Source organism: Salinicoccus jeotgali, assembly GCF_055379195.1.
The window spans coordinates 860,431-975,773 of the sequence record NZ_AP043830.1; the positions used below are offsets into that span (position 1 = coordinate 860,431).

Annotated in this window: 106 protein-coding genes, 1 other RNA gene, 1 pseudogene, 3 riboswitches and 1 other annotated feature (2 of these 112 only partly in view); of the genes and pseudogenes, 88 read left to right on the plus strand and 20 right to left on the minus strand. The window is 45.6% G+C overall.

Annotation, left to right across the window (positions count from 1 at the left end; genetic code table 11):
- Positions 1-885: the 3' portion of a bifunctional riboflavin kinase/FAD synthetase gene (locus ACZ43I_RS04345; RefSeq protein WP_344701421.1), read on the plus strand. 57 nt of this gene lie to the left of the window's left edge; 885 of the gene's 942 nt are visible here — the last part of the coding sequence; its start codon lies beyond the left edge, outside the window; its stop codon occupies positions 883-885.
- Between the two features lie 96 nt (positions 886-981).
- Here the strand turns inward: ACZ43I_RS04345 and ACZ43I_RS04350 are convergent, their stop codons facing one another.
- A complete protein-coding gene (locus ACZ43I_RS04350) occupies positions 982-2,697 on the minus strand; it encodes an IS1634 family transposase (RefSeq protein ID WP_344701423.1) in 1,716 nt (571 codons plus the stop codon).
- A 271-nt stretch (positions 2,698-2,968) separates the two neighbouring features.
- On the opposite strand from ACZ43I_RS04350, the gene rpsO reads away from it, so the two are divergent.
- The 30 genes from rpsO (at position 2,969) to ACZ43I_RS04500 (ending at position 39,034) form a co-directional block, all read left to right on the plus strand.
- Positions 2,969-3,238, plus strand: coding sequence for a 30S ribosomal protein S15 (gene rpsO, locus ACZ43I_RS04355; protein WP_344701425.1), 270 nt, complete (start codon positions 2,969-2,971; stop codon positions 3,236-3,238).
- A gap of 105 nt (positions 3,239-3,343) precedes the next feature.
- A complete protein-coding gene (pnp, locus tag ACZ43I_RS04360) occupies positions 3,344-5,455 on the plus strand; it encodes a polyribonucleotide nucleotidyltransferase (RefSeq protein WP_344701427.1) in 2,112 nt (703 codons plus the stop codon).
- Positions 5,456-5,460: 5 nt separating this feature from the next.
- Positions 5,461-5,718: a hypothetical protein gene (locus tag ACZ43I_RS04365; RefSeq protein WP_344701429.1), complete on the plus strand. Its 258-nt coding sequence runs from the start codon at positions 5,461-5,463 to the stop codon at positions 5,716-5,718.
- Positions 5,719-5,736: 18 nt separating this feature from the next.
- The gene (locus ACZ43I_RS04370; protein ID WP_344701431.1) at positions 5,737-7,419 is read left to right on the plus strand and encodes a ribonuclease J; all 1,683 of its coding nucleotides are present in this window, start codon (positions 5,737-5,739) and stop codon (positions 7,417-7,419) included.
- 56 nt (positions 7,420-7,475) lie between these two features.
- On the plus strand, positions 7,476-9,902 hold the full coding sequence (locus tag ACZ43I_RS04375; RefSeq protein WP_344701433.1) for a DNA translocase FtsK: 2,427 nt from the start codon (positions 7,476-7,478) through the stop codon (positions 9,900-9,902).
- 10 nt (positions 9,903-9,912) lie between these two features.
- Complete coding sequence (gene yfmF, locus ACZ43I_RS04380; RefSeq protein ID WP_344701434.1) at positions 9,913-11,178, plus strand: EF-P 5-aminopentanol modification-associated protein YfmF; 1,266 nt, start codon at positions 9,913-9,915, stop codon at positions 11,176-11,178.
- Positions 11,165-12,448 (plus strand): EF-P 5-aminopentanol modification-associated protein YfmH, encoded by a 1,284-nt coding sequence (yfmH, locus tag ACZ43I_RS04385; RefSeq protein ID WP_344701436.1) that lies wholly within the window; start codon positions 11,165-11,167, stop codon positions 12,446-12,448. Before yfmF ends, yfmH begins: the two co-directional genes overlap by 14 nt.
- Complete coding sequence (locus ACZ43I_RS04390) at positions 12,441-13,124, plus strand: SDR family NAD(P)-dependent oxidoreductase (protein ID WP_344701515.1); 684 nt, start codon at positions 12,441-12,443, stop codon at positions 13,122-13,124. Before yfmH ends, ACZ43I_RS04390 begins: the two co-directional genes overlap by 8 nt.
- Positions 13,121-13,951, plus strand: a complete 831-nt coding sequence (locus ACZ43I_RS04395; RefSeq protein WP_344701438.1) for a DUF3388 domain-containing protein — start codon at positions 13,121-13,123, stop codon at positions 13,949-13,951. Before ACZ43I_RS04390 ends, ACZ43I_RS04395 begins: the two co-directional genes overlap by 4 nt.
- 10 nt (positions 13,952-13,961) lie before the next feature.
- On the plus strand, positions 13,962-14,807 hold the full coding sequence (locus tag ACZ43I_RS04400; protein WP_344701440.1) for a helix-turn-helix domain-containing protein: 846 nt from the start codon (positions 13,962-13,964) through the stop codon (positions 14,805-14,807).
- A 4-nt stretch (positions 14,808-14,811) separates the two neighbouring features.
- Complete coding sequence (gene pgsA / locus ACZ43I_RS04405) at positions 14,812-15,396, plus strand: CDP-diacylglycerol--glycerol-3-phosphate 3-phosphatidyltransferase (protein ID WP_344701442.1); 585 nt, start codon at positions 14,812-14,814, stop codon at positions 15,394-15,396.
- 171 nt (positions 15,397-15,567) lie between these two features.
- Positions 15,568-16,620: a recombinase RecA gene (gene recA / locus ACZ43I_RS04410; RefSeq protein ID WP_344701444.1), complete on the plus strand. Its 1,053-nt coding sequence runs from the start codon at positions 15,568-15,570 to the stop codon at positions 16,618-16,620.
- A gap of 157 nt (positions 16,621-16,777) precedes the next feature.
- A complete protein-coding gene (gene rny, locus ACZ43I_RS04415) occupies positions 16,778-18,337 on the plus strand; it encodes a ribonuclease Y (protein WP_344701446.1) in 1,560 nt (519 codons plus the stop codon).
- Positions 18,338-18,416: 79 nt separating this feature from the next.
- Positions 18,417-19,175, plus strand: coding sequence for a TIGR00282 family metallophosphoesterase (locus ACZ43I_RS04420; RefSeq protein ID WP_344701448.1), 759 nt, complete (start codon positions 18,417-18,419; stop codon positions 19,173-19,175).
- Between the two features lie 99 nt (positions 19,176-19,274).
- Complete coding sequence (locus ACZ43I_RS04425) at positions 19,275-21,011, plus strand: 2-oxoacid:acceptor oxidoreductase subunit alpha (protein ID WP_344701450.1); 1,737 nt, start codon at positions 19,275-19,277, stop codon at positions 21,009-21,011.
- Positions 21,011-21,877, plus strand: coding sequence for a 2-oxoacid:ferredoxin oxidoreductase subunit beta (locus tag ACZ43I_RS04430; RefSeq protein WP_344701452.1), 867 nt, complete (start codon positions 21,011-21,013; stop codon positions 21,875-21,877). The genes ACZ43I_RS04425 and ACZ43I_RS04430 overlap by 1 nt, the downstream gene beginning before the upstream one ends.
- Before the next feature lie 121 nt (positions 21,878-21,998).
- The gene (locus tag ACZ43I_RS04435; protein WP_344701454.1) at positions 21,999-23,720 is read left to right on the plus strand and encodes an ABC transporter ATP-binding protein; all 1,722 of its coding nucleotides are present in this window, start codon (positions 21,999-22,001) and stop codon (positions 23,718-23,720) included.
- Positions 23,713-25,539 (plus strand): ABC transporter ATP-binding protein, encoded by a 1,827-nt coding sequence (locus ACZ43I_RS04440; RefSeq protein ID WP_344701455.1) that lies wholly within the window; start codon positions 23,713-23,715, stop codon positions 25,537-25,539. Before ACZ43I_RS04435 ends, ACZ43I_RS04440 begins: the two co-directional genes overlap by 8 nt.
- 48 nt (positions 25,540-25,587) lie before the next feature.
- Positions 25,588-25,678: riboswitch (TPP riboswitch) on the plus strand.
- Positions 25,679-25,770: 92 nt separating this feature from the next.
- Positions 25,771-26,325 carry an ECF transporter S component gene (locus ACZ43I_RS04445; protein WP_344701457.1) on the plus strand — a complete coding sequence of 185 codons (555 nt, stop codon included), beginning with the start codon at positions 25,771-25,773 and terminating at the stop codon, positions 26,323-26,325.
- 5 nt (positions 26,326-26,330) lie between these two features.
- Positions 26,331-27,725 (plus strand): ABC transporter ATP-binding protein, encoded by a 1,395-nt coding sequence (locus tag ACZ43I_RS04450; RefSeq protein ID WP_344701458.1) that lies wholly within the window; start codon positions 26,331-26,333, stop codon positions 27,723-27,725.
- Positions 27,718-28,509, plus strand: a complete 792-nt coding sequence (locus tag ACZ43I_RS04455; protein WP_344701460.1) for an energy-coupling factor transporter transmembrane component T family protein — start codon at positions 27,718-27,720, stop codon at positions 28,507-28,509. Before ACZ43I_RS04450 ends, ACZ43I_RS04455 begins: the two co-directional genes overlap by 8 nt.
- 123 nt (positions 28,510-28,632) lie before the next feature.
- Complete coding sequence (locus tag ACZ43I_RS04460; RefSeq protein ID WP_344701462.1) at positions 28,633-29,058, plus strand: YlbF/YmcA family competence regulator; 426 nt, start codon at positions 28,633-28,635, stop codon at positions 29,056-29,058.
- Positions 29,059-29,226: 168 nt separating this feature from the next.
- Positions 29,227-31,743 (plus strand): DNA mismatch repair protein MutS, encoded by a 2,517-nt coding sequence (gene mutS / locus ACZ43I_RS04465; RefSeq protein WP_344701464.1) that lies wholly within the window; start codon positions 29,227-29,229, stop codon positions 31,741-31,743.
- A gap of 4 nt (positions 31,744-31,747) precedes the next feature.
- On the plus strand, positions 31,748-33,601 hold the full coding sequence (mutL, locus tag ACZ43I_RS04470) for a DNA mismatch repair endonuclease MutL (protein WP_344701466.1): 1,854 nt from the start codon (positions 31,748-31,750) through the stop codon (positions 33,599-33,601).
- Between the two features lie 11 nt (positions 33,602-33,612).
- The gene (locus ACZ43I_RS04475) at positions 33,613-34,488 is read left to right on the plus strand and encodes an alpha/beta hydrolase (RefSeq protein ID WP_344701468.1); all 876 of its coding nucleotides are present in this window, start codon (positions 33,613-33,615) and stop codon (positions 34,486-34,488) included.
- Complete coding sequence (gene miaA, locus ACZ43I_RS04480) at positions 34,481-35,410, plus strand: tRNA (adenosine(37)-N6)-dimethylallyltransferase MiaA (RefSeq protein WP_344701471.1); 930 nt, start codon at positions 34,481-34,483, stop codon at positions 35,408-35,410. Before ACZ43I_RS04475 ends, miaA begins: the two co-directional genes overlap by 8 nt.
- Positions 35,411-35,412: 2 nt before the next feature.
- Positions 35,413-35,607: an RNA chaperone Hfq gene (hfq, locus tag ACZ43I_RS04485; RefSeq protein WP_344701473.1), complete on the plus strand. Its 195-nt coding sequence runs from the start codon at positions 35,413-35,415 to the stop codon at positions 35,605-35,607.
- Between the two features lie 154 nt (positions 35,608-35,761).
- Positions 35,762-36,997, plus strand: coding sequence for a GTPase HflX (hflX, locus tag ACZ43I_RS04490; RefSeq protein ID WP_344701475.1), 1,236 nt, complete (start codon positions 35,762-35,764; stop codon positions 36,995-36,997).
- 26 nt (positions 36,998-37,023) lie between these two features.
- Positions 37,024-38,250: a methionine gamma-lyase family protein gene (locus tag ACZ43I_RS04495; RefSeq protein ID WP_344701517.1), complete on the plus strand. Its 1,227-nt coding sequence runs from the start codon at positions 37,024-37,026 to the stop codon at positions 38,248-38,250.
- Positions 38,251-38,431: 181 nt separating this feature from the next.
- Entirely contained in the window at positions 38,432-39,034 is a 603-nt protein-coding gene (locus ACZ43I_RS04500; RefSeq protein WP_344701477.1) for a DUF6241 domain-containing protein, read from the plus strand.
- Positions 39,035-39,176: 142 nt separating this feature from the next.
- On the opposite strand, the gene ACZ43I_RS04505 is transcribed toward ACZ43I_RS04500, so the two are convergent.
- The 4 genes from ACZ43I_RS04505 to ACZ43I_RS04520 all read right to left on the minus strand — a co-directional run bounded on the left by ACZ43I_RS04505 (position 39,177) and on the right by ACZ43I_RS04520 (position 42,887).
- On the minus strand, positions 39,177-40,481 hold the full coding sequence (locus ACZ43I_RS04505) for a nucleobase:cation symporter-2 family protein (RefSeq protein ID WP_425568290.1): 1,305 nt from the start codon (positions 40,479-40,481) through the stop codon (positions 39,177-39,179).
- Positions 40,481-41,065: a xanthine phosphoribosyltransferase gene (locus ACZ43I_RS04510; RefSeq protein WP_344701479.1), complete on the minus strand. Its 585-nt coding sequence runs from the start codon at positions 41,063-41,065 to the stop codon at positions 40,481-40,483. The genes ACZ43I_RS04505 and ACZ43I_RS04510 overlap by 1 nt, the downstream gene beginning before the upstream one ends.
- 73 nt (positions 41,066-41,138) lie before the next feature.
- A riboswitch (purine riboswitch) is annotated at positions 41,139-41,240 on the minus strand.
- A gap of 196 nt (positions 41,241-41,436) precedes the next feature.
- Entirely contained in the window at positions 41,437-41,934 is a 498-nt protein-coding gene (locus tag ACZ43I_RS04515; RefSeq protein WP_344701481.1) for a CueP family metal-binding protein, read from the minus strand.
- A gap of 80 nt (positions 41,935-42,014) precedes the next feature.
- Positions 42,015-42,887, minus strand: a complete 873-nt coding sequence (locus tag ACZ43I_RS04520; protein ID WP_344701483.1) for a ketopantoate reductase C-terminal domain-containing protein — start codon at positions 42,885-42,887, stop codon at positions 42,015-42,017.
- Between the two features lie 89 nt (positions 42,888-42,976).
- On the opposite strand from ACZ43I_RS04520, the gene panB reads away from it, so the two are divergent.
- The 4 genes from panB (at position 42,977) to ACZ43I_RS04540 (ending at position 46,062) form a co-directional block, all read left to right on the plus strand.
- On the plus strand, positions 42,977-43,783 hold the full coding sequence (panB, locus tag ACZ43I_RS04525; RefSeq protein ID WP_344701521.1) for a 3-methyl-2-oxobutanoate hydroxymethyltransferase: 807 nt from the start codon (positions 42,977-42,979) through the stop codon (positions 43,781-43,783).
- Entirely contained in the window at positions 43,783-44,622 is an 840-nt protein-coding gene (gene panC, locus ACZ43I_RS04530; protein WP_344701485.1) for a pantoate--beta-alanine ligase, read from the plus strand. Before panB ends, panC begins: the two co-directional genes overlap by 1 nt.
- Positions 44,619-45,011, plus strand: a complete 393-nt coding sequence (gene panD / locus ACZ43I_RS04535) for an aspartate 1-decarboxylase (RefSeq protein ID WP_344701486.1) — start codon at positions 44,619-44,621, stop codon at positions 45,009-45,011. Before panC ends, panD begins: the two co-directional genes overlap by 4 nt.
- Before the next feature lie 61 nt (positions 45,012-45,072).
- Positions 45,073-46,062, plus strand: a complete 990-nt coding sequence (locus tag ACZ43I_RS04540; protein ID WP_344701487.1) for a CAP domain-containing protein — start codon at positions 45,073-45,075, stop codon at positions 46,060-46,062.
- 47 nt (positions 46,063-46,109) lie between these two features.
- Here ACZ43I_RS04540 and ACZ43I_RS04545 read toward each other — a convergent pair whose 3' ends face one another.
- From ACZ43I_RS04545 to lexA, 7 genes and pseudogenes are all read right to left on the minus strand, one after another.
- Complete coding sequence (locus ACZ43I_RS04545) at positions 46,110-47,045, minus strand: hypothetical protein (protein WP_344701488.1); 936 nt, start codon at positions 47,043-47,045, stop codon at positions 46,110-46,112.
- Positions 47,046-47,195: 150 nt separating this feature from the next.
- A pseudogene (locus tag ACZ43I_RS04550) lies at positions 47,196-48,519 on the minus strand (ISL3 family transposase).
- A 241-nt stretch (positions 48,520-48,760) separates the two neighbouring features.
- The gene (gene merA / locus ACZ43I_RS04555) at positions 48,761-50,401 is read right to left on the minus strand and encodes a mercury(II) reductase (protein WP_344701489.1); all 1,641 of its coding nucleotides are present in this window, start codon (positions 50,399-50,401) and stop codon (positions 48,761-48,763) included.
- Positions 50,402-50,425: 24 nt separating this feature from the next.
- Positions 50,426-50,818, minus strand: a complete 393-nt coding sequence (gene merR / locus ACZ43I_RS04560; protein WP_344701491.1) for an Hg(II)-responsive transcriptional regulator — start codon at positions 50,816-50,818, stop codon at positions 50,426-50,428.
- A gap of 185 nt (positions 50,819-51,003) precedes the next feature.
- Complete coding sequence (locus tag ACZ43I_RS04565) at positions 51,004-51,963, minus strand: IS30 family transposase (protein WP_380710055.1); 960 nt, start codon at positions 51,961-51,963, stop codon at positions 51,004-51,006.
- 818 nt (positions 51,964-52,781) lie between these two features.
- Positions 52,782-53,609 carry a YihY/virulence factor BrkB family protein gene (locus ACZ43I_RS04570; protein WP_344701044.1) on the minus strand — a complete coding sequence of 276 codons (828 nt, stop codon included), beginning with the start codon at positions 53,607-53,609 and terminating at the stop codon, positions 52,782-52,784.
- Between the two features lie 497 nt (positions 53,610-54,106).
- A complete protein-coding gene (gene lexA / locus ACZ43I_RS04575; RefSeq protein ID WP_344701042.1) occupies positions 54,107-54,721 on the minus strand; it encodes a transcriptional repressor LexA in 615 nt (204 codons plus the stop codon).
- Between the two features lie 137 nt (positions 54,722-54,858).
- On the opposite strand from lexA, the gene ACZ43I_RS04580 reads away from it, so the two are divergent.
- From ACZ43I_RS04580 to ACZ43I_RS04615, 8 genes are all read left to right on the plus strand, one after another.
- A complete protein-coding gene (locus tag ACZ43I_RS04580) occupies positions 54,859-55,110 on the plus strand; it encodes a hypothetical protein (RefSeq protein WP_344701040.1) in 252 nt (83 codons plus the stop codon).
- A gap of 71 nt (positions 55,111-55,181) precedes the next feature.
- Entirely contained in the window at positions 55,182-55,418 is a 237-nt protein-coding gene (locus tag ACZ43I_RS04585; RefSeq protein WP_344701038.1) for a DUF896 domain-containing protein, read from the plus strand.
- A 14-nt stretch (positions 55,419-55,432) separates the two neighbouring features.
- Positions 55,433-57,418: a transketolase gene (gene tkt / locus ACZ43I_RS04590; protein ID WP_344701036.1), complete on the plus strand. Its 1,986-nt coding sequence runs from the start codon at positions 55,433-55,435 to the stop codon at positions 57,416-57,418.
- A gap of 66 nt (positions 57,419-57,484) precedes the next feature.
- Entirely contained in the window at positions 57,485-57,742 is a 258-nt protein-coding gene (locus ACZ43I_RS04595; protein ID WP_344701034.1) for a YneF family protein, read from the plus strand.
- Between the two features lie 105 nt (positions 57,743-57,847).
- Entirely contained in the window at positions 57,848-59,623 is a 1,776-nt protein-coding gene (locus ACZ43I_RS04600; RefSeq protein WP_344701032.1) for an ABC transporter transmembrane domain-containing protein, read from the plus strand.
- Positions 59,624-61,396 (plus strand): ABC transporter ATP-binding protein, encoded by a 1,773-nt coding sequence (locus ACZ43I_RS04605; protein WP_344701030.1) that lies wholly within the window; start codon positions 59,624-59,626, stop codon positions 61,394-61,396.
- 89 nt (positions 61,397-61,485) lie between these two features.
- The gene (locus ACZ43I_RS04610; protein WP_344701028.1) at positions 61,486-62,190 is read left to right on the plus strand and encodes a cytochrome c biogenesis CcdA family protein; all 705 of its coding nucleotides are present in this window, start codon (positions 61,486-61,488) and stop codon (positions 62,188-62,190) included.
- Positions 62,191-62,193: 3 nt separating this feature from the next.
- Entirely contained in the window at positions 62,194-62,679 is a 486-nt protein-coding gene (locus ACZ43I_RS04615) for a CcdC family protein (RefSeq protein ID WP_344701026.1), read from the plus strand.
- Here the strand turns inward: ACZ43I_RS04615 and ACZ43I_RS04620 are convergent.
- Entirely contained in the window at positions 62,671-63,165 is a 495-nt protein-coding gene (locus ACZ43I_RS04620; protein ID WP_344701024.1) for a DUF2621 family protein, read from the minus strand. The two genes, ACZ43I_RS04615 and ACZ43I_RS04620, sit on opposite strands and share 9 nt — an antisense overlap.
- A 90-nt stretch (positions 63,166-63,255) precedes the next feature.
- On the opposite strand from ACZ43I_RS04620, the gene ACZ43I_RS04625 reads away from it, so the two are divergent.
- From ACZ43I_RS04625 to ACZ43I_RS04675, 11 genes are all read left to right on the plus strand, one after another.
- Positions 63,256-63,456, plus strand: coding sequence for a DUF1659 domain-containing protein (locus ACZ43I_RS04625; protein ID WP_344701022.1), 201 nt, complete (start codon positions 63,256-63,258; stop codon positions 63,454-63,456).
- A gap of 17 nt (positions 63,457-63,473) precedes the next feature.
- On the plus strand, positions 63,474-63,686 hold the full coding sequence (locus tag ACZ43I_RS04630; RefSeq protein ID WP_344701020.1) for a DUF2922 domain-containing protein: 213 nt from the start codon (positions 63,474-63,476) through the stop codon (positions 63,684-63,686).
- Position 63,687: 1 nt separating this feature from the next.
- The gene (locus tag ACZ43I_RS04635) at positions 63,688-63,807 is read left to right on the plus strand and encodes a YvrJ family protein (protein WP_344701018.1); all 120 of its coding nucleotides are present in this window, start codon (positions 63,688-63,690) and stop codon (positions 63,805-63,807) included.
- Between the two features lie 71 nt (positions 63,808-63,878).
- Positions 63,879-65,003 carry an exonuclease SbcCD subunit D gene (locus ACZ43I_RS04640; protein WP_344701016.1) on the plus strand — a complete coding sequence of 375 codons (1,125 nt, stop codon included), beginning with the start codon at positions 63,879-63,881 and terminating at the stop codon, positions 65,001-65,003.
- Complete coding sequence (locus tag ACZ43I_RS04645) at positions 64,984-67,995, plus strand: SMC family ATPase (RefSeq protein WP_344701014.1); 3,012 nt, start codon at positions 64,984-64,986, stop codon at positions 67,993-67,995. Before ACZ43I_RS04640 ends, ACZ43I_RS04645 begins: the two co-directional genes overlap by 20 nt.
- A 35-nt stretch (positions 67,996-68,030) precedes the next feature.
- Complete coding sequence (locus tag ACZ43I_RS04650) at positions 68,031-69,443, plus strand: MDR family MFS transporter (protein ID WP_344701013.1); 1,413 nt, start codon at positions 68,031-68,033, stop codon at positions 69,441-69,443.
- A 122-nt stretch (positions 69,444-69,565) separates the two neighbouring features.
- Positions 69,566-70,177 carry an SCO family protein gene (locus tag ACZ43I_RS04655; RefSeq protein WP_344701012.1) on the plus strand — a complete coding sequence of 204 codons (612 nt, stop codon included), beginning with the start codon at positions 69,566-69,568 and terminating at the stop codon, positions 70,175-70,177.
- 95 nt (positions 70,178-70,272) lie between these two features.
- A complete protein-coding gene (locus ACZ43I_RS04660; RefSeq protein WP_344701011.1) occupies positions 70,273-71,160 on the plus strand; it encodes a cation diffusion facilitator family transporter in 888 nt (295 codons plus the stop codon).
- A 20-nt stretch (positions 71,161-71,180) separates the two neighbouring features.
- Positions 71,181-72,119, plus strand: coding sequence for a nucleoside hydrolase (locus tag ACZ43I_RS04665; protein ID WP_344701010.1), 939 nt, complete (start codon positions 71,181-71,183; stop codon positions 72,117-72,119).
- Between the two features lie 5 nt (positions 72,120-72,124).
- The gene (rbsK, locus tag ACZ43I_RS04670) at positions 72,125-72,994 is read left to right on the plus strand and encodes a ribokinase (RefSeq protein ID WP_344701009.1); all 870 of its coding nucleotides are present in this window, start codon (positions 72,125-72,127) and stop codon (positions 72,992-72,994) included.
- 232 nt (positions 72,995-73,226) lie between these two features.
- Positions 73,227-74,432, plus strand: a complete 1,206-nt coding sequence (locus tag ACZ43I_RS04675; protein ID WP_425568276.1) for a multidrug effflux MFS transporter — start codon at positions 73,227-73,229, stop codon at positions 74,430-74,432.
- A gap of 191 nt (positions 74,433-74,623) precedes the next feature.
- Here the strand turns inward: ACZ43I_RS04675 and ACZ43I_RS04680 are convergent, their stop codons facing one another.
- Positions 74,624-75,463 carry an aldo/keto reductase gene (locus tag ACZ43I_RS04680; protein ID WP_344701008.1) on the minus strand — a complete coding sequence of 280 codons (840 nt, stop codon included), beginning with the start codon at positions 75,461-75,463 and terminating at the stop codon, positions 74,624-74,626.
- Positions 75,464-75,660: 197 nt separating this feature from the next.
- Positions 75,661-76,158 carry a GNAT family N-acetyltransferase gene (locus tag ACZ43I_RS04685; RefSeq protein WP_344701007.1) on the minus strand — a complete coding sequence of 166 codons (498 nt, stop codon included), beginning with the start codon at positions 76,156-76,158 and terminating at the stop codon, positions 75,661-75,663.
- 241 nt (positions 76,159-76,399) lie between these two features.
- On the opposite strand from ACZ43I_RS04685, the gene ACZ43I_RS04690 reads away from it, so the two are divergent.
- From ACZ43I_RS04690 to ACZ43I_RS04710, 5 genes are all read left to right on the plus strand, one after another.
- A complete protein-coding gene (locus ACZ43I_RS04690; RefSeq protein ID WP_425568275.1) occupies positions 76,400-76,897 on the plus strand; it encodes an RrF2 family transcriptional regulator in 498 nt (165 codons plus the stop codon).
- A gap of 34 nt (positions 76,898-76,931) precedes the next feature.
- Positions 76,932-77,165 carry a DUF896 domain-containing protein gene (locus ACZ43I_RS04695; RefSeq protein ID WP_344701006.1) on the plus strand — a complete coding sequence of 78 codons (234 nt, stop codon included), beginning with the start codon at positions 76,932-76,934 and terminating at the stop codon, positions 77,163-77,165.
- A 30-nt stretch (positions 77,166-77,195) separates the two neighbouring features.
- Positions 77,196-78,188, plus strand: a complete 993-nt coding sequence (locus tag ACZ43I_RS04700) for an LLM class flavin-dependent oxidoreductase (protein WP_344701005.1) — start codon at positions 77,196-77,198, stop codon at positions 78,186-78,188.
- A 202-nt stretch (positions 78,189-78,390) separates the two neighbouring features.
- On the plus strand, positions 78,391-78,813 hold the full coding sequence (locus tag ACZ43I_RS04705; RefSeq protein ID WP_344701004.1) for a hypothetical protein: 423 nt from the start codon (positions 78,391-78,393) through the stop codon (positions 78,811-78,813).
- Positions 78,814-79,003: 190 nt separating this feature from the next.
- Positions 79,004-79,396, plus strand: coding sequence for a SprT-like domain-containing protein (locus tag ACZ43I_RS04710; protein ID WP_464761758.1), 393 nt, complete (start codon positions 79,004-79,006; stop codon positions 79,394-79,396).
- A gap of 127 nt (positions 79,397-79,523) precedes the next feature.
- On the opposite strand, the gene ACZ43I_RS04715 is transcribed toward ACZ43I_RS04710, so the two are convergent.
- The 3 genes from ACZ43I_RS04715 to gabT are packed head-to-tail and all read right to left on the minus strand — an operon-like array spanning position 79,524 to position 83,700.
- Positions 79,524-80,939: an APC family permease gene (locus ACZ43I_RS04715; RefSeq protein WP_344701002.1), complete on the minus strand. Its 1,416-nt coding sequence runs from the start codon at positions 80,937-80,939 to the stop codon at positions 79,524-79,526.
- Positions 80,940-80,973: 34 nt separating this feature from the next.
- Positions 80,974-82,374 (minus strand): NAD-dependent succinate-semialdehyde dehydrogenase, encoded by a 1,401-nt coding sequence (locus ACZ43I_RS04720; protein ID WP_344701001.1) that lies wholly within the window; start codon positions 82,372-82,374, stop codon positions 80,974-80,976.
- Positions 82,375-83,700: a 4-aminobutyrate--2-oxoglutarate transaminase gene (gene gabT / locus ACZ43I_RS04725; RefSeq protein WP_344701000.1), complete on the minus strand. Its 1,326-nt coding sequence runs from the start codon at positions 83,698-83,700 to the stop codon at positions 82,375-82,377.
- Between the two features lie 117 nt (positions 83,701-83,817).
- On the opposite strand from gabT, the gene gabR reads away from it, so the two are divergent.
- The 28 genes from gabR to ssrS all read left to right on the plus strand — a co-directional run bounded on the left by gabR (position 83,818) and on the right by ssrS (position 112,100).
- Entirely contained in the window at positions 83,818-85,239 is a 1,422-nt protein-coding gene (gene gabR, locus ACZ43I_RS04730; RefSeq protein WP_344700999.1) for a MocR-like transcriptional regulator GabR, read from the plus strand.
- A 482-nt stretch (positions 85,240-85,721) separates the two neighbouring features.
- Positions 85,722-86,438: a prepilin peptidase gene (locus ACZ43I_RS04735; protein WP_344700998.1), complete on the plus strand. Its 717-nt coding sequence runs from the start codon at positions 85,722-85,724 to the stop codon at positions 86,436-86,438.
- Positions 86,439-86,440: 2 nt separating this feature from the next.
- The gene (gene radC / locus ACZ43I_RS04740; protein WP_344700997.1) at positions 86,441-87,118 is read left to right on the plus strand and encodes a RadC family protein; all 678 of its coding nucleotides are present in this window, start codon (positions 86,441-86,443) and stop codon (positions 87,116-87,118) included.
- Positions 87,119-87,136: 18 nt separating this feature from the next.
- On the plus strand, positions 87,137-87,457 hold the full coding sequence (locus tag ACZ43I_RS04745) for a hypothetical protein (protein WP_464761746.1): 321 nt from the start codon (positions 87,137-87,139) through the stop codon (positions 87,455-87,457).
- Between the two features lie 356 nt (positions 87,458-87,813).
- Positions 87,814-87,916: riboswitch (SAM riboswitch) on the plus strand.
- Positions 87,917-87,979: 63 nt separating this feature from the next.
- Positions 87,980-89,002, plus strand: a complete 1,023-nt coding sequence (locus ACZ43I_RS04750) for a methionine ABC transporter ATP-binding protein (protein ID WP_344700995.1) — start codon at positions 87,980-87,982, stop codon at positions 89,000-89,002.
- Positions 88,986-89,645 carry a methionine ABC transporter permease gene (locus ACZ43I_RS04755; RefSeq protein WP_344700994.1) on the plus strand — a complete coding sequence of 220 codons (660 nt, stop codon included), beginning with the start codon at positions 88,986-88,988 and terminating at the stop codon, positions 89,643-89,645. The genes ACZ43I_RS04750 and ACZ43I_RS04755 overlap by 17 nt, the downstream gene beginning before the upstream one ends.
- 1 nt (position 89,646) lies before the next feature.
- The gene (locus ACZ43I_RS04760) at positions 89,647-90,450 is read left to right on the plus strand and encodes a MetQ/NlpA family ABC transporter substrate-binding protein (protein ID WP_344700993.1); all 804 of its coding nucleotides are present in this window, start codon (positions 89,647-89,649) and stop codon (positions 90,448-90,450) included.
- Positions 90,447-91,619 carry an aminotransferase class I/II-fold pyridoxal phosphate-dependent enzyme gene (locus ACZ43I_RS04765; protein WP_344700992.1) on the plus strand — a complete coding sequence of 391 codons (1,173 nt, stop codon included), beginning with the start codon at positions 90,447-90,449 and terminating at the stop codon, positions 91,617-91,619. Before ACZ43I_RS04760 ends, ACZ43I_RS04765 begins: the two co-directional genes overlap by 4 nt.
- 273 nt (positions 91,620-91,892) lie before the next feature.
- Positions 91,893-92,741, plus strand: a complete 849-nt coding sequence (gene mreC, locus ACZ43I_RS04770) for a rod shape-determining protein MreC (protein WP_344700991.1) — start codon at positions 91,893-91,895, stop codon at positions 92,739-92,741.
- 1 nt (position 92,742) lies between these two features.
- Positions 92,743-93,261, plus strand: a complete 519-nt coding sequence (gene mreD / locus ACZ43I_RS04775) for a rod shape-determining protein MreD (protein WP_344700990.1) — start codon at positions 92,743-92,745, stop codon at positions 93,259-93,261.
- A gap of 42 nt (positions 93,262-93,303) precedes the next feature.
- Positions 93,304-93,377 (plus strand) — a sequence feature (ribosomal protein L21 leader region).
- 14 nt (positions 93,378-93,391) lie between these two features.
- Complete coding sequence (gene rplU, locus ACZ43I_RS04780) at positions 93,392-93,700, plus strand: 50S ribosomal protein L21 (RefSeq protein ID WP_344700989.1); 309 nt, start codon at positions 93,392-93,394, stop codon at positions 93,698-93,700.
- The gene (locus tag ACZ43I_RS04785) at positions 93,700-94,020 is read left to right on the plus strand and encodes a ribosomal-processing cysteine protease Prp (protein ID WP_344700988.1); all 321 of its coding nucleotides are present in this window, start codon (positions 93,700-93,702) and stop codon (positions 94,018-94,020) included. Before rplU ends, ACZ43I_RS04785 begins: the two co-directional genes overlap by 1 nt.
- Positions 94,021-94,030: 10 nt before the next feature.
- Positions 94,031-94,315, plus strand: coding sequence for a 50S ribosomal protein L27 (gene rpmA, locus ACZ43I_RS04790; RefSeq protein ID WP_344700987.1), 285 nt, complete (start codon positions 94,031-94,033; stop codon positions 94,313-94,315).
- 92 nt (positions 94,316-94,407) lie between these two features.
- Positions 94,408-95,688, plus strand: a complete 1,281-nt coding sequence (gene obgE / locus ACZ43I_RS04795; RefSeq protein WP_344700986.1) for a GTPase ObgE — start codon at positions 94,408-94,410, stop codon at positions 95,686-95,688.
- Positions 95,689-95,698: 10 nt separating this feature from the next.
- Complete coding sequence (gene ruvA / locus ACZ43I_RS04800; RefSeq protein ID WP_344700985.1) at positions 95,699-96,286, plus strand: Holliday junction branch migration protein RuvA; 588 nt, start codon at positions 95,699-95,701, stop codon at positions 96,284-96,286.
- Positions 96,287-96,298: 12 nt separating this feature from the next.
- Positions 96,299-97,318 carry a Holliday junction branch migration DNA helicase RuvB gene (ruvB, locus tag ACZ43I_RS04805; RefSeq protein WP_344700984.1) on the plus strand — a complete coding sequence of 340 codons (1,020 nt, stop codon included), beginning with the start codon at positions 96,299-96,301 and terminating at the stop codon, positions 97,316-97,318.
- 2 nt (positions 97,319-97,320) lie between these two features.
- Entirely contained in the window at positions 97,321-98,355 is a 1,035-nt protein-coding gene (gene queA, locus ACZ43I_RS04810) for a tRNA preQ1(34) S-adenosylmethionine ribosyltransferase-isomerase QueA (RefSeq protein ID WP_344700983.1), read from the plus strand.
- Positions 98,356-99,501 carry a tRNA guanosine(34) transglycosylase Tgt gene (gene tgt, locus ACZ43I_RS04815; RefSeq protein WP_344700982.1) on the plus strand — a complete coding sequence of 382 codons (1,146 nt, stop codon included), beginning with the start codon at positions 98,356-98,358 and terminating at the stop codon, positions 99,499-99,501.
- Positions 99,502-99,519: 18 nt separating this feature from the next.
- The gene (yajC, locus tag ACZ43I_RS04820; protein ID WP_344700981.1) at positions 99,520-99,783 is read left to right on the plus strand and encodes a preprotein translocase subunit YajC; all 264 of its coding nucleotides are present in this window, start codon (positions 99,520-99,522) and stop codon (positions 99,781-99,783) included.
- A 113-nt stretch (positions 99,784-99,896) separates the two neighbouring features.
- Entirely contained in the window at positions 99,897-102,176 is a 2,280-nt protein-coding gene (secDF, locus tag ACZ43I_RS04825) for a protein translocase subunit SecDF (protein ID WP_344700980.1), read from the plus strand.
- A gap of 45 nt (positions 102,177-102,221) precedes the next feature.
- The gene (recJ, locus tag ACZ43I_RS04830) at positions 102,222-104,465 is read left to right on the plus strand and encodes a single-stranded-DNA-specific exonuclease RecJ (RefSeq protein ID WP_344700979.1); all 2,244 of its coding nucleotides are present in this window, start codon (positions 102,222-102,224) and stop codon (positions 104,463-104,465) included.
- Entirely contained in the window at positions 104,462-104,995 is a 534-nt protein-coding gene (locus ACZ43I_RS04835) for an adenine phosphoribosyltransferase (RefSeq protein ID WP_344700978.1), read from the plus strand. The genes recJ and ACZ43I_RS04835 overlap by 4 nt, the downstream gene beginning before the upstream one ends.
- Positions 104,996-105,101: 106 nt before the next feature.
- The gene (locus tag ACZ43I_RS04840) at positions 105,102-107,279 is read left to right on the plus strand and encodes a RelA/SpoT family protein (protein WP_344701060.1); all 2,178 of its coding nucleotides are present in this window, start codon (positions 105,102-105,104) and stop codon (positions 107,277-107,279) included.
- A gap of 10 nt (positions 107,280-107,289) precedes the next feature.
- Entirely contained in the window at positions 107,290-107,742 is a 453-nt protein-coding gene (gene dtd, locus ACZ43I_RS04845; protein WP_344700977.1) for a D-aminoacyl-tRNA deacylase, read from the plus strand.
- The gene (locus ACZ43I_RS04850) at positions 107,742-108,461 is read left to right on the plus strand and encodes an N-acetylmuramoyl-L-alanine amidase family protein (RefSeq protein WP_344700976.1); all 720 of its coding nucleotides are present in this window, start codon (positions 107,742-107,744) and stop codon (positions 108,459-108,461) included. The genes dtd and ACZ43I_RS04850 overlap by 1 nt, the downstream gene beginning before the upstream one ends.
- Before the next feature lie 304 nt (positions 108,462-108,765).
- Complete coding sequence (hisS, locus tag ACZ43I_RS04855; RefSeq protein WP_344700975.1) at positions 108,766-110,043, plus strand: histidine--tRNA ligase; 1,278 nt, start codon at positions 108,766-108,768, stop codon at positions 110,041-110,043.
- Positions 110,040-111,797, plus strand: a complete 1,758-nt coding sequence (gene aspS, locus ACZ43I_RS04860) for an aspartate--tRNA ligase (RefSeq protein ID WP_344700974.1) — start codon at positions 110,040-110,042, stop codon at positions 111,795-111,797. Before hisS ends, aspS begins: the two co-directional genes overlap by 4 nt.
- A gap of 111 nt (positions 111,798-111,908) precedes the next feature.
- Positions 111,909-112,100, plus strand: a non-coding RNA gene (ssrS, locus tag ACZ43I_RS04865) — 6S RNA.
- 38 nt (positions 112,101-112,138) lie between these two features.
- Here the strand turns inward: ssrS and ACZ43I_RS04870 are convergent.
- Positions 112,139-113,407, minus strand: a complete 1,269-nt coding sequence (locus tag ACZ43I_RS04870; RefSeq protein WP_344700973.1) for a replication-associated recombination protein A — start codon at positions 113,405-113,407, stop codon at positions 112,139-112,141.
- 81 nt (positions 113,408-113,488) lie between these two features.
- Between ACZ43I_RS04870 and ACZ43I_RS04875 the strand changes: the two genes are divergently transcribed.
- Positions 113,489-113,905: an RrF2 family transcriptional regulator gene (locus ACZ43I_RS04875; RefSeq protein ID WP_344700972.1), complete on the plus strand. Its 417-nt coding sequence runs from the start codon at positions 113,489-113,491 to the stop codon at positions 113,903-113,905.
- A 35-nt stretch (positions 113,906-113,940) separates the two neighbouring features.
- On the opposite strand, the gene ACZ43I_RS04880 is transcribed toward ACZ43I_RS04875, so the two are convergent.
- A protein-coding gene (locus ACZ43I_RS04880; protein ID WP_344700971.1) for an ABC1 kinase family protein crosses the window boundary here: on the minus strand, positions 113,941-115,343 show its 3' portion. 280 nt of this gene lie beyond the right edge of the window; the window shows 1,403 of its 1,683 coding nt (coding positions 281-1,683); the start codon falls outside the window, past its right edge; its stop codon occupies positions 113,941-113,943.

Consider the following 115,343-nt stretch of genomic DNA (forward strand, 5'->3'; position numbering starts at 1 on the left):
TCTGCTGCAGCTATCGGCTTTTTTGATGGGCTTCATAGAGGCCATCAGGATGTACTCGGCACGATGATCGCCAAAGCAGAAGAAAATGGTCTTAAGAAGGCCGTCATAACGTTCGACCCCCACCCATCGGTAGTATTGAATCCGAAAAAAAGACGGACGACCTATCTGACCCCGCTTGATGTCAAATTGGAGATGCTTGAGGATATGGGCGTGGATTATTGCTTTGTCATCAATTTTTCGAGCGCACTTGCGGGATTGTCCCCAGACACTTTCGTATTCCAGTACATAATCGACATGAATATCAAGGAAGTCATTGCAGGTTTCGATTTCACTTATGGTAGGTATGGTGCAGGAAACATCAGCACCCTATCTGAGTACGGGGCGTTCCATACGACAGGTGTTGAAAAACTGGCTGTCGATGGCGAAAAGATATCGACCACAAAGATCAGAAAAGATCTGCTTACGCATGAACTTGAAAGTGCCAATCATGCTTTAGGCCGTCCCTATGAGGTCAGAGGTGTAATCGTGCAAGGAGAGAAGAGGGGACGGACCATTGGCTTCCCGACTGCGAACATTGAGCCGGAGTACCGCTATCACCTACCTGCTAAAGGTGTGTACGCCGTGACGTTCAGGCTCGATAATGAGGAAACTGTATACAAGGGCGTCTGCAATGTAGGTGTCAAACCGACTTTCCACGATAACCTCGAGCGGGTGAGTGTAGAGGTGCACCTTTTTGATTTCGACCGCAGCGTCTACGGGGAAAATGCCACTGTACACTGGCATCATTTCATAAGAGAGGAAAGGAAATTCTCCGGAATCGATGAGCTCACTGATCATATATCCAGAGATAAACAAAAAGCGATTAAGCTGCTTGAAAACCTATAGCATTTAACGTATAATCTCATCTTTGACAGTGAAAACCGCCATGAGCACTGTGATTTCAGTGTTTATGGCGGTTTTAAATGACTCGAAAAAAGCGTACTATTTTGCTTTTTTGGTTTGTTTAAAAATTTTTTTCATATTTTTTTGAGTGACGATTTCCAAGTCAGTTCGGAAGCCGAATGCATCATGCAAAGCATCTGTAATTGTGGTTCGAGTATAGGCAGGTATGTATCCTTCGCCATCTAATTCTCGCATATTCATATTCCTCAAAGTACTGATTAATTCATGACATGTAAATCTTTCATCTAATTTTTTCTCTAAAATGCGATACATTAATAAAGATAGAAAACAAGTCAAAAAATGGACTTTTATGCGCGTTTCACGCTGTAAGTAAACGGGACGCGCCTGGAATTCACTTTTTAATATACGGAATGTCTCCTCAATCTCCCATCTCCTATAATTAATCTTGATGATCTCCTCCACAGAGGATTCCAGATTAGTACATACCGCGTAAAATCCATCATACATAGACTCCTCATCAATTTGAGCTTGATTCAGGGTTGCCTGTGTTTTGTCTGCTATTTCGCCATCATCTGTGACGTGTTTTGATTCAATGAAGCGCTTTGGATCATTTTGATTTGTTTTATTCAATGAACTTGGATGTTCCATTTTTTTCTTTGCGCGTTCTACCTGCTTTTCCCGAATTGATGACTGATACCTTTGATAAACAGGGGAGTATGTGACCATTAATTTCTGCTCTAATCCATTTTCTTTGATCCAGCGCTCTTTATAATACGTTTTCGTATCATTTTTGAGATGACGGATATCCTCTAAATTGATTTTTTTATGGCTTCCTGGTGTGCGCCAACCTTTGGGATCCAACGCCCATTCTTTCAAAAATTTCTTCAGCTTTTTAACCGATTGCGTGGTGACAAAGGCGCGTTTTCCTTTCGTATTATAGATTCGATTTTGATTGGATGAGAGACCGGCATCTGTACATACAATAAATTTAGAAAGGTCAAAGTCTTTTAAAATACGCCGTTCCAAAGGTTTCAGGGTAGTTTGTTCATTTCTATTTCCAGGTGTCATACTCAAAGCCAGCGGCAGTCCGGATCCATCCATGAACAGTCCCATTTGAACCAGAGGATTGGGTCGATTTTCTTTGGAACCCCCATATTGTTTGATCCCGTCTGCTTCCTCGATTTCAAAGAAAAAATTGGTGCAGTCATAATATAAAACTTGTGTGTTTCGATCCACCACTTGGCGGCTATTTTTATAGACCATTTCTTCGATGAAATCCGATTGTTCCGCAAGTATTTCAAGTGCCCGATAAATCTGATGGGATTGAAAATGCACTGGTTCAAGTAAGTCTTTCGCATGTTCAAATGTCCCTTTTTTAGAAGTCGGATGTAGAATACGTAAATACAAAAGACGTGATAGTATCTCATTGAGATCATATTCAAATTTATATTTTTGAGCGATTGTCTGACAGATTTTATCGAGTTTTAATTCGTAATACAGAGATTGTAAAAAAAGGTACCCCGAATGGAATAGTGTTTGTTTATTTAATTTGATTTGCTTGGTTGGACTATATTTGGCAATCACTTTATAGCTACTTTCTTTTTCTTCCTGCGTTAATTTTTTGGCGTATTCTTTTGCCCAGGTATAGGGATCAACATGAGGATGTTTTTCTAAAATGGCTTCATCGTTGCCTAAAGCTTCCACGATTTTTGAAGTTTTCTTTCCATTACGATACACATCCTTGATAACAGAATAAGACGTTGACCCTTTGGAAACACTTTTTTTAATGCGCACAAATATTCCTCCTTATACTGTTCCGATAGCTCTATTATACATTGGTACGAAATAGTACGCAATAATTTAAAGTGACATTTGACAAAAAAATAAAGCCACCAAAGGCTTTAAAGGCAATTTCTGCTTATGTAAGTGTCAAACTCCCGCGATTAAGCTGCTTGAAAACCTATAGCATTTAACGTATAATGAGCCAAGTGCCCTAATCTTGGCAGAGTGCAACTCCGGCATCTGCTCGGATAGCGGTGAACAATAAAAAAAGGAGGCGTTTTTAATGGCTATATCACAAGAACGCAAAAATGAACTGATACAAGAATACCGTACACACGAATCCGACACAGGATCTCCAGAAGTACAGATTGCAGTATTGACTGCTGAAATCACAACACTGAACGAACACCTGCGCATCCACAAGAAGGACCACCACTCAAGAAGAGGTCTTCTTAAAATGGTCGGCCGCAGGAAACATTTGCTGAACTACCTGCGTAAAAAAGACATACAGAGATACCGTGAACTCATCAAAAGACTCGGTCTCCGTCGCTAATAACAGCTTGAGCATATCCTTTGGATATGCTTTTTTTTATGTATATTCTCCATTAAAAGTGATATGATTGGATTAAGTAGCCTTACTAAGGAGAGAAGACAAATTATGACAGAAACAACGAAGAAAGTGTATGAAACAGAGTGGGGGGGACGCAAGCTGACAGTCGAATACGGCGAGCTTGCCAAACAAGCCAATGGTGCAGTGCTCATACGGTACGGCGAGACGGTCGTGCTTACCACCGCCACTGCTTCCAAGGAACCGAAAGATCTTCCTTTTTTCCCGCTGACAGTCGCATATGAGGAAAAGCTGTATGCTGCGGGTAAAATTCCTGGCGGATTCAACAAGCGTGAAGGTCGTCCAAGTGAGGAAGCGACACTCACAAGCCGCCTGATCGACCGTCCGATCAGACCGCTCTTCCCAGAAGGGTATAGGCATGACCTGCAAGTCATGTCCATAGTCCTCTCGGTAGACCCGGATGCTTCTCCTCAAATGGCGGCGATGCTTGGGTCATCCCTTGCACTTGGAGTCAGTGATATCCCCTTCAAGGGTCCTATAGCCGGAGTGACGATCGGCCGGATCGACGGGGAATTTATCATCAATCCATCGGTGGAGGAGCTTGATCGTTCTGACATCGACCTTCAAGTTGCCGGCACTAAGCATGCTGTCAACATGGTCGAAGCAGGCGCACGTGAAGTGTCTGAAGAGACGATGCTGAAAGCAATTATGTTCGGCCATGAAAGCATCAAGAAATTGGTCGCTTTCCAAGAAGAGATATTAGCGGAACTGGACATAGAGAAAACACCCTTTGAAGTACCGGAGCCGGACTTTGACCTGCAAAGCGACATGGAGGAGAAAGCGAAAACGATGGGTCTCTATGAAGCAATTCAGGATCCAGACAAAAAAGAGCGTGATGCGGCGATAAAAGCTGCCAAAGAGCGCATCCTAGAAACGCTGGATGAATCTGCCGAAGATTATGAAATCATTTACAAAGAAGCGGCTTCTATAGTAGAAACGCTCCTGAAGGATGAAGTGAGACGTCTCATCACAGAAGAGAAAATACGACCTGACGGCCGGCAACCATCTGAAATCCGTTCACTGGATTCACAGGCTGGCTTGCTGCCTCGTGCACACGGCTCAGGCTTATTCACCCGCGGCCAAACTCAAGCTTTATCCATATGTACGCTTGGCGCCCTTCGAGAACATCAGATTATAGATGGGCTCGGGGTCGACGAAAACAAACGTTTTATGCACCATTATAACTTCCCGAACTTCTCAGTAGGCGAAACTGGACCGATCAGAGGACCAGGTCGCCGCGAAATCGGTCATGGTGCACTTGGTGAACGTGCCCTTTATCAAGTGATACCGGATGAATCCGATTTTCCATACACAATCAGACTAGTGTCTGAAGTGCTGGAGTCCAACGGTTCAAGCTCACAGGCGTCAATCTGTGGCTCGACGCTTGCTCTGATGGATGCGGGTGTGCCTATAAAGGCGCCTGTGGCCGGCATTGCGATGGGGCTCGTCAAAAAGGACGATAACTACACAATCCTATCGGATATCCAGGGCATGGAAGATGCCCTTGGGGATATGGACTTCAAGGTTGCAGGTACAGAAAATGGCATTACAGCCATCCAAATGGACATTAAAATTGATGGACTGGATGAAGATATCCTGAGTGAGGCATTGGAGCAGGCAAGAGCAGGCCGTGCCGAAATTCTGGACAACATGCTTGCAACGTTAAGCGAACCACGTCAGGAGTTGAGCAAGTATGCTCCAAAAGTTGAAGTCATGCATATCAAGCCGGATAAGATCCGTGATGTGATCGGGCCAGGTGGTAAAAAAATCAATGAAATAATTGATGAAACCGGCGTCAAACTCGATATTGAGCAGGACGGAACGGTGCTGATCGGACATAGCGACCCTGAGATGATAGAGCGGACTAAAGAAATCATCAGAGAACTGACACGCGTTGCAGAAGTCGGTGAAGTCTACATGGGCGAAGTGAAACGCATTGAAAAGTTTGGGGCTTTTGTCGAACTGTTCAAAGGCAAAGATGCGCTTGTCCATATTTCACAGCTTGATACCAAACGCGTCGGCAAAGTGGAGGATGTCGTTAAGATGGGCGACAAATTCCTTGTGAAAGTAACGGAAATCGATAAACAGGGCCGCGTCAACGCGTCCCGCAAGGCACTGCTCGAAGATAACAAAGGAGAGTAACCGAATTGATTTTTAATAAAGTAGATATAAATGATTTGGAACATGAAGCCACCGGTCAACTGAGGATTAAAGATGACGATGGGGTGAAGATCATATTTACAGATCTGGCACTTGGCAACAAGCTTAGGGAGTTCCATACCAAAGATAAGCCAATCGACCATCTCATTCTGAAAAACAGCGATGAAACGCGCTATGATACAAAGAACGTAAAAGTATCCCATATCACAATAGATGGGAAGTTCTACCATGCCACATTCAAGTAGGCTATAGGAGGAAATATTTTGAACGGAGCTAAACAAGAAGCGAACACGGAAGCTAAAGTGAAAATCATACCACTCGGCGGTGTCGGTGAGATAGCCAAAAATATGTACGTCGTTGAAGTTGATGACGAAATGTTCATACTCGATGCAGGGTTGATGTTTCCGGAAGATGAAATGCTCGGTGTAGACATCGTCATTCCGGATATCACCTATGTACAAGAGAACAAACATAAGCTGAAAGGAATCTTCCTATCCCATGGGCACGAAGATTCCATCGGCGCAATACCGTATATCGTCGGGTCTTTAAACGCCCCAATTTATGGTTCCAAGTTAACCTTGGCGCTTGTAAAAGATCGTCTGAGGGCTAAAGGCGTCAATAAGAAAATCAAGTTCCATACGATAAACAGCCAATCACGCATGAAATTCAAAAATGCGGAAATGGTGTTTTTCGAAACAAGCCACAGCATCCCGGATTCATATGGGGTCAGTATAGAGACTAAATACGGTTCAATCGTCTATACTGGAGAATTCAAATTCGATCAGAGTTTGACGGGGGATTACAGCTACAATATGGGTAAGATGTACGATATTGCGAAAAAAGATGTGCTCGCTCTGATCAGTGATTCTACGGAAGCGGAAAAACGCGGCTATAACACACCAGAAAATGTGATTGAAGAACACATACTGGATGGATTTGCACGTGCACGAGGCAGAATCATCGTCTCCTGCTATGCTTCAAACTTTGTCCGTATACAACAAGTGCTGACGAATGCCGCAAAAAACCGCCGCAAGGTCTCTTTCCTCGGCCGCACATTGGAAAATTCCTTCAAGGTGGCCCGGAATCTTGGTTACTTCGATATCCCTGAAGGTCTTCTCGTGCCAAGCCATGAGATAGAAGACTACCCGGATAACGAAGTGGTCATCATCGCAACCGGTTCCCAAGGTGAACCGATTGAGGCATTGGGTACGATGTCCCGTGGCCAGCATGAAGTGACTAACATAAAAGAAGGGGATATCGTCTATATACTGACGACACCATCTTCCAATATGGAAGTGGTGCTGTACAGTACGATGAACGAACTGGTGAAGGCTGGTGCTGAAATAGCCACCCCGGAACAGAACATCCACGCTTCTGGCCATGGCTTGAGCGAAGAGCTGAAGATGATGCTTAATGTCATGAAACCGAAGCATTTCATCCCGGTCCAAGGTGAGTTCAAAATGCAGATTGCCCATGCAAAACTCGCCGCTGAAACCGGTGTCGCACCAGAGAATATATTCCTTCTCGAAAAAGGTGATGTCGTCAGCTACGACGGTAAACAGATGATCAGTGCGAATAAGGTGACTGCCGGCAATGTATTGATTGATGGCAGTGGCGTCGGCGATGTGGGTAACATTGTACTTCGTGATCGACGACTTTTAAGTGAAGATGGCATCTTCATAGCCGTAGTGACGATAGATCCCAAAAAACGGCAGATCATGGCCGGTCCGGAGATCCAATCCAGAGGCTTCGTCTACGTGAAGGAAAGTGAAGATCTTCTTAAGGAAGCGGAAGAACGCGTCCATAAGATCGTCTTGGATGCCCTTGATGAGAAGAAGATTGAGTGGAGTACATTAAAACAGAGCATACGAGATGATCTCGGTAAGCATCTGTATGATAGTACAAAACGCCGTCCGATGATCATCCCGATAATATCTGAAATATAAACCATCAATGAGACTGCCAGTTTTGGCAGTCTCATTGTAAATAGGGGGGAATGTCCATGGCCAGAAAGCCAAACAGAACTAAAAAGGCGGGTAGGGCCGTAAGAAAGAAAAAAGACAATAGAAGCTATTACTCCATTTCGGCATTTATCCTCATCGTACTTCTATTCATCACACTGTTCCAACTCGGCGCTGTAGGTACATATTTGGATGCTTTGTTTGCTTATCTTTTCGGAACGAGCCGGTACTTTACATACCTGATGCTGTTTCTTATGAGCATCTACTTGGCAGCAGAACAGAAATTGCCGCTTACACGCCGTATGGGGGGATACTTGCTGCTCCAATTCGGTCTGTTATTTTTATTCCATTCGCTACTGTATATTGTAGACAGGGCGAGCATTGAGAACTTCTATACTTTCAATGATACTCTGGAAACCATTCAAGTAGAGGGCATCCTGCATTTCTTCGGAGGTGGGATTATAGGGCAGATATTATTTGCCTTCTCTTCGACGGGCATTTCCCTGGTGGGAACTCTGTTGCTCGGCCTGATCTTCTTGTATTTCAGCTACTTGATGATCACTTCAAAAGATATCGAGCAATCCCTCTCCAACGATCTGGTCAAAACATCCAAAATGCTGAAAGCCACTGCCGAGAGGACTGCAGTGGGCATCGCACGCCTGTTCTCATTTGCTGTAGATCTGATTCAGAAAGGGTACAGCAAGCTGACCGACAAGCGTATCCAGAGCACTGGTCGACAGGCCAATAAATATGAAGGTGCAAAAGGTAAAGCAAAACCGCAGACGGAAACAAAACAAAGACCGAGACAACTGGAAGACTTCAGCGCCGATGAATCAATCATTGAGACCATGCATGAATACGAACATCAAGAAACCCAATCAGATGCTACAGATTCCGACAACAGCCACAATCAGCCAAAACCTTATGATGAAACAAAAGAGAAGGCTGCAACCTCACAGGAGGATTGGAGCAGAAAAGAACAGGATGTTTCAGAAGAAAGTGATGCTGAAGCGGAGGGTGATGGTGACTCTGATATTTCAACCTTCGACGACGATGAATTGGATCAATTGAAGCAGTATGAACTCCCTTCAATAACGATGTTGAAGGATGCGGAAGTATCAGAGACCGTAAGCAACAAAGAAGTCCTGAAACAAGGCAGGGTTTTGGAAGATACGCTGAAAAACTTCGGAGTCAATGCTAAAGTTTCAAAAATCCGTATCGGCCCAGCTGTGACCCAGTTTGAAATACAGCCGGACATCGGTGTGAAAGTCAGCAAGATCATCAATCTGCAAAATGATATCGCACTCAGCCTTGCTGCCAAGGATATAAGGATTGAAGCTCCGATACCCGGTAAATCGGCAGTTGGTATAGAAGTACCTAATTCTGTGATCAGCATGGTGACGCTGCGTGAAGTACTAAAACGTAAGACTTCCGATAATCCGCTGGAAGTGGCACTCGGGAAAGACATCTCAGGGAGTCCGGTCATGGCTGAACTCAATAAGATGCCCCACTTGCTGGTCGCAGGTGCGACGGGCAGTGGTAAATCAGTTTGCATAAACGGTATCATCCTGAGCATCTTGATGAACGCCAAACCACATGAAGTGAAATTGATGATGATCGACCCGAAGATGGTGGAGTTGAATGTCTATAACGGCATACCGCATCTATTGAGTCCGGTCGTAACGAATCCTCAAAAGGCTAGTGACGCCCTGAATCGGATCGTCAGCGAAATGGAACGGAGATATGATTTATTTTCCCATTCCAACACACGCAATATCGAGGCGTATAACCAATATCTGGAGCGTGAAAGCGAGACTCCGGAGAAGGTCCAGAAACTGCCTTATATCGTGGTTATCATTGATGAGTTGGCAGATCTTATGATGGTCGCCTCCAAAGAGGTTGAAGCTGCGATCACGCGCATCGCCCAGATGGCACGTGCAGCCGGCATCCACCTCATCATCGCAACCCAGAGGCCATCGGTCGACGTCATTACCGGTATCATCAAAGCGAATATACCGTCAAGGATTGCCTTTAGTGTAAGTTCACAGACTGATTCGAGAACCATCCTCGATTCGCAAGGGGCCGAAAAACTGTTGGGCCGTGGCGATATGCTGTATCTGCCTTCAGGGAAATCGAAACCAACACGTGTCCAGGGTGCTTTCCTCTCAGATGGCGAAGTTGGGGACATCGTACACTTCATTACAAGCCAGATGAAGGCCAACTATGAGAAATCGATCATGAATCAACCAGTACAGAAGGAACAAAAAGAATCTGAAGATGAACTCTATCCAGATGCCAAATGGTTTGTAATAGAGCAACAGCGTGCCAGCGCATCACTGCTCCAGCGTCAGTTCAGAGTCGGCTACAACAGGGCCGCAAGGCTGATTGATGATCTTGAAGGAAATGGTGTCATCGGCCCGAGCAGTGGCAGCAAGCCGCGTAATGTACTTATACAGAATGAAGAATAGGGAGTTTTCCATGTATACAGTGAATAAGAATCTATTGAATAATGTGCCATCAGTAATCGTAGAAACCGACAAATTCAAGACCATCACCATCCAACTGGTCTTCAGAAGCATATCAGAGCGTGAACGGGTGACGAAGCGGAATCTTCTTTCCCGCATGATGATAAAGCGGACCGACACTTTTTTAAAGGAAGCGGATCTCTTGAACTACCTCGCCCATCATTATGGTGCCCATCTCACCTCCAACACAGGACGAAAAGGGAGAGACCATACAGTAACCATCGGAATGGAGTTAGTGAACGATAAATTCATCTATGAAGATATGGATATCGTCGGCGAGATGTGCAAACTCCTAAACGAAGTATTGCGGTCGCCATTCAATTATGATGCGTCCGACGAGGACTTCTTCAATAAGGAGAAACGCCTGTACCGCAATCGTCTGAAAAGTATGAAGGACAATCGTGCCCAGGCAAGCTTCCAGGCCATGGTCAATCTAATGTTTGAAGAGGAGGACTACAAGTACTTTTCGTTTGGTGTCCTTGAAGATGTTGAATCCCTTACACTTGAAGATATCAAAGAAGAACATGCCCGCATGATGGCTGAAGATGAACTGAAGATTCTTGCAGTCGGAGCGGTAGATGAAGATATAGAAGATAAGCTTAACAAGATCCATCAGCGCGGAGCGCTCGTGGAACTCAAGCATCAGCCTTATCCGAACAAGACAATTGAACAGGTAAAGAGAGAAACGGACGCCCAAAAGATTGAACAGGCTAAACTGAACATGGGCTTCCGCGTTTCAGACCTGGATCTTCAGGAGAGGATGGCATTCAACGTCATGAATCAGATGTTCGGCGGTTCTGCCTCCTCACTGCTTTTCCAGAATATACGGGAGAAAATGAGCCTTGCCTATCAGATAAGCTCCCAAATCGACGTCCGTAACGGGTATATGTTCGTCATGGGTGGCGTAGATCCTAAAAATGTCAAAAAAGCCGAGTCCGCCATTCTGCGAGAACTCGAGACTCTGCAGCAGGGAGAATTCGATGATGAATTCGTAGAGGAAGTGAAACGTATGATGCGGGTCAACAGAAAAGAAGTGATGGATAAACCGAAAGGCCTGTTGGCGTTGGAGTACAATCGCATGCTTCAGGATGAGCACTCCTCTTCGTGGGAGGAACGTCTGGCGGCGGTTGATAGTGCCATGATAGCCGATGTCAGCAAAAGGGTTGCACTGGACACGGTCTATGTACTTACAAGGAGTGAAGAAGATGAACAAAATTGATTATCCGAAAATAGATGAGCAGGTCTACAAGCACGAGTGTGCCAATGGCCTGACTGTATTTATCATACCTAAACCAGGCTACAGCAAAAAGTTTGCAACATATACGACGAAATATGGTTCCATGGATGATCATTTCATCGTAGGTGGGGAAGAGTATAGAGTGCCGGACGGTATTGCCCATTTCCTTGAACATAAAATGTTCGAAAAGGAGGATGGTGATGTCTTCAATCTATTCTCCAAATGCGGTGCCAATGCTAATGCCTTCACTTCCTATGATCGCACGTCCTATCTTTTCAGTGCTACAGAATCATTCGATCAGAATCTGAAGCTGCTCATGGACATGGTTGAGCAGCCTTACTTCACTGAAGAGACAGTCGAAAAGGAAGTCGGCATCATCAATGAAGAGATCAAGATGTACCAGGATAATCCAGGATACAGGCTCTACTTTGAAACCCTCAATCAGATGTATCACAACTTGCCGGTCAAAGTCGATATAGCAGGTACTGAGGCATCAATCAGTAAGATTACCGCAGACCATCTCTTTTTATGCCACAAGACATTCTACCATCCTTCCAATATGGTGATGATACTCGTCGGTGATTTTGACATAGATGGATTAATCGATTATATTGATGCGCATCAGAATCGCCGGGAGATCGACCCACTCCCTAAACTTGAGAGGGTGCTCCCTTTGGAGCCTAGGGAGATCGTCAAGCGTAAAAACACATTGAAGATGGATGTTGAAGAAACCAAATCAATGATCGGCTTTAAGTACCATCAGGAAGATGACGACACCGAAAATCGCCTTAAGCGCGATCTGTCGATGATGTTCGCATTGGATATGGTCTTTGGGGAACAGTCAGATTTCTATTATGAGCTTATGGATAAAGGGCTCATAGACGATTCGTTCAATTTCAGCCACATTGAAGAAAGTGATTTTTCCCATGCCCTTTTCGCTACGAATACTGAAGAGCCAGATGCATTTGCTGCAGAAATCCGCAATATCATCGAATCGGTCAAAATGGGTGGCTTCTTTACAGAAGAGAAACTCATGAACCAGAAAAGGGAAGTGATAGGCGATTATCTGGCCAGCTTGAATTCTCCGGAGTATATCGCAAACCAATATACAAAATATTACCTGGATGGCTATGACCTCTACAAATTGCTTGAAGTAATCGAAGAAATCACCATCCAGGAAGTGGAGACCCACTTTATCGATGTCATGGATCCCGAATACATGGTAGAGTGTATATTGAAACGTGATGTCTAGATATGTCATAGTAGGCAGCACCGGAGATATCGGCAAAAAGCTCCATGAGCAGCTGTCGACTGAAGAGACCATCACTTTTTCCAGAGAGAAAGAGCCGGAATATGAAAGCACCCACCATTTCCTTGATCTTAGCCATGCGCAGGATAAGACGGTCATTGAAGGTTTCTTCAACGGGGTGGATGGCATTGATGGATTGATATGGTGTCCGGGGTATAGCTTATTCAGCCTGGTCCAGGACACCGCCCTCGATGAAGTCGACGCCCAGTACAACATATCCATTCGTAATCTTGTCGCCTTCATACAAGTGCTGCTGCCGAAACTCAGAAGAAAAAAAGGCAGAATCATCGTCATCACTTCCATCTGGGGGCGGCACGGAGCCAGTTATGAAAGTATATATGCTTCCATGAAAGGGGCTCAGGAAGCACTCATCAAATCTTTGGCGAAAGAATTGGCCCCAACCGGTGTAACGGTGAACGGAGTGGCACCAGGGATAGTTGAAGGTTCGATGACAGCACTACTTTCAGAGGCCGACCAGCACCATCTGCTGGAAGAACTGCCGCAGGCCTGCTACGTAAAACCAGCAGAAGTGATGCATGCTGTACAGTATCTGCTGCATGAAAATGCCCAATCTGTAACCGGTGAAATAATGAATGTTAACGGGGGATGGTATACATGAGTTCTACAGACAGCAATAAGACGAGATACCCAGAACGAAATATCGAACAATATATGGAATATGAAATCATCAATAACCGGCCAGGGCTGCTTGGGGATATCTCATCCCTACTCGGCAACCTCGGAATCAGCATCGACACCATAAATGGGGTAGAGAATGAAAGACGGGGTTTGCTGATCCGCACGGATGAGCTGAACAAATTGAAGCGTTTTGAACTGATGAGTGCGTATATCGACGACATCAATATTCTTAAAATAAGGAAGCCTCAAGTAAGGGATCGTCTGGCAGTACGGCATGGCCGCTTCATCAAAAGGGCCGAAGATGACAAGAAGATTTTCCGTTTCACACGGGAAGAGATCGGGATACTTGTCGATTTCCTGGCCGAACTGTTTAAGGAAGACGGTCATAAAATGATCGGCGTCCGAGGTATGCCCCGCGTCGGTAAAACGGAATCCATTGTTGCAGCCAGTGTGACCGCGAAGAAAAAATGGCTTTTCCTATCTTCGACCTTGATCAAGCAGACGGAGCGCACAACTCTCATTAAAGGGGAGTACGACCAGAGTAATGTCTTCATCATCGATGGTGCGGTTACGAACAAATCGACCAATGAAGAGCATAAAAGCCTCATCAGGGAAGTGATGCGCTTCCCGGCTGTAAAGGTCATAGAGCATCCGGATCTGTTTGTGGACGGCATGAATTATACTCTTGCCGATTATGACTACATCATAGAGCTTAGGGAAGATGAAGATCAGGAGATAACCTATGAAAAACATCAGAAACAACACTGGTTCCAAGATGAAGATATGAGCTTCTTCGGCGGGATGTAGGGAGGTTGCCATGAAACTTGGTACTTATTTAAAGGATAAAAGAGAAAAGGCAGGCATCACCCTGAAGGAGATGCAGGAGAAGTCGGGACTCAGGAAAGATATCATCCATATTATAGAAGCGGGGGACTTAAATGCCTTGCCAGAACCTAGACATGCAGAGTTCCTCATTCAACAATATGCAGATGCAGTTGGCTTGGACCATGATAAGCTAAAGGAGCGCTTCGCCAGTGACCTACCCGACGATGGTGATCTGAATGAGAAAAGAAGAAGCCATCCTGACGATGAGGAATATAAATATTTCAAGAGGACAATCATCGGATTCCTTGGCATCATTCTAAGCTTGTTTATAATTTGGATGGTCCTACTGCAGATTGGTTCTGAGGCGGATGTGTTTGAAGAGAAGCCAATCTACGATTTCGATGAAAAGACTGCCGCATCCAAAGAGCCTGAGGAAAATTCTGAAGAAGAGAAGGATACCGTTGATGAATCAAGTACGGAGGAGGCTACTGAAGAGGAGGACGAAACAGATGATGCGCAATCAACATCCGATTATACCTTCAACAGTTCAGATGGCGCCACCTTCTACTATGATATCAAAGTGTCTTCCCCCCTTGTGATTGGTCTATCTGGAGAGACGCCATCCTGGGTGACGCTGACGGATGACGCAGGCAATAATTATGCCTATGAGACATTATCCGAGGGAGAATTTGAAATCTCTGAAGAAGCCAATGTGCTGTATCTCACTTTAGGCGATGCAACGAATTTCAATGTGGAAATCGATGGAGAACGTCTGCAGAACCCTAAGCAGGGAGATGCGGTCACCGTATATTACGAATTCAATCTGATAAAGGAGTAGTATAATGAATATACCCAATCAGCTCACCGTCTTCAGAGTCATACTCATCCCAATCTTCCTCATTTTCATACTGATAGATTTCGGTTGGGGCAGCATTCAGGTCCTGGGCGGCGAGGAAGTTTCACTCAGCAGGTTCATTGCAGCGATAATATTCGTTATAGCCGCGCTGACGGATTTTCTTGATGGTTATCTTGCGAGGAAATGGAACCTGATCACCAATATGGGGAAATTCCTTGATCCATTAGCAGATAAATTGCTCGTTACTACAGGATTGATCGTCCTGGTAGAGCTGCAAGTGATATCTTCGTGGATCGCAGTCATCATAATAGCAAGAGAGTTCGCTGTAACCGGCCTAAGACTGCTTCAGATAGAGCAGGGTTATGTAAGTGCAGCGGGGCAACTTGGTAAGATAAAGACCGTATTCCAGATGATTGCCCTTGTAATGTTGCTTTTTGGTGATATGTTTACAGAATATACGCCATTTTCCCTTGGTATGACAGCAATGTACATCGCCGTCTTCTTCACCATCCTGTCTGGCGTCGAGTATTTCTACAAAGGCCGTGCGGTATTCAGTGGCAATGAAAAATGATGGCTGCAGCCCTTGTAGACTGTTATCAGCAATCTGAGCAGATGAATCTACAATACTCAATATACCGGGGATATTTGTGCAGAATCCGATGACTCACATACGAATATATGTTCGCATGGATTCGTGGATTATGTTATAATATATTATGAAATGAATTAATGGAGGGTAATTATGGACGAGAGACAAAAAGCGATAGATACAGTGATAAAAAATATGGAAAAGTCATTCGGCAAAGGCGCGGTCATGAAACTTGGGGACGATGCGGGACGCAAAGTGTCAACGGTTTCCTCAGGTTCCATCACACTGGATAAAGCACTTGGTGTAGGTGGCTACCCGAAAGGAAGAATCATAGAAATCTATGGTCCGGAATCTTCCGGTAAAACTACAGTGGCACTCCATGCCATTGCAGAAGCTCAAAAAAATGGCGGCATTGCAGCATTTATAGATGCTGAACACGCCTTGGATCCTGACTACGCCCAAAATCTCGGAGTCGATATAGAAAACTTGTATCTATCACAACCGGACACGGGGGAACAGGCCCTTGAAATAACGGAGGCATTCGTCAGAAGTGGCGCTGTTGACATAGTAGTCGTCGACTCGGTTGCGGCGTTGACGCCTAAAGCTGAAATTGAAGGCGAGATGGGTGACGCGCACGTGGGACTGCAGGCGCGCCTGATGTCCCAGGCGCTGAGAAAACTCTCCGGCGCCATTTCGAAAAGTAATACCACAGCGATGTTCATCAACCAGATCCGTGAAAAAGTCGGTGTCATGTTCGGTAATCCTGAAACGACATCAGGCGGCCGGGCACTTAAATTCTACAGTTCTGTCCGTCTGGAAGTAAGGCGTGCCGAACAGCTGAAGCTTGGTCAGGAGATTGTAGGTAACCGCACTAAGATCAAAGTTGTGAAAAACAAGGTCGCACCTCCTTTCCGTGTTGCAGAAGTCGATATAATGTATGGTAAAGGCATTTCAAAAACAGGCGAGATGATCGATCTTGGTGTCGAGTACGACATTGTAGAGAAAAGCGGTGCTTGGTATTCCTACGAAGGGGAGCGCCTTGGTCAAGGTAAAGAAAACGCCAAGGAACACCTTACGAATAATCCTGCCACCCTTGATGAGATTGAAAGGAAATTGCGTTCTGCACTTGGCTTTGGGGGCGAAGCTAAGGAAGAGGAAATCGAAGAGCCGGCAGAAGAAACCCTTTTTGAAGAAGATGAATCATAAAAAAACAAGCCTTCACAGAGCGCAAGTATCGGGATGCTAAATTGATATTCCTGGTGCTTGCGTTTTCGTATGATTATCTTTAGAATTGAATCTATATAATATTTGTTTCAATGTATTATATAATTGAGGAATAGAGCTTGTAGGAGAGGTGTTTATTATGGACATGATAGACATTTTCTTAATCTTGCTCGGTATTTTTCTAGGTGTTGTAATCGGATATTTTATTGTAAAAAATATTTTGACCAAAAAGCAGCAGGAGGCGCGTGTTTCCGCAGAACATATTATCAGTGAAGCGAATAAGCAGGCGGAGAACCTCAAAAAAGAGAAGTTGCTTGAGGCAAAAGAAGAGAACCAGAATCTCAAGGATGCATTTGAACGTGAATCCACTGAGAAGAAAGAGGAACTCAGATCTCAAGAATCCAGGCTTTTGAATAGAGAACAAGTGCTTGACAGAAAAAGTGAAGTGCTTGATAAAAAAGACGAAGCTCTGGAAGTGAAGGAAGCTAAAATTGAAGAAAAGCAGCAAATGGTTGATGCCGAGGATCAGAAGATTAAAGAAATTATCAGTCGACATGAAGAAGAACTGACCCGCATCTCCGGGCTCACCCGTGAAGAGGCACGCAAAGAAATTTTCGACGACGTGGAGCGTGAACTGTCACATGACATGGCTGTCATGGTCAAGGAGAAAGAGAACGAGATGAAGCTTGATGTGGATAAGAAGGCAAAAGAACTTCTTGCATCCACCGCCCAGCGTTACGCTGCGGAATATACGAGCGAATCGACAGTATCAGTAGTAACTCTGCCGAATGATGAAATGAAAGGCAGGATCATCGGCCGTGAAGGGCGCAACATCCGGACGCTTGAAACGCTGACGGGTGTCGATCTCATAATCGATGACACGCCTGAAGCAGTCATCCTCTCAGGATTCGATCCGATTCGTAGGGCCATCGCCAAAAATGCATTGGAAGCCCTTGTACAGGACGGTAGGATCCATCCAGGCCGCATCGAAGAGATGGTCGATAAGGCGAGACGCAACATGGAGACGAGCATTCGTGATGCAGGTGAGGCAGCTGCATTCGAACTGGATATCCACAATCTCCATCCAGAGCTTATCAAGCACCTTGGCAAGATGAAATATCGACTCAGTTATGGACAGAATGTGCTTAAGCACTCTGTTGAGGTGGGTTATCTTGCAGGTATGCTTGCCAGCGAATTGGGAGAAGATGTCCAGCTCGCCAAACGTGCCGGCCTGCTGCATGATATCGGCAAGGCCATCGACCACGAAATGGACGGCAGCCACGTTGAAATTGGCGTTCAGCTCGGAAAGCGTTATAAGGAACCTGACACAGTCATCAATGCCATCCACTCCCATCATGGTGATGTGGAACCGACAAGCATCATTTCAATCCTTGTCGCTGCAGCGGATGCACTGAGTGCTGCACGCCCGGGTGCACGTAGAGAAACACTTGAGAACTATGTCAAACGCCTTGAAAGGCTTGAATCGATTGCAGAAGGCTATGAGGGCGTTGAAAAGACATTCGCCATTCAAGCTGGTCGTGAAATCCGGGTGATGGTGAAACCGGATGAATTGGATGACTTGAAAGCACACCGTCTAGCGCGGGACATCAAGAAGCAGATTGAAGAAGAACTTCAATATCCAGGACACATCAAAGTAACGGTCGTCCGTGAAATGCGAGCAGTCGAGTATGCAAAATAAAGAGGCCAGCAGGCATGCCTGCTGGTCTTTTCTATTACCATGACCAAAAATATAAAATGGATTAAAGGATGGATCTATAATGCGAATACTATTCATTGGAGATATTGTGGGAAAAGTAGGGCGACGGATGCTGAATGCGCACCTGCTTGATCTAAAAAGGCAGCATGGCGCTCAAGTGGCCATTGTGAATGGTGAAAATGCCGCGCATGGCAAAGGTATTACCGAGAAGATATATAAGGAATTATTGACGGCGGGTGCTGATTTCATTACTTTAGGCAATCATGCATTCGCCAAAAGGGAAATCTACCCATTTCTTGAGGGTGATGTGCGTATGGTACGTCCGGCAAACTTTCCGGAAGGTGCCCCGGGCAAAGGACACGGAGTCATCAACGTGAACGGTAAGATGCTTCAGATCATCAATCTCCAGGCCAGAAGCTTCATGGATCCGATAGACTGTCCATTCAAAAAGGCGGATGAAATACTGAAACATTCGGAAGCGGATGAGATATTCGTCGATTTCCATAGTGAGACGACAAGTGAGAGCCTCGCCATGGGACATTACCTGGACGGCAGGGTAGGTGCTGTAGTCGGCACCCACACGCATGTACAGACAAATGATGAACAAGTATTGCCGCAGGGTACGAAATATATTACCGATGTCGGGATGACTGGTTTCAAAGACGGAATCCTCGGGATACGCAAAGAAGAAGTCATCGAACGGTTCATCCATCAAATGCCCGTCAGGCATAACGTCCCTGAAGAAGGGGCGGGGATACTATCCGGTGTCATCATTGATACGAAGATGAATAAAATCAGTAAGATACGTATTGAGGAATAGGCTCATCCGATAGACTGATTTTCATCGCATAACCATCATGAAGATCGAAAAACATGCCGTATTTTGGTATATTAGCATAAGGACAAGGAGGCAATGTTTATGAAAGAGCAATTGTCATGGAAAGTCGGCGGGCAGCAAGGTGAGGGCATCGAGTCGACCGGAGAGATCTTTTCAACAACCCTAAACAGGATGGGATACCATCTATATAGCTACAGACATTTTTCAAGCCGTATAAAAGGCGGCCATACAAATAATAATGTGAGAATATCGACTAAAGAAGTTCGAGCAGTGAGCGACCATACGAATATACTGGTCGCCTTCGACCAGCAGACCATAGATTTGAACAGTCATGAACTCGTTCAGGGCGGGATTGTGCTTGCAGACAGCAAGTTCGATCCAAAAAAGGAAGAGGATTTGGATATCCAACTCATATCAATTCCATTTACAGCCACTGCCAAGAAGCTTGGCAGTCAGCTGATGAAGAACATGGTGGCGGTGGGTGCAAGTGCGCGCCTGATGAATCTTGAGCTGCAGCCATTCAAAGATATGATCTATACAATGTTCATCCGTAAGGGCGAACAGATTGTAGAAAGCAATAATCAGGCAATATTGGCCGGATACAACTTGATGGATGAGCAGATGCCTGACATTGACGGAGATTTTGAACTGGAGCCTACAGATGGCGAAAGTCAGCTTTTCCTGATCGGCAATGATGCCATCAGTTTTGGCGCACTCAATGCCGGCGTGCGTTTCATGGCTGCCTACCCGATCACTCCAGCGAGTGAAATCATGGAATATATGATAGACAACCTCCCGAAACTCGGCGGTACCGTAATCCAGACTGAAGATGAGATTTCAGCAGTGACTATGGCGATTGGTTCAAACTATGCCGGCGCGAGAAGTTTCACTTCTTCAGCTGGACCGGGCCTGTCGCTGATGATGGAATCAATCGGCCTATCGGGTATGACTGAAACGCCACTCGTCATAGTTGACACGATGCGCGGGGGGCCGTCGACCGGTCTTCCGACGAAGCAGGAGCAGTCAGACCTGATGCAGATGATATATGGCACGCACGGAGACATCCCCAAAATCGTACTGGCTCCGTCCGACGTGGAAGATGCGTTCTATACGACGATGGAAGCATTCAACCTGGCTGAATATTATCAGGTGCCGGTCATACTGCTTTCCGACCTTCAGATGTCCCTCGGCAAACAGTCTTCACGGCCATTTGACCAGTCCCGTGTCGAAATAAACAGGGGCAAGACAATTACAGAAGAAATCGATAATGATGAGGATTATTTTGAGCGCTACAGTGATGAGGAGGACGGCATTTCGCCGCGTCCGATACCAGGCGTCAAAGGCGGTATCCACCATGTCACCGGTGTAGAACACAGTACGGTCGGGACACCTAACGAGGGTGCAGAGAACCGCATGACCCAAATGGACAAGCGAATGAGGAAGCTGAAAGACTTTACAATGGATGAACCATTCAAAGTGCACGGTGGAATCGAAAGCGACCTGCTCATAATCAGCATTCTGAGCGTCAACGGCGTGGTCAATGAAGCTGCCGAGAGGATAGATGCAGACATCACCACCATCAGCCTGAAGCAGATTCATCCATTCCCAGCGAAACTCCTCAAGCCTTATCTTGATGGGGCGAAAGATATTCTCGTGATTGAGCACAACTATAGTGGTCAACTCCATAGTATCCTGAAGATGAACTATTATGGCCATGACCGTATGAATTCCCATGTAAAATATGATGGGACCCCTTTTAAGCCTGATGAGATTGAAGCACATATCAATTCGATTCTGAAAATAAAGGAAGTTATGTAATGGCGACATTTAAAGATTTTAGAAATAATATCAAACCAAACTGGTGTCCAGGATGCGGAGATTTCAGTGTCCAGGCAGCCATCCAGAAAGCGTGTGCGGCCAACGGACTTGAACCTGATGAACTTGCTGTCATAACAGGGATAGGATGTAGTGGACGTTTGAGCGGATATATCAAGTCCTATGGTTTCCACGCAACCCATGGACGCAGTCTGCCTGTAGCACAAGGTGTCAAAATGGCGAATGATGAACTGACGGTGATTGCTGCCGGCGGTGACGGTGATGGTTTTGCCATCGGCATGGGCCACACTGTGCATGCATTGAAACGCAATATCGATATCACATACATCGTCATGGATAATCAGGTCTACGGTCTGACTAAAGGGCAGACATCGCCTTCTTCCGGCAAAGGTTTCGTTACGAAGACGACGCCGGACGGCTCGAAGGAAGATCCGATCCAGCCGATACGGACTGCCATGGCCAGCGGTGCGACATTTGTGGCACAGAGCGTCAGCTCAGACATCAAACAGCTGACTGCCATCATCCAGCAGGCAATGGACCACAAAGGATTCAGCTTCGTCAACGTATTCAGCCCGTGTGTCACATACAATAAGGTGAACACTTATGATTGGTTCAAAGAGAACCTGGTGGCTGTAGAAGATTTGGATGATTACGATCATACGGACGCAGAAAATGCAATGCAGCATGTCATGGCGAATAATGGCCTTCTTAAAGGGATCATCTACCATGACGCGGAATCAAAATCCTATCAGGAAAACATAGAAGGCTATCTCGATCAGCCTCTTGTCAAAAGGGATATGACGCTTGAAGATGAAACATTCGATGAGCTGATGGCGGCATTCCGATAAGTTGATGCATTCGAAGCAGATGTGCTTCGAATGCATTTTTATTTAGACTGTCAAAATAGATTGAATTATGTCATAATTACTATAATACTTCGGTAATCGAAAGAAAAAAGGGTGGAAGAAATTGCTGACAGTCTATAAATTCGCATTGAAATATAAGTGGTTCATGGCCATTGCCCTCTTCTTTATGCTGATAGAGTTGACGGTTGAACTCACTCAACCCTATCTGATATCCAAGGTCATAGATGATGGGATTGTGGCAGAAAGCATCGACACTGTGTGGTTCTACCTGATCGTCATGTTCGCCATCAGTATGGTGGCGTTTATAAGCGGGATAATGAACTCCCTCTTTGCAAGTCATGTGGCAAACAGTTTCAGCTATGACCTGCGCACAGCACTTTTTCGACGGGTCCAATATTTTACACTGGCGACATTGTCCAAATTTCCAACCTCGAGCCTCATTACGCGTATGACCCAGGATGTATTGCAGTCTGAGATGCTGCTGTATATGTCATTGAGGGTGATCATCAAGGCACCATTGCTTGTTGTCGGTTCCCTCATCATGTCTTTTGTCGTCAACCCGACGCTTGGATTCTATCTCTCCTTTCTTACACCTCTCCTTCTTATCTTCTTGATTTTTACAGCGAGAAAAGGTGGACAGATATTCTTAAGGGTCCAAAAACGGCTGGATAAGATAAACCGGTTCATCCAGCAGAATCTAGAAGCTGTAAGGCTGATCAAGGCAAACGACCGTGCCGATTTTGAGATCAGCAAATTCAGCAAAGTGGCAGGGCGCCTGCGCGACGATACCATATATGCCCTGAGATTGATGGAATCCATCATGCCAGTGCTCCTCCTCATCATCAACGGCAGTCTGCTAGTCGTACTTTGGATGGCCTCAGATCTTTTGCAGAACAATACCATCCAAGTGGGTGAAGTGGTGGCCGTAGTAAACTATGCATTAAGGATGCAAGGCGGATTTTCAATGTTTGCATTCATCATCATCGCCTTCAGCCGCTCCAAAGCTTCGAGCGACCGCATGGAAGAAGTGCTGAAATCCCCAATCAGCATAAATGATAATGCAGAGATCGTTAAAGAAAACCAGGCAGGGTCGGTTAAATTCGAAGGAGTCTCTTTCAAATACCCAGGTTCTTCCCGCTACGTGTTGCGCGATATCAGTTTTGAAGTCCGTGAAAAAGAGAAATTTATCATCATGGGCGGGACCGGCTCAGGAAAAAGCACGCTGCTCAGCCTGATACCTAAAATGTATGAGACAGAGGAAGGTAACATCTACATCAACGGACGGGACATCAAAGAATGGAATGAAGAAGACCTAAGACAGGCCATCGGATATGTCCCACAATCAGCGGTGCTCTTCTCGGGAAGTATATTCGAGAATCTGCTGTGGGGTGACTTGGAAGCATTGGAATCCGATATCTTCACATCAACCCAAAAAGCCCAGATCCATAATTCCATCGAATCGTTCGATCATCGTTATGATACAAGAGTCGGACAAAGGGGCGTAACATTGTCTGGTGGACAGAAGCAGCGGCTGTCGATAGCGCGTGCACTTGTCAGGAAGCCAGGGATACTTATATTGGATGACAGCACTTCAGCGCTTGATATAAGAACGGAATCTGCCCTTTGGGAAGCGATCAGGGAAGAAGAAACCACCCAGATCATCGTGACGCAGAAGATAGTCACCGCTAAGATGGCAGATCGTATTCTGCTGCTTGAGGGCGGGAAGATCAATGCGCTCGGTTCGCACGAAGAACTGCTGCAGCAGTCCGACTTGTACCGTTCAATAGTGGAATCACAGACGGAAGGAGGGCAATTGGATGATTGATTTCATAAAGAAACCGTTTGGACACGAACCTGTCCTCACTAAGGAAGAAATCAAAAATAAGAAGAATAAAGACGATCAGCGTCGTGCCAACGATATTTCTGGCACCTTGAAAAGGCTCTGGAAATTTATCTCGGAAGAGCGTAAGCTTCTCTATTCGATCATCTTCCTGGTGACCTTGACGAGTCTGCTCAGCATTACCGGTCCGTTCCTTGTTGGCTATATCGTAGACAATTATTTCGTACCGCGTGAGTTTGACGGGCTCGGCCGCATATTGATTTTTCTCCTTGTCATCTATATACTGCTCTCCTCCATACAGTACACAGCGGCTTTCTTCATGGTGGGCTTGTCTCAGAGGACGATATACAAACTGCGCTCGCGGCTGTTTTCGCACATGCAGAAGCTCCCCGTAAGATTTTTTGATAAGAGGCAGCATGGCGAGCTGATGAGCCGGATGACAAACGACATCGAAACTATTTCCCAGACGTTGAACACTTCATTTATCCAGTTTACGACAAGTGTCGTGACTTTGATTGGTACAATCAGTGTAATGCTTTATCTCAGTCCACTGTTGACGTTATTGACGGTCACGATCATACCGATATTGATTGTGGCAGTGGCATTCATCACAAAGCGGACGGGGCCGCTTTATAAAAAAAGGCAGAGGGCCACGGGTGAAATGAATGGTTATATCGAAGAGATGGTATCCGGTCAGGAAATCGTTAAAGTATTCTCCCAAGAAGAAACGGCCATACGCAATTTCAGCGAGAAGGCTGCGAACTTAAGGGAAATCACTTTTTGGGCCTTCCTCTATGCAGGTTTGATTCCAAAGATCATGAACATGCTGAATAATGTCAGCTTTACGATTGTTGCCGGGGCCGGTGGCCTGCTCGTGTTCTATACAGATGGGCTTGTGACCATCGGGACGATTGTGGTCTTTGCTGAATATGCCCGCCAATTCACACGGCCTCTGGCTGACCTTTCGAATCAGTTTAACCAAGTGCTGTCGGCTCTTGCCGGAGCAGAGCGGGTTTTTGGGATCATCGATTCTGAAACTGAAACAGATAGAGGGCATCTTGAGGATGTGACGATCCGCGGAGAAATAGAATTTGACGACGTCTCATTCTCTTATGATGCTGATCAAGAGAAGCCAACGATCAATCATCTGAGCTTCAAGATCGATGCCGGTGAATCGGTCGCGCTCATAGGTTCAACTGGTGCAGGCAAGACGACGGTAATGCAGCTGCTTGCCCGTTTCTACGAGACGGACAAAGGTGAAATCCGTATCGATGACCGGAACATATTGGATTATAAACGTACAGCAGTGCGTTCACAGACAGCTTTTGTGCTTCAGGATCCATACCTGTTCGAGGCGACGATCCGCGAAAATATACGATATGGTAAATTGGATGCGACAGATGATGAGGTCATTGAAGCGGCAAAATTGGCTAATGCCCATGAGTTCATCATAGAGCTTGAGAATGGCTATGATACTGTGCTCGAGGCTGATGAGGGCTTCGTCTCACAAGGACAGAAACAACTCATTTCCATAGCGAGAGCACTGATAACTGATCCGGCGATACTGTTGCTTGATGAGGCGACGAGCAGCATAGACACGGTTACGGAACTGAAGATCCAGGAGGCGCTTGAACGATTGATGAAGGACCGTACAAGCATCATCATCGCGCATAGATTGAATACAATCAAAGCCGTGGACCGTATATTCGTCATGGAACTCGGTGAACTCGTTGAAAGCGGCAGTGAAGAAGAACTGCTTAAAGCGGGTGGTAAATATCATCAAATGATTGCGGACAATAACTGATTTTACAAAAGTCTGAGAATACGCTATCATGGAGTTAATTGAATAACAGCACACCACTAGGGGTGTCCTTTTGGACTGAGAATTACCCTTATCACCTGATCTAGATCATACTAGCGTAGGGAAGTGGCATATTACATAAAATTATAATATGCACACCACTACATTAGTGGTGTGCTTTTTTTATTCTCTAATGATTTCAGGAGGGTATTAAAATGAAGAAAATCTTTAACATTGACAGACGTTTTGGTGACCGTCGTCGTTTCACTCGTGTTTGCAGTCATCTACTCAGTTTGGGGGGCATTCTACACAGCTTTGAAACCTCTCGGCATCCATCTAAATGAATTGGTCTATGGCATGTGGTTCATCGCGCCGGTCATCGTATATCTCATCATCAGGAAACCGGGGGTTGCATTGATTGCGGAATTTGCAGCAGCCTCGGCTGAAACCATAGTCCTGCTGCAGTTCGATGTCATGCTTATTATCTATGGACTTATCCAAGGGTTGGCCTGTGAACTTGTTTTTGCCATTGTACGATATAAAAGTACAGCGTTGATGGTAGCTGTATCAGCAGGGACAGCAGCGGCGCTCTCTACACTGCCTTTGGATTGGTACTATGGTTACCTTGCCCATCTCGAAACATGGAACCTGATTCTGATGGTTGGCTTCAGGATATTAAGTGGGGCAGTGGTCGCAGGGTGGCTTGCACATATCCTCTATAGAGCATTGCTTGAGACAGGTTTCCTTAAACTGCTCGGTCAGTATAAGGAAACAGAAAGGGGGGCATAGATGGTATGGAAGTGGTGAATATGGCATTGCAGTTTCGGGGCGCCAATGCCCCATTGTTTACGGACATGAACCTGCAGATAAAAGAAGGTGAAAAAGTTCTGATAGTAGGACCGAGTGGTTCCGGCAAAAGTACTTTATTGAATATACTGAGTGGCCTCATGCCACGCGTCATTGATGCACTGCTGGAAGCGGACCATATGGATTTGCTTGGTGAGGGTGCTGTGGTCTTTCAAGACCCTGATTCTCAGTTCACCATGCCTACAATCGGTGAAGAACTTGCTTTCATAATGGAGAATAATCAAGTGCCTGTCTGCGATATGACCTCGAATGCCTTATCCGTATTAGAGGCGGTGGGGTTGGAAAAACCTCTTGATGCTCAAATCAGCAGCTTATCGGGCGGCATGAAGCAAAAACTTTCGATTGCTTCTGCATTGCTCCAGAAAGCCGATACTTTCTTTTTCGACGAGCCGACAAGCATGTTGGATGAAAATACTGCCTGTTCTTTATGGGAGACGATACAGGAAGTGTGGGAAGAGCGTACTGTAGTAATTGTCGAACACAGGGTTGAACACGTGTGGTTTAGAGTGGATCGGATTATTTTGTTGAATGATGAAGGCTGTATCGCCGCCTCCGCCACCCCGGATGATATGTTAAATGACAATAGGGAAGCATTGGACGCTCTAGGGGTATGGCATCCCCATTCTTGGCAGAACGCGCCCCGGTTCGCCAAAAGCACGGGTAATGGCATGCCGCTTCTGCAGATCAAAGGTCTTTCAATAAACAGAGCAGGAGACGAGCTGCTTAATGTGGATGATCTGCATATATCAAAAGGGCAGTGGATCACACTGGAAGGAAAGAATGGAAGTGGCAAATCAAGTTTCATGATGGCTGTCATGAAACTGATGCAAACACGGGGTGAAATCATATTCGAAGGTCGGCGGATACGGAAGACCAAACAATTCCAAGGGGCACTCTATCCGGTTTTTCAGAACCCCGAGCTCCAATTCATCACCAATAGCGTCTTTGGCGAAGTGCTCATCAACCTGGAAATGCACTATGATGAGGCGGAAGCTGAAAGGAAGACGGGGGAGGTCCTTTCAAGGATGGGCCTCTCCCATATCAAAAGGCTGCACCCGCTTGAAATATCAACAGGACAAAAGAGGCGGTTAAGTGTCGCAACGGCCCTCGGCGGAATCCCGCAGATCATTTTTTTGGACGAACCGACATTCGGATTGGATGCGCGCCATACGTTCAAACTGCTCGAACTGATGCATGAGCTGGTTGAAGGTGGTACGACGATTATCATGATCACCCACGATAAAGAAATAAAAGAACGCTATCCCTCGCGGCGTCTCCAGATCCATGACGGTATAATGAAAGAGGTGGGTAGCGGTGTTTGAATCGATAAAACGCTATTCTACATTTATAGATGGGACCAACCCGCTCACAAAAATAGCAGTGGCCATCTGTCTATTTGGAACTGTGGTATTAATACATGATCCCAATCATCTATTCCATCTGTCGCTTTGGATGCTTTTATTATTTTTAGTCATGAGCGGAATTGAACTCAAGTATCAAGCATTGTTGATTGCCGTAACCATTTTAACAGGGCTTATTTCCAGCGCATATATGGTTTTATACGGTGAAGGTGACACGACCCTATTTGAATTTGGTCTTGTGCACATCACTGAGGAAAGCGTAGTGAGAGGACTTCACATAACGATGCGCGGTCTGACGCTGTCATTTTTCGGTTCGCTCATCATTTTTACTACCAGGTTGACTGATGTATTCTACAGCATGATGCAACAGGGGAAAGTAAAGCCGCAGTACGCCTATTCATTTATGGCATCGATTCGTATGATGCCTGTTATAGTCGAGGAGTTCATCACTTTGAGGAGGGCGCGCAAAGTACGCCGTTCATTGATCAGCCGAAAGTATATAGGGGGACTCAGAGGATTCACGAGCACGGTGGTGATATTGCTCAGCCAGAGCATCAGACGGGCACATCGTCTTTCGGTGGCGATGGAATCGAAAGGATTCGATGATGGGGTGCGGACCTATTACCGGCAAACTAGATTTTCCGGATATGACGTCTGTTTTATAGCACTCATTGCTGTAGGTGTCATTGCATCTTACTATTCAGGACAGTGGATAACGCCTTTTGGTACATCCGATGCAAGATAATGAAAGAATCGCTTTGAAATATAGTGATAAAAGATATATACTGATAGGAGATTTTAATAATCCGTAAAATATCATCTGCTATAAATGAAAGCCGGATGCAAAATATGAAAAGGTGGCAGTCGAATGTATACGAAGGACGATATTGTAAATGAAGCGAAAGATCTTGGCAAGATGATCGCTCAAACCGATCAGGTGGAGTTTTTCAAAAAAGCCGAAGCCAAAATCCATGAAAATAAAGAAGTGCGCGAAAAGATGGCCAGTTTGAAGAGTCTGCAGAAGCAGGCGGTCAATTTCCAGAACTACGGTAAGGAACGGGCCTATCAGATGACTGAGGAGAAGATCAAAAAGATCGAAGCCGAGCTGGATGAAATGCCGATTGTCGATCAGTTCAAGGAGTCCCAAGGACAAGTGAATGAACTCCTTCAGATGGTCTCACACGCAATCAGCCAGACTGTAACAAACGATATAATCACCTCAACCGGTGGGGATCTTCTCCAAGGTGAAACGGGCGCGGCAATGGAAAACATGCCGAACCAGAAAAAAGACTAGACATTCGAGAAGCTGCATATCCTTTTGGGGTATGCAGCTTCTTTTTCGCTTTATGTGTATGGATATAGTGGGAGCGCCGTTGATGCAAGAACAGTCGGTAAGGTTAAACAATGAAAGCGACACATGATATAATGCAGTTATATTTAAATCGATAATGGAAGTGTTTAAATGTCTACAGTTACACCTATGATGCAACAATATTTGAATATAAAAGATGAACATCCCGATACACTGCTTTTCTACAGACTCGGCGATTTCTATGAGCTTTTCTATGAAGATGCAATCACGGCAAGTAAGGTGCTGGAGATTACATTGACTTCAAGGGATAAGAAGAAAGATCCGATACCGATGTGCGGGGTCCCATATCATTCGGCTGATGGCTATATTGAACGCCTCATCAATCAAGGCTACAAAGTTGCGATATGCGAACAGATGGAAGACCCTAAAAAAACAAAGGGCATGGTCAAGCGTGAAGTAGTACGCATCATTACACCGGGTACTCTGATAGATGACTTTGGCATGGATGATGGACGGAGTAACTACATACTGGCGATCGGGGAAGCTGAAGGAGCATTCACTGTCGCCTACTCCGATATATCGACCGGTGAGATACAAGCGTTCACAACGGCCCAACTCGCCCTTTTAAAAAGTGAGATTGAGCGCATCAATCCACGGGAAATCGTTGTGGAAGAACAGATAACAGGCGTTTTATCAGAAATTTACCGTGATCCTCCAATCAATACGCCGTATAAGGCAAACGGGCATTTCAGCCTGAACTGCGATGAAGGTATAAGTGAAGCGGAGAAGGAGACACTTGATCTTCTCATATCCTACATTAATGCACACAACATGAAAGAGTTGAAGCACTTCAGGCAGGTCAAAAAGCACCGCATCAACGAGACGATGCAGCTGAATTATGCCGCCATCGCCAACCTCGAACTTCTTGAAAGCCTACAAACGAGAAAAGTGAAAGGTTCCCTGTTTTGGTATTTGAACCGTACCGAAACACCTATGGGGAAGCGCAAGCTCCGCAAATGGATCGAAAGGCCTCTGTTGTCAGAAGAACTCATCAGGGAACGGCAGGACACTGTTGCCGTGCTGCTTGAAAGCTTTCTTGAGAGGGAAGATATCCGGGAATTACTGAATAACGTATATGACATTGAAAGGCTGGTCGGAAGACTGAGTTTCGGCAACATCGATGCAAAAGACCTGGTCCAGTTGAAGGATTCGCTAGAAGGCCTGCCCCGTATAGCCGATGCACTTGAGAAAACAGGACTATCCACTTCGCCGTTATTCAAGGATTTTGATGTGTTGGATGATGTCCACAAGGTGCTGGAAGAAAGCCTGTCGGATACACCACCTAAAACCATAAGAGAAGGTGGCATATTCAAAACGGGATATGATGCACAATTGGATGAATATCGCTATATCGCCACCAACGGTAGAAAGTGGCTCGATGACTACATTGCAGGCGAGCGGGAAAAGACAGGCATCAAAACACTCAAGGTGGGATTCAACAAGGTTTTTGGCTACTACATTGAAATATCCAAGGGCAGTGCAGTCGACTTCGATGCCGAAGCATTCGATTACCAGCGAAAACAGACGCTGGCGAATGCTGAACGATTCATCACTCCGGAACTGAAGGATATGGAATCAAAGCTTCTGAGTGCGCATGATGAGAGCATCATACTGGAATATGACTTGTTCATTGCACTGAGAACGCATATGGAACAGTTCATCGGACGGCTGCAGTATACGGCCGAATTAATCAGTACTCTCGACTGCCTTGTGTCCTTCGCCACTGTTTCAAATGACTACAGGCTTGTCCGTCCGGCGTTCAGCGATGGTGAACTCAGCGTCAAGGAAGGACGTCACCCGGTCGTAGAAAAGGTGATCGGTGAGAACACCTACGTGCCGAACTCGCTCGATATGGATGATGAAACTTTCATCTACCTTATTACCGGACCCAACATGTCCGGCAAAAGTACTTATATGCGTCAGACCGCAATCATCAGCATAATGGCTCAAATCGGAATGTATGTGCCTGCACAATCTGCAATATTGCCGATCTTCGATCAGATATTCACACGCATCGGTGCGAGCGATGATCTGGCGAGTGGCAAATCAACATTCATGATTGAGATGATGGAGGCTAATGAAGCGTTGCTTAATGCGACAGAAAACAGTCTCTTGATATTTGATGAAATCGGCCGTGGAACATCGACTTATGACGGTATGTCATTGGCGCAGGCCATGCTTGAATATATCCATGACAACATTGGTGCAAAAACACTGTTTTCAACGCATTACCACGAAATGACCCGGCTCAGCGGTGAGCTTGAACATTTGAAGAATGTCCATGTAAAAGCAACTGAATATGACGGTAAACTGATTTTTCTCCATAAGGTCAAGCCAGGCGCTGTCGAAAAAAGTTATGGCATACAAGTAGCAAAGCTTGCAGAACTGCCGGATGCAGTTACAAAGCGGGCGCACGAACTGCTTAAAGCCTTTGAAGACGGTACAGGCGTGGCAAGCCAGCAACTCGCACTGCCCCTTGACGATACCGAAAATGAACAGTTGCATCCGGTGATGGAGAAACTGAAATACGCCGACATCAATCAGATGACGCCGATCGATGCTTTGATGAAACTACAGGAGCTGCAGAATGAAATGAAGGGGGAATGATCCAATGGGCACCATAAAAGTATTGGAGAGTGCCATACAGAATAAGATTTCAGCAGGCGAAGTGGTGGAGCGTCCGAGTTCAGTCGTCAAAGAGCTTTTGGAGAACTCCCTTGATGCAAATGCGACTGAAATAGAAGTATTCATAGAAGAGTCGGGCATGAAGAAAATCCGCATCGTCGATGATGGTGACGGCATCCATCATACGGATGGCCCACTCCTTTTCCAACGGCATGCGACCAGTAAGATCTCATCTGATTATGACTTGTTCCAGATCCGCTCACTCGGTTTCCGCGGAGAGGCACTGGCCAGCATTGGCGCTGTCGCCAAAGTCTCTGTCGAGACGAAGCATCGTTCTGGCGACCCTGTATTCATCCGCTTTGAAGGCGGGGAACTAATGAGGCAGAGTCCTGGTAAGGAACGACAGGGAACTGACATCACCATTACAGATCTGTTCTTCAATACACCTGCCAGGCTCAAATATATCCGTTCGTTGAAGACTGAGAGCGGAAAAATTATTGATGTGGTACAGAAAATGGCGATGGCGCATCCAAAAGTGAGCTTCCGACTGGTGTTGGATGACCAGCAGAGATTAATGACCAAAGGCAACGGCAACCTCAAAGAAACCATGAGCGATATATACGGCCTCAATGTTGCACGCAACGCCGTTGAAATACAGGCACAAGATGCCGATTTCAAGATACATGGATTCGTGGTTCGTCCAGAGATCAATCGCAGCAACCGCAATTATATGAATATTTCCGTCAATCAGCGCCACATTAAAAGTTTCGCTTTGTCACAATCCATAGTCAAGGGCTTCCACACACTGCTGCCCAAAGACAAATATCCAATTGCCGTGATTGATATTGAAATGGATCCGAAGTTGGTTGATGTGAATGTGCATCCCGCCAAAATAGAAGTGAAGTTCTCGAAGGAGAGGGAATTGAACCATCTGCTTGAGAAAGCAGTGCTTGAGAGCATGAGGAAAGAAGTGCTCATCCCTGATGTGGCAAAAAAGACACAGGACAGGCAAAAGCCTATCCAAGATGCGATTGATTTCACCCAGCCGAATCCATTTGATCGCCCAAGGTATACGAAGCCCCCAATGCAACATGATTTTGAGGAGCCGCAAACTGAATGGCCCAAAACAGAGTACTCGGTAGAACCCGTGCGCACCATCGCCCGGGAGGAGGGACCTTCATCTGAAACTGCTCCTCCACCGGAACCGGAAGAAACACACGTCCCCGAGCCATCCGAAAGCGAAGTCCAAGCGGAAAAGCTGCCATATATGGAGATAGTTGGTCAACTCCACGGCACCTACATCATCCTCCAGAACGATTCCGGCATGTACATGATGGATCAGCATGCCGCACAGGAGAGGATCAAGTATGAATACTATTCCGCAAACATCACTGCTGGAAAAACAGCTGCCGTACCGCTCCTCATCCCATATACGTTCGAATTTCCGATGAATGATATAATAGAGATAGATGGGAAACTTGAGAAACTTAAACAATTGGGCTTTGATATCGACAAGGTCGGTCCGACACAGTATGCCGTAACTGGTTACCCGAATTGGATTGATGAGAGGCGCCCGGAAGAGGACATCGGGGAACTCATCGATTTTGTCAGCGGGAAGGAAGACTTTTCGGTAAATCAATATAAAGAAGAACTCGCAATCATGATGAGTTGTAAGCAGTCCATAAAAGCCAACCATTATCTGGATAAAAATCAGATAGAAGCACTGATCGAGTCGCTACGCAGCTGTTATTCACCTTATACATGTCCGCACGGACGACCTGTGCTCATCCATATGAGCACATATGAAATCGAGCGGATGTTCAATAGGATCATGAAATAGGATGTGCATATATGAGAATGATCGAAAAGATTATAAATAACAATGGCAGAGATATAGAGGTCAGCATATTCATTCCGGATGAGCCCATATGTGCAATTCAACTGATGCATGGCATGGCCGAACATAAAGGGCGCTATACTGCAATGATGACCTGGCTTGCGATGAATGACTGTATGGTGATCATGCATAATCATAGGGGACATGGACCTGAAGCAAAAAAGCTAGGGCATTTCGAGTCCCTCGACGTTCTGGCTGATGATGCCATTGCGGTGTCCCGCCTATTGCCGGCAAATATCCCGTCATTCATACTCGGACATTCGATGGGTTCCATCATTGCCCGCAGGTTATTGGAGCAGAATATTTATGATGGCGCAATCATTGTAGCGACGGGCAATAAAAAATCCCTGATTGAAACCATGGGCGTCAAACTACTCAAGCTCCTTGCGGCCGTCGCTCCGGAATATCGCTCCCCGATAATCAACAGTGTGGCGGTGTCGGGATATGATGGTGCATTTAAAGGTGAACAGAAAAACAGATGGCTATCGGAGGATGACTCCCGTGTATCTAACTACAATCAAGACCCTTACTGCGGCTTCCTGATGAGCAACCGGGCATTATTTGAGATTGCCCGCAATATCGATGAAAGTCTTGAGAAGAAGAATTTGAAGCGGTTGAATGCGGATGTGCCGATACTGCTTATAGGCGGTAAATCGGATCCATTCTCGAAGTATGGTGCTGACATCAGGAGTTTGGGTCGGACCTACAGGAAATATGTGGATTCCGTGACCGTACAACTCTATGAAGAGAGCAGGCATGAAGTGCTGTTTGAGAAGAACCGTGCACAAGTTTACAATAGACTGTTAGGGTGGGTGAGGAGACATGTCTGAAAAGAAGAAACTTCTGATACTCGTTGGGCCTACGGCCGTAGGTAAATCTTCACTGGCCGTTGAGATCGCCAAAAGATTCGACCTTGAAGTCATTAGTGGAGACTCTATGCAGGTCTATCAGGGCATGGACATTGGCACCGGAAAGATTACAGAAGAAGAGATGGATGGCGTCCAGCATTACATGATCAATGTCATGCCGCCTGATACGACATTCTCCGTCCACCAGTTCCAACACCATGTGGAGGATCTGATCGATGAATTCCATGAAGATGCCCGCACCCCCTTTATAGTAGGGGGGACCGGACACTATATCCGCGCTCTGGTGTACGGCTATGAATTCGATGAAGAAGATGATGAAGAAAAGAGAAGGTTGACTGGCCACTTCGAAAAACTGGCTACCCCCGTTCTGCACAATCAGCTGCAGCGCATCGATCCGAAAAGTGCAGAAGACATCCATCCAAACAACCGCAAGCGGGTGATCCGAGCCTTGGTGAAACACGAACTGAGCAACAGGATCAGCAACAGGACGGGCCCTGGCTACACAGATGAAATGAAATATGATACATTTATAGTAGGATTGACACGCAACCGTAAAGTCCTTCATGGACGAATCCGGGAAAGGGTCGAAAAGATGTTCGAGATGGGGCTTGAATCAGAAGTTCGTAAATTACTGGATGGCGGCCCTTTATCGAAAACAGCGAGTGCGGCAATCGGCTATAAGGAATTTATGCCCTATTTTGAAGGACATGGAACTTTGGATGATGTTAAAGAAGCGATCATTCAACATTCAAGGCAATATGCCAAAAGACAACTTACATTTTTTAGAAATCAGCTGCCTGTAACATGGTACGATCTGGATGTAGTCGATACGGATATAATATTGGAAGATATATATCAATTTCTGCAGGCGAAGGAGAGATAAAAATGGCAAGTCTTAATTTGCAGGATACATTCCTGAGTGACTTCAAGGAAACTGAAGTGGAAGTGACGGTATTCCTGGTCAATGGGTTTCAGATGCGGGGTACAGTAATTGATTTCGATAAGTACGTGATCCAGCTCAGTTCCGGAGGCAAAGATCATTTGATCTATAAGCATGCGATCAGTACATTTACGAAATAAAAGGACATCCCACTAGGTGGGATGTTTTTTTAACCTCCAGTGGAGTTACTTTTTAAAGCAATTAAATGTGTTAATGTAATCTAGGAATCCAGCATCTGTTGGCTGAACAAGCACACCGTAGTAAAGAGCAGCATTAAAATTCGGAGGTGTCATAATGACTCATATATATAAAGGTGTCATCATTGCAGTCGATACACCGGACCGCACATCGATAGACACCGAGGTGGAAGAGTTGAAAAGTCTGGCAGAATCCGTCGGTATAGAGATTGTCGGCGTCCATATCCAGAACAGGACCCGGGTCGATGCACGCTCCTATGCAGGTACAGGTTTTCTGACTGAAACGGCTGAAGTCTACGGGGAAGATGATCTGATAGACTATACCATCGTCAACGATGAAATCACGGCAAGCCAGAACCGTTCCATTGAATCCTATATGGATACTAAGGTAATTGACCGGACACAAGTCATATTGGACATATTCAGTATGCGTGCCCATTCGAAGGCAGGCCAACTGCAAGTCGAATTGGCACAGCTCCAGTACCTCGTACCGAGGTTGAAGGGTCAAGGCATCAATCTGTCGCGCCTCGGGGGTGGCATTGGTACAAGAGGGCCAGGGGAGACGAAACTGGAAACCGATAGAAGGCATATCAACCAGCGTATAAAAGAAATCAAGAAGCAGTTGAAGACGGTTGAAGCCCATAGGGAGAGATACCGGGCACAGCGCAAGCGCAACCAAGTCGTAAAGGTTTCATTGATTGGCTATACGAATGCAGGCAAATCTTCACTGTTCAACACAATGGCAAAAAGCGATACGTTTGAAGAAGATGCACTCTTTGCCACACTTGACCCTAAGACGAGGCAGATTGTATTGCCTTCTGGTTTCGAGTGCATCATATCGGATACGGTGGGCTTCATCCAAAACTTGCCGACGACATTGATTGAAAGCTTTAAATCGACGCTCGAGGAAGCGGCGGACAGTGATTTCATCATCCATGTCATCGACAACAGCACCGATGCGCTCGGTACCCACTACGATACTGTAAAGCAACTGATCGAACAGTTGGGGATGGATGACATACCGTCATGCGTGTTCTTCAACAAGACGGACATTGATGATGGGCGTTATCTGACGCCTGGAGAACCGCATGCCTATGTCAATAAGGACATGGCTGGAGAAGAGATTTTGGGCATATTGGAAGATTTCCTGAAAGAGACGATGGAAGCCTACCATGTCACATTGCCAATCTCTGAGCCACAGAAAGTCTATGACCTGAAACGTCATACAATCGTAGAAGAGGCGCTTTTGGATGAGGATGATGGATCCTACAGCTTCAAAGGCTTCGAACCACCAGGAGACTGGAGTAGAAGAATCGTTCAAAGAGGAGAATAAGTGTGAACCATACTGAAATAGCGAAGATGGTGTCTGACGCCGTCGAAGAGATTGACCCCATCATAAAAAAGAATAAAAAGATAGGACAGGCGAACTTCAATAAAGTCATGTCGGCGTTCTATGAAAATGGCGTCACCGAAAGCGACTTCAGCGGCACGACCGGTTACGGATACGATGACACAGGGCGGGATAAGCTCGAGGATATCTACAGCGCAGTGTTCCGCAGTGAAGATGCACTGGTCAGAAGCCAGATCATCTCAGGGACGCATGCCATCAGCCTGGTATTACTATCACTGCTTGAGTCCGGTGATGAGTTGCTTTATATCAGCGGGGAGCCATATGATACTTTGGAAAAGGTGATAGGAACAAGTCATGACGATATCGGGAGTCTGATGGAAAAGGGCGTAGAATACCGCTCTGTAGATCTGGTCGACGACCATTTTGATGAAGAGGCGATTATGGCGGCAATCAATGAAAAGACCAAGATAGTCGCGATACAGCGCTCCCGGGGCTACAGCATGCGCAAATCTCTGACTATAGCTGAAATGGAAGAGATGATCCAAAAAATTAAAAAACAGCATCCTGAAGTGATTGTCTTCGTCGATAACTGCTACGGTGAATTTGTGGAGACACGTGAACCGATAGAAGCCGGAGCGGATGTAATTGCCGGCAGTCTGATCAAAAACCCGGGCGGCGGTATTGCGCCAATGGGAGGGTATGTCGCAGGCAACACGGATATCATTACGCGGGTAAGCTATCGGCTGACCGTACCGGGAATAGGCAAAGAAATGGGGGCAAGCCTAGATGGCCTCAAAGACATGTATCAAGGCTTTTTCCTGGCTCCGCACACGGTAATTGAAGGGCTTAACGGTGCGGTATTGACGAGCCACCTGTTGGCTTCGGTGGGACTCAAGACAGATCCACTGCCGGATGCTGAGCGGACAGATCTGATCCAGAGCGTCACATTCAATAGGGAAGAAGAGATGATCACTTTCACCCAAATGATCCAGAAGGCATCCCCGGTGAATTCCAAGTTCCTGCCTATACCGGATGATATACCAGGTTATGAAAACCCGGTCATCATGGCTGCAGGCACATTCATCCAAGGTGCATCCCTAGAACTGAGCGCAGATGGACCGATCAGAAGTCCCTACACAGTATTTGTACAGGGTGGGCTGGTCTTCGAGCATGTTGTCTATGCTTTGACCATGGCCATTCTGGAAATGGCTGAAAAAGAAATGATTGAACTATAGGAGAGGCGACCCCATAGGGGCCCCCTCTTTTATTTATTCCAATACTATTCAATGATATGACGGTTCTGCCTTTGTCATCAAACACAAGAAGTCCAAAAGTAAACAAAACGGCTTGACGCATGTTGGTCATGATTTAAAATCGAAAATAGTAGCCATGGACAACTATCAGAAAGGGGATTCAATGAAAAAGGCAATCATATTTTCGATTTCAACCTTTATGGTAATCACTACATCCGCCGTCTTGGTCATCTTATTCATTAGCATCGGAAGTTCGTCCGAAAGCGTTGAAAAGGGCGAACCGGAGGCTAATCTTTCGGCACCGAATGATACCGACATTCTGGAGGAAAAGGAAAAGATCAAAGAAACTGCCCTCAAGTACGAAGACAAAGTCGAGCCTGCGCCGGAAAAAGTGGAAGATAAAGTCGTCGATATGGTTCATCGAATGTCGCATCAAAAAGTACGAGCAGAGAAGAAATGGGGGCACTTGAAAATTACGGAAAAACGACTTGACGAAGTGATTGACTTACTCGAACAATACGATGTCAAAGACAGAACGTTCCTACATAAAGAAATGCTCGAATGGAAGAATGGCGATTTTTCCAATTCCGTAAAGGTACATAATATATTGACACAACCTGATATACCACATGCAGTAGTCGAAGGAAAAGCGTACGGGCTATTGTCGAAGAAAGAAGAACAAACCTATATCCAAAATCATTTCGACGAAGTGGACGACATTTCAAAAGAGGAAGACGAAGGATATCAAAATCGAAATTCTATGTAAACACAGGCTCCTGTAAAGGGGATCTCTTTTTATGTGTGGTATATGCTTTAACCCGTGGCCCTTATGGAAATGGCTGAAAAAGGAATGATTGAACGATAAAAGAGGCGTCCCTGCCAAGCGACGCCTCTTTTATAATGTAATACTATTCAATGATATGACGGTTCTGCCTTTTATGTCTAAGGAAGCCCAAGCGGGCATTGAATGCAATATTGAGTATAATCGCCGTCAGGCTTCCGAGGACGATGCCGCTTTCCGTTATGACAGCTAAACTGTCAGGCACGATCGCAAAAAGGTCGGGCAAAGCCGTGACGCCAAGGCCCATACCGATCGATATTGCAACGATCATCAGATTGTTCTGGTCCTCAAAGTCCACTCTTGAAAGCATCTTGATGCCGTATGAGACAACCATCCCGAACATTGCCAGCATCGCACCGCCAAGGACCGGGGTCGGAATTGCCACTGCTACAGCACCGATTTTTGGAACGAGACCGAGCAGAATGAGCATGGTGCCTGCAATATAGATGATTTGTCTGCTTTTTATGCCTGAAAGCTGGACGAGGCCGACGTTCTGGGAATAGGTGGTGTAGGGGAAGGCATTGAAAATGCCACCGAGCAGGATCGCCCAGCCCTCTGCCCTGTAGCCTCTTTTCAAATCTTCTTGTCCGATATCCTCATCGCATATGTCTCCAAGGGCAAAGTAGACACCAGTCGCCTCTATCAGACCGACGATTGTCACGAGCATCATCGTCATTATAGGCACTATATTGAACTCGGGCAGCCCGAAGTAGAAGACTTTGGGAAGATGAAGCCAACTGGCCGCACTGACTGCACTGAAATCCACCATTCCAAAAAAACCACTGATGAAAGTCATGATCACTATGCCGCATAGTATGGCAATCGATTTCAGGAAGCCTTCCCCGAATCGGAACAGCACCAATATGACTGCAAGTGTACCGAAACCAAGTGCGAGATTCAGGCCGGATCCATAGTCGGCACTGCCCTGGCCACCGGATATATCATGCATGGCGACCGGCACGAGAGTAATTCCGATGATGGTCACTACGGAACCTGTGACCACAGGCGGAAAGAATCTGATCAGTCGGCTGAAATATTTCGCAATGATGATGACGAACAGACCTGCAGCAAGGATTGCCCCGTATATTGAAGGGATGCCGTAAGTATTGCCTATGGCAATCATCGGGCCAACAGCAGTAAATGTACAGCCAAGGACGACCGGGAGTCCGATGCCCGAATATTGCCTTTTCCAGGCCTGTAGGATTGTTGCGACGCCGCACATCATGATATCGATGGCAATGAGGTAGGTGAGCTGTGCGGGGGTCAAGCCGATGGCGGCGCCGACGATCAAAGGGACGACCACCGCGCCGGCATACATGGCAAGGATATGCTGGATGCCGAGTGAAAGTTTTTTAAGTGAAGACATCTGCATCACACTTCCACTCCAGACATGAAGGTTATCTCACCTTCCGTCAAAGAGGCGATCCGGGCAAGGGAATGGACATCGTATCCAGCAGTACGAAGTATTTCGCCGCCTTCCTGAAAGGCTTTTTCGATGACGATGCCGATACCGGTTACTGAAGCTTCAGTCTGTTCCACAAGTTCGAGCAGACCTTTAGCGGCTTCTCCATTTGCCAGAAAATCGTCGATGATCAATACTTCATCATCGGGTGAGATGAATTTCTCGGCGATGGCGATGGTATTAGACTCATTTTTAGTATAGGAGAAAACGTCAGCCGTCAGCAAACCTTCGTTCAACGTCAATGACTGGCGCTTTCTGGCAAAGATTACAGGGATGCCAAGTTCAAGCCCCGTCATGACCGAAGGTGCGATGCCGGAAGATTCCAGCGTCAATATTTTAGTTATTCCGCGGTCTTCAAACCGTTCTTTAAACGCTGTTCCAATTTCTTTCATAAGTAATGGATCAATCTGATGATTCAGGAAATGGTCGACTTTCAATACTGTATCTGAAAGCGCCGTTCCTTCATCTAATATTTTCTGTTTAAGCAACTCCACAAAATCCACTCCAAAATTTTATTTTGAAAAAGCCAAAAGCACACATCATGAGATGAGCAGACTTCAAGTGGTTGCACGAGAGTTACTCACTCATAGTCAAGGCGTTTACGGCGCCCCGGTAGAAACTTGCAGGCCATATTCCTGCGATTATATGAGTGCTTTGTATTCAAGATGCTTATTATGATAACACAAAAAACGAACCTTTCAATAAGAATAGTGAATCAAGTTCATTTTTTGGAGGTTAATAGCATCAAATATCATATTAACTTTCGTTAATGAGGGTAGATGCCCTAAAAAATTACAAAAAAAGTATCCTTGCTGATATGAATCCCTAAATTGAGATTTTGGTTCCACATCAGCAAGGATGCTTTTTACTTTTCCAGTTGAAAATCTGTCAGGCAGGTCGAATCATTCTCATATGTTGAAAACGAGCCCTCGGTTTCATAGTCGCCATACGTGATGGTGATATCATATTCACGGTCCCGCGGCAGCCACAGATCTATAAAGCCATTCTCAAGAGTCTCCATATTTTCATCCACATGGACCTCTCCTTCTCCATCGGTAATCTTTACATGTATCTCCTTGGACTCCAGTTCACCCTGACATCCTGTCAGGCTATGGAATTCGCACGGGTGCGTGTAATTGATGAACGGTGCAATCGATACAAAAAATTCATCGTCAGGCAAGTCGTACCGCTCCTCCTTATTTTCACCGATGATGAGTTCCGAACCAGTGATGGAAGCTGCTTCCGCTTCCTTGTTTGCACTGTATTGATCAACCTTTTCCTTTATGCCCATTTGGCCATCCTCTCCGCTGCATCCGGCAAGAAAGAAAATAAGCGCCACAAATGGCAATACTAGTCTCTTCATGATCATACACTCCTTCTGACCATCTATTTTAGCATGAATAAATGTGTCTTAGGCACGATGTATGAAATGACACAATATAGTCAATATCCACGCTTATACTGGTATGCCTCCAACAGGGTGACAATGACGTCCAAGACGGGGGTTTCAAGATTCCCCTTCTTACCGTAGAGATACTTTTGTATATAGATATACTCCGTTTCTGCATTCGCTATGACGTCGTAGTACATGCTCGTGCCCATTTCCGGATTATAGTTTTTGTAGATTGCCATGGCCCTATCTGTAAATTCCGGCGACACGATTTCCCGCTCATTATTGACGATGGCCACACCTTCCTCTAGAAGGCTACGGGTCAATTGTGTCACAGACTCCAGATCAAAGATCTTCGATGTGTTTTTTGACAAAGCTGTTACAGAGTTGATGCCTAGGTTGATCAACAGTTTTTCATAGCGGATACGTTCAAAATCCTCGCTTTTCTTTATCTCCAATTCTGTCTCCGGATTTTTATCCAATGCTGTAATCAAACGATCAATATTGGGGTGGGGGTTATCCTCAATCAGTAGCGTGGAATCCTGGAAATGTTCAATTATGTCATTTTTCTTCTGTCCACTGATATAGACTACAGCAGGCACTGGCCGATTGAAATATCGCTCATAGCCCATGCCGTTCTCGCATAGGATGACCTCCGTCCCTTCATTGATGAGATGATGGAAAGTTTGGCTGATATTGTTTAATGCGGTCGCTTTTACCGCGATGAATACTATGTCGAACGGTTCTCCTTGATAGGCATCCATCGTTTCTATCCTGTAAGGATAAAAAAATTCCTCTCCCGCTTCAGAAATGGTGAATCCGGATTTTGGCTGTCTGCCGAACAACACCGTATCATAATCGAGCATATTCAGCTCTCGGGCGATGACACTGCCTACAGCACCTATGCCAATCACTGCAATTTTCATTTTTTAATCCTCCCGACGTATTTCGACCATCCAAATATATGGTAAACTAATTATAATTATAATAGGCTTTAAATAAAAGGAGCAGTATGATGAAAACAACCAGTGAATGGAGTCAGATGAAACAAAATGGCGAAAAGATCACCATGGTGACCGCCTATGATTATCCAAGTGCAAAACAAAGTGAGGCAGCAGGGATGGACATGTTGCTTGTCGGTGACTCACTCGGCATGACGGTGCTTGGATACACCAGTACAGTGCAGGTGACGACTGGAGATATGATCCATCATGCCAAAGCCGTCAGGCGGGGTGCCCCAGACACATATATGGTGGTCGACATGCCATTTGGTACCTATCACGCGAATGACGATACAAGCTTGACAAATATGCTGTCTTTGTATCAGCAGACAGACGCCAATGCCATCAAACTTGAAGGGGTAGACTGCCTGCCCATCGTCAAACGAGCAGTGCGGGCTGGTGTACCAATCGTCGCGCACCTTGGATTGACACCCCAGTCAGTCGGCGTGACAGGGTTTAAAATGCAGGCTGGCACCCAGGAAGCGGCCATGCAGCTGATTGAAGACGCCAAGGCAATGGAGGCCGCTGGTGCATCAGTGCTTGTACTTGAGGCGATTCCATCAGATCTCGCCGAGAAGGTGACGGAAGTCCTCACAATACCAACCATCGGCATCGGCGCAGGTAAAGAGGTGGATGGACAAGTACTGGTCTATCACGACCTGCTCCAGTATGGCACCGAACGCCTGCCGAAGTTCGTCAGGTCGTATGCGGATTTCAATACTGCTGGGATAGAAGGTTTGTCCGCTTATGTACAAGCTGTAAAGAATTCGGAATTTCCCGATGAAGCCACTACTTATAAGAGAAAGGTTTTTGAAGAGTAATGAAAAATACAGACACAATAGAAGGCATACGCAACATACTAAAACCTTTAAGGACAGGGGATATTGCATTCGTGCCCACTATGGGCTACTTGCATGAAGGTCATGTTGCGCTGATAGAAGAAGCGAAGCGAAAGGGTGATGCGGTAGTGGTCAGCATCTTCGTCAATCCCCTCCAATTCGGGCCGGACGAAGATCTGGAAAGTTACCCGCGGGATCTTGAGAGAGACTTGGAAATATGCAGACAAGCTGGAGTCGATGTGGTGTTCCATCCTTCTGAAGAAGAAATGTACCCAGAGCAACCAGAACTTCAACTGTCTTTGAGATCCATGGCATCGATACTTGATGGTGTCAGGCGACCCGGCCATTTTGAAGGGGTAGTGACCGTGGTCAATAAATTATTCAACATCATTCGTCCTGACTTTGCAGTGTTCGGAGAGAAGGACCGTCAGCAGTTGATGATCATAAAACGCATGGTCCTGGACTTCAACCATGAACTCAAGGTAGTTGGTGTGCCGACCGAGCGGGCGTATGATGGATTGGCAAAGAGTAGCCGAAACGTTAATCTCTCCGAAAACGAACGTACTGAAGCTCCTGAAATCCATCGCGCGCTTGTAAAGGCGCAGGAAAGCATAAAACACGGCAAGGTTGACGCTGAAGCGATCAAAGAGGGCATAAGGACTCACATCGAATCAAAGACTTCAGCAGTGGTGGACGATCTGCAGATCTATACCCATCCAGGACTTGATGCTGTTCAAAACATCGAGGGGAATGCTATAATATTCATTGCTGTAAAGTTCGAAAGAACACGGTTAATAGATAATATGTTGGTGATGAAATGATCAGAACAATGATGAATGGCAAGATCCATCGTGCAAAAGTTACAGAAGCAAACTTGAATTATGTCGGCAGTATCACTATCGATCCTGATTTCCTTGATGCAGCCAATATCCTCCCGAATGAGAAGGTCCAGATCGTCAATAACAATAACGGCGAGCGGATCGAAACATACGTCATCGAAGGCAGGCGGGGCTCCCGTGAAATATGCCTGAATGGGGCAGCAGCCCGAAAAGTACAGGTGGGGGATACAATCATCATCATCAGCTATGTTCAGCTGGATGACAGTGAATTGGAAACATTCAAGCCGAATGTCGTACTGATGGGTGAGGATAATACAATCGTAGATGAAGCATATTTTGAAGAGAGACAAACTGAATATATACCCGGATAAAGTAATTAGACGAAAGTTTAATTACTTTTTTTAAACCATATGCGGATAGGGAGGTGCCCGTATGATAAAAAAAATATTTATGCTCGTATTCTTTTATTTCATTTGGATATTTACAGCCCCCGTGCTGCAATCCTATGATTTTGAAGAAGGCATGGAGTTGTCTTATTTGCGTGGATGGCTTGAAGAGAACATTTATCCTTCTTATAATATGGATAAAATTCACCAGGTCAACAGCGATCAGACCCAGGAAGTGGAGATTGCGCTTGGCAGTGAATATGATACTTCCGGCAAAAAACACATTCGCTCGGAGTATGAAGGGGAGTTCTACATTGAAGACCAGCCTGGCATGTTCCATATGGTATTGGTTAAAGATAAGAGGGTCGTCGGCGCCTATACCAACAGTGGCGACATATCGGTCGAGACGATCAACATCGAAGGGATGGACAGGGAACAGGTCGACTCCATATATGGTGCTCCGGAATCGACAATAAAGAAGGGCTGGAAGCGGCTGCGTGTGGATAATGAAGAATATGCAGTCTATGATATTAATGGCACATACGTCTATTTTTTCTATGATCTTCACAAATCTGATCAGGTGAACGGCCTGCTTGTTGTCGATAAAGAGGCCTTTGGTGAAAGCAGCGCCCTATATAATCATCCTGAGCCAGCAGATAATTCCAAAATGAACCATCTACTCGTTAATGCAACCAGACAGGAATATGGACTAGAACCTTTGTCCTGGGATGAAGCGGCTTCAAAAGCCGCGCTCGGCCATAGCCGCGATATGGTTGAGAAGGATTACTTCAATCATGATTCACCCGATGGCGTGACGCTGAAGGATCGGTTGGAGTCAGCCGATGTGTCGTACAGGATGGCAGGGGAGAATATAGCGATGGGACACACCTCACCAATCTTCTCCCACCACAGCCTCATGAATTCACTTGCACATCGCGAGAATACACTGAAAGACAGTTTCACACATCTAGGGATCGGCACAGCGTATAATGAAGAGAATGTGCCCTACTATACGGAAAATTATATAAGAAAATAAAGAAGGCGACTATCTCATAGTCGCCTTCTTTCAATACGTCAATGCCATCAGTTAAAGTCCACGATTTTGAATGCGTGCTCGGTTTCACATACCGTATATTCAACCGTGCTGCTTCCGATGCCGTTGGAAGTGATATGTTCATATTCACGGTCCATCGTGACCTTATATGTCCCGTCTCCCTTGTCTTCGATGTTCTGGACATCAACTGAGTGAGTCGTATGATCGGCAAAACTGCCAGAAGTGCGGTTGTTGTCGAGATAGGATATGGCAGGGCCATCTTGGCTGATATAATCCATAAGCCGGTTCGGATGGCCATTGAAGAAGTTGGCGAGTTCATAGGCATATGATTCCATGAAAGTTTCGAGATTTGGAGTGAAAGGGGCGCCTTTCGTATCCATCTCATTAATGCTGATTGGTTCCTGGGTACCGTCTATAACAGCGAACGAATAATCCACCATGCACTCGAGGCAGCCGATGTTCGGTGATATCGTCAGTATATTTATGAAGTTCAGATGATGGTAGGCCAGGAATTTCTGCTGCATCGTGATGTCTTCACAGTGATCTGCGGCAAGACGATTCATGATGCATGACTCACCGGCGGGATTTTGGACCATATGTTTTTCATAGGGGCCGGATGCAGAAGATCCACCCATGGAATCTTCTTTTGTTTCTTCTTTCGATTTTTCTTTTGTCGCATCTTTCATCTGCTCTTCTGTCACTTCCTCTGTTGTTGCCTCTTCAGAGTCTTCTGTCGCTTCCTCCGCCAAGTCCGCTTCGGAGTCTTCTTCCACTTCTCCCGTGCGCTCTTCATTCACTGCGCCTCCGGCCGCGGCTTCTTCAGTTGTTACTGATTCTGCCGGCTGCTCTGTCGTTTCCTCTTCCGCACCCGTCATCGCTTCTTCAGCATCATTGTCAGTGCCGCCGCATCCTGCAAGCAAAAGTATAATCAGTGTCATCAATAGAATACTTAAGGACTTTTTCATCGAATGCTCCTCTCCATTTAGTCTTCGCTAAACTGCACCCCGTCCTTGTCACTTTCTATCTTTTATCTGGCTATAGTGGGCAATATCTTTTGGGAGACTCTAGGGCAAAATGGTTTTTATGGGTATTCGGTTTTTATGGTGGAAAAGGGCTTATAAATCACCCTTCTCCAAATTCTTAATAAGTGTGGAAAAATCGACACCAAAGTTGTCTGTAATGTTATGATCATTCACTTCATACCAATTGAAATTATCGTGTAACATAGCTTTATTGAAAGCACTTGAATTAAATCGTGGCTTACGCTTTTTATGGAGCTTCTCATTGAAAAGGATTTTGGCTCGTAAGGCATCAAACGAGTAACCTCTACCCATTCGCTCTACCTGCCTAATAATGCTGTTAATTGACTCCGTATAAGCGTTAGTGAGCCTTTTATCAAAGTAGTTGAATATTTCGACATGCCAGTTGTCTACGGCTCTCACGAGGTCTTTATATGCATCTTTAGAGTTACTGGACATACAACGGTGTCTCCATTGACTATAACGAAGACGACCTTCATCTGAATCAGGAGTATCCCATATCCAGTAAAACTCTTCTTTGAGTTCATAGGCTTCTTTTTAAGGCAGGAAGTTTACCTAACCAAGTCTCTAAGAGGAATGATTCACGTTCATTTAGATCGTGTTTACGCTTTAGAAGGATAAACCTTTCACGCATAAGGGTACGTCTTTCTTTTTGGCTCATATGAGCTTTCAAAGACTTTCTGACGTTATCTAAGGCTTGATTAGCCATTCTAATTACATGAAACTTATCTACGACCACTTTAGCGTGTGGAAGGATAGTGTTCACTGCGTCTTTGTAGGGCTTCCACATATCCATTGTGACGTACTCAATATAAGTCCTGTCACTGATTTCTGAAAGACGTTGGATGACTGTTTCCTTGTTACGGTTAGGCTTGATGTCATAAATAGTCCTGCGTTCAATATTAGTCAATACAAGCCGAGGTCTTCGGATAATATGTATCTCGTCTATCCCAAGCCACTTAGGAGTTTCAAACTGGTATTCACGTTCTTTGAGTGCCACATAGTCCTTAAAAACGTTCCTAATAGTTTTCTCGTCAACGCCAACGCTTTCTGCGACTTCTACAAAGGTCTTAGACATGGATTGCTTTTGAATAGACTTTAAAAGCCTTTTGGTCATACTACGCTTTTCATCTACAGATACTAGGCGTTCCCAGAAGGTAGATTCGCATTCACGACATTTGTATCGTCTACGGTTCAATTGTAAGCCCACTCGCTTTAAATGAATGGGCAAATCCATAATTAGTTGATTTCTTGAACTGTGTTTGTACAACTTGTCAAAACCACATTCAGGACAACGTTCAGGTGGTCCGACTGCTTCAACTTTAAACATCATATCGGTTTCATTTTCTTGTGGTGATTCTATTGTTTTAATGTCTGGTAGGGATAATAAGTCTGACATATTGTTCATCCTTTATTACTCTGCGGTGTTAAGGTATCAAATATAGATTTGATGTCGAAATCATCAGTGTTAAATTATTTTTGTGACCACAAATGCACTTAGAAAATCCCTTAAAGCATTTATATAATGGGTGATCGCAAAATAGTGTATGAAATCCTTTTGTAGACTTTGCTAAACTACTGCACACTTTAGTACAGTATTAGCTGGTTCACTTGAATAGGGAATTGTAAAAAAAGTTCCCTTAGCCTGCACAACAAGATAATTTCGAAACATCTTTATCGAACGTAAGTGCAGCTAATTTTAGCCCTTCAGCCATTGTTAAATATGGTGCTAGGGTTTCTGTTAAATCTTCTATCGTTAAGCCAAATTTAACAGCTAATGATGCTGCATAGATGACCTCTCCTGCATTCTCAGATACAATATGAACCCCTAATACTTTTAGTGTTTCTGCATCTGCTACTAGTTTAAATACACCGGTTGTTTCACGGTTTACAATTGCTCTTGGAACAGCATCTAAAGGTAATACAGATGTCTTCACATCATACCCTTTCTCTTTTGCTTGTTCTTCTGTTAAACCAACCGTTGCAACCGTTGGATTCGTAAACGTAACAGCAGGGACTACCGATAAATCTATTTTTTTGTTTAACCCACCGATAGCATTATCAGTAATAATTCCACCTTCATAGGCTGCTACATATACAAATTGCGGTCCTAACGTCACATCTCCTGATGCATAAATCTTTTCATTACTTGTTTGACCAAAATCATTGATCAGGATTTCATTATTTTTTCCGGTTTCAACACCTGCCGCACTTAAATTTAAAGAATCCGTATTTGGTTTTCTTCCAGTGGCAACAAGTAACTGATCTGATTCAATAACTTCTTTACTGCCATTTACTGTTACGTAAACCTTTTTTATCTCTCCACTTTGTACAACACGCTCAAAAGTTGCCCCTTTGACAACGTTTATACCCTGTTCAATTAACGCTTTTTCAACTGACTCTGAAATCTCAGGATCATACTCCTTTAAAAGTCGCTCACTTCTTTGCATAAGCGTTATTTCTGAACCTAAATGATGAAATAGTTGTCCAAGCTCCATTCCAATGTATCCTGAACCAATTACAGTTAATCGTTTTGGTATTTTCTTTAACTCAAGAAGTGTTGTACTAGTTAAATAGTCCATTTCTTCAAGTCCTGAAATTTGGGGCAACGAAGGAGATGCACCTGTTGCAATTAAAAAGCGTTTTGCAGATAACTTTGCCCCATTGACCTCAACCGTACTAGCATCAACGAATTTTGCTTCACCTTTAATTAAATCAAAATTATATTCATCAATTAAATCCATATATTTTTGATTCCGAAGTTCGCTCACCAATTTATCCTTTTGCGTGATTAAACTAGCTAAATCCACTTCTCCAGCGGATGTTTGTAAACCTTTAAACGGATTGTCTTTTGATAAATGATTGATTTCCCCTGCCCTAAGAAGAGTTTTTGACGGAACACAGCCAATATTCACACAGGTTCCCCCAACCGTTCCACGCTCAATCATTCCAACTTTTGCACCGTATTCTATAGCTTTAATTGCCGAAGAAAAGGCAGCAGCACCAGAACCAATAATAAGAAGGTCATAATCGTCTTCATTAATTAACGCCACGTTTTCTAGTGATGATACTTCTTCAATTTCTCCGGCTTGGTAATTTGCTTCATCAATCGCCTTTATTGCACTTTCAACCTCAATATCATCGGGCAGTTCAAATACTGCTTCACCACGACGAAAATTAGACTCAATATTTTTAGCACCTATCTTTTCAAGTGCTGATTCTACGTGTTTTTCACAACCCGTACAAGTCATTCCTTGAATGTTTACCTTAAATTTATTCATAAAAAAGCCCCTTTCGTTAATGTCTCATGTTAATGTTTCTATTATTGGACACGAATGTAATTGCTTTTCATCTGGACATCGTTGTTTTAAGTCGTCTAACATAGTTTCAATTCGTTTTAAATCCTCTATTTGTTTTTGAACTTCCTTTTGTTTTTTAGAAACAAATTCGAACATATCTTGACAACGAACTTCATCTTTATCTACAGCACCAAGTAATTTATAAATCTCGTTTAAAGAAAATCCAAGTTCCTGTATTCGTTTAATAAACCCAACACGCTTAACGTCATCATATGAATATATCCGATAACCAGCTTCCGTTCGGTGAGGTTCTTGTAGTAAATTTTTTCGCTCGTAATATCTAATCGTTTCTTTATTAACGCCACATTTTTCTGCAAACTCACTAATGCAGTAAATCATCTTATTTCACCCCATGAATATTATAAACCGTGTACCATAGTACACGGTAAAGTAAATTGGACTATTTTATTTTTTCCCAACGTATCACTCGTATGTGATTGATACCTTTATAATACTATTGATTGTCCTAACATCCCACTAGAAAATCCGATTTAAACACCAGTTGTTTTTAAACTTTTCGTTTGTCAAAATAAGCTAGACAGTTCCTTTTCACCCATGTAACTCAAAAAGACTTCCAATGGTGTCCGGTAGTTCAATGATTTTCTCGGTATGTGGTTTCTTCTTGAAGCGACAGACGAGACAAATATCTGATCGACCGTGTTGAAATCCATGTCTTTGGGCAGTCCATCCTTTCTGAGCAGGCCATTGGAATGTTCATTCAATCCCCGTTGAGACGGTGTCCCTGGGTCGGCAAAGTAGATGGACAGATCGTTCTGGTTGCTCATCGATTGCCAGTTGGAGAATTCCTTACCACAGTCGAAAGTGATGGACTTGAACAGGTTTCTGGGCATCTCTTGACACCACGTATTGATGGCAGACTCGATTGCCTGTGCCGTCCGGCCTTCAGGCTTCAAGGTGATAATGACCTTAGACAGGCGTTCAACCAGCGTGATGACGGCACTCTTGTGGCGGACACCGACGATGGTATCTCCCTCGAGATGGCCGAATTCTTCATTGAACGCCGGGTAGTCAGTTGTTCTTTCAGAGATGTTTCGCCTGAAGGCCTGTCTGCCCCGGCGTTCCTGATGGCCATTTGGTTTTCGCTTGCCTTGCATCGGCAGTGTGGCTACATCAAAGGTTTTTCGTTTGAACATTCGATACAGTGTACGGCCCGAGCAGTCAATTGGCATCTCCTGCCGACCGACAATCACATCCGGTGTCCAGCCTTGCGCCACCTGCTTTTCAACATGTTTCTGCTGATCGGTCGGTAGAACAATCCGTTTTCTACCACACCGGCTTTTGTTTTCCTTATAGCGCCGATAATACTCCAGCGCAGTGTGCCCGTCCTTGAGATATGCGATGACATTATGGACCGTCTGACGGGCACGCCCAATCCGTTTCGCAATCTGTGAAGTCGGGGTCTCTTGATGGAAATAGGCTTCTATGATTACTAGCTCGTCCGTGGTAATATGGGTGTAGGTCATGCGTGATCACTCCTATGATTTTCTTTGGTCGGAAAACTCATTTTGAGTGTATCACGCGTGACCCTTTTTAGGTGTCTAGCTTAATTTTACAATCGGCGACTATTAAAAAAGTAATTCCACTATATATTCCGAAGACCCGTTTTTATATGTGCATTTCATATCAGTCGGCATCTTGCTGGTGATACTCTCATTCCTTTCGAAATGAAAGTATCACTATGTGCCTCAATCGTCTACGCAGGCATTTGTGGATTTATATCGATTTCCATACACAAATTATTTAAGTCCCAAACCCCTTTTGTGCATTGATTTTTCTTTGGTCCCCGCGAATACTACTGGAATATCATTTATGATGCGGATATATATATATTGATGTGGCACATGTGCTTTGATGGATGGATAAGTATGCCATCACAAGTAATTTCGTTGATGTGTGACACCCTAGCTGTCTGGTCTTCCCGTGCTGTGCTGTCTATAATGAAGAATGAATTGGATTCAAGGACATAAATCGAATCCAATTTATTATGTATAATTTAGCTTTTATACCCTAAATCCCTGTATTAAATATATAGACAAGTTGTGTTTCCTAATCATTGAACTGGGGGAGGGATGAAAACGCGGAAAGAAAACTTTCATCTTGCGTTCCCTTGCGCCTTCTCTGATGACGGATTCCTGTACGCTGAAAGAACCAGTTTATACATATTCTTGATTTTATGTTCTTATTCCTGAATATGGGAGGAAAAAAGAACAGACTTATATGTTTAAATATAGAATCATCTTTCCAGATCATTACCTTGAATTTATAGCCTACTTTACAAGGATCACTGTACTTTCCTGCTCCTTTTACTGCTTATGATCGCGTTAATTTCACCGCCTATTAAAATTATCAGGGAAGATAAATATAACCAGATCAGTAGAATGACGATGGTCCCAAGGTTTCCGTAAATAATGGAATAATCAGCGATGCCCACATAATATGAGAAACCGAGCGAAGCCAGCTGCCAGCCAATCACAGCAAACAATGTGCCAGGGAGGATGTCGAGAAAACGTAATTTCTTATTTGGTACAAAGTAATACAGACCTGCAACCAGGACCACTAATATGATAAAACTGAAAGTCCAGCGGAATGTGTTCCAATTCTGCAGGAAACCAGCGTCGACTCTTAATAAGGAAGAAATGGACAATCCGATCTCTCGTCCAAACACCAGTAATATTAAAGAGATGATCACCCCGAGGATCATGCCGATGGTGAGCAGAATTGCAACACCAAACGCTCTCAGGAAAGGCCTGCTCTCTTCCACCCTGTGTGCACTGTTTAATGTCCGTGCCAATGCACTGGCACCCATTGCGGACAACCATAAAGTCGCTACCATACTGATCGACAATAAATCTCCTCTTGTAACCTCGAGCACATGATACAAATTGTCCTCAATCAACTGCATTGACCCTTCTGGTGCATACGGTCTGATGATATCCAGTACTGTACCGGTTGAGAGCGGCAGGAATCGCAATAAGGTGAATATTAAGATCAAAAACGGGAATATTGCAAGCAACAAATAGTAAGAGAGTTGTGCTGCCATATCAAACACTTTATCTTTTAAAGAATAGTGGATTAAATTTTTGAAAAAACCTTTTATCCGGATTGTCATTTAAACTCCCTCCGGTCCCATTGATTTCACAGAATATACAGAATGAAATTCGAAAAATATGGTTATGGATCCTGCTTTGCCATAGGAATTACAGCTTATTTATACATACCCGGCTTTTGATGGTTCTACTCTAGACAAGTAATTGGTACCCATCATGCATATTAAAAGAATATAATTCTATTGAGGTATTGGAGAAATATAATTTGAAAAATAATGTTTCGCCTGCCGGAATAAGGGGAAAACAGACACAGGGCTTATATATTTAAATAATAGAATCATCTTTCCAGATCACCATCCTGAATGAAACAAGAACGAGGGGATGCAGTTGAAACATAAAACAGAGGACAAGCAAACACAAAATCCAAAAGATATTTTAGAACAAATCAGAATCATACTTGATAGATAAAACATTTGTAACGAAGGATATTGACAGGATGGATACGGAAAGACAAAAAGGGCGCATCTTTAAGATGCGCCCTTTTCTATATTGAAATCCATTAAAACGCGCGGAATAGTCCAACGACTTTACCGAGTACAGCGACACTGTCCAAGATGATCGGCTCCATAGTCGTGTTTTCAGGCTGCAGCCTGTAGTAGCCTTGTTCCTTATAGAAACGTTTGACCGTCGCTTCATCATCATCCGTCATCGCAACGATGATGTCGCCATTATGGGCAATGTTCTGCTTGCGCACTATCACTCTGTCACCATCATGGATGCCCGCATCGATCATGCTGTCACCTGCCACGTTGAGGAGGAAGATCTCACTGTTGTGGTTCGCTGTGAAATGTTCGGGGAGAGGGAAGTACTCATCGATGTTCTCTACAGCAGTGATCGGCAGCCCGGCTGTAACCTTACCGAGGACCGGAACATGGATTACTGCGCCATGCTGTTCGTTCTCTTCCGTGATGACTTCGATGGCCCTGGGTTTTGTAGGGTCCCTTTTGATGAAACCTTTTTCCTGCAGTTTCGCCAGATGGCCGTGGACAGTGGAGCTCGACTGGAGACCGACCGCGTTGCCGATTTCCCTGACACTCGGCGGATAGCCTTTATCCTTCACTGTGGATTTGATGAATTGGTATATTTGTTTTTGCCTGTCTGTTAGCGCCTTCATAGTTATTACCTCCGCCATATTGTTGTTTAAATTTTATCATAATAGAGAGCATCTTACAAACATTTGTTCGCTATCCATTGACCCGGAACATGCGTTCTGTTATTATATTTATACAAACGTATGTTCTGGAGGTAGTAATGATGACATTGAAGGAATTTAAACTATTGGGTATGGTCTTTATATTTGTTTTCGCTGCTGGCCTCATTTTCATGTTGGATTCCCACAAGGAAGGGAATAGTAATTCTGAAGTTGTCTATATAGATGAGTACCAGGTCGTCACACATGGCGATGCACCCCCGCCTGTAGAAGAGGCGGATCTATCGGCTGAAGAGTATGCCGAGCGCAGCAATATGGAGCAGTTGATGGAAATGATTGGATTCATAAGATGACTTTGAAGTGTGAGAATGGTCTCACACTTTTTTTTATGGTAGATTATAAGAAAGTGGACAGGAGGGCTGCTATGTTAGACAAAGATAAAATTCAGCGGATCAATACGCTCGCTGCCAAAAAGAAGTCGGGCAGCATCACAGGGGATGAACTCTCTGAACTGAAAGGTTTGAGGGAAGAGTATCTTAAAAACTTCCGCTCCTCATTCAAAAAACAGGTGGAGAACACTAAAGTCGTCGACCCTGAAGGCAATGATGTGACCCCTGAAAAAGTAAAGAAAATCCAAGCAGATAAAAATAAGAATTCATAAAGGAGTATGCGTAAATGACTTTTGATAAGACAGATCAACTAGCTATCAACACAATCCGTTCACTATCCATTGATGCAATCGAAAAGGCGGCATCGGGCCACCCGGGTCTCCCTATGGGGGCTGCACCGATGGCTTATACACTTTGGTCCCGCCATCTGAACTTCAACCCGAACTCAATGGACTGGTTCAACAGGGACCGTTTCGTATTGAGTGCGGGCCATGGCTCCATGTTGTTGTATAGCCTGCTGCACTTGAGCGGTTCGCTTGAAATGGAAGAGCTGAAGAATTTCAGGCAGTACGAGTCGAAGACCCCTGGACACCCTGAATTCAAACATACCGAAGGTGTGGAAGTGACTACAGGACCATTGGGTCAAGGATTCGCAATGAGTGTCGGTATGGCGATGGCGGAAAAGCATCTGGCAGCCCGCTTCAATAGGGATGGCCATGATGTGATGGACCACTACACGTATGTCATAGCAAGCGATGGCGACTTGATGGAAGGTGTCTCACATGAAGCGGCATCACTGGCGGGTCACTTGGCTTTGGATAAGCTGATCGTGCTTTATGACTCAAATGACATATCGCTCGATGGCGATCTCGACATGAGCTTCTCGGAAGATGTCGGCACACGTTTTAAAGGGTATAACTGGCACTACATCAAAGTGGAAGATGGCAATGACTGTGATGCCATAGACAAAGCGATAAAGAATGCCAAGTCATCGAACCGTCCGACACTTATCGAAGTGAAGACGATCATCGGCTATGGTTCCCCGAACAAGCAGGGCAAAAGCGCCTCACACGGTGCGCCGCTCGGTGAAGAGGAACGCAAGGCAGCTTTTGAATATTATGGATTGGATCCGGAGAAGACATTCGATGTCGATCCATCGGTCTATGAACGCTTCAATGAAACGATGAAAACAAGAAGCAATGAAAAAGAAGAAGCATGGAATGAAATGCTTAAAGGCTACAAAGAAGCACATCCACAACTGCACGCTGAATTTGAGGATGCCGTCCACCATCGTCTACAGGAGAACTACGACAAGGATATGCCTTATTATGAAGCAGGCGAAGAGAAAGCCACACGTGCAGTATCAAGCGATATGATACAGGCCCTGTCTGATTCCGTTCCGACATTGTTCGGTGGTGCTGCGGACCTTGCCAGCAGCAATAAGACCAATGTGAAGGATGAAGAAGATTTCGGTCCTGATAATTACGCTGGACGGAACATTTGGTTTGGCGTCAGAGAATTCGGTATGGCAGCTGCCTTGAACGGCATGGCAGCACACGGTGGCCTTCGTCCTTACGGTGGCACGTTCTTCGTGTTCAGTGACTACCTCAAGCCAGCCATGCGTCTGAGCGCACTGATGAAACTGCCTGTAACTTATGTACTTACCCATGATTCAATCGCAGTAGGGGAAGACGGTCCGACGCATGAACCGGTAGAACAGCTTGCTGGTCTCCGCGCCATACCGAACCTCAATACAATCAGACCGGCAGAAGGCAACGAAACACGTGCCGCCTGGAAGATAGCAATGGAAGCTGAAGATACACCGACGGCCCTTGTGCTGACACGTCAAAATGTCAAAACGATCGATGTGCCTTACGATGTTGTTGAAGAAGGTGTCAAAAAAGGTGGTTATCTAGCCTATGACGAAGGGGATGATGCGATCCTATTCGCTTCCGGAAGCGAGCTGCCATTGGCTGTGGACACCGCAGAAGAACTTAATGCACAAGGTGTAAAAGTGAAAGTCGCCTCCATCCCGAATATGCAGCAGTTCCTGAAGCAGGATGAAGCATATATCGAAAGTGTACTGAACACGCACATCGAAAACCGGACCGCCATTGAAATGGCGGCAAGTCTGGGATGGCACCGTTTCATCGGCATGAACGGCAAGTTGCACACAATCGACACGTTCGGTGCGAGTGCCCCTGGCGACATAGTCGTCGAAAAATATGGATTTACCGTCGAACGGATATTGGAGACAGTGATGAAGAAATAATCTGTTGAAAAACACCTGTTTTTGATGTAGACTTTATACTGTTCTACGAAGAAAGAGGTGAGCAGTTTGGCTACATGGATCTGGATACTGATTGTTATTGTTGCACTCATCGGTGGCGTTGCCCTTGGTTTCTTCATGGCACGGAAATATATGATGGATTACCTCGAAAAGAATCCACCTATCAATGAAGAGATGCTCAGAATGATGATGATGCAAATGGGACAGAAACCTTCCCAGAAGAAAATCAATCAGATGATGACTATGATGAATCGCAGTGCCGATTCAAAATCAACAAAAGAGCGTATGAAAGCATCAAAAAAATAAAGATGAACCCTTCTATATAGAAGGGTTTATTTTTACGCTTAAAATATTTCAATTTTCGAAATATATGATAGAATTTAAATGCAGTCAACAAAAAGGGGGGATGGCATGAGAGTATTCAAAAAATTGGGGTGGTTCTTTAAAAGGGAACGCAAAAATTACGTCGCCGGCATCATCATGCTGATACTCGTTGCATTGATGGAACTGGTGCCCCCGCAAGTCATAGGATGGGTCATCGACGGGATAAGGCAAGAGTCGCTGACTGCAGAGATACTGGGCCAATTCATCATTCTGCTCATAATGGTCGCGGCTTTGACATACATATTCAGATACTTCTGGCGCATTATGATTTTCGGGGCGAGTTACCGACTTGGGAAGATTCTGCGTTCCTCGCTCTATAATAAATATTCACAGATGAGCCCTTCATTCTATCAGAAGAAGCGTACCGGGGATCTGATGGCCCATGCCACCAATGATATCCAGGCAGTCCAGGCGACTGCCGGTGCCGGGATTCTGACTATAGCCGATTCACTGATCACCGGAGGGGCGGTTCTGATTACGATGGCCGTTACAATCAGTCCAAAACTGACATTGATGGCGATGATTCCGTTACCGTTCATGGTGATATTGACGAGTTATTACGGTACACTCCTAAACCGCGGCTTCAAGAAGGCGCAGGCTGCCTTCAGCATGCTCAACGATAAGACCCAAGAAAGCATATCGGGCATCAAGGTGACCAAAACGTTCGGATATGAATCCCATGATCAGGAAGACTTCAGAATGTTGAGTGATGATGTCGTCGATAAAAATCTGAAAGTTTCAAAAGTCGATGCACTGTTCGATCCGACAATAATGACAGTGATTGGAGCGAGTTACTTCATCTCCATATTTTTCGGAGCGCGCATGGTGCTTGACGATGCGATCACCGTCGGACAGCTGGTCACATTCACAACCTACTTAGGCATGATGGTCTGGCCGCTCCTTGCGCTCGGGATGTTCTTCAACCTGATACAAAGGGGCAGCGCCTCCTACGCCCGGATAGAAAAGATCATGGAGACGAAAAATGACATTGGAGAAGAATATCTGATAGAAGATCAGCCTGAAGGAGACATCCATTTTAATATCGGCGCCTTCAATTTTCCGGGCGATGATTCCGATGGAGTGCGGGATGTCCGTTTCTCCATCGAAAGAGGCACGACGGTCGGTATAGTCGGTCGTACTGGTTCTGGTAAAAGTGCATTGCTCAGACTACTCCTCCGTGAATTCGATACGGTCAACCCGGAAGATATCCTCTACGGCAGCCATCCGCTCAGAGATTATAACATCAGCAATCTGAGGGCGCAGTTCGGCTATGTGCCCCAGGATCATTTCCTGTTCTCCACGACGATCCGGAATAATATCGCGTTCAGCAATCCGGGAATGGATGATGCACATATCCATGAAGCGGCACGCCTCAGCCAGATACACGATGATATAGAAGCATTCGCCCACGGCTACGATACCGTTGTCGGAGAGCGTGGCGTCTCATTATCCGGAGGGCAGAAGCAGCGCATATCGATTGCGCGCGCACTGATTCTTGATCCGGAAGTGCTGATACTTGATGATTCATTATCAGCCGTTGATGCAGAAACCGAAGAGCGCATACTTGAGAGTCTGCAGTCCAACCGGCACGGTAAGACGAATATCATTACAGCGCACCGCATGAGTGCTGTCAGCCATGCAGATCTGATCATCGTCATGGATGCCGGGACAATAATGGAGATGGGCACACACGACACGCTGATGGCAGAACAGGGCTGGTATCACGACACCTATAATGCACAGGCGCTGCGTGAATCTCTGGAGAGTTCCTTGGAAGACATGGCTGAAGGGAGGCCGAATTAGATGGAGAATGACAATTTGAATCTGACATTCAATGATCAGAAGGATGTCCTGTTCCGTCTGATGAAATATACGTTGCCCTTCAAAGGTGTGCTGACATTGGGATTCCTAATGCTTGCGGTATCCACTGCAGCAGGTGTAGCCACTCCTTACCTCGTCATGATCTTCATCGATGATTATTTGACGCCGGGTGTGTTTCCGGAACAGGATATCATGTGGCTGATCATCATTTTTACCATCGTCCAGTTACTCGGGGCAGTCACCACATACATGAACATCTATCTCTTCCAGTATTTGGCGTTCAAGGTGATCCAGCAGCTGCGGATCGATGCATTTGAAAAGATCGGCCGTCTTGGCATGCGCTATTTCGATAAAGTGCCTGGCGGCAGCGTCGTATCGCGGATCACAAATGATACGGAAGCGATCGTCGACATGTTCATCGGTGTGCTGGCAACATTCCTTATGGCGATCTTCATGGTCATCTCAAGCTTTGTGATGATGTTCATCCTGGACGTTAAACTGGCTTTGTTTGCACTGCTCTTCATGCCTGTGATCGCTGTCATTTTGGCAGTATACCGGAAGTATTCAGCCAACTTCTTCTCCCATGCACGCCAGCTTCTGAGCGAGATGAATGCGAAACTGGCCGAATCGATAGAAGGCATGAAGATCATACAGGTATTCAACCAGGAAAGGCGTCTACAAGCGGAATTCAATACTATAAATGAGACACACTACAAATATAATATGAAGAATGTCAAGCTCGATGGCCTGCTTCTGAGGCCGGCCATCAGCATGATCTATGTGCTGGCCATCGCAGTGATACTCGGCTATTTCGGATTCCTAAGCTTCGAATCGACCGTTACAGCCGGTGTCGTCTTTGCATTCCTGCAGTATATGGAACGGTTCTTTGAACCAATCAACCAGGTCAGCCAGAATCTGAACATCTTTCAGCAGGCACTTGTATCCGCAAGCCGGGTATTCACCCTGATGGATGATGAGCGCCTGGAACCGGTCCAAGATAAGGATGAGGAAGCGGAGATCACTGAGGGGCATATCGAATTCAAAGATGTCACCTTCAGCTATGATGGTGAAGTGGACGTGCTGAAGAACATCACGTTTACAGCCCGGCCGGGGGAGACCGTTGCATTGGTCGGACACACCGGTTCCGGAAAGAGTTCAATCATAAACTTATTTATGCGCTTCTATGAATTCAATCAGGGGGACATCACCATCGATGGGCACTCCATCAAGGAAATGCCAAAAAGCGAATTGAAGCATAAGGTGGGGCTCGTGCTGCAGGATCCATTCATCTTCTACGGCACGATCGCCTCAAACATCCGACTGTACCACCCCGACATGACATTTGAAGAAGTGAAGGCAGCTGGGGAATTCGTCTATGCGGATAAATTCATAGACAACCTTCCGGGCGGCTATCAGCACAGGGTGATCGAAAAAGGCGGCGCATTTTCAAGCGGACAGCGCCAGCTGATCGCGTTCGCCCGGACGATGGCGATAGATCCTAAAATATTGATCCTTGATGAAGCGACGGCAAACATCGATTCCGAGACAGAAGAGCAGATCCAGCATTCACTGGAGAAGATGCGCCGGGGACGTACGACGCTCGCGATTGCACACAGGCTGTCGACCATCCAGGATGCCGATCAGATTCTCGTACTCAACCGTGGCGAAATCGTCGAGCGCGGCACACATGACACGCTTATTTGTAAAAGAGGCATCTACCATAAGATGTATCAGCTGCAGAACGGCCAGCAATAATTGTCATACAATGTTCGCATATTCGTCCCGATAGAATATCTAAACTAAGAGGATGTCTGATAGAATGATATCTGATTGGGGGTTTTTCTATGGGTAGTGAAGTGACATTCCTTCTCGCATTTGGTGCAGGCGTATTAAGCTTCGTCTCCCCATGTGTACTTCCGGTCTTTCCGGCTTTCATCTCCTACATAACCGGTATGAGCTATAATGAAGTGGAAAGTCAGAAGTTCAATGTGCGGGCGATCCTTCATACTTTATTTTTCTTGATTGGATTCAGTCTAATCTATATCGCACTCGGATTCGGCACCGCATTCTTCGGCGGATTATTGATAGAGTACTCGAATCTGATCCGCCAACTGGGTGCTATCCTGATTATAATATTCGGTCTTATTGTAACCGGAGTACTGAACTTCAACTTTTTGATGAAGGACAGGAAGGTCCAGTTTAAGAACAGACCATCCGGTTTTTTTGGTTCCATTCTGATCGGCATGGCTTTTGGTGCAGGGTGGACGCCGTGCAACGGTCCGATCATCGGCGCAATATTTGCGATGAGTGCATCCGAGCCGAACAACGCGCTTATGTTGATGGTCGTATACTGTCTTGGTTTTGCGGTGCCTTTCTTCACGCTGAGCTTCTTCGTCTCACGGACACGTTGGATGCTGAAATATTCAAACCGTATCATGAAAGTCGGTGGCATCATCATGATTATGATGGGTGTATTGCTCTATTTTGATGGGCTGACGCAGATCATCATCTGGCTGCAGCCGTTCTTCGGCGATTTCCAGGGGTTTTAAGCCATGAATATTGAAAGCATTTTGTTTACAGCTGCGTCCATCATGGCCGTCATTATGGGGATCGGGGCCATAATCGTCAGACAACGTGCGGCCAAACGGCCGTTGACATTACGTAAGATCATCATACCACCGGTGATGATGTCGACCGGCGCCTTGATGTATGTATTTCCATATTTCAGGCTCAGCTCCTCTGAAATCCTAGAAGCAGTGGCGATGGGGCTCATCTTTTCCGTCCTGCTCGTCATCACTACCCGTTATGAGCAGAAGGACGGGGCGCTGTATGTCAGGCAATCGAAGCTCTTCCCCGTCATACTGGCAGGGTTGCTTGTCTTGAGGATTATTCTGAAGACCATCCTGTCCATGAGCATCTCCCCCGGTGAAATCGGCGGGATGTTCTTCCTGCTCGCCTTCGTCATGATCATAATATGGCGTCTGTCGATGCTGATGAAATTGAAGCAATATGAAAAGCAGCAGATCAAGTCAACTTGATCTGCTGCTTACTTTTTCCGTCTGTTCAAAGATGGAGAATTTCTGTTTCTCGTCATCGGCGTATTCGAAGAGCGCTTCATACGGTGTATAATCAATATCCAATTCATTCAGTTTCTTTTTCATGAACTTATGGTCCCGCTTCGGCGTAGCGATGATGTATCCTTTCATGATGTGGTCCAATGATATCTTTTTAGCGCCCTCATCAAGGGCAATCTTCGAAATCCTGCCTGCAATCCGTTCTTTGGCCACATCCCTGAACAATTCGGGGACAGGGGTGACGAGCTCATTCAGCATGGATTTCGCCTCGTCGTGCCACAGGGGCAGCGCCTTATCTATATAGAACGCCTGCCAATCGAGTTCGCTGTACCCATCTCCTTTTGGCATACGCTTCAAAAACTTCCTGAACATGAAATATCCGCCGATTACCATGAGCCCCAACATGATGAAAGTCCATAGCGCAATCAGCCACATAAATAGATCGTCCATTGCCTCACCTCAAGGCTATTATAAGAAATAAAAAGAATATTGTCCATCTAATCATCCCCTTCGATATATAAGGCGAAGGAGGTGAAGGACATGTTGAAAAACTTAAGTGCGAAGTTCTACTTTTTTGAAGCAGATGGAAAAGGCGGGGAAAAACTGCGCTTCAGATCCGTCAGGAACCTGGAGCTGTCAGCGACGGATGCAGATATCAATGCAGCAGCCGAGGTGTACCAAGTGTTGACGAATGATGTATACGCAATCGTCGAAAAGGAACAGACTTATGTCATCAATTAATTAAGGGGGAATAAACCATGACCAGGAAACTTGTCATCGTCTTCAACACATCGGCAGACCGCCGGTTTACACTGAACATCAGCAACCCGAAGGATAACCTGACAGAAGAAGCGATACTCCTAGAGGCCAGAAAGCTTATGGACACAGGTGTACTGGCACCGTCGCAGGGCACGCCGGTGTCTGTCCATTCGGCTAAAATCGTCGAACAGAATGTTACCGAGATAATCTAGCATGGAATGGGTGCCATTAGTCAGCGATGTTGGTTTTCCGGCAGTGATCACATTCTTTCTGCTCTATAGGATGGAGCAGAAACTGGATGCCCTCATCATATCCATCCGACAGCTGCATTGAAAAACCGTCCCCTGAACTTACTTGGGGGGCGTTTTTCTTGTATAATTAGAAGATACGAGGTGATAGATACAATGAAAATTCTACATACAGGAGATTGGCATATAGGAAAGCGGCTGAACGGCATGGATCTTATTGAAGATCAGCAACACATGCTCGAACAGGTCCTCGATTGCGTAAGGCAAGAGGACATTGATGTGCTCGTCCTTGCAGGGGACGTCTTCGACCGCGCCAACCCTTCCCAATCCGCATTGAAGCTGGTGAATGATTATCTGTATAAGATAAATATAGAGGAAAATGTACCAGTCCTGGCGATCAGCGGAAATCATGACAGCCGCTCGCGCCTTGACTACGGCAGCTACTGGTTTGCCAAGAGCGGTTATCACATGCGCACGGCGATCGACGACATTACCACACCAATTAAAATGAGGGGTCATCACTTCTATATGATCCCTTATCTGGATGTTCTGGAAGCGAGAGTCCATTTTCAGGACGACGGGATAAAGACTCATCATGACGTCTATGTACGGATTACAGAAGAGATATCGAAAGTAATGGACGACAGTGTTTTCAATATAGTGGTCGGTCATATGTTCATTTCTGAGGGCAAGACATCGGAGTCCGAGCGCCCGTTGTCTATTGGTTTATCAGAAGAGGTTAGTGCTGATCTGTTCGAAGCGTTTGATCTCGTGCTGCTCGGGCATCTGCACCATCCATTTGCCATAACCCATGAAAAGATATTCTACAGTGGCTCGCTCCTCAAATACTCCTTCTCGGAAGTGAGTCAGCCGAAAGGATTCCGCATCATCGATACAGATGGCGGCGTGCAATGCCGTTTTGTTCCGCTTGATATGAAGCGCGACCTCATCCACTACACCGGGGCGTTCGATGATGTCATTGAAGAGGCGGTTCATTTTGAGGATAGGGAAGCATATTTCAAATTTGAATTGTCGGGCATGTCGCACATCAATGACCCCATGTCCAAAATCAAGATGATATACCCGAACACATTGGAGTTAAGGCCGATAAAAGAAGTCAGCGAAGAAAGCATGAAGGCGGTCGATGCGGGCAGTTCAACCGACGGGGAGATATTCGGTTCATTCATCGAAAATATTTTCGGTGAACCACCGAACCGCTATCAGACAGAAATATTCAATAACTATTTCAAAGGTGATATAGATGAAACCGATACAGATTAGCATGCATTATTTCGGCCCGTTCGAGAATGAAACGATAGATTTCACTAAAGTAAAAGACAGCATGTTCCTGATCAGCGGCAGGACAGGTTCCGGCAAAACGATGATATTTGATGCCATCACCTATGCGCTCTACGGCACACTGTCGACAAGGGACCGGACCGAAGGCTCGGTCAGAAGCCAATTTGCAACGGATGATGATATCAGTTCGATCCGGCTGCAGTTTGAAATACGCGGCCGCACATATACGGTGGAACGTACGCTGTCCTACCATAAGGCAGGGCGGAAGACCCCGGTCCCCCCAAAAGCGGTACTATACAGCAGCGAAGGTGATGTGATCGACAGCAGCATCAACGGTGTCAAGCAGTCGATTATGGACATCATCAAATTGGATGCAGACCAGTTCAGGCAGATCCTCGTCCTCCCCCAAGGTGAATTCAAGCGGCTGCTTACTTCTTCCAGCGAACAGAAGCAGGAAATATTGCGCACTCTTTTCCGGACGGAGCGCTTCGTCCAGTTTGAAAACAAGCTCAATGAACTGAAGAAAGAGAAGTTGAAGGACACCGCGGTGATGGAAACTAAAATTCAGGAACTCTTCAATTCCTTGAGTGGGGATGAACATGCCGCAGTCAGAAACCTGATGGAAGCAGACTATCCGACATCAGCCAAAAGGGTAGAGGCAATCAACCAAATACAGAATCTGCTAGCAGAAAAACTTGAAGCAGTTGGTACAGAAACTACCAGCCACCAGAAATCATTCGAGACCGTCAAAAAAGTGCTGGACGACAAGGAACTCCATAACACAAGGGTGAAGGAACTGCAGGAGATTGAAGACGGATTGAATAAATTGGAAAGTCGAAAAACTGAGATGGAAGAGTTGGAGAAATCATTGGCAGACTACCGGATCGCCAAAGAGAAGGAGTATGCGCTGAAAAAAGAGAGTGAGGCCCTTGCCGAGAAGAAAAGGCTCGACCTCAGCCTGCAGGAATTGGTCGAAGCGCAGCATGCTTCTCAAAAAAAATACGAGGATCATCTGGCAGAATATGAAGAGTTGAAGGCCGCTGAAGGCCGCTACTCTGAAATCGAGAAATGGCTGAACCGGACAGAACGCTTCATGTCGGACGATCACATCCGGGAGGACATCTCTGGAATTGAAGAGCTGCAGAAGGCTAAAACCGATATCGAACAAGAGTCTAAGAAGCTGGCACGCCAGATGGAAGAACTAAAAGTGCGCATGCAGGAAGACGCATGGGACCGCGCAGCATCAGACCGGTTGGCCCGGGCTGCCTTCGAAAATGAAAAGGAGAGGATGGCACTTGATACTGCCATCAAAGAAGAGCAGGATAACCGCCGCAATGATGAAGAGGTGATCAAGATAGATGATGAACTGCTGCAATTGGAAAAGCAGTCTAAAGAAACGAAAGAAAGCCTGGAGAGGCTGAAACGCAGCGTACAGGACAAGTTCTCCACTGAAGACGGCCATCATATCAGCCATCTTCTAGAGCATCTTGAAGTCGGTCATGACTGTCCAGTGTGCAGGCAGCCGGTCCAGACACTGCCCCATAATGTGGAAACGTTGACCGATGATGAAGAGAAGCGCTTGAACGATTTCAATGACACATTGCAGCGCCTAGCCGGGCGCCAAGCGGAACTGCAGGCGAAGCGCCGGCTGCTGGAAGAGATGACTGCAGATAAGGAGCGGACGGACCTGGCAGTGCTGCAGAGGACTTATGAAGAACTTGAAACCGACTATCAACAGCTTACGCAAAATCAGCAGGCAGATTCCGCGAAGTACCGGAGGCAGTCTGAGTATAATGAACAGTACAAGCGCCTTGAACAGAAGCTGACAGATGGTAGAGTGAACGAAAATAATATCACCCACCAGCTCAACCGGGCCCAGGAACTGAAGGATACGTTCACAAAAGAGACGGGTTACGAGCAGTTTGAAGCATTCGTGCAAGCTTTTAAAGAAAAGCGACGAGAGGTGGAGGGGCACCGCGACCGTCTGCACCAGAACGAGACTGTGCGCCTCGCGACCAAGGATGAACTTGCCAGAATGGAAGAAAAGGCTGCGGCATTAAATGGCCAGGCCGAAAAGGCGGAACAGACACTGTCCTCACTGACACCCGAGATAGACCGATTCACGCATGAGGTATCGATGAGTCGGGAAGAGCTGATCAGCATTTCAGAACGGACTGACATCAGCAAAATCGAGGCGGCCATCAAATCATACCATCGTGAAAAAGAGGTGGCGCTGGATAGGAAGCGCCACCTGGAAAATCAGATGGAGGGCCGCGAATGGGTTGATCCATCAAAGGAACAAGAAGAACTTGCAGTTATAGAGAAGGATCTCGAGTCACTGATGGAAGGTCGCGCGAAGCTGAACGCTCAAATTGAGCATAACAATAAAAACCTCGACAGGATAAACGGGTTGATCGAGCAGCATGAAGCGGCCCTTGAAGAGACCCAGGCCTTATTATCATTAGCGGATGCAGTGGCCGGCAGGAATGATCAGAAGGTCTCCCTTGAGCGGTTCGTGCTGACCTATTACTTGGACCGCATACTGCAGATCGCCAATATCCGACTTCTTGAGATGACCGGGCACAGGTATGAACTGAGGAGGAGCACCTCACGCAGCAACCGGAAAACCGGACTGGATATCGAGGTCTTCGACTTCTACAATAATCAGCCGAGGCACATTTCTTCACTGTCCGGAGGCGAATCGTTCCAGGCGGCGCTGACGCTCGCACTTGCCTTGAATGAAGCCCTGCAGCAGGAGTCGGGGGGCATCAGCCTGGAAACGATGCTGATCGATGAAGGGTTCGGCACGCTCGACCCTGAAACATTGGATGTAGCGGTGAATACGCTCATCGACCTGCAGACGACGGGCAAGATGGTCGGCATCATTTCGCATGTAGAAGAGTTGAAGACGCGCATGGAGCATATCCTTGAAGTCGATGCCGCCAATGAACGCAGCGTTACACGTTTCAAGTAAGCTCCCAAGTTCATTTCTAAGGAAGTAGTGAAGATATGAAACAAATGAAGATGAGTCCAAAGATGGTACTGATTGCGACATTGTTGATGGGATCATTCCTCGTCCTGCTCAACCAGATGCTGCTCGTCACTGCAGTCCCGCCGATCATGAATGATTTCAATGTACCGTTCAGCACCGCACAGTGGCTGACGACGGGTTTCTTCCTCGTCAACGGCATCATGATTCCAGTGTCAGCATTCCTGATCAATAAATTCACTTCGAGGACACTCTATTTGACCGGCATGATGATCTTCATCACCGGCACCCTGCTCGCCGCACTGTCGCCGGTCTATTCGGTACTGCTGCTCGGGCGGGTGTTCCAGGGTCTGTCAGCAGGCATCATGATGCCGCTGACCCAAGTCATCCTGTTGACCCAGTTCCCGCTCGAACAGCGTGGGAAGGCAATGGGCTACTTCGGCCTGGTCATCGGCCTGGCCCCGGCCATCGGGCCGCCGCTTGCTGGATATATTGTAGGAATATGGCCATGGCGCGCACTCTTTTTCATCGTGCTGCCGCTAGTATTATTGAACTTCGTCCTCGCCTTGGTCTCCATGAAGAATGTGACCCAGCAGACGAATCCAAAAGTCGACCTGCCATCGATTGTACTATCTACATTCGGCTTCGGGGGACTGCTTTACGGATTTTCGATTGCCGGTACAAGGGGATGGACAGATCTGCTTGTAATGTCCTCCATCGTGGTCGGTCTGCTGTTGGTATTGGTGTTCGCGAGGCGCCAGCTGAAGCTTAGGCAGCCTATCTTGGAAATGCGCGTATTCAAGAATCGCCACTTCCTGCTGAGTTCACTGATCGGTGTCGTGGTATTCACTTCAATGGTCGGGGCAAACAACATATTGCCCGTCCTTATGCAGGATATGCTCGGCTATTCGCCGTTTGAATCAGGGCTGGCCCTGCTGCCCGGCGCCCTGCTCATGGGTCTGACGATGCCGGTCGCGGGTACCTTGTTCGACAAGTTCGGAATACGGATTTTAACATTTGCCGGATTGACTCTGATTTTGGTCACTTCAATATTGTTGTCGGATCTCACGACCGATTCCACGTTCAGCTACATCACAACCATCTATACCTTCAGATTATTGGGGACAGGATTGACGATGATGCCACTGACCACATTCGCCATGAATGCACTAAAGGATATATTGATCCCACACGGGACCGCCATGAACAATACGATGCGTCAGATCGGCGGTTCACTCTTTACCGCGATGATGGTTACCATCATGACAGGAGTCACTCTCCGGCTCTCAGACGGCACACCAACAGCGATGGAAGAAGTCACAGGGGTGAACGCATCCTTCATCTTCTCAGCGGTGATGGCCGCAGCAGGCATCGTGATGGCCTTCTTCCTAAAGGAACAGACACGGGAGAGCAGTGCTTCAGAAAAACAATAGCCCAGATAAAAATGCATTTTATGATATCCGCCATATTATTTTCACAAATATCCTTTTTTTACAGGTTGTGTGCATCCGCTTCTCTGATATAGTTGGATATAAACGTCTCCGGAGGGTTTTTAATGAAGAAAATATTGGTTACTGTTTTAATGGCATCATTCATACTCTCTGCCTGCAGTGATTCAGACGTCGAAGTGATGTCCCGGTACGGCAATGAACTGGAGGACTTCGAAGTGACGAATCAGCAGGGCGAGACATTTACGCGAGAAGATATGGAGGGCAAAGTCTGGCTCCTCGATTTCATATTCACAAATTGTGCAACCGTCTGCCCGCCCATGACGGCGAATATGACGGATGTTGTCAATGAGCTGGAAGAACGGGGCGTGGAGGACTATGGTGTCCTCAGTCTATCAGTCGACCCTGAAACGGATACGCCGCAAGTATTGGCTGACTACCTGTCCCATTACGATGTGCCTGATGATACTGAATGGCAGCTCGCCACCGGCTATGACTACAGCTTCATCAGAGGATTTGCTGAAGATAACTTCAAGACGATCGTGGCACCGCCACCAGAAGGCAGCAACCAGGTGACACACGGCATCAGCTTCTATCTGATTGATCAGGAAGGCAAAGTTATCAAAGATTATCCAGGAGTGGACACAGGGGATAATGAATTCCCACTCGAAGAAGTGGTCTCTGACGTAGAGACGCTGGCTGACGAAGAGGCAGAATAAAGGCAGAACCCGCCGGGTTCTGCCTTTTATATTCAATTAAAGGACAGACATTGATAGAATGAAGAAGCCAGCAATTTAAAAATGAGGGATATGATATGGAAAATAGGCATAAAAAGGCACAAGTCGCCACTATTATAGGTATGGCCGTCAATATTCTTCTGGCTGTACTGAAGCTGATCGGGGGAGTGCTTGGAAACAGCAGGGCCCTCATTGCAGACGCAGTGCATTCCGCTTCAGACGTGTTGAGTTCACTAGCTGTCTTGATCGGTATACGCGCCTCACGTAAACCGCCTGATGAAGAACATCCATATGGCCACGGCAAGTCCGAAAACGTCGCGACCCTGATTATAGCGATAATGCTCATCGTCGTTGGCTTCGAGATCATATACAATTCAGTGAGCTCGCTGATATCAGGCTCGGTAGGGAGCGAGACGACGCTCATTGCGCTATATATCATCATCTTCTCAGTGGTCGTGAAGGAAGCCCTCTTCCAGTATAAGTACCGCCTCGGCAGTAGGATAAAGAGCCCGGCTCTGATTGCAGATGCATGGCACCATCGCTCTGATGCGATATCGTCCTTGGTGGCGCTGGTGGGCATCGGGCTGACTATAGTGGGCAGCTCGTTCAACATTCCTGCCTTGGCCTATCTGGATCCTATAGCGAGCGCTGTTATCGCCCTGATCATCATGTATATGGGCTACCAGCTGGGAAAAGAAGCAGTCAGTGTATCCCTTGAAGTCGTGCTGAACGAAGATGAGACCCAGGATATGAGAGAGGCAGTGCTTGCTGTCGATAAAGTGCGTAACATCGATAATTTGAGTGCGCGTTCGCATGGGTCCTATGTGATCATCGACATTAAAATCGCCGTAGATGCAAGAATGACGGTCGAGGAGGGGCACCATGTGGCCAGGGAGGTCAAACAAATATTGATGCGCCAGTTTGAAGAGGTGCAGGACGTAAACGTCCATGTCAATCCATACTAATGAATAGGAGAAATTAATCAATGACATACAAAAAAGTGATATTAGATTGTGATCCGGGCCATGACGATGCCATATCGATCATCATCGCCGCTTCAGCAAAAAGCAGCCTGGACATCCTTGGCATCACCACAGTCGCAGGAAATGTCGAAGTCGATAAGAATACAATCAACGCCTTGAAGGTCAAGGACCTTCTGAAGCTTAACGTGCCGGTCATCCAAGGTGCCGCAAGGCCGCTTGTCAAAGAAAGTGAAATCGCAACAGAAATCCACGGCGAATCCGGCATGGATGGTCCCGTACTGCCAGAACCAAAAAGTCAGAAGGAAGAGGGCCACGCAGTCGATTTCATCATTGATCGGGTGAAAAAAGCTGATGGAAAAGTGACTCTGGTGCCGACCGGGCCATTGACGAACATCGCGCTGGCGCTGATCAAAGCACCGGAAATCAAATCGGATATCGAAGAGATCGTCCTGATGGGCGGCGGCACATTCGGCAACTGGACCCCTTCTGCCGAGTTCAATATCTATGTCGATGCAGAAGCTGCAAAGGTTGTATTCAATAGTGGCATTCCCGTTACAATGTTCGGCCTCGATGTGACGCATCAGGTGATCGCCACAGATGAGATTCAGAAGCGTCTGGCTGGAATCAATAATCCAACAGCAAAATTCGTCTCAGAACTCCTTATCTTCTTCGGCGACATGTATAAAGAACATTTCGGTATGTCGGGCGGACCCATCCATGATGCCTGCACGACGATGTATCTGTTGCAGCCGGATTTGTTTACATTCAAGCATGTGCATGCAGATGTCGAAACAAAAGGGGAGATGACATACGGTGAAACAGCAGTGGACCTACTCGGCGTGACGGGGAAACCTGCCAATACGAAATTCGCGTATGAAGTCGACCAGGAAAAGTTCTGGAATCTGTTTGAGAATATACTCAGATCCTACGGTGAGGAGTGATGATCATGCATACTCCTAAAATCACTGTCATCGGCAGCATCAACATGGATCTGATGACCGTAGCAGAAAATATGCCTGAGCAGGGCGAGACCATATCAGGCGAAAGCTTCAAGACCTTGCCCGGCGGCAAAGGTGCGAACCAGGCAGTCGCCGCCGCCAGACTCGGTGCAGAAGTACATATGATCGGCAAGGTGGGAGATGACCCGTTCGGTGCGGCCCTCATCGATAATTTCGAATCACAAGGGATAAGGATAGAGGCTGTAGAGACCGAGCCCGGCGTCTCTTCCGGTCTCGCCAATATCATCGTATCGGATCAGGACAACCGGATCATCATCATCGCCGGTGCCAACGGCGAAATGCACCCCGGTTATATAGACAAGTTCAAAGAAAGGATTGAGGCAAGCGATTATATCCTGATCCAGTTTGAAATCCCGAAACGGACCGTTGAACATATACTTGACCTCTGCGAGACGCTTGATGTACCCGTCATCATCAATCCTGCGCCTGCCATGCAGCTGGATGATGCCTATTGGGGGAAGGCTACATACATTACGCCGAACGACAACGAAGCAAAGAAGCTGTTCGCATACGATACCGATGATCTGCCGAAATTCCTGGATAAGCTGGTCATCACAAACGGGGCCAAAGGCGCCTCCTTCTTCAGAGGGGACAGGATGATCACCGTGCCTTCAGAGAAGGTTGAAGTCACAGATACCACAGGTGCCGGCGATACATTCAATGGCGCACTCGCAGTCGCCCTCGCTGAAGGAAAGGCGCTCGAAGAAGCGGTTGGGTTTGCCAATAAAGCCGCTTCCCTCTCCGTACAGAAACTCGGTGCCCAAAGTGGTATGCCGAAGCGCTCAGAGATGGAGTGATCGTCTGACACTATTCATACATTCTTACTTCCAATCGAAAAGACTCCCCAAAGTTGGACTGAGCTGACTTTGGGGAGTCCATCATCATCAGTGTAATGCTGTTGAAAATGCCGCAGGAAACCTAAAAAGCATTTCACTTCTGGAGGTGCTGATCATGGTCAGCCGAATTGGACAGTGATATGCTTTATTTTAAATATTGTAAAATTAAGTGAATGGAAGAAGAGATGCTGTAATGAATATGAGCAAGGAAGAAAAAAGACGGAAGTTCTGGATTGTTGTACTGCTTGGTCTGCTGACATCCATCGGGCCATTGTCTATGGATATGTACTTGCCGGCACTGCCGATTGTTGCAGCTGACCTCGACACCACAGTTTCATTGACCCAACTCAGCCTGACTGCTTGCCTGATTGGCCTTGCAGCTGGTCAACTCATATTCGGTCCTCTCAGCGACATCATGGGACGGAAGCGGCCACTTCTATATACCCTGGCCATATATGCAGTAGTCTCAGCACTATGTGCCTTCACCGGCAACATCTGGCTTTTCGTACTTCTTCGCTTCCTCCAAGGCTTCACCGGTGCATCGGGCATCGTCATTGCGCGGGCAGCCGCGAGGGATATGTATGCGGGAAAAGAATTGACGAAAGCATTTGCACTTCTGGCCCTGGTCAATGGGGCGGCACCGATCCTTGCACCGATATCAGGCGGGATGATCCTCAACTTCGGTTCTTGGCCGTCGGTCTTTCTGGTAATTGCAGCCATCGGAGTGATTCTGCTCCTTGCAGTCTTTTTCATGTTAGATGAGACGCTAGGGGAATCTGACCGTTCCGAGGGCAGCGTGCTCGCCGTCGTCAAAACCTTTGGCGACCTCTTCAAAGATAAGGTGTTCATGGGCATCGCCTTCACGCAGGCACTGGTCATGTCTGCCATGTTCGCCTATATCGCCGGCTCGCCTTTTATCCTGCAGAACATCTATGAAGTGTCCCCTCAGCAGTTCTCACTCATATTTGCCCTGAACGGCCTCGGTATCATTGCAGCCGCCCAAGTTGCCGGTAAACTGTCTTCATTTATGAGCGAAGTGCGGATATTGCTGATGGGTGTATCAATGTGTGTCATTGGCAGTCTTCTGCTTATGGTGGTGGTCATGTTGGAACTCTCTCTTCTGCCGATGCTCATCGCTCTGCTGCTTGTCGTATCGAGTGTCGGCGCAGTGTCGACGATGGCTTTTTCACTGGGCATGCAAAATCAAAGAAAATCAGCAGGCAGCGCATCAGCGTTTCTTGGCCTATTGCCATTCATAGGGGGTGCCCTCGTATCCCCGCTTGTCGGCGTGGCAGGGGAGGATGCTGCTTGGCCTATGGCAGTCGTCATCATCTTGTGCAGTATTGGGGCGCTAATGATTTACTTCGGCTTTGTGAAGCACCAGACGGTTGTGGATTGAGAGGCGGACAATATGGATGCCGGTGTGCTCACTATGAGATGTGGTAACCTTATAAATGAAATGCATCATAATGAAAAGAATCTTATTAATAGAATTGAGGTGCATCTGAAAAATTCAACTTTTCGGATGCACCTCAAATTTATGTCTGGGATATTTCTTTGTCTGTATTATAATTTAAGAATGATGACTGCCTATCTATTCCCAGTGAATGTAGCAGGGTCTGGACCGTTCCGTTCATTCTTATTCAATTGATTGATACGACTGATCTGGGTTTTACTTAGGGAGAAGCCGAATACGTCTATATTCTCTTCTATCCGATCAGGTGTTACGGATTTCGGTATGGTGACGAGGCCGTTTTCTATATTCCAGCGGATGACCACTTGAGCAGGTGACTTGCCGGTCTCTTCCGCAATCTCCTTGATTGTTTCATCATCAAGTATTTTGGCGTTCATCAATGGTGACCAGGATTCCATGATGATCTTACGGGAATCGAGGTACAGCTTCAGGTCGTTTTGGACAAGATAGGGGTGATACTCCACCTGATTGATGACCGGTTTTACATCCGTCCGCTGCAGTAATGTCTCCAAGTGTGAAACCATGAAGTTGCTGACGCCGATGTTTTTGACACGATCATTGTTATATAGATGCTCCATTTCATGCCATGTCTCGATCATAAGATCCTCATCGGTGCCTGGCCAGTGCATAAGATATAGATCCAAGTAGTCCAGCTGAAGGTTTTCAAGGGATGTGTCGTAGGCCTTCTCCACGTTTCCAAGACCATAGTCATCAAGCCAAAGCTTGGACGTCACGAAAAGGTCAGAACGATCAATGCCCGCCTCCTTGATGCCTTCTTTGATACCTTCGCCGACACTCTTCTCATTTTTGTAGATCATAGCTGTATCAATACTGCGGTAGCCGCTTACAATCGCATGTTTGACAGCATTCTTACAGTCTTCTCCGTCTTCAACCCTGAATACGCCAAGACCTATCTGCGGCATTGTGTTCCCATTATGAAACTCTACTTCTCTCATTTTCTGATCTCTCCTGTTCATGAAATAGTATTATCATGCCGTATTGATTGGACATATAAACATCTACCCACAATTTGGATTCAGTAAAGAAAAAAAGATGTGATTTCTGATGAATGTATCTGAATCAAACTGTCAGTTAATTGATCGTGATATCTATAATTAGAAGAAGCTTCATTAAAGAAGGGTCCTTTTGATAATCATTTCAAATGTTTGTAGTAGACATTAACATCTTTGTATTCTCCGAATGGGTCTTGTGAGTATGAAGGAATCGAACCGATGGGAGCATACCCTTCATCTTGATAGAGAATATTTGCTGGACCATCTTTCTCGGTATCAAGCATGACTAGCCATCTATTTTTACTAAAGGCTGCTTCTTCTGCATGTTTCAGCAATGCTTTTGCTACACCTTTTCTGCGGGCAGCCGGATGCGTCATCAACTTGGCGATTTCCGCCCGATGCTGTCCATTCTCTTTATCGCTGAGGTGCAGTTGGACTGTACCTGCAATAGACCCATCCATCACGGCGACATAGAGGCAGACATTTTCAGACAGGACACCATCCCAATAACGTAAAGCTGTTTCATCACTCATCGGATGCAAATAGTTCATAGAGGCACCTTGGGCTACAACTTCCTGGAAAAGCTGGGACAATTCATCTCGGTCATTTTGAATATCACTTATTTCCTTAATCTGCATTATATTCATCTCCTTTTATAAACTTCTATTATAAAGTGTCAAAGAGGAGGAAGATAGGATATCTGACGATTGAACATAATTCAACTTGTATTCCGATGAATACGATTAATTATACTTTGAAGCGTACTGCTGTTTTTTTATTCCGAGTCGTCATGATTGCACAATATTGCTTCCGTCTGTTAAAGTATTCTTTAAATCGGACAACAATTATCCGATATAAAGAGAAGGACGTGATGCCGCTGTGAAAATGAAGACAGGTGTGGAACAATCTGTTTACGCTGTTATTCTCCTTAATCTGCTGCCTAAAGGTGCTGTGCTGCACAGTGAAGAAATCAGCAGACATATCGGGGCTTCGCCGAGCTACTTCCAAAAGCTGTTGAGAAGGATGGTAAAGGCGGACTTGATTGTATCAGTCCATGGTACTAAAGGTGGCTTCAGGCTAAAACGATCCCCGGAAGATATACGGATATATGACATCTATACTGCTATAGAAGGCCGACAGTCGCTCTATTCATCGAGTGGCATAATGGATAATATGATGGACTCAATCGAGACATCAGAGCAGTGCATATTGAGGGAGACGATGAGTGAGGCGGAGGCATCCTGGAAAAATGTGTTGAAGCGCGAGAATATTGCCGACCTGACTGAAAAGCTCCGTGTCGGGAATTACAACGAACGTTTCAAAGTACTTGAAAAAGAACTGCAGAAAAGTTGCAGTGTGCAATATGAGCATATATAAAAAAGTAAAACTAATATGAAAGAAGATGTTAAATATGATAGTGGGACTCGACCGCATCAATGAACTGGCACAGAAAAAGAAACAAATAGGATTGACGGCAACCGAACAGCAGGAACAAAAGGAACTGCGCGAAAATTATCTACGCCAATTCCGCGGACAGGTGCTCGATAATCTTTCAGGGCTTACGGTCATTGATCCTGTGGGAAATGACGTTACGCCGGAAAAACTGAAAAGGGAACAAGAACTCAATCGGTTATTCGATTACTAGGTCACCATATAAAGAGAGAAGGGTTTTTCAATGAAATTAAGTGTATTGGATCAGGCACCTGTAACTAAAGGCAACAACGAGAAGGATGCCCTCCATAAAGCAGAGGAACTGGCAGTATTGGCCGATTCCCTCGGATACCATCGCATGTGGATGGCAGAACACCATGGGCTTGGCACAGTAGTCAGTTCAGCCCCTGAGATCACCGCAGCCAGACTCGCGGCCAAGACTGAAAACATCAGGATAGGGACAGGCGGCATTATGATGATGCACTACTCACCACTGAAACTGGCTGAAGTATTCAAGACACTCAGTGCATTTTCCCCTGGCAGGATTGATTTTGGCGTAGGCCGGGCACCAGGTGGGGACGGCAGCGCCATGTATGCATTGTCACAGGGCAGACGTCCTGAACTTGATAACCTTTATGAAAAGTTTGAAATAGCGCTTCAGTTGATCAACGATGAAACACCTGAAGGCAGACTTTATGGCTCAACACCAGCATTTCCTCAAAACGTTACCCTCCCTGAGGCATGGATGCTTGGTTCGAGTGGGAACAGTGCAGTAGAGACTGCTAAAATGGGTGCTGGGTATTCATTTGCCCAATTCTTCAATGGGGCATTGAGCCGTGAAATATTGGATGCATATAAGCAGAACTTTAAGCCGACCGATTTCATGGAGCAGCCAGAAATCAATGTATGCTATATGGTGACGACTGCAGAAACACGTGAAGAAGCGGAATTTCAAGCATTACCTCAAGATATTGCAGGACTCATGTTGTCACAAGGCAGGATAATGCCACCCCTTACACCCGAGGAAGCACAGGACTATCCGTTGACGGAAATGGATAAAATGAAGATAGAGCAACGCAGGCCACTCCATATCGTCGGTTCGGCAAAAGAAGTTGCAGCCCAGCTGAGAGAAGAACAAGAAAGATATGGATTCGATGAAGTGATGATCGTCAGTATTCCACACTCCCAGGAAGCCAGATTGAACGTCTATCGTCTCTTGGCAAAAGAATTACTGTAGAATGAAAAGGTCAGGATATTTGATATCCTGACCCTTTATCGTTAGATGTATTATTTTAATATCACATTATCTATTGGAATCAGAATATTCTTATTTTTTGAATTTAAGGTTTAATAGTGTATAATATATATAATAACAAGAAATAGACTTGTCCCTTGCTGTAATCGAAAACACAATATTAGTTTCGTTGGGAGATTATTTTATGAAAAAAATTGAGGTGTATACGAAAAAAGAACTAACTAGTGCAAAAGATGAAGGATATGAAGAAATTATAGTGCGTGGAAAGTTAGCTAAGAAATTAAAAAAAGGTAGCAAGATAACGAAGTTGAGTAAAGTAAAGCTTGGTATTTTAATTGCGGCCTTAGGTGTTTCAATCTTACCTATACCAGGTGGGTCCGCTGGCATTGCTGGTGTTACTCGTCTTGCCCTTCTTAACACTGCTAAGACTGCTACCACTGCCACCACTGCCAACACTGCAACTATGTTTACAGGCTTGGAGATTGCAGCGATGATTACAGCATCAACTATAGGAATTTCTACAATTATCGCCTTATTTAAAGATTATGAAGAAATATCGTTTGACAAAGACAAATTGATACTACGAAAAAAACAAAAAGAGATATAAAAATCTAATTATAAGTATTAAATCAATGACGTGGTCAGGATATAAAACATCCTGACCTTTTGTCATTTCCAATCAAGATTGAAGGAAGGCTTGTACGTATGACCCAAGAAGAACTTAAATATTATGCACATGAATTTTAATGGATAAATTCAACATAGAACTCAATATTCCCATCCGAATCTCAAAGCGCATGATATCGAAATTCGGAGCGTTCCGCATCAAATACATACAGGGCAATCGCCAGAAAATCGATATGGAAATAATCATGTCGCATAACTTCATTGCCCACAATACTGAACAGATTATTTTGGATGTCCTTTATCACGAGTATGTGCATTATGCGTTATTTATTAAAGGCGAGCCATATAAAGACTCCGATCCAGAATTTGTAGACACACTGAACCGTTTAGGCGTATCTCAGACACGTACGCATCAATTCAAAGGGCGACGTCATCTATATGAATGCAGAAAATGCAAGTATCAATTCAGCAAAAATATGAAGGGGTATGAGAAGCGGTATGTGTGCCGGAAGTGTCGGGGAAGGTTTAGTTACTTAGGTTTAGAAAGATATAAAAATCATTAATATTCAAGAGCATGTTAGAGTAGAATATTAAAGCTTAAGTTACTGTCATGACTAAATCATTTTCAGAAATTAAAAAGTCCCCAATACCTGAGGTGCAGATTTGGGGACACGGAATGAAGCATAATTATTAATTTTTACTTAACTGGCTATTTGGGTCACGACTTAAGAAGCTTCTTTCATAATCAGCATTCACATCTTTTTCACTGCCAAATATATAAAAGATAAACCCAATCAGATACCAGCCTCCGACAATCAACCACTCCATTGGCCAAACAAGAGCAGAAGGGGAGAAAGGCATGTAGAAGCCAATAAATAGGATGCTGAGTATTATAGCCATAATCCCTGTTGTTTTCCAATATTTAATCTTGAAAGGTCTTTCTAGGGAAGGCTCAGCTCTTCTAAGCTTCAGGAATGAGAATGCTACAATTAAATACCCTAGAACTATTCCTATACCTCCAGCATTTACGAACCAGTTTAGAGCGGAGTGCCCAAGTAGAGGAGCGACTACTCCTAAAACACCCAGAAATATAATTGCGTGGGTAGGTGTATTGTATTTCGGGTGGATATAAGCGAACCACTCAGGTATCATTTTTCGGATTGCCATGGCATAGAGTATACGGCTCCCCCCTATGATAAAAGCATTCCAACTTGTAACTATTCCAGCCACCCCTGCTATTACTATAATATTTGCCATTGCTTGACTGCCGAAAAGTGCACCCATGGAATCAGCTGTAGCTAAACTTGAAAGCTCTAACTGTCCGACCGAGAGCCCCATTGAAACCCCAAACGCCACCAACACGTAGAATATTATTGAAACAATAATAGATCCAATTAAAATTCTTCCTATTAATTTAGGAGGTGACTTCACTTCTGCTGCAATTTGAGGTATTACATCAAAGCCGACGAATAGGAAAGGAATCATAATCAAGACGGTCATAACGCCACCCACGCCTTCTCCAAACAGCGGTTGAAGGTTTGAACTATCTCCTAACGTGATTCCCCCAAATACTAATACCAATCCCACAGAGACCACGCCTGCTGTGAGCACGTTCTGCACTAATTTGGCAGGTTTTACACCGAAATAGTTAAGCGAGGTTAGTAGAATGGAGCCTACCGAACCGATTAATACCCATGTAAAGAAGATATCAAATCCACCTAAGTTCCAGAGGTACCCTACATGACTGACAGGGATAACATAGTCAATTACAGTGGGAAGTGCAACAGCTTCAAAAGTAATCACAGATACATATCCAAACAGCACACTCCACGCTGCTAGATAACCTAAACTTTTTTGTTTGAAGGCTCTTAGCACAAATACCATGCCACCTCCTGTTTCAGGAATCGCGGCAGCTAACTCTGCATAAGTTAAACCAATGAAAGTAACTAGTATACCCCCGATAATAAAAGCTAAAGCGGTTCCAAGAAATCCTGCACTACTGACCCAGTCGCCAGAGAGCACGACCCATCCCCATCCAAGCATCGCGCCAGTAGCCATAAATAATACATCTACCATTGAAAAAGATTTAATAAATTTTTTGTCCATTTAATACCCCTTTTAACGAAATAATAACATTTACTTATTTCAAGTTACCGATGGAAAGGTACTTGGTTTCAAGATAAGGTTCAATTCCTTCGATTCCACCTTCTCTGCCCAAACCGCTTTCTTTCATACCACCGAATGGGGCGTGAGCTGCAGAAGGCGCTCCATCATTCCAGCCTATAATCCCAAATTCAAGGTTACCATGAATATAGTTTCCAATTCTATAATCATTGGTGAAGAAGTATGCTGCAAGACCGAATGGTGTACTGTTAGCTATTTCTAATGCCTCATCTATACTAGAAAAAGTCGTGATGGGGATAACGGGACCAAATGTTTCTTCCTGCATAATATCGGCATTCTTTGCAACATTTTTTAGAATAGTAGGATGAACAAAATAATAACCATCTTGGTCATCTGAAATCGTTTTGTTCCCAGATAAGATTTCTGCCCCTTTATTTACAGCATCTTCGATTTGAGAAAGAATCTTATCAAATCCTTTTTTATTGATGACAGGTCCTACTTGAATATTTTCATCGAGTCCATTACCAACGTTGAGCTTTTCGACTTCTAATTTCAACTTACTTGAAAACTCTTCAACTATACTTTCGTCGACGAGTACTCTATTGACACAAATACACGTTTGCCCTGCATTTCGAAATTTTGAAGCAATGGTCTGTTCTACTGCAAGGTCAATGTCTGCATCTTTAGCAATAATCATCGGAGCATGTCCGCCAAGCTCCATCGAAACGTGCTTAACAGAATCTGCACTGTCTTTTATAAGTTGTTTACCTACTGGAGTAGAACCAGTAAATGTAATTTTCCTGATTAGATCACTTTGAGTAAAGGTATTGCCAATTTCTTTGCCGGGCCCATTCACGCATTGAATGACATTTTCAGGAATTCCAGCTTCATGCGCATATTCAATAAGCTTAAGCGTAGTCAATGGAGTCTCTTCAGCAGGTTTCACTATAAAAGTACACCCAGCTGCAAGGGCAGGAGCCGCCTTCCGGGTCATCATAGCTGCAGGAAAATTCCAAGGAGTAATAGCAGCTACCATACCCACAGCTTCCTTAGATACTATGATTTTTTTTGAATCTGAATTTGCAGGAATGGTACGCCCGTAAACGCGTTTCGCTTCTTCTGCATACCAATCGATATAACTCGTTGCATAATCCACTTCGCCTTTGGATTCGTTTATTGGTTTTCCACTTTCTAGCGTCATCAATTTGGCGAGTTCCTGTTTATTATCCTGAATAATTGTAGACCAATTTTTCATTAATTCTGATCTTCTGTGAGCATCTGTATTCTTCCAAGTCTTAAATGCAGAATGGCCTGAAGAAATTGCCTTTTCTATATTTGTTCTCGAGTCTACATCTACTTCTTGTATTATTTCTCCAGTAGCTGGATTCTTTATTATGATTTTTTTAGTATCAATCATTTATTCGCTCTCCTTAACTGAATTAAAAGCGTCTTCAAGTATATTTAGTCCTTTTTCAATTTCCTCGTCACTTGCTACTAGAGGCGCGAGGAAGCGGATGACATTGCCGTTAATACCTGCCGACAGGAGGAGCAGGCCATTATCATTTGCGTATTTTGTTATGGCTGCAGTTTTATTTTTATCAGGAGATTTCAACTCACGGTCTTGGACGATTTCTACAGCAACCATGGCACCAAGTCTCCGAATATCTCCAACAAAATCATGTTCTTTTCTCAAGTGAGTCAATTTATTTTCAATAATTACTCCCTGTTTTTCAGCTTGACTAGAGAGCTGTTCTTCTTCCATGATTTCTATAACAGCCAAAGCAGCAGCACATGCCAGCGGGTTACCTGCAAATGTACCGCCTAATTCCCCAGGATTAGATGAATCCATAATTTCACTTTTACCAACTACACCGCTTAGCGGTAGCCCAGCTGCCAATGATTTAGAAACCGTCATAAGATCTGGTGTAACATCAAAATGTTCCATCGCAAACATTTTGCCTGTCCTACCAAATCCTGTTTGTATCTCATCAGCCACAAAAATAATATCATGTTCTTTACAGAAATCAGAAACCGCTTTCACAAATTTGATGGGAGGAATAATGAATCCGCCTTCTCCTTGAACGGGTTCCATGACAATGCAAGCGACTGTTTCAGGAGCAACTGTTTCAATAAAAAAAGATTTGAAGTCGTTGATTATTTGATTCACATAGTCTTCTTCTGAAAGATGATTTGGTTTTTTATACAAATAAGGAAATGGTGCTTGATATATCTCTGGAGAAAAAGGTCCAAATCCAAACTTATAAGGCTTAACCTTACTAGTCATGCCCATTGTTAGGTTTGTGCGACCATGATATCCACGTTTGAAAGACACTACGGCTTGTCTACCAGTATATTTTCTGGAGATTTTTATTGCATTTTCAATTGCTTCTGCACCAGAGTTAAATAAAATCGTCTTTTTATTGAAATCTCCCGGCGTAATTTCTGTTAATTTTTTCGCCAATTCTATATAGCCTTCGTACAACATAACGTTGAAACCAGGGTGGAGAAATTTGTCAGCTTGATCCTTCACAGCCTGTGTAACCTTTGGATTAGTGTGTCCAACATTAAGCACGCCTATTGCGCCTGCAAAATCTATCCACTTTTTACCTGATACATCAGTGACGGTAGCGCCTGAAGCATAATCAGCAACATTTAAATTGCCATTGCTAACTCCTTTAGGAACGTATTTTTCTCTTTTTTTCTGAATATCTAATGTTTTATCATCAGTAGTAACTTTAGTCATATTAAATAGCCTCCTAATATATGATGCTCAATCTTATCCCAATATGCACCATAGCTGATATAATGAAAAGTACCAATTTTCTAATTTATATGGTACCAAAAGGAGTGTGGAATAAACATGCTATTGAATATAGGTGAAAATGAGAAAAAATTTTATAAGTATCAGCAGATATATATCAATTTTAAAAATTTAATTTTGAATCGCAAAATGTTGCCGGGTGAGAAGCTTCCAACGAAAAGAAATCTTTCAAAAGAATTGAATGTCAGTGTGAATTCAGTAACCAATGCCTACGAACAACTTCTGGCAGAAGGATATATTCATGCGATTGAGAGAAGCGGCTATTATGTTGAGGATATTGCACAATATAATGATGATATGGAAGAGTCCGAGTTTCCAGAAGATCTAAAGGAAGAAGGTGCCCCTCGACGCTTTGAAATATCTCTCTCTCATATGGCTACTGATTTAGAATATTTTCCGCATGACAAATGGCTTAATGCTGAAAAACATGTCTTTAAAAATTATAAGGAAGAAATTTCACAAATAAGCCATCCCCAGGGACCATATGAAATCAGGGAGACAATTTCCAGACTTATCTCAGTAAATAGGGGGGTAAAATGCAAACCGGAACAAATCGTCATTGGTTCAGGTACTCAGTCACTCATCAAACAAATACTGACAATGGATAATACCACAAAAACAGTAGGAATGGAGAACCCGGGTTACCGAAGAATGTATGATTTATTCAAAGCTTTAAACTTGAAAGTTAACCCAATAGAGTTGGATGATTCCGGTATTAATATAAATAAAATAAAAGAATCAGATTCCAATATTCTATTCATCACGCCTTCACATCAATTCCCCACAGGAAAGATCATGTCTATATCCCGCAGAATTGAATTATTGAACTGGGCTTCTGAATCAAATGAAAGATACATTATAGAAGATGATTACGATAGTGAATTCAAATATGGGACAGATCATATACCTGCTCTTCAGAGTTTGGACAGACACGACAAAGTAATTTATGCCGGAACATTTTCAAAAACACTTTTTTCGGGACTGAGAATAAGTTATATAGTGCTCCCTCCTGACTTACTGAGAAAATATAGAGAAATGTACTCGAATTGGATTCAAGGCAGTAGTATATTCAATCTGTATACTCTAAACCATTTTATAAATAACGGCGACTATTCTAAATATGTAAAAAAGATGAATTTACATTACGAGAAGGTGAGGGAGAAACTAATTACAACATTAAAGGAAGAGTTCGGAAACAGTATAGTAATTCATGATATACCAGCCGGCTTACACTTTTACGCAGAATTTAAAACAGATAAGACTTATGAGGAGATAGAAAGACAGGCTACCTGTAAAAATATAGAACTTTATACTTTGAGAAGATTCAGTATTAAAGGGATTGAAGAAGGTCAGGATAAGAGAGCATTGATAATAGGGTTTGCGAAACTGAGATTAGGAACAGTAGAAGAGGCTGTTAAGAAATTAAAAAAGGTTGTATTTAAAGTGTCAAAATGGAAATAATCATCTCGCATAATTTCATTGGACAAAGTACTGAACGATCATTTGGGATGTCCTCTAACATGAGTATGTGTGCATTATGCACTATTTATTAAGAATAATCATATAAAAAATCCAATTCGGAATTTATAGAAACACTGAACCGTTTGGGCTCATCTCAGATTCGCACCCATCAATTCAAAGATGCCGTCATCTATATGAATACAAAAAATGCAGGTATCAATTCAGCAAGAATATGAAGGGGTATGAGAAGCGGTATGAGTGTCGGGGGAGGTTTAGTTATATGGGAGAAATAATGAACTAGAGGTTTTAAGAAAAAATTATAATGTGAAGAAACAAATGTAAAACTGACATAATAAATAAAAACTACATGATTATTAATCCAAAATCACCTTTTTAGTGACTTTCAAACCGTTATATATGATTATTGCATTTTTACTAAAAATGATTATGAAGCTAATATAGTGTCAGGAAGAGGTGATGCTATGTTTTTTATAATTATTCTTGGAGGTATCTGCGCATCATTTATATATGCTGTAACTGCATCCGATAACATTTCGATTTTATATCGTAGAAGTAGATGTGATTTATGTTTTCAGAGCTTAAAGCCTTATGAGCTAATTCCGGTAATGAGTTTTATTTTGCTTAAGGGAAAATGTTCCTATTGTAAAGGGAAAATCGATAACAGTTTTATAGTCTGTGAAATTTTAGTAATACTTCTTTATTTACTGCCCATTTATTTTAATCTTTCTCTCAAAGACCTCACATTATATTATTTGATGATTACAATTTTGTTGCCGCTTTCAATCTATGATAGAAAAAATTTAAAAATACCAAATCACATGAATCTTATATTTTTAGTTGCTGGACTATTTTTAACAGATCTTTATTATTTAGAACCATTTCAGGACATTTGTATAATTTTAATTTTGCATCTATTCTTTTATTTATTTTCAGAATCAATAGGATATGGCGATATAAAATTGTTTACAGTAATCACTTTGATTACCCCTGTCAACTTCTTTATTTATAGCTTACTTCTTACCTATTTGATTGGAGGGTTATTTGTAATAATACTGCATTTCTATAAAACAAAGTTACCCGTTAAGATCCCTCTGGTTCCATTTATTACTACGGCTATTATACTTTCATTTTTGTTATATGATGATTTGAATTCTATATATTTTGGAGGCTTCCTATAAGAATGTTAATTAAAGAGATGCACTTTTCGGATAAACCAAGAGAACGACTGATGATTTATGGACCTGACAAGCTTACCAACCAAGAATTGCTTGGGATAATCATCAATACCGGCCACAAAGAGGAGTCTAGTATTGGAATTGCAAACAAAATCATAAAGGATATGAAATCTGTTCGTGAACTGCGTGAACTTACCTATCAGGAGTTAATCAGCATTAAAGGTATTGGGGAAGCAAAAGCAATAACAATATTAGCAGTTATTGAACTAGCAATAAGAATGCATACACATTCATTAGAGGAAGATCTTTACATAAAAAGCCCAGATGATGTTAGTAAACTGCTTATGGAAAAAATGAGGTATTATCAACAAGAGCACTTTGTAGTTTTGTATTTATCAACCAAAAATATGATTATTCACCAAGAAACTATGTTTAAAGGGTCTTTGAACACTTCGATAGTACATCCTAGGGAGGTATATAAAGAAGCAATAAAGAGGAGCGCTGCCGCGATAATATGTGTACATAATCATCCTAGTGGTGACCCTTCGCCTTCGAGAGAAGATATCGAGGTTACAAAACGTTTGTATGAGTGTGGGGAAATGATCGGCGTCGACTTTTTAGACCATATAATCATTGGGTCTGGAAAATATATTAGCTTGAAAGAGATGAATGTCATTAAATAGGTAGAAGGGGATGGAAAAATGGGTTTGGATATGTATTTATATCTTGAAGATAATGAAACAAAAGAATTTATAGAATATAGTTATTATAGGAAATTTAACGCTCTTCAAGGCTATTTTGTAGATAATTTTTCCTTAGACAACTGTGGGAAAGTAAAAATTGAATTAAAAGTTGCTAGTAAGTTATATGTTTTACTAAATGAGATTAGATACAATCCCGAAAAAGCTGAGGTTTTGCTCCCTATTCATAAGGGGCCATTTTTCGGTTCATACGAATATGACAAGATTTATCATAACCACATTAATCAAGCTGCATCTGATTTTATCACGCTAAATTTATAGATTATAATCGATTCACTCTTTACTACACATCAAATTGGTAATTTTAACTAAGGATCGAATAGTATGATGGGGAGTTAAGTTTTACATAATAAGGATGTTATTCAGATGATGCTACGCAATATTTCTTAAATAATGGTAGTTCCATAATCCTTTGATAGATTCTATATGTTATTTAGAATCTAGATATCATATTTGTGAGTAAAACAGGGTGATGACATCACCCTGTTTAGAAGTCTTCTTGGTTTGAGATTATCAATATCATGATTTCTATAAATTTTTAAATTATAATTCAAGTATTATTAATATATTGACAATTCTAATAATCTCGAGTAAAGTGATATTCACTCAATTAAATACATTTATCCAGAGAAGTGGAGGGATTGGGCCCTTTGAAGCTTCAGCAACAGGCTATTATGGTACTGTGCTAAATCCTACAAGCGGATGCTTGGCAGATAGATATCTTTAAGCCATTTGCATTTAGCAGATGGCTTTTTGTTTTTAATATAAAAAGGATGTGGTGGCGTGGCTATTGAAATTACCGATGTCTCTAAAGAATATTTCGTTAAAGGAAAAAGGATAGAAGCTCTGAAAAAGACGACGCTCTCCATTCGTGAGGGTGAGATCTTCGGTCTGATTGGCTTTAGTGGCGCAGGGAAAAGTACTCTGTTGCGCCTGATCAATTTGTTGGAACAGCCGACTACCGGCAACATCAATGTTAATGGTACGGATTTGGGCAAGTTGGCAGAGCGAGACTTGCGTGCAAAACGGCAGAAGATCGGGATGATCTTCCAGCAGTTCAATCTGATTGAAACTAAAACTGTATACCAGAACATAGAATTTGTGTTGAAGGCGAGCAGTTATGATAAGAAGAAAGTGCCGTCGCGCATTGAAGAGTTATTGTCGCTTGTGGGCTTGAGCGACAAGATGGACAGCTACCCCAAAAATTTGAGTGGGGGACAGAAGCAGCGTGTCGGCATTGCGCGGGCGCTGGCCAATGAGCCTGAAGTGCTTTTATGTGACGAAGCGACGAGCGCACTCGATCCTGATACGACAAAAACAATTTTGAAACTGCTTAAGAAGATCAATAAGGAGTTCGGGATCACCATTGTATTGATCACCCATGAGATGGAGGTCATAAAAGAGGTTGCTGACCGAGTAGGTGTGATGACGGCAGGGGAAATCGTGGAGATGGATGATGTCTACGCAGTCTTCAGCCACCCGGAGCATAAGGTGACGAAGGGGTTTGTTCAGGATATATACGATTTCACCATCCCGCCGCATATTGAACTGAATAGTGAATCTGAAGTGATCACCATCAAATTCTTGAATGAACATGCAGAAGCGAATTATGTCAATCAGCTCTACCGCCACTTTGATTGCGATATAAGCATCTTGAACGGGCGCATCGAATACATCCAGGATATGCCCCTTGGATTTCTGATGCTCCACATTAAAGGCAGACAGGAAGAAATCGCCAGACTGAAGCAATTCATCGACGACTCAAAAGGAATAGAGAGGGCTGAGATATATGGAAAGATTGATTGAAATTACACCGCTGTTATACCGGGCATTGCTCGAAACGACCCTGATGGTCTCGATATCCATATTCTTTGCGGTGCTGCTTGGACTCCCGCTCGGTATATTGCTGTATGTGACTGCGAATCCGTTGCTCTATAGGATAAAACCACTGAACCAGTTTTTAGGGGCGTTGACGAACGTGATCCGGTCGTTCCCTTTCATCATATTGATTGTAGCGATCATGCCGATTGCGACTTGGCTGACAAACAGCTCCCACGGGCCGGTATTTGCGAGCGTGGCCCTTTCCTTGGCGGCCATCCCGCTATTTGCCAGACTGGTGGAGACAAGCTTCAATGGAGTGGATAAAGGCGTGATTGAAGCAAGCATTGCCGGAGGCGCATCACTCTGGCTGATCATTACGGATGTGTTGGTCCCGGAAGCGAAGCGGGGCATCACCCAGGCGATTACGCTGACGATCATCACCATTGTCGCCTTCAGTGCCACAGCAGGGGTCGTCGGCGGGGGTGGAATCGGAGATCTTGCGATACGATACGGATATTACCGCTATGACACCGTGACGATGATTGCGACTGTCGTCATTCTGATTATAATTGTCCAACTCATCCAGATAATCGGGGACTATTTGAGCCAAAGAGAGGAGAGGAACTGATATGCGTGGGATATTGATATTCCTTGCTTCAACACTTGCAGTCATTATAGGAAGCAGCGCACTGCTCTACGAAGGGGAGGGGGAAGTGATCACCATCGGCGCTTCCACCGGCCCCTACAGTGATATGGTGAACTTTGCATTGAAACCGGCCTTGGAAGAACAGGGCTACACGGTGGAGATTGTTGAGTACACCGACTACATCCAACCGAATAATGCTTTAAATAATGGAGATCTGGATGCGAATCTTTATCAGAACAAATCGTTCATGGCTGACTTCAATAAGGAGAACGGTACGGATTTCCATAATCTCATCCAAGTGCCGACTGCACCTATGGGACTCTATTCCAGCGAGTATGATTCATTGGATGAAATAGAAAACGGCAGTGAAGTGGCGTTGCCTCTGGATCCCGTCAATTCTTCAAGGGGATTCCAGACGCTTATGGATGCTGGTCTGATTGAAGTTGCAGAAGACGCAAATCTACTTGCGATAGAAGAGAAGGATATATTAAAGAACAATAAAAATCTGGAATTCGTCTACCAGGATTCAGGGCAGCTGCCTAGAAGTGTCGATCAGATCGGATTATCGCTCGTGCCGGGGAACTTTGCGCTAGCAAGCGGAATGGATCTGGCCGATGCGCTCCAGCTTGAAGATATGAATGAGAATTACAGGAATCAGATTGTCGTAAATGCTTCAGATAAAGACAGCAAAATGGCAGAGGACCTCATCAATGCAGTTGAGTCGGAACACTTTAAACAGACGATAGACGAGCAGTTCAAAGGATTCGATAAACCAGAAGGAGAATGAAGATGAACAAACTACTCTCAAGTATTCCCGACAGCTATTTTAAGACGGCTATGGCTGGAGAGGTACCATCCGGTCCCCTCCCACTGATCAACCTCGCAGTCGGCATACCGGATGCCGAGACACCAGAACCCATTCTGAAGCGAGCGGCAGAAGCCCTTTACCAACCAGAAAATCAACGGTACGGACAATTCAGGGGGAAACAGTCATTTAAGGATGCGATCATCGATTTCTACAAGCATGAGTACGATGTGGAGTTGGATGAGGACAATATCGCACTGCTGTACGGCACCAAGAGTGCCCTAGTGCAGTTTCCGATGATGTTCATCGAGCCGGGGGAAGGGGTCTATCTGCCTAATCCAGGCTATCCAGATTATGCAGCCGGTGTTGAATTGGCGAAAGGGGTGATCTATGATCTACCGCTTCTTGCAGAAAACGAATATTTGCCGGATTACGATGCGTTAGATGACCAAGAGAAGGCCAATGCGCGGCTGTTATATTTGAATTATCCGTCGAATCCGCTCGGTGCAGTTGCGGACCGAGCATTTTTCGATCGTACGATAGCGCAGTTTAAAGGAACAGGCACCTGCGTAGTACACGATTTTGCCTATGCACCATTTTCATTTGATGGGAAACATCCCAGTATACTCCAGAGTGAAGGCAGCCTCGACTGTGCCATTGAAATTTATTCTCTGTCGAAAGGATTCAACATGTCTGGATTCCGTTCAGGTTTCGCTGTAGGAAACAAAGAAATGATTAGGGCAATCAACACTTATCAGGACCATACACAAACGGGTATGTGGGGTGTGGTGCAGGAGGCATCTATTGCGGCACTCCAACATGCTGAAGATATTCTGCCCGTACAGAAGGATACCTTCTCCACAAGGAGCCGTCTGGTTACAGGAGCGTTATTGGATATGGGTATTCCAATCAATCCGATTAAAGGGGGGATATTCGGCTGGATCCATGTGCCGGAAGGGTTTGACGGTGAGACGTTTAAGGCTTACCTGCTCCATGAATGCTCCATCCTTGTCACTCCAGGAATTCCATTCGGCTCGCGCGGAAAATACTACATCCGCATATCCCTAGCTGTAGATGACGCCGAGCTGCGGGAAGTGATTGAGCGCTTCAGAGCGATTCAAAATTTATGGAAAAATGACATTTTACATTAAATAATCTACATTATCCCCTTGAAAGCGAACAATTAAACATGTAACATAATAATTGTAATGAAAATGACATAACAGGCTATTGATGATGCTGTCATCTAAAAAGCCTTTGATAGAACATGTATACTTACTGTTCTAGATATCATATATATTATTATCTTATCTGTTATGGAGAGGCCCTAGGGCCTCTCCTTTTTATTTACATATCCTTTATCAGCAATGCTCTATTGTGGTATTCTTTTAACAGATATCATCAATCAATGGAGGCGCTCGATCGTGAACAGGCTTTTCAACCGTAATCGTATGCTGATCATACTTTTTGGCATCATTGTATTAATACTTTTAATAGGTTTCTCAATGACGGATAGGAATTCCGTCACTAAAGCGGAGCAGTTCACCGGCGATCTGACAGCAGGTTCGCAAGTCGTCATAGACGCGCCGGTCGGATTCATAGGCAACATCATCAATAAGATCTCCGCCAGTTTCAATGCTGTTGAAGAAAACGAGGAATTACATGCACAGCTTGAGATGCTGCCGCAGATGCAGGCAGACCTGGAAGGCCTTGAAGCGGAGAATGAGGAGTTGAGGGAAACTCTGGAGGTCAGTTCCAGACGCTCCTACGAAAGTGTGGATGCCCGTGTGATATCGAGGTCACCTGACCAGTGGATGGATAACTTTACCATCGATAAAGGGGAATCCGACGGCATAAAGGAAGGCATGGCGGTGATGACCACAAAAGGCTTGGTGGGGACTGTGGTCAGAGCCAACGGTAGCTCAAGCTATGTAGAGATGCTGACGACATCATCAGCCGGCAATAACCTCTCAGTTCAAGTGACCCATGAAGACGATACGGCATATGGTAATATTCGCAGGTTTGATGATGAACGCAACCTACTTGTAGTTGAGAACATTAAAAACCGCAGCGGACTCGAACGAGGCGATGAAGTCTTCACGAGCGGTCTGGTGGGAAGCCTGCCGGAAGGTCTGCTCATCGGCAAAATAGTTGAGGTCGAAAACGATGAGTATGGGTTGAGTCAAAATGCTTACGTACAGTTGAACAGTAATATGGATGACATCGATCTGGTACATGTCATCAAAAGAAATCCGGAGTCAATGGAGGAATAATATGAGAACACTTATGATTTTCCTCTGTGCCTTCCTATTCATGTATATCGACTTTACCTTTGCGGAATTCAGTCCAGCATCTATCAGTGGAGTGACGGTCTATTTTGTACCCCGCACCTTGCTTATCTTCATATTGCTGCTGTCGATCTATGCAGGATCGAGGATGGGAATATTTTTGGCGGTCGTATTCGGAGCAATGCTCGACATCTACATAGGGTCCCTCTATGGTATACACACCTTCGGGATGGTGGCGTTCGTCGTATTTATGCACACCGCCTTCCGGGTCTTCCATAGAGATTTTGTCGCCATGGCATTTGTCGTACTGCTGCTCATCTTCTTTTACGATGCATATATATATGCGATTTTTTCCATACTTGGCATAATCGATATGCCAATGTTTGATTATGCGGCCCTACGAGCGGTGCCGAGTGTGCTCATCAATGCGCTGCTCTTCTTGATTGTTTTTGTCGTGGCACGCAAAGTCTCCAGAGTCAGGAAAGAACTCCTCAAGCAGGATTGACAGCACCATCTGCTGCTGGTATAATGCAGAAGTTGGTGATAATGTAGACATCAACCGCTCAGTTGCAGGTTCAAGCGATCACTATCCACCTGCAGATGGCGTGTCTTATTTTATATTAGGAGGTGTAAGTATGTTTGCAATTATCGAAACAGGTGGTAAACAAATTAAAGTTGAAGCGGGCCAAACTATCTACGTCGAGAAGATTGACGCAGAAGCAGGTGCCACATTCACTTTTGACAAAGTACTCTTTGTAGGTGGAGATTCAGTTAAAGTTGGTGCCCCTACTGTAGAAGGCGCTACTGTAGCTGCAAAAGTTGAAAAGCACGGCCGCGGTAAAAAAATCGACGTCGTGAAATTCAAGCGCAGAAAGAATTATAAGCGTAAACAAGGTCACCGTCAGCCATATACAAAACTGACAGTTGATAAGATAGACTTCTAATGATTAATGTAGAATTCCATATAAATGATGATGGACAGGTCACTTCCTTCAATATGGAAGGCCATGCCATGTTCGGTGAGTATGGTAGTGACATCGTCTGTGCAGGTGCTTCGGCAGTTGTCTTCGGTTCTGTAAACGCCATACTCAATATGACGGATGCGAATCCCTCAATCGATATGGAGGAAGAATCCGGCTCCTTCAATTTTGAAGTGACAGACCCAGATGATGAAAAACTCCAGACTCTATTGGAAAGCATGATCATATCACTTAAAACAATAGAAGAAGAATACGGTGAAAACATCAAATTATTATTCAAGTGAGGTGAAAGCAATGCTTAAACTCAATCTGCAATTCTTCGCATCCAAAAAAGGTGTAGGTTCAACGAGGAACGGACGTGACTCCCAATCCAAACGCCTTGGTGCCAAAAGACAAGATGGCCAGCATGTAACAGGCGGCTCCATACTTTTCCGCCAGCGTGGAACTAAAATCCACCCAGGTGAGAACGTTGGACGCGGCGGAGATGATACTCTATTCGCTAAGATCGACGGCGTTGTAAAATACGAGCGTTTTGGTCGCGATAAAAAGCGCGTTTCTGTTTATACCGAAGCGAAATAATGAACGAGTGGACATCAGCAGAGCTGGTGTCCTTTTTCATTAAATGAGTGGTGTACGATATGATATAATATTTTAAGGATAGGGGTGAGACTATGTTTATAGATCAGGTTGGTATATTCATAAAAGCCGGCGATGGCGGAAATGGCCTCGTCGCGTATAGACGTGAGAAATATATTCCGATGGGCGGACCTTCAGGCGGCGACGGCGGCGATGGTGCGGACATCATATTTGAGGTCGATGAAGGACTCAGGACATTGATGGACTTCCGGTATCAGCGCCACTTTAAAGCGAAGCGCGGCGGTAACGGAATGAGTGCGAATGCCCACGGGAAAAACAGTGAGCCTATGGTACTGAAGGTGCCACCAGGTACAGTAGTCAAGAAGAAAAAAGACGGAGAAACATTAGCTGATCTGACCCAACACGGGCAAAGGGCCGTCGTCGCCAAAGGCGGACGGGGTGGCCGCGGAAATTCCCGCTTCGCCACGTCAAGGAACCAGGCACCGGACTTTGCCGAGAATGGGGAACCTGGCCAGGAATTTGATGTAGTGCTTGAGTTAAAACTACTGGCCGACGTCGGCCTCGTTGGTTTCCCGAGTGTCGGAAAATCGACCATACTCAGTGCCGTCACCAAAGCGAAACCTAAAATAGGGGATTATCCTTTCACAACCATCAAGCCGAACTTGGGCGTCGTGGAGACGGGGGACGGCAGATCATTTGTCATGGCTGATCTGCCTGGACTCATTGAAGGTGCCTCGGAAGGCACTGGGCTTGGCCATCAGTTCCTAAGGCATGTCGAGCGGACTAAAGTCATCGTTCATGTCATAGATATCAGTGAGGTTGAAGGACGGGATGCAGTAGAGGATTATGAAACAATCCGTAAAGAGATGGGCCTATATAATGAAAGCCTGCTCAAACGGCCTGAAATCATCGTGCTCAATAAAACTGACCTTGTGGAAGACGAGGGCATCTTTGAGAAGTTTGCGGAAGCAGTGGGGGAAGATAAGGAGATATATCGGATTTCGGCTGCCACCCGTGAAAATCTGGACAATATGCTCTACCGCGTTGCGGACATGCTTGAGAAAGCTTCCACGGTCGAAGAAGTCATCGAAGAGACAGATCACCGTGTCGTCTACCGGCATGAAAAAGATCCTGATGCATTTGAGATTACACGTGATGATGATGGCGCCTATGTCGTATCAGGCGATTCCATCGAGCGCATTTTCAAAATGACCGATTTCAACCGCGATGCAGCCGTAAGAAGGTTCGCAAGGCAGATGCGCACCATGGGCATCGACGATGCCCTGCGTGAGAAAGGCATCCAGACGGGCGATACAGTAAGGATCCTCCGCGGTGAATTCGAATTCGTAGAATGATGGTGATTTGATGTATCAGTATATAAAAGGCACGTTAAAAGAAGTTGCGCCACAGAATATTACAGTAGAGACTGGTGGGATCGGCTACTTGATCATGGTGCCGAACCCTTTCCGTTTTGAGAACAGGGATGGGGAAGATGTGACGGTCCATACCGAACTGATTGTGCGGGATGACAGCCACACGCTATACGGGTTTGTGACAATGGACGAAAAGGTCCTCTTCCAATCTCTGCTTCAAGTGACCGGCATCGGTCCGAAAAGTGCACTGGCGATACTTGCTGCTTCGAGTCCGGAAGAGATCATTGAAGCGGTGGAAGCCGAAGATGAGAAATATATGCAGAAATTTCCGGGGGTCGGAAAGAAGACGGCAAGCCAGATCATACTGGATCTAAAAGGCAAGCTCGGACATGTAAGCATAGTATCGCCTACACCCGAAAAAGGTGGCAACAACCACCATATCCAGGAAGCCATGCTTGCGCTTGAAGCGTTGGGCTACAGTAAGCGGGAACTCAAGCGGATTGAAAAGAACCTGAATCAGGAACATTTCGATTCAGTCGATCAGGCCGTTAAGCGAGGTTTGAAGTACTTAGTTCAATAATGGGGTGTTACTATGGACGATCGTATTTTAGATGAAGATAGGCAGAATCAGGAAGAGCAGGTGGAAATGTCACTGCGCCCTGAATTTTTAAGCCAGTATATCGGGCAGAAGACGTTGAAGGATAACCTCAAAGTCTTCATCGAGGCGGCAAAGATCAGGGGAGAGGCCCTCGACCATGTAATACTGCATGGGCCGCCGGGGCTCGGCAAGACGACGCTTTCCAATATAATCGCAAATGAGATGGGTGTAAATATACGTACAACCTCAGGTCCTGCAGTGGAACGTGCAGGGGACTTGGCTGCCATCCTGTCGAGCCTTGAAACAGGCGATGTGCTGTTCATCGATGAAATTCACCGTCTGCCGCGTGCAGTGGAGGAAATACTCTACTCGGCAATGGAGGATTTCTTCCTTGATGTCGTCATCGGTAAAGGTGAGGAAGCGAGAAGCATCCGCATCGATCTGCCACCCTTCACTCTGGTAGGGGCCACAACCCGTTTTGGCAGTCTTTCGGCGCCACTTCGGGACCGTTTCGGGGTACAGCTGCGACTCGAATATTATGATGTCGATAGCCTGATGACGATCGTAAACCGCACAGCGGAAATATTTGAAGTATCCATCGACCCCGACAGCACGGTGGAATTGGCCAGACGTTCAAGGGGCACGCCGCGTATAGCTAATCGGCTGCTGCGCCGCGTACGGGACTTTTCCATAGTCAAGGAAGAGCCATCCATCACTTTGGAAACGACTGATCATGCCCTTAAAGTGCTTGAGGTGGATCCGAGCGGCCTCGACCCGGTCGACCATAAAATTATGAACACAATCATACATACTTATGGTGGCGGACCGGTGGGGTTGGAGACGGTAGCGGTCTCCATTGGTGAGGAAGTGGTGACGCTCCTTGACGTCTATGAGCCTTATCTGATTCAGCAAGGCTTCCTAGAGCGCACTCAGCGCGGCCGCCGGGCCACCGCAAAAAGCTACGAATACTTCAAAGATGACACACAGCCAGATACATCGAGAAATGGGGAATAAGTTTGAAACTCGAAGAATTTGATTTCAACCTGCCACATGATCTGATTGCCCAGACCCCTCTGAAGGACCGGGCTTCAAGCAGACTATTGGCATTGGAGAAGAAATCAGGCACGGTCTCCGATAAGACGTTTGAAGATGTTATCGACTTCTTCAACCCGGGAGATGTACTCGTTTTAAATGATACGAAAGTACTGCCGGCAAGATTATACGGCATCAAAGAAGAGACCGGCGCAAAAATAGAAATGCTTCTGCTGAAGCCGGTCGCAGGGGGATATGAAGTGCTGGTGAAGCCAGCTAAAAAGATCAGCCCAGGTACGGTGGTAAGCTTTGGTGACGGCCTGCTCAAGGCAGTATGTACAGACTCATTCGATGAAGGTATCAAGCATGTCGAACTGAAACATGAGGGTGTGCTTGAAAATGTACTGGATGCCCTTGGAGAGATGCCTCTGCCTCCTTACATCAAGGAGACGCTTGAGGATAAAGAGCGCTATCAGACTGTGTATGCCAAACATTCAGGCTCGGCAGCCGCGCCGACTGCAGGGCTGCATTTCACCGATGCGCTGCTTGAGAAAATCAAGGCTAAAGGTGTACATATCGCCTACATCACATTGCATGTCGGTCTAGGTACATTCCGTCCCGTCAGTACAGATGTGATTGAAGACCATAAGATGCACTCGGAGTTCTATATCATGGACCATCCTACAGCGGAACTGTTGAACACGGTCAAGTCAAAAGGCGGTAAGATCATCAGTGTAGGGACGACGAGCACAAGGACATTGGAGACGATCGTCAGGGATCACGGTAAGTTCACTGAAGCCAGTGGATTCACTGATATCTTCATCTATCCCGGATTTGAATACCGGGCGATCGATGCCCTGATCACAAACTTCCATCTGCCTAAATCTTCGCTGATGATGCTGGTGAGTGCATTCAGTGATAAAGAGACGATCATGGCGGCATATCAACATGCCATCAATGAATCATACCGATTCTTCAGTTTTGGCGATGCAATGATAATATATGAGGATGAAACTTAGATGGCAATCAGATATGAACATATTAAGACATGTAAACAGACCGGAGCCCGTATAGGCAAACTCCATACACCACACGGTACTATAGACACTCCGATATTCATGCCCGTCGGTACCTTGGCGACAGTCAAATCAATGACTCCGGAGGAGCTTGCGGATATCGGCAGTCAGATCATTTTGAGCAATACTTATCATCTATGGCTGAGACCGGGGAGCGACATCATTAAAGAAGCAGGCGGTCTCCATAAATTCATGAACTGGGATAAGCCGATATTGACCGACTCCGGTGGATTCCAGGTATTCAGCCTGAGCGACAGACGCAAAATCGAAGAAGAAGGTGTCCACTTCAGGAGCCATCTGGATGGCTCCAAGCTGTTCCTGAGTCCGGAGAAGGCAATGGACATCCAGCATGACCTCGGATCGGATATCATGATGGCATTTGATGAATGTCCGCCTTTCCCAGCCGAGGAACGATATGTAAAAGATTCCATCGAGCGCACAAGCAGATGGGCTGAGAGGTGTCTTGAGCATCACAATAAAGGTGGCCATGACCGCAACCAGGCGCTATTCGGCATTGTGCAAGGCGGGGAATACAAAAACTTGCGTGAACAAAGTGCCAAAGATCTGGTCAGCATGGATTTCCCCGGATATTCCATCGGTGGATTGTCCGTTGGGGAGCCAAAACCCATTATGTATCGTGTGCTTGAGGAGACTGTGCCACTGCTGCCGGAAGACAAGCCCAGGTATCTGATGGGCGTCGGCTCTCCAGATGCCCTGATAGAAGGTGTAATCAGGGGCATCGACATGTTCGACTGCGTCCTGCCGACCCGTATTGCACGCAATGGCACAACCATGACTTCAAGAGGCAGGGTTGTCGTCAAAAACAAGAAGTTCGAGCGGGATTTCACGCCGCTTGACCCCGGCTGCGACTGTTATACATGCCGGAACTATTCAAAGGCGTACCTCAGACATCTATTCAAAGCAAATGAAATTCTAGGATTAAGGCTTACGACTTACCATAACCTTTATTTTCTGCTAAAATTGATGGAAGATGTTCGAACTGCGATTTTAAATGATCAATTAATGGACTTTAAAGAAGCATTTTTCGAATCATATGGATTGAATGTTGAAAATCCAAAAAATTTCTAAAGAGGAGAAGATTTTTAAATGGAGTTTTTCATGGCCATTCTGCCGTTCCTGGTATTAATTCTGGTAATGTATTTCCTGATGATCCGTCCGGCACAGAAGAAACAAAAAGCAGTGCAAGATATGCAGGCAAATATGCAAAAAGGTGATGATATCATCACTATCGGAGGCATCCACGGAACGGTTGAGTCATTCGATCAAAAACATATGTACATCCGCACCGATGATGTAAATGGTGCCATCCTTAAATTTGAACGTGTTGCACTTAAGGAAATTGTCAAGTAGTATGATAAGCTGGCTCGGTGAGCCAGCTTTTTTTAATTTTAATTTTTAATTTAAGCTCCCAAGCGTTATAATTGAAATATTGATGATTCATAAAATAATCGAGGTGTGTCCTATTGAAAACTAAGAAAAACAGGATAATATCTGCAATTATCCTTGCAATAATATTATTGACGACAGTGGGGCTGACTGCTAAAGATCTGGGCAAAAATGTCAATCTCGGCCTGGATCTTCAGGGTGGTTTCGAGGTGCTCTATCAAGTTGAACCACTGCATGAAGGAGACGAGATCGATGAAGCTGCAATGAGCAGCACCGCACAGACGCTCGATTCGCGCGTCAACGTACTTGGTGTCTCTGAACCGAATATCCAGGTTGAAGACGGCAACAGGATCCGCGTACAGCTGGCGGGTGTGGAAGATCAGACGGAGGCCCGTGAACTGCTCAGTACACAGGCTGAACTGACGATCAGAAACGTCGATGATGAAGTCCTCCTTGATGGTTCGGATCTTGTACAGGGCGGCGCCAGTCAAAGCTTTGATGAAATGAACCAACCGATGGTCTCGCTTCAGCTGAAAGACCCCGAAAAATTCAGGGACATCACTGAAGAGATCTCGAATCGCCCTCCAGGTGAGAATCTGATGGTAATCTGGATGGATTTTGAAGAGGGTGAGGATAGCTTTAAAGAAGAAGTAACAAAAGAAGACCCCAAATTCATCTCTGCACCAAGTGTGGAGCAGGCCTTGAACACATCCGACGTTATGATTTCGGGTGGATTCTCCGGCCAGGAGGGATTGGAGCGTGCCCAGAATATTGCGGCACTGCTCAATGCAGGCTCGTTGCCTGTTGACCTGAAGGAAATCTATTCGACTTCGGTAGGTGCCCAGTTCGGTGAACAGGCACTCGACGAGACCGTAACGGCGGGACTGATCGGGGCGCTGATTGTCTTCCTCTATATGATTGCGTTCTACAGGCTCCCTGGGATCATCGCCGCTGTCACGTTGACGGTCTATATCTATCTTACGGTGCTCGGCTTCAATATAATCGGTGGGGTGCTCACCCTACCGGGTATCGCCGCCCTGATCCTTGGGGTCGGGATGGCAGTCGATGCGAACATCATCATGTATGAACGCATGAAGGATGAACTGCGGATCGGCCGTAACATCAAACAAGCCTATAAGAAGGCATCCCAGGCGTCGCTTTGGACGATTATAGATGCCAACATCACTACATTGGTCGCCGGCATAGTGCTCTTCATATTCGGTACGAGCAGCGTCAAAGGGTTTGCGACCATGTTGCTTCTATCGATACTGATGAGTTTCATCACCGCCGTCTTCCTGACGCGCATACTGTTGTCACTGCTCGTCAAATCGAATTTCTTCAACAAGCGCCTGACATGGTTCGGGGTCAAGGAAGCGGACCGCTTCAGCTTGAACGAAGGCAAGGATATCGAACATCTGACGACACCTTGGGACAAGTTTGATTTTGTCGGCCATGCGAAGAAGTTCTTTACATTCAGTCTAGTGACCATACTCGCCGGCCTTCTCATCCTGTCCATCTTCAAATTGAATTTGGGTATAGACTTCACAAGCGGCACACGGGCGGATATCCAAACGTCGGAAGAGGCTACTGTAGAAGAGGTGGAGACAGAGCTTGAAGATATCGGCCTCGCCCCTGACAGCATCACCACTTCTGGTGAAGATATGGTGGTTGTCCGCTATACCAAAAACCTGGATCAGGAAGAAGTCACCACGATGCAGAATACATTCGATGAATTATACGGGTACGAGCCAGCGGTCAGTACGGTCAGCCCAATAGTCGGGCAGGAGTTGGCGAAGAATGCAATGATCGCATTGGCCATCGCTTCAATAGGCATCATCATCTATGCCTCGATCCGCTTCGAATGGCGCATGGCGCTGCCGAGTGTGCTGGCACTCATCCATGATGCATTCATCATGATCGCCATCTTCTCCATCTTCAGGATTGAAGTGGACATTACATTCATTGCAGCGGTCCTGACGATCGTTGGTTATTCGATCAACGATACCATCGTGACATTCGACAGGGTGAGGGAGAACTTGCGTAAATATAAAGTCATCAATAATGAAAAAGAAATTGATGCAATCATCAACCGTTCCCTGAAGCAGACACTGACCCGCTCGGTCAATACTGTATTCACAGTTGTCATTGTCGTATTATTCCTGATCATTTTCGGCAGCAGTGCAATCTTCAACTTCTCACTCGCTTTGCTGATTGGTCTGATCAGCGGCATTTATTCCTCGCTGTTCATCGCCCTCCAGTTATGGGGCATATTGAAGAAACGTCAGTTCAGAAAGACTGATGGCAGTTTGACGGTTTATGAAGAGAAGAAAAAGAACGACGAAAAAATATTGGTATAAGAGAACGCCCGGGAGTCCCCGGGCGTTTTATAAAGGGAGGATCACATGTATCAGTCGAAGTTTGAATGGAGAGTTCGCAAAGGGACAGAGGAGATACCCGAATCTTTAATCGGTGCTTTCAAATTGAATATGCTTGAACAGACCATCCTCGAAAACAGAGGATATACGACAGAGGAAGATTTGATGAAAATCTATAATCCCACAACCTATGACGCCTCTTTGGTACACGACATGGACAAGGCGGTGGGTCGGATTAATGTTGCTGTTGAGCATGGGGAACGCATACTCGTCTATGGTGACTTTGATGCGGATGGCATCACCAGCACCGTCCTGCTGCTTAAAGCATTGAGGCGAAAAGGGGCTGACGCCGGATATTTCATACCCAACCGCATAGAAGATGGTTACGGACCGAACCGGGAAGTGTTCGAGGAGATCGTCATCGGCCAGTACGACCTTGTCATCACTGTAGACAATGGCATTTCAGGTAAAGAGGAACTGGCGTTCCTCAATGACCACGGCATAGATACAATCGTCGTCGACCACCACACTTTCGGTGAATCGGTACCGGAGACGGTGATCATCCACCCGGACCACCCTGACGGTTCATATCCCTTCAAAAGTCTGGCAGGCGTCGGCATCACATACAAATTGGTACAGGCTCTGGGCGCCGCCGCGCAGGACGATCTTGCACTTGTTGCAATCGGCACTGTAGCTGATCTTGTGCCCATGATAGACGAGAACAAGAAGCTGGTGATGGAAGGGTTGGAAATATTGAATAACGAACCTTCCACAGGGATTCATACCTTACTGCGTGCGGCCGGTCATGAAGGCGGGGTCGATGAGGAAACCATAGCGTTTACGGTTGCCCCCCGTCTGAATGCCACCGGTCGGCTTGGAGAAGCTGAAATCGCCGTGGAACTGTTGCTCGAGGATGAGAGGCATGCAGCATATGAAATGGCTATGACGATCGAGAACATGAATGCCGAACGTAAGCAGCTGGTCATCGATATTTTCGGGGAGGCTGTAGAGCAGATCAGGACAGAGAACCAGATCAATATCGCATATGCCGACGGCTGGCATCCCGGGGTGCTCGGCATAGTCGCCTCGAGGATAGTGGAAGAGTTCGGCAAGCCCGCCATTGTACTGACCCGGGATGGGGACAGTTACCGTGGTTCCGGCCGCTCGATTGAAGGGCTTGACCTGCATGACATAATCACCCGGCAATCGACGCACTATACCCATTTTGGGGGACACGCCCAAGCGCTTGGCATCGAGGTGGCGGCAGAAGACATTGACGCATTCAAAATAGAGCTGGAAGAATACTTCGCAAGCCTCGGACTTGATCTGAAGCCGGTGAAATACATCGATTACCAGGTGGATGGGACCAACATGACCATGCAGGGATTCGAGCGTTTCGAGCGCCTCAAACCATTCGGCCAATCATTTCAATCGCCTGTTTTCCTGCTCCAAAATGATACGATAGGGCAAATACGGCAAGTGGGTAAAGATAAGAGCCATATCAAACTGACGATGCCCCGGGTCGGCATGGATGTCATCGGTTTCGGGTTTGGGCACCTCATCAATGAAGTGTCACAGAATGATGTCATCAGCTTGATTGGGACGGTCAACATCAACGAGTTCAATCAAAAACGCAGTCTGCAGCTGATGCTTCAGGACGCCAATGTGGATAATGTCCAACTGATCGATATGAGGAGTCGGTCCGATCAGCGGTTCGACATGATATCAAAGAATGACGTTTTCGTCATCGCCAAAGGTAAGGAGCGGCTCGGTGACAATTACTACGAATACGGGGAAGATCTGCCGTTCACTTCAGGGACTGTAGTACTGAGGGATCTGCCTGATGACCTTCTGGATCTTGCGTATTCACTGAATGGTATCCATGCATCTAAAATAATCTCGATATTCAACAGCCGTGAAGAACTCTTTTTTTCCGGGATTCCCTCACAAGCGGATGTCAACGCCCTGCAACAGCTGGTGTCGGGCGCTGACGATGGCACAATCAACCTCGCTAAACATGCGCCTGCACTTGCTGGGCGTCTTGGGGTAAAAATGAATTTCCTCAAAATGATGGTTGATATTATGGTGGATTTGGACATGATTACGTTAAAAGATGGTATAATATATAAGCAAAAGGATGATTCAGACCGTAAAATTGAAGAATCTTTGCTTTTCAATGAACTGAGGAAGCGGCTTGAGGCAGAAAAAATGTTGAAGATGTCTTCCTCCTCTGAGCTGAAAAACTATCTCAGGACATTAATTTCGAAGTGAGTGGGGTAAAAAATGGATTTAAAAAATATGTTTCAGAAGTACAGGATTGGCCTAAAAAAGGCGTCAGTTTCAAAGACATCACGACTATAATGGACGATGGCAAGGCATATGGCTATGCAACAGACCAGATTGTCGAATATGCCAAGGAAAAACAAGTGGATATCATCGTCGGTCCAGAAGCACGGGGATTCATCATCGGGTGTCCTGTGGCATACAGCATGGGCATCGGATTTGCTCCTGTCAGAAAAGAAGGGAAGCTGCCGAGGGAAGTCATCAAGTATGAATATGATCTGGAATACGGCTCGAACATCCTGACTATGCACAGGGACGCAATCTCTCCCGGACAGCGCGTACTCATCACCGATGATCTTCTCGCTACCGGTGGGACGATTGAAGGGGCGATCCATCTGGTTGAGAAGCTCGGGGGCATCGTCGTCGGCATTGCCTTCCTTATAGAGCTTGAATATCTGGAAGGCAAGAAGCGTCTTGAGGGGTATGACACACTCTCTCTGATCACTTATGCACAATAGCACGCCATAAAGTCTGTGAAAACAGGCTTTTTTTCTACATTCATTTATTTGAAATGGATTTTATAGTATGATGATTCTAATCAGTGTAATGGGAAGCGGTGAGGACATGAACAAGGAATATCCCTATAGTGCGGATCAGGTGATACAAATGTGCAGCGCCTATATGAATGAGAAGGACATGGGCATGATAGAGAAGGCGTATAAACTTGCACATGAAGCGCACGAAGGACAATACAGGAAAAGCGGAGAGCCTTACATACTGCACCCGGTACAAGTTGCGGGGATCCTCGCAGAGCTGAAGCTTGACGGTCCCACCATCATCGCGGGATTCCTCCATGACGTTGTGGAAGATACACCCTATACTTTTGAAGATCTTGTGGGTATGTTCAACGAAGAAGTTGCAGTGATAGTGGACGGTGTAACGAAACTTGAAAAGGTCAAATACAAGTCCAAGCAAGAAGAGCAGGCGGAGAACCATAGAAAGCTCTTTATCGCCATCGCCAAGGATATCCGCGTCATCCTCGTGAAGCTCGCAGACCGGCTGCATAATATGAGGACGCTAAAAGCAATGCCTGAAGCCAAGCAGATAAGGACTTCACAGGAAACGCTTGAAATCTATGCGCCGCTTGCGCACAGGCTCGGTATTTCAAGCATCAAGTGGGAGCTTGAGGATATCGCGCTCAGATATATAGAGCCACAGCAGTATTTCAAGATTGTGAGCTTGATGAAAAAACGACGCAGTGAGCGTGAAGTGGTCATCAATGATGCGATGGAACGCATCGAGGAAGAGATGGCCAATACAAAAATAAAAGGACAATTATCAGGACGGCCGAAACATATATACAGCATCTACAGAAAAATGAAGAAGGACCATAAGCAGTTTGACCAGATATTCGATCTGCTTGCCATCCGGGTGCTGGTGGATAACATTAAGGACTGTTATGCGGTGCTCGGTGTCATCCACACGATATGGAAACCAATGCCAGGCCGCTTCAAGGATTATATCGCCATGCCCAAACCGAACATGTATCAGTCCCTCCACACCACAGTAGTCGGTCCGAACGGAGATCCTCTGGAAATCCAGATCCGGACATATGAGATGCATGATATAGCGGAACACGGGGTGGCAGCCCATTGGGCTTACAAGGAAGGGAAGGAACTCAAGGAAGAACCTTCACGCGACAAGCGCCTCCACTGGTTCCAGGATCTTATAGACCAGGAGACATCTTCACCGGATGCAGAAGAATTCATGGAAGCATTGAAGACGGACCTGCTAAGCGATAAAGTGTATGTCTTCACACCGAATGGAGACGTGGTCGAGCTGCCGAAAGGGGCAATCCCAATCGATTTTGCCTACCAGGTCCATACAGAAGTGGGCAACAAGATGATCGGGGCGAAAGTGAACGGCAAGATCGTCCCGATCGACTATGAGTTATCGACGGGTGAGATCGTCGAAATAAGGACCAGCAAGCAATCCTACGGTCCGAGCCTGGACTGGCTGAAGCTCGTCAAATCATCAAGCTCCAAAAATAAGATACGCGCCTTCTTCAAAAAGCAGGATAGGGCGAGCAATATAGAAAAAGGACGTTTTGCGGTCGAGCATGAAATAAAGAACCGCGAATACAAACCTGATAATATCTTGAAGCCGCAACATATGGAACCTGTCCTTGAACGCTATAACTTAAATAGTGAGGATGATCTGTTTGCGATGGTCGGCTTTGGTGGCATAACAGCCCAGCAGGTGACAAACAGATTGATGGAGAAATTCAAAGTCACTGAAGAGAAATCGAATGTGGTGGAAGAGATCGACAGGACCCATCACTATAAGGAGATTTCAACGGAGTCCGGCGTCTATGTACAAGGCATGGATAATATGCTCATCAACCTCTCCAAATGCTGTAACCCTATACCGGGCGATGAGATAATCGGTTTCATCACGAAAGGTCATGGTGTGAAGGTCCACGTAACAAGCTGTCCGAACATCAGAAATGAGACCGAACGGCTCATAGATGTGGAGTGGGTGAAGAATAAGGATAAGGACCGTAAATATCAGGCTGACCTGGAAATAACAGGGTATGACAGGCAGGGGCTCGTCAACGAAGTGCTCAATATGATTGCCGGTACGAAATTCCCGATCACCCGGGTGAACGGACGGGCTGATATCGATAATCATGCCAAAATAAGTTTGTCGGTGATGGTCCATAATGTCACAGACTTGTATCGGATCGTCGACAAGATTAAACAGCTGCCTGACATCTACAGTGTAGAACGGGTATTTAAATGAGGTGGAATTAATGAGGGTCTTATTGCAGAGGGTGTCGAGTGCGACAGTGATAAGCAATGAATTTTACAATGAAATCAAAAAAGGATATTGCCTGCTGGTCGGCGTCTCCAAAGATTCGACGGAGGCGGATGCGAGGAAACTCGCTGAGAAGATTGCCGCCAGCCGGAATTTTGAAGATAGGGATGGGAAGATTAACCTCTCCATCAAAGATGTGGATGGGGAAATCCTCAGCATCTCCCAATTTACGCTCTACGCCGATGTGAAAAAAGGTAACCGTCCAAGCTTTACCGATTCAGCCGGCAAGGAGCAGGCCAAACATCTCTATGACGTCTTCAATTCCCATCTGAAGGACCAGGGCCTGACGGTGAAAGAAGGGTTCTTTGGTGAAATGATGAATGTACAGATCAACAACGAAGGGCCGATCACCTTCATGTATGAAGCGGAAAATGGAAAAATATTGTGATGGAATGGATGAAAAGGCTTCTCGTCAACACATTTGGTGCAGTCACCTTTTTCATCAAGTACAAAAAACATGTCTATATGATTCCTGTGGCTTTTCTGTTGGCCGCTTCCCTGATAGTCTTCATCACCGCCGCAACCGGTCACCTGTTCAAGGCTTCAGGCAACGAGGCGCCAATTGACCTGCAGCCGCGTGAATATGATATTTCAGGCACGACTATAGTGCTCGACCCGGGCCATGGTGGCAAAGATCCGGGGGCGACGAGTGCCTCGGGCATTACAGAGGATGAAATCGTCTACAGACTGGCTGGGCAGTTGAAGGAAGAACTGGAAAGGCACGGTGCAGAAGTGCTGCTCACAAGGGAGCAGGACACCTTCGCGTCGCTTGATGCCAGGAAAGTTGAAGGCGACCTGTTCATCAGCCTGCACAGCGATGCCATGGATGATCCGAGCGTCACCGGATTCACCACATATTATACGTATCCACATCAAAAGAAATTTGCCGAAACGCTGAACAATGCACTGGATACCCGCTCCTATTTCAGGAACCGCGGGGTCCACAGCATGAACTATCAGGTGACATGGCAACTGGATTATCCCGCGGTCCTTGTTGAACTTGGCTATTTGAGCAATGAATTGGATGATCGCATCCTTCTGACTTCGCATTATCAGGAACTGATGGTGCAGGGCCTTACCGACGGAATCGTAGAGTACTTGAAATGAATGCTTGACTTCATCGGCTTTAAGCCATAATATTAATATACTATATAAATGAAAAACTGTTCTTTGATCCAAAGAGGGGGATAGGGTGATGTCCAGAGAGGTCTGTCGAGGCTGAAAACAGACTCATCATCCGTATCCATGAACCGACACTTTGGTAGAACCCCGTGCGCCGGGCGGTGGCAGCCGTTAATATGCCAGAGGGCCTTTTATCGGCTGAATCAGGGTGGCAACGCGAGTAATCGCCCCTTATATCCAATTGGATATAAGGGGCTTTTTTTAATTTTCGGAAATGGAGTGGTTTATAATGATACAAATACCTAGAGGTACGCAGGATATCCTTCCTAAAGACACCTATAAATGGCAGTTCATCGAAGCACGTCTCCATCAGATCGCGCAGGATTACAACTACAGCGAAATCCGCACACCGGTTTTTGAATCGACTGAGCTGTTCGTCAGAGGAGTCGGTGGCTCCACTGATATCGTCAATAAGGAAATGTATACTTTCCAGGACAAGGGCGACCGCAGCATGACTTTGAAGCCTGAAGGGACCGCACCTGTCGTCAGAAGCTATATAGAAAACAAGATGCAGCATGATGTGAATCAGCCCGTCAAGGTCTATTACCTTGCGCCGATGTTCCGCTATGAAAGGAAGCAGAAGGGGCGCTACCGCCAATTTGTGCAGTTCGGTATAGAAGCGATCGGCGTAGAAGACCCGCTTATCGATGTGGAAGTCATCAGCATGCTGATGCAGATCTACAAGTCTTTCGGCCTTTCGAATCTGAAGCTCTACATCAATTCGATCGGTGACCAGGACAGTCGTTCCGCCTATAATGAAGCATTGGTGGCACACTTCAAACCATCCATCGGGGAGTTCTGTTCAGATTGCCAATCCCGGATCGATACGAACCCGATGCGCATCCTTGACTGCAAGAAGGATCGTGACCACCCACTCGTTAAACAGGCGCCAAGAATCTACGATTACTTGAATGAAGAATCAAAGGAATATTTCGAACAGGTCAAGCGCAACCTCGATGCACTCGGCATCGGCTATGAAATCGACTATAACCTGGTCAGGGGCCTCGATTATTATACGCACACGGCATTTGAGCTGATGAGCGATGCAGAAGGATTTGGCGCAATCACCACACTATGTGGCGGAGGGCGCTATAATGGTCTGCTGGAATTGCTGGACGGTCCGACTGAAACGGGTATCGGTTTTGCGCTCAGCATCGAGCGTCTGATTATGGCATTGGAGGCTGAAGGCATTGAAATTCCAAAGCCCCAAGGTATCGACCTCTACATCTGCACGCTGGATGGTGCATCAAGAACCGCAGCAAGCCGGCTCATCCATCAGCTGCGCGCTGAAGGCATCAGTTCGGATATGGATTATAAGAACAGGAAGTTGAAGGCCCAGATGAAGGATGCCGACCGTAAAGGCGCCAAGCATACCATCGTAATAGGCGAAGAAGAAAGGGAGACGAATGTAGCCGAGCTGAAGAATATGGCGGACGGCAGCACGAAGCAAGTCAAACTTGATGACATAAAAGCACTTGCTGAACTAATCGAGGAGGTAGAATCATGAGGAGACATACAGCGGAAATCACAGAAAAGATGACTGGAGAACGGGTGAACCTAAAAGGATGGGTACAGAAAAGACGCGATTTGGGCGGTCTGATATTCATCGATCTGAGGGACCGTAAAGGTGTGATTCAAGTGGTCTTCAACCCGGAAGTATCCGAGTCGGCATTGAATATTGCCGACCGCATCCGTACGGAATATGTCATCGCCGTTTCCGGCAAAGTGCATGAGCGAGATGAGTCACAATGGAACGACAATATCCCGACAGGGCGTATCGAAGTGTTTGCAGATGAAGTGGAAGTGCTGTCAAAATCAGAGACACCGCCATTCCAGATCACCGATGATACGACGAACGAGGACCTCAGGTTGAAATACAGATACCTGGAATTACGGAAGCCGAAGCTGCAGAGCATATTGAAGCTCAGACACTCATTGAACCGCAGTGTCAGGAATTTCCTGGACAATGAGGATTTCATCGACATCGAGACGCCGGTACTCTCCAAGTCTACGCCAGAGGGCGCGCGCGACTATCTGGTGCCTTCCAGGATCCACGAAGGGGAATTCTATGCATTGCCCCAATCCCCACAGATCTATAAGCAGCTTCTTATGCTGTCCGGCATGGAACGCTACTATCAGATCGTCAAATGTTTCCGCGACGAAGATTTGAGGGCCGACCGCCAACCGGAATTTACACAGATTGATATTGAAACTTCATTCATGGACCAGGAGCAGATCATGGATCTGAATGAGAGAATGATTGCCCACGTCATGAAGGATGTTAAGGGTATGGATATCACACTGCCATTCCCGAGGATGACCTACAATGAGGCGATGGCTGAATACGGTGTGGATAAACCAGATACACGATTCGGCATGAAGTTGAATGACTTGAGCGCATTCAGCAGCAAATCCGAATTTAAAGTATTCCGTTCTGCAGTCGATAACGGCGGACTTGTCAAAGCGATTGTCGTGAAGGATGCGGCCGATAAGTTTTCGAGGAAAGACATCGACAAGCTCGAAGCGTTCGTCAAAAATTATGGCGCTAAAGGATTGGCTTGGCTGAAGGTGAATGAGGGCGCCTTGAATGGTCCGGTTGCCAAGTTCTTCGATGAAGGGGAGCAGTCGGAACTCTCAAGCACGCTTTCCCTGGTCGACAATGACCTTATCCTATTCGTGGCGGACTCTGCAAAAGTCGTCAACGCCGCACTCGGCAACTTGCGTAACAAGCTTGCCCGGGATCTGGAGCTGATACCGGCGGATCAGTTTAATTTCGTATGGGTGACCGACTGGCCGTTGCTTGAATATGATGACGAGGAAGACCGTTATTTCGCGGCCCACCATCCGTTCACTTCGCCAAGGCAAGAGGATATAGACAAATTGGAGGATCATCCGGAAGATGTGAAGGCGAATGCCTATGACATCGTATTGAATGGCTATGAACTCGGCGGTGGTTCGATCCGCATCCATGATGCCGAACTTCAGAAGAAGATGTTCAAAGCACTCGGTTTCACCGAAGAGGAACGCGATGAGCAGTTCGGCTTCCTTCTTGAAGCGTTCAAATACGGCGCACCTCCGCACGGTGGAATCGCATATGGTCTGGACCGGTTCGTGATGCTACTGGCGGGTACAGACAACATTCGTGACGTCATCGCCTTCCCTAAGACGGCAAGTGCCGGTGACCTGATGATGAATGCACCTTCACATGTCGATCCAAGACAATTAGATGAGCTGCATATTTCTGTAAACACGGAAGAATAGAAAAATACCGGCAGGCTTCAGCCTGCCGGTGGGTTGGGGAAGGTCAACCAGAGAAAACGTATTCATTTTCCTTTCTTTTTTTCGAGGCATGTGCTATTATGTATTCAAGAGGAATATCTGAGAAGTTCGTGATGTGTTGAATTATATTTTGACCTAACACTTTTATAAACGGGAGCTTGATAGGTTTTCCTATGAAAAACATGCCTGTCCGACAGGACGTTTGGAGTAGGAAACTGGGCACCCACCTGCAATTAGCAGGCCAAAATAATCAACAATAACACACGGCTTATGCTCGGATATTCCAAATAAGTACCGAATTGTAAAATTCGGTGCTTATTTTTTTATATCTTTTTGAGCTTGTCGTATACTTCGGCGAGCTGTTTCTCGTACTTGGATACATCTGATTTCTGGTAGTACGCTGCGTTTTTTAGAGGATCCGGCAGGTACTGTTGCCTGACAACGTGGTTCGGATAATTATGGGGATATTTATAGCCTTGGCCGTTGCCGAGTTTTTCTGCACTTTTGTAGTGTGCATCCTTCAAGTGCTTAGGCACGCTTCCTGTCTTTTTCTTTCTTATATCCGATAGGGCGGCGTCGATGCTTTTGATTGCACTGTTCGATTTCGGGGACAGGGCAAGTTCTATCACTGCCTGGGATAGGGGTATGCGGGCTTCTGGAAAACCGAGGCGTTCCGCCGAATGGATGGCATCAAGGGTCCGTGAGGCGAGTTGCGGGTTCGCAAGCCCGATATCTTCATAGCTGATGACAAGCAGCCGCCTGACGATGGTGACCAGGTCGCCCGCTTCTATCAGGCGGGCCAGGTAATGCAGCGAGGCATCGACATCACTGCCGCGGATCGCTTTTTGGAAGGCGCTCATCACATCATAATGCTGATCTCCGTCTTTGTCATAGAGCAGATCGGACTTCTGCATGCAGGCACGCGCGTCATCCAATGAAATATTGACCACATCACCAGCGTCTTTGTCAGAACTAAGTGCTGCCAGTTCCAAAGCATTCAACGCACTTCTGACGTCACCCTGGCTTGTGACGGACAGATATTCGAGGGCTTCATTGCTGATATTTATGGACATGTCCCCAAGGCCTCGACCAGTATCCGAAAGCGCACGGTTAAGTGCGACTTCAACATCTTCCGGATCGAGCAGATGCAATTCAAAAATCTGGCACCGGCTCCTGATGGCGGGGTTGATGGCGTGATAGGGGTTGGACGTAGTGGCCCCGATCAGTATGATGTTGCCATTTTCCAGATGCGGCAGCAGAAAGTCCTGCTTAGCCTTATCCAGACGGTGTATCTCATCAAGAAGGAGGATGACGCTGCCGCTCATCTTTCCTTCATCGGCCACCATCTGCATATCCTTCTTCGTATTGGTGACAGCATTCAAGGTACGGAATTTGTAACTTGTCGAACCTGCAATTGCGCTCGCGATGCTGGTCTTGCCGATGCCTGGTGGGCCATAGAGGATCATTGATGTAAGGCGTTTAGCCGTCACCATCCGGCGGATGATGCTGCCTTCACCGACAAGGTGGGTCTGGCCGAGGACTTCATCTATCGTTTTTGGTCGCATTCTAAAGCTCAGAGGCTGAGTTGACATATTTTCACCTGTTTCAGAGTTATGATATATTTAATACTACTATAACCGATATAAATATGAACTTAAACTATGAGGTGCTTTATGAAAATTTCTACACGCGGGAGATATGGTCTCTATTTTATGCTGGCTTTAGCCAGAAGCTACGGTGAGCATAAGCGTAGCGTCAAATCCATTGCCGACGAGCGGGGGATCAGCGACCTATACCTTGAACAGATTGTCACGAACTTAAAACGTGCAGAACTCGTCAAAAGTACACGGGGCGCCTATGGCGGCTATGAATTGAACCATGCGCCGGATGAGATCACTGTCGGGAAGATCTTCAGGACACTGGAAGAGAATATCGTTGCGGTTGAAGGTGATGATAAGGACACCGATACGGAACGCTATCTGTGGGGCAGGATACGGGACGCCCTTCGTGACGTGCTCGACCACACTACGCTTTTGGATATGGTGAACCACGATGACGATGAAATCGACGACTACATGTTCTATATATAATATAAAGAAGCCCTGGAGGTCCTCCAGGGCTTCTTTTAAAATCTTCCAGAACGGAATATGGAATAGATCATGCCGATGAACATCAGTAGAGCTACCACAGAACCGATTTCTATAGCCGGAATATTGAAGAGGACGGTGGCTTGGTCGGTCAATGCGGAACTGATGATGAGGCCGACCATGATGATGCTGAAGGACAGTAGGACGATACTGAACGTCAATCGGTTGCCTATCCGGTCGAGACGCTTCATGAACGCCTCGCTCCGCTTCACCTGCAGTTCTACAGGGACACTGCGACCTTTCAATCCTTTGGAGAATTCGTGGACATTACCGGAAACATCCTTTAGGTCATCGCTGAATTCGATCCAACTGCGCCATGCATGATCTGCAGCATTTTTAGGATTGAACCTTTCCCTGAGGAGCTGTCTGCCAAAAGGTTCCGCTACATCAACAATGCTGAAATCAGGATCAAGTTCACGGACGATGCTCTCAAGCGTCAGAATGGTCTTGCCGAGCATCGTGAAATCTGTCGGCAGCTTGATATGGTGCTCATTCGCTATATGGAAGATGTCCTGTACGGCTTCACCGAGATCCATGCGGCTGAGCGGAACGTCATAATACTTGTCGCGTAGCAGTTCGGCATCCTTTTTGAGGATCTTCATATTGACTTCGTCGGGCACGACCCCCATCCGTGTTATGGCGCGGACGACACCGTCTGCATCCTTTTTCATCATGGCGATGAGCAGCGAGCCGTAGATCGACTTCATCTCACGCGTCATCTTGCCCACCATGCCGAAGTCGAGAAAACCGATGACGCCGCCGTCCATTACGGTGATGTTCCCAGGATGCGGGTCGCCATGGAAGAATCCTTCAATCAGGATCTGGTGAAAAATTGCGTGTGTGAGACGTTCTGCAAGCACTTCGTTTAAATACCCCTCAGCCGCCAGTGAATCGAGGTCTCCGATTTGAATGCCCTCTATAAACTCCATCACGAGCACATCTTTTGTCGTGACATCCCAGTAGACTTCCGGAATATGGACGACCTCGTCATCTTTGAACTGTTTGCCGATCTTATCTGCATTGCGCCCTTCGATGGTGTAGTCGAGTTCATTTATGATGGATTTCGAGAACTCCTCCATCATGTCCACCAGCTGATATTGGCGGGCCCATTCGATACGCGATTCTGCCATCAATGCCAACTGTAGCAGGATTTCCAGGTCATTGCGGATGATTTTCTCGATGTTCGGGCGCTGCACCTTGACTGCAACAGCTTCCCCGGTTACAAGCCTGGCCTTGTGGACCTGGCCTATGGAGGCGGAGCCGATTGTTTCTTGTTCAAACTCCAAAAAGATATCATCCATCTTAGCTCCCAGAGAGTGTTCGATGATCTCTTTTGCTTCATCGTATGGAAAAGAAGGCACGTGGCTCTGGAGCTTCGATA

What these genes read in the sequence shown, in the direction of transcription:
- rpsO (WP_344701425.1), top strand. Translation starts at nt 2,969, where the DNA reads ATGGCTATATCACAAGAACGCAAAAATGAACTGATACAAGAATACCGT.
- pnp (WP_344701427.1), top strand. Translation starts at nt 3,344, where the DNA reads ATGACAGAAACAACGAAGAAAGTGTATGAAACAGAGTGGGGGGGACGC.
- ACZ43I_RS04375 (WP_344701433.1), top strand. Translation starts at nt 7,476, where the DNA reads ATGGCCAGAAAGCCAAACAGAACTAAAAAGGCGGGTAGGGCCGTAAGA.
- yfmF (WP_344701434.1), top strand. Translation starts at nt 9,913, where the DNA reads ATGTATACAGTGAATAAGAATCTATTGAATAATGTGCCATCAGTAATC.
- yfmH (WP_344701436.1), top strand. Translation starts at nt 11,165, where the DNA reads ATGAACAAAATTGATTATCCGAAAATAGATGAGCAGGTCTACAAGCAC.
- ACZ43I_RS04390 (WP_344701515.1), top strand. Translation starts at nt 12,441, where the DNA reads ATGTCTAGATATGTCATAGTAGGCAGCACCGGAGATATCGGCAAAAAG.
- ACZ43I_RS04395 (WP_344701438.1), top strand. Translation starts at nt 13,121, where the DNA reads ATGAGTTCTACAGACAGCAATAAGACGAGATACCCAGAACGAAATATC.
- ACZ43I_RS04400 (WP_344701440.1), top strand. Translation starts at nt 13,962, where the DNA reads ATGAAACTTGGTACTTATTTAAAGGATAAAAGAGAAAAGGCAGGCATC.
- pgsA (WP_344701442.1), top strand. Translation starts at nt 14,812, where the DNA reads ATGAATATACCCAATCAGCTCACCGTCTTCAGAGTCATACTCATCCCA.
- recA (WP_344701444.1), top strand. Translation starts at nt 15,568, where the DNA reads ATGGACGAGAGACAAAAAGCGATAGATACAGTGATAAAAAATATGGAA.
- rny (WP_344701446.1), top strand. Translation starts at nt 16,778, where the DNA reads ATGGACATGATAGACATTTTCTTAATCTTGCTCGGTATTTTTCTAGGT.
- ACZ43I_RS04420 (WP_344701448.1), top strand. Translation starts at nt 18,417, where the DNA reads ATGCGAATACTATTCATTGGAGATATTGTGGGAAAAGTAGGGCGACGG.
- ACZ43I_RS04425 (WP_344701450.1), top strand. Translation starts at nt 19,275, where the DNA reads ATGAAAGAGCAATTGTCATGGAAAGTCGGCGGGCAGCAAGGTGAGGGC.
- ACZ43I_RS04430 (WP_344701452.1), top strand. Translation starts at nt 21,011, where the DNA reads ATGGCGACATTTAAAGATTTTAGAAATAATATCAAACCAAACTGGTGT.
- ACZ43I_RS04440 (WP_344701455.1), top strand. Translation starts at nt 23,713, where the DNA reads ATGATTGATTTCATAAAGAAACCGTTTGGACACGAACCTGTCCTCACT.
- ACZ43I_RS04450 (WP_344701458.1), top strand. Translation starts at nt 26,331, where the DNA reads ATGGAAGTGGTGAATATGGCATTGCAGTTTCGGGGCGCCAATGCCCCA.
- ACZ43I_RS04460 (WP_344701462.1), top strand. Translation starts at nt 28,633, where the DNA reads ATGTATACGAAGGACGATATTGTAAATGAAGCGAAAGATCTTGGCAAG.
- mutS (WP_344701464.1), top strand. Translation starts at nt 29,227, where the DNA reads ATGTCTACAGTTACACCTATGATGCAACAATATTTGAATATAAAAGAT.
- mutL (WP_344701466.1), top strand. Translation starts at nt 31,748, where the DNA reads ATGGGCACCATAAAAGTATTGGAGAGTGCCATACAGAATAAGATTTCA.
- ACZ43I_RS04475 (WP_344701468.1), top strand. Translation starts at nt 33,613, where the DNA reads ATGAGAATGATCGAAAAGATTATAAATAACAATGGCAGAGATATAGAG.
- miaA (WP_344701471.1), top strand. Translation starts at nt 34,481, where the DNA reads ATGTCTGAAAAGAAGAAACTTCTGATACTCGTTGGGCCTACGGCCGTA.
- hfq (WP_344701473.1), top strand. Translation starts at nt 35,413, where the DNA reads ATGGCAAGTCTTAATTTGCAGGATACATTCCTGAGTGACTTCAAGGAA.
- hflX (WP_344701475.1), top strand. Translation starts at nt 35,762, where the DNA reads ATGACTCATATATATAAAGGTGTCATCATTGCAGTCGATACACCGGAC.
- ACZ43I_RS04495 (WP_344701517.1), top strand. Translation starts at nt 37,024, where the DNA reads ATGGTGTCTGACGCCGTCGAAGAGATTGACCCCATCATAAAAAAGAAT.
- ACZ43I_RS04500 (WP_344701477.1), top strand. Translation starts at nt 38,432, where the DNA reads ATGAAAAAGGCAATCATATTTTCGATTTCAACCTTTATGGTAATCACT.
- ACZ43I_RS04505 (WP_425568290.1), bottom strand. Translation starts at nt 40,481, where the DNA reads ATGCAGATGTCTTCACTTAAAAAACTTTCACTCGGCATCCAGCATATC.
- ACZ43I_RS04515 (WP_344701481.1), bottom strand. Translation starts at nt 41,934, where the DNA reads ATGAAGAGACTAGTATTGCCATTTGTGGCGCTTATTTTCTTTCTTGCC.
- ACZ43I_RS04520 (WP_344701483.1), bottom strand. Translation starts at nt 42,887, where the DNA reads ATGAAAATTGCAGTGATTGGCATAGGTGCTGTAGGCAGTGTCATCGCC.
- panB (WP_344701521.1), top strand. Translation starts at nt 42,977, where the DNA reads ATGAAAACAACCAGTGAATGGAGTCAGATGAAACAAAATGGCGAAAAG.
- panC (WP_344701485.1), top strand. Translation starts at nt 43,783, where the DNA reads ATGAAAAATACAGACACAATAGAAGGCATACGCAACATACTAAAACCT.
- panD (WP_344701486.1), top strand. Translation starts at nt 44,619, where the DNA reads ATGATCAGAACAATGATGAATGGCAAGATCCATCGTGCAAAAGTTACA.
- ACZ43I_RS04540 (WP_344701487.1), top strand. Translation starts at nt 45,073, where the DNA reads ATGATAAAAAAAATATTTATGCTCGTATTCTTTTATTTCATTTGGATA.
- ACZ43I_RS04545 (WP_344701488.1), bottom strand. Translation starts at nt 47,045, where the DNA reads ATGAAAAAGTCCTTAAGTATTCTATTGATGACACTGATTATACTTTTG.
- merA (WP_344701489.1), bottom strand. Translation starts at nt 50,401, where the DNA reads ATGAATAAATTTAAGGTAAACATTCAAGGAATGACTTGTACGGGTTGT.
- merR (WP_344701491.1), bottom strand. Translation starts at nt 50,818, where the DNA reads ATGATTTACTGCATTAGTGAGTTTGCAGAAAAATGTGGCGTTAATAAA.
- ACZ43I_RS04565 (WP_380710055.1), bottom strand. Translation starts at nt 51,963, where the DNA reads ATGACCTACACCCATATTACCACGGACGAGCTAGTAATCATAGAAGCC.
- ACZ43I_RS04570 (WP_344701044.1), bottom strand. Translation starts at nt 53,609, where the DNA reads ATGACAATCCGGATAAAAGGTTTTTTCAAAAATTTAATCCACTATTCT.
- lexA (WP_344701042.1), bottom strand. Translation starts at nt 54,721, where the DNA reads ATGAAGGCGCTAACAGACAGGCAAAAACAAATATACCAATTCATCAAA.
- ACZ43I_RS04580 (WP_344701040.1), top strand. Translation starts at nt 54,859, where the DNA reads ATGATGACATTGAAGGAATTTAAACTATTGGGTATGGTCTTTATATTT.
- ACZ43I_RS04585 (WP_344701038.1), top strand. Translation starts at nt 55,182, where the DNA reads ATGTTAGACAAAGATAAAATTCAGCGGATCAATACGCTCGCTGCCAAA.
- tkt (WP_344701036.1), top strand. Translation starts at nt 55,433, where the DNA reads ATGACTTTTGATAAGACAGATCAACTAGCTATCAACACAATCCGTTCA.
- ACZ43I_RS04600 (WP_344701032.1), top strand. Translation starts at nt 57,848, where the DNA reads ATGAGAGTATTCAAAAAATTGGGGTGGTTCTTTAAAAGGGAACGCAAA.
- ACZ43I_RS04605 (WP_344701030.1), top strand. Translation starts at nt 59,624, where the DNA reads ATGGAGAATGACAATTTGAATCTGACATTCAATGATCAGAAGGATGTC.
- ACZ43I_RS04610 (WP_344701028.1), top strand. Translation starts at nt 61,486, where the DNA reads ATGGGTAGTGAAGTGACATTCCTTCTCGCATTTGGTGCAGGCGTATTA.
- ACZ43I_RS04615 (WP_344701026.1), top strand. Translation starts at nt 62,194, where the DNA reads ATGAATATTGAAAGCATTTTGTTTACAGCTGCGTCCATCATGGCCGTC.
- ACZ43I_RS04620 (WP_344701024.1), bottom strand. Translation starts at nt 63,165, where the DNA reads ATGGACGATCTATTTATGTGGCTGATTGCGCTATGGACTTTCATCATG.
- ACZ43I_RS04625 (WP_344701022.1), top strand. Translation starts at nt 63,256, where the DNA reads ATGTTGAAAAACTTAAGTGCGAAGTTCTACTTTTTTGAAGCAGATGGA.
- ACZ43I_RS04630 (WP_344701020.1), top strand. Translation starts at nt 63,474, where the DNA reads ATGACCAGGAAACTTGTCATCGTCTTCAACACATCGGCAGACCGCCGG.
- ACZ43I_RS04635 (WP_344701018.1), top strand. Translation starts at nt 63,688, where the DNA reads ATGGAATGGGTGCCATTAGTCAGCGATGTTGGTTTTCCGGCAGTGATC.
- ACZ43I_RS04640 (WP_344701016.1), top strand. Translation starts at nt 63,879, where the DNA reads ATGAAAATTCTACATACAGGAGATTGGCATATAGGAAAGCGGCTGAAC.
- ACZ43I_RS04645 (WP_344701014.1), top strand. Translation starts at nt 64,984, where the DNA reads ATGAAACCGATACAGATTAGCATGCATTATTTCGGCCCGTTCGAGAAT.
- ACZ43I_RS04650 (WP_344701013.1), top strand. Translation starts at nt 68,031, where the DNA reads ATGAAACAAATGAAGATGAGTCCAAAGATGGTACTGATTGCGACATTG.
- ACZ43I_RS04655 (WP_344701012.1), top strand. Translation starts at nt 69,566, where the DNA reads ATGAAGAAAATATTGGTTACTGTTTTAATGGCATCATTCATACTCTCT.
- ACZ43I_RS04660 (WP_344701011.1), top strand. Translation starts at nt 70,273, where the DNA reads ATGGAAAATAGGCATAAAAAGGCACAAGTCGCCACTATTATAGGTATG.
- ACZ43I_RS04665 (WP_344701010.1), top strand. Translation starts at nt 71,181, where the DNA reads ATGACATACAAAAAAGTGATATTAGATTGTGATCCGGGCCATGACGAT.
- rbsK (WP_344701009.1), top strand. Translation starts at nt 72,125, where the DNA reads ATGCATACTCCTAAAATCACTGTCATCGGCAGCATCAACATGGATCTG.
- ACZ43I_RS04675 (WP_425568276.1), top strand. Translation starts at nt 73,227, where the DNA reads ATGAATATGAGCAAGGAAGAAAAAAGACGGAAGTTCTGGATTGTTGTA.
- ACZ43I_RS04680 (WP_344701008.1), bottom strand. Translation starts at nt 75,463, where the DNA reads ATGAGAGAAGTAGAGTTTCATAATGGGAACACAATGCCGCAGATAGGT.
- ACZ43I_RS04685 (WP_344701007.1), bottom strand. Translation starts at nt 76,158, where the DNA reads ATGCAGATTAAGGAAATAAGTGATATTCAAAATGACCGAGATGAATTG.
- ACZ43I_RS04695 (WP_344701006.1), top strand. Translation starts at nt 76,932, where the DNA reads ATGATAGTGGGACTCGACCGCATCAATGAACTGGCACAGAAAAAGAAA.
- ACZ43I_RS04700 (WP_344701005.1), top strand. Translation starts at nt 77,196, where the DNA reads ATGAAATTAAGTGTATTGGATCAGGCACCTGTAACTAAAGGCAACAAC.
- ACZ43I_RS04705 (WP_344701004.1), top strand. Translation starts at nt 78,391, where the DNA reads ATGAAAAAAATTGAGGTGTATACGAAAAAAGAACTAACTAGTGCAAAA.
- ACZ43I_RS04710 (WP_464761758.1), top strand. Translation starts at nt 79,004, where the DNA reads ATGATATCGAAATTCGGAGCGTTCCGCATCAAATACATACAGGGCAAT.
- ACZ43I_RS04715 (WP_344701002.1), bottom strand. Translation starts at nt 80,939, where the DNA reads ATGGACAAAAAATTTATTAAATCTTTTTCAATGGTAGATGTATTATTT.
- ACZ43I_RS04720 (WP_344701001.1), bottom strand. Translation starts at nt 82,374, where the DNA reads ATGATTGATACTAAAAAAATCATAATAAAGAATCCAGCTACTGGAGAA.
- gabT (WP_344701000.1), bottom strand. Translation starts at nt 83,700, where the DNA reads ATGACTAAAGTTACTACTGATGATAAAACATTAGATATTCAGAAAAAA.
- gabR (WP_344700999.1), top strand. Translation starts at nt 83,818, where the DNA reads ATGCTATTGAATATAGGTGAAAATGAGAAAAAATTTTATAAGTATCAG.
- ACZ43I_RS04735 (WP_344700998.1), top strand. Translation starts at nt 85,722, where the DNA reads ATGTTTTTTATAATTATTCTTGGAGGTATCTGCGCATCATTTATATAT.
- radC (WP_344700997.1), top strand. Translation starts at nt 86,441, where the DNA reads ATGTTAATTAAAGAGATGCACTTTTCGGATAAACCAAGAGAACGACTG.
- ACZ43I_RS04745 (WP_464761746.1), top strand. Translation starts at nt 87,137, where the DNA reads ATGGGTTTGGATATGTATTTATATCTTGAAGATAATGAAACAAAAGAA.
- ACZ43I_RS04755 (WP_344700994.1), top strand. Translation starts at nt 88,986, where the DNA reads ATGGAAAGATTGATTGAAATTACACCGCTGTTATACCGGGCATTGCTC.
- ACZ43I_RS04760 (WP_344700993.1), top strand. Translation starts at nt 89,647, where the DNA reads ATGCGTGGGATATTGATATTCCTTGCTTCAACACTTGCAGTCATTATA.
- ACZ43I_RS04765 (WP_344700992.1), top strand. Translation starts at nt 90,447, where the DNA reads ATGAAGATGAACAAACTACTCTCAAGTATTCCCGACAGCTATTTTAAG.
- mreD (WP_344700990.1), top strand. Translation starts at nt 92,743, where the DNA reads ATGAGAACACTTATGATTTTCCTCTGTGCCTTCCTATTCATGTATATC.
- rplU (WP_344700989.1), top strand. Translation starts at nt 93,392, where the DNA reads ATGTTTGCAATTATCGAAACAGGTGGTAAACAAATTAAAGTTGAAGCG.
- ACZ43I_RS04785 (WP_344700988.1), top strand. Translation starts at nt 93,700, where the DNA reads ATGATTAATGTAGAATTCCATATAAATGATGATGGACAGGTCACTTCC.
- rpmA (WP_344700987.1), top strand. Translation starts at nt 94,031, where the DNA reads ATGCTTAAACTCAATCTGCAATTCTTCGCATCCAAAAAAGGTGTAGGT.
- obgE (WP_344700986.1), top strand. Translation starts at nt 94,408, where the DNA reads ATGTTTATAGATCAGGTTGGTATATTCATAAAAGCCGGCGATGGCGGA.
- ruvA (WP_344700985.1), top strand. Translation starts at nt 95,699, where the DNA reads ATGTATCAGTATATAAAAGGCACGTTAAAAGAAGTTGCGCCACAGAAT.
- ruvB (WP_344700984.1), top strand. Translation starts at nt 96,299, where the DNA reads ATGGACGATCGTATTTTAGATGAAGATAGGCAGAATCAGGAAGAGCAG.
- tgt (WP_344700982.1), top strand. Translation starts at nt 98,356, where the DNA reads ATGGCAATCAGATATGAACATATTAAGACATGTAAACAGACCGGAGCC.
- yajC (WP_344700981.1), top strand. Translation starts at nt 99,520, where the DNA reads ATGGAGTTTTTCATGGCCATTCTGCCGTTCCTGGTATTAATTCTGGTA.
- recJ (WP_344700979.1), top strand. Translation starts at nt 102,222, where the DNA reads ATGTATCAGTCGAAGTTTGAATGGAGAGTTCGCAAAGGGACAGAGGAG.
- ACZ43I_RS04840 (WP_344701060.1), top strand. Translation starts at nt 105,102, where the DNA reads ATGAACAAGGAATATCCCTATAGTGCGGATCAGGTGATACAAATGTGC.
- dtd (WP_344700977.1), top strand. Translation starts at nt 107,290, where the DNA reads ATGAGGGTCTTATTGCAGAGGGTGTCGAGTGCGACAGTGATAAGCAAT.
- ACZ43I_RS04850 (WP_344700976.1), top strand. Translation starts at nt 107,742, where the DNA reads ATGGAATGGATGAAAAGGCTTCTCGTCAACACATTTGGTGCAGTCACC.
- hisS (WP_344700975.1), top strand. Translation starts at nt 108,766, where the DNA reads ATGATACAAATACCTAGAGGTACGCAGGATATCCTTCCTAAAGACACC.
- aspS (WP_344700974.1), top strand. Translation starts at nt 110,040, where the DNA reads ATGAGGAGACATACAGCGGAAATCACAGAAAAGATGACTGGAGAACGG.
- ACZ43I_RS04870 (WP_344700973.1), bottom strand. Translation starts at nt 113,407, where the DNA reads ATGTCAACTCAGCCTCTGAGCTTTAGAATGCGACCAAAAACGATAGAT.
- ACZ43I_RS04875 (WP_344700972.1), top strand. Translation starts at nt 113,489, where the DNA reads ATGAAAATTTCTACACGCGGGAGATATGGTCTCTATTTTATGCTGGCT.